The 114,306-nt window shown below is 71.0% G+C and carries 101 protein-coding genes (1 of these 101 cut by a window edge); 47 read left to right on the forward strand and 54 right to left on the reverse strand.

All coding sequences use genetic code 11. The annotated features are described in order from the left end of the window. Positions 1–20: 20 nt before the first annotated feature. The 6 genes from ACYSUO_RS21075 to ACYSUO_RS21100 all read right to left on the reverse strand — a co-directional run bounded on the left by ACYSUO_RS21075 (position 21) and on the right by ACYSUO_RS21100 (position 7,963). The gene (locus ACYSUO_RS21075) at positions 21–443 is read right to left on the reverse strand and encodes a pyrophosphohydrolase domain-containing protein (protein WP_461777742.1); all 423 of its coding nucleotides are present in this window, start codon (positions 441–443) and stop codon (positions 21–23) included. Positions 444–484: 41 nt separating this feature from the next. Next, positions 485–2,701: a right-handed parallel beta-helix repeat-containing protein gene (locus ACYSUO_RS21080; RefSeq protein WP_461777743.1), complete on the reverse strand. Its 2,217-nt coding sequence runs from the start codon at positions 2,699–2,701 to the stop codon at positions 485–487. A gap of 126 nt (positions 2,702–2,827) precedes the next feature. Beyond that, on the reverse strand, positions 2,828–4,255 hold the full coding sequence (locus ACYSUO_RS21085) for a M1 family metallopeptidase (protein ID WP_461777744.1): 1,428 nt from the start codon (positions 4,253–4,255) through the stop codon (positions 2,828–2,830). Next, positions 4,252–5,937: a type 2 periplasmic-binding domain-containing protein gene (locus tag ACYSUO_RS21090; protein WP_461777745.1), complete on the reverse strand. Its 1,686-nt coding sequence runs from the start codon at positions 5,935–5,937 to the stop codon at positions 4,252–4,254. The genes ACYSUO_RS21085 and ACYSUO_RS21090 overlap by 4 nt, the downstream gene beginning before the upstream one ends. 111 nt (positions 5,938–6,048) lie before the next feature. After that, complete coding sequence (locus tag ACYSUO_RS21095) at positions 6,049–6,909, reverse strand: carbohydrate ABC transporter permease (protein ID WP_461777873.1); 861 nt, start codon at positions 6,907–6,909, stop codon at positions 6,049–6,051. A gap of 94 nt (positions 6,910–7,003) precedes the next feature. Beyond that, complete coding sequence (locus tag ACYSUO_RS21100) at positions 7,004–7,963, reverse strand: ABC transporter permease (protein WP_461777746.1); 960 nt, start codon at positions 7,961–7,963, stop codon at positions 7,004–7,006. 256 nt (positions 7,964–8,219) lie between these two features. Between ACYSUO_RS21100 and ACYSUO_RS21105 the strand changes: the two genes are divergently transcribed. From ACYSUO_RS21105 to ACYSUO_RS21125, 5 genes are all read left to right on the forward strand, one after another. After that, the gene (locus ACYSUO_RS21105; RefSeq protein WP_461777747.1) at positions 8,220–9,296 is read left to right on the forward strand and encodes a hydroxyacid dehydrogenase; all 1,077 of its coding nucleotides are present in this window, start codon (positions 8,220–8,222) and stop codon (positions 9,294–9,296) included. A gap of 80 nt (positions 9,297–9,376) precedes the next feature. Continuing rightward, on the forward strand, positions 9,377–10,516 hold the full coding sequence (locus ACYSUO_RS21110; protein WP_461777748.1) for a LacI family DNA-binding transcriptional regulator: 1,140 nt from the start codon (positions 9,377–9,379) through the stop codon (positions 10,514–10,516). 201 nt (positions 10,517–10,717) lie between these two features. Further along, positions 10,718–12,094, forward strand: a complete 1,377-nt coding sequence (locus ACYSUO_RS21115; RefSeq protein ID WP_461777749.1) for a M60 family metallopeptidase — start codon at positions 10,718–10,720, stop codon at positions 12,092–12,094. Positions 12,095–12,115: 21 nt separating this feature from the next. After that, positions 12,116–14,509: a polysaccharide lyase 8 family protein gene (locus ACYSUO_RS21120; RefSeq protein ID WP_461777750.1), complete on the forward strand. Its 2,394-nt coding sequence runs from the start codon at positions 12,116–12,118 to the stop codon at positions 14,507–14,509. 96 nt (positions 14,510–14,605) lie between these two features. Then, positions 14,606–16,558 (forward strand): DUF2264 domain-containing protein, encoded by a 1,953-nt coding sequence (locus ACYSUO_RS21125; protein WP_461777751.1) that lies wholly within the window; start codon positions 14,606–14,608, stop codon positions 16,556–16,558. On the opposite strand, the gene ACYSUO_RS21130 is transcribed toward ACYSUO_RS21125, so the two are convergent. The 4 genes from ACYSUO_RS21130 to ACYSUO_RS21145 form a co-directional block, all read right to left on the reverse strand. Continuing rightward, a complete protein-coding gene (locus tag ACYSUO_RS21130; protein ID WP_461777752.1) occupies positions 16,528–16,905 on the reverse strand; it encodes a hypothetical protein in 378 nt (125 codons plus the stop codon). The two genes, ACYSUO_RS21125 and ACYSUO_RS21130, sit on opposite strands and share 31 nt — an antisense overlap. A gap of 38 nt (positions 16,906–16,943) precedes the next feature. Continuing rightward, the gene (locus tag ACYSUO_RS21135) at positions 16,944–18,422 is read right to left on the reverse strand and encodes a M20/M25/M40 family metallo-hydrolase (RefSeq protein WP_461777754.1); all 1,479 of its coding nucleotides are present in this window, start codon (positions 18,420–18,422) and stop codon (positions 16,944–16,946) included. Then, positions 18,415–19,479 (reverse strand): S-methyl thiohydantoin desulfurase domain-containing protein, encoded by a 1,065-nt coding sequence (locus ACYSUO_RS21140; RefSeq protein WP_461777755.1) that lies wholly within the window; start codon positions 19,477–19,479, stop codon positions 18,415–18,417. The genes ACYSUO_RS21135 and ACYSUO_RS21140 overlap by 8 nt, the downstream gene beginning before the upstream one ends. Before the next feature lie 92 nt (positions 19,480–19,571). Continuing rightward, on the reverse strand, positions 19,572–21,239 hold the full coding sequence (locus tag ACYSUO_RS21145) for an OPT/YSL family transporter (protein ID WP_461777756.1): 1,668 nt from the start codon (positions 21,237–21,239) through the stop codon (positions 19,572–19,574). A gap of 275 nt (positions 21,240–21,514) precedes the next feature. On the opposite strand from ACYSUO_RS21145, the gene ACYSUO_RS21150 reads away from it, so the two are divergent. Further along, the gene (locus ACYSUO_RS21150; protein ID WP_328630637.1) at positions 21,515–22,291 is read left to right on the forward strand and encodes an IclR family transcriptional regulator; all 777 of its coding nucleotides are present in this window, start codon (positions 21,515–21,517) and stop codon (positions 22,289–22,291) included. 19 nt (positions 22,292–22,310) lie between these two features. Here the strand turns inward: ACYSUO_RS21150 and ACYSUO_RS21155 are convergent, their stop codons facing one another. The 3 genes from ACYSUO_RS21155 to ACYSUO_RS21165 all read right to left on the reverse strand — a co-directional run bounded on the left by ACYSUO_RS21155 (position 22,311) and on the right by ACYSUO_RS21165 (position 23,512). Beyond that, positions 22,311–22,991: an AroM family protein gene (locus ACYSUO_RS21155; RefSeq protein WP_461777757.1), complete on the reverse strand. Its 681-nt coding sequence runs from the start codon at positions 22,989–22,991 to the stop codon at positions 22,311–22,313. 74 nt (positions 22,992–23,065) lie between these two features. Then, on the reverse strand, positions 23,066–23,329 hold the full coding sequence (locus tag ACYSUO_RS21160) for an SsgA family sporulation/cell division regulator (RefSeq protein ID WP_461777758.1): 264 nt from the start codon (positions 23,327–23,329) through the stop codon (positions 23,066–23,068). Then, the gene (locus ACYSUO_RS21165) at positions 23,330–23,512 is read right to left on the reverse strand and encodes a hypothetical protein (RefSeq protein ID WP_461777759.1); all 183 of its coding nucleotides are present in this window, start codon (positions 23,510–23,512) and stop codon (positions 23,330–23,332) included. Between the two features lie 369 nt (positions 23,513–23,881). Here ACYSUO_RS21165 and ACYSUO_RS21170 point away from each other — a divergent pair, with 369 nt between their 5' ends. Beyond that, the gene (locus ACYSUO_RS21170) at positions 23,882–26,224 is read left to right on the forward strand and encodes an ATP-binding protein (protein ID WP_461777760.1); all 2,343 of its coding nucleotides are present in this window, start codon (positions 23,882–23,884) and stop codon (positions 26,222–26,224) included. 18 nt (positions 26,225–26,242) lie between these two features. Here ACYSUO_RS21170 and ACYSUO_RS21175 read toward each other — a convergent pair whose 3' ends face one another. Then, the gene (locus tag ACYSUO_RS21175) at positions 26,243–26,851 is read right to left on the reverse strand and encodes a YdcF family protein (RefSeq protein WP_461777762.1); all 609 of its coding nucleotides are present in this window, start codon (positions 26,849–26,851) and stop codon (positions 26,243–26,245) included. A gap of 96 nt (positions 26,852–26,947) precedes the next feature. Between ACYSUO_RS21175 and ACYSUO_RS21180 the strand changes: the two genes are divergently transcribed. Next, positions 26,948–27,637 (forward strand): TetR/AcrR family transcriptional regulator, encoded by a 690-nt coding sequence (locus ACYSUO_RS21180; RefSeq protein ID WP_461777763.1) that lies wholly within the window; start codon positions 26,948–26,950, stop codon positions 27,635–27,637. 74 nt (positions 27,638–27,711) lie between these two features. Here ACYSUO_RS21180 and ACYSUO_RS21185 read toward each other — a convergent pair whose 3' ends face one another. The 3 genes from ACYSUO_RS21185 to ACYSUO_RS21195 are packed head-to-tail and all read right to left on the reverse strand — an operon-like array spanning position 27,712 to position 31,892. Beyond that, positions 27,712–29,319 carry an FAD-dependent oxidoreductase gene (locus tag ACYSUO_RS21185; protein WP_461777764.1) on the reverse strand — a complete coding sequence of 536 codons (1,608 nt, stop codon included), beginning with the start codon at positions 29,317–29,319 and terminating at the stop codon, positions 27,712–27,714. Positions 29,320–29,376: 57 nt separating this feature from the next. Continuing rightward, positions 29,377–30,348: an AurF N-oxygenase family protein gene (locus ACYSUO_RS21190; RefSeq protein WP_461777765.1), complete on the reverse strand. Its 972-nt coding sequence runs from the start codon at positions 30,346–30,348 to the stop codon at positions 29,377–29,379. A 41-nt stretch (positions 30,349–30,389) separates the two neighbouring features. Then, positions 30,390–31,892 carry a flavin-containing monooxygenase gene (locus tag ACYSUO_RS21195; protein ID WP_461777766.1) on the reverse strand — a complete coding sequence of 501 codons (1,503 nt, stop codon included), beginning with the start codon at positions 31,890–31,892 and terminating at the stop codon, positions 30,390–30,392. A 360-nt stretch (positions 31,893–32,252) separates the two neighbouring features. Here ACYSUO_RS21195 and ACYSUO_RS21200 point away from each other — a divergent pair, with 360 nt between their 5' ends. Together ACYSUO_RS21200 and ACYSUO_RS21205 are read left to right on the forward strand one after the other, a co-directional pair. After that, the gene (locus tag ACYSUO_RS21200) at positions 32,253–34,688 is read left to right on the forward strand and encodes a GH92 family glycosyl hydrolase (protein ID WP_461777767.1); all 2,436 of its coding nucleotides are present in this window, start codon (positions 32,253–32,255) and stop codon (positions 34,686–34,688) included. A gap of 195 nt (positions 34,689–34,883) precedes the next feature. Further along, complete coding sequence (locus tag ACYSUO_RS21205) at positions 34,884–35,795, forward strand: phosphotransferase family protein (RefSeq protein WP_461777768.1); 912 nt, start codon at positions 34,884–34,886, stop codon at positions 35,793–35,795. Positions 35,796–35,887: 92 nt separating this feature from the next. Here ACYSUO_RS21205 and ACYSUO_RS21210 read toward each other — a convergent pair whose 3' ends face one another. Continuing rightward, positions 35,888–36,655 (reverse strand): hypothetical protein, encoded by a 768-nt coding sequence (locus tag ACYSUO_RS21210; RefSeq protein ID WP_461777874.1) that lies wholly within the window; start codon positions 36,653–36,655, stop codon positions 35,888–35,890. Between the two features lie 90 nt (positions 36,656–36,745). After that, positions 36,746–37,951: a cytochrome P450 family protein gene (locus tag ACYSUO_RS21215; protein ID WP_461777769.1), complete on the reverse strand. Its 1,206-nt coding sequence runs from the start codon at positions 37,949–37,951 to the stop codon at positions 36,746–36,748. 100 nt (positions 37,952–38,051) lie between these two features. Between ACYSUO_RS21215 and ACYSUO_RS21220 the strand changes: the two genes are divergently transcribed. After that, positions 38,052–38,348 carry a ribosomal protein L7/L12 gene (locus ACYSUO_RS21220; RefSeq protein ID WP_461777770.1) on the forward strand — a complete coding sequence of 99 codons (297 nt, stop codon included), beginning with the start codon at positions 38,052–38,054 and terminating at the stop codon, positions 38,346–38,348. A 51-nt stretch (positions 38,349–38,399) separates the two neighbouring features. On the opposite strand, the gene ACYSUO_RS21225 is transcribed toward ACYSUO_RS21220, so the two are convergent. After that, positions 38,400–39,446, reverse strand: coding sequence for a YncE family protein (locus ACYSUO_RS21225; protein WP_461777771.1), 1,047 nt, complete (start codon positions 39,444–39,446; stop codon positions 38,400–38,402). 197 nt (positions 39,447–39,643) lie between these two features. Between ACYSUO_RS21225 and ACYSUO_RS21230 the strand changes: the two genes are divergently transcribed. The 5 genes from ACYSUO_RS21230 to ACYSUO_RS21250 all read left to right on the forward strand — a co-directional run bounded on the left by ACYSUO_RS21230 (position 39,644) and on the right by ACYSUO_RS21250 (position 45,496). Then, positions 39,644–40,429: an IclR family transcriptional regulator gene (locus ACYSUO_RS21230; RefSeq protein ID WP_461777772.1), complete on the forward strand. Its 786-nt coding sequence runs from the start codon at positions 39,644–39,646 to the stop codon at positions 40,427–40,429. Between the two features lie 83 nt (positions 40,430–40,512). Next, a complete protein-coding gene (locus tag ACYSUO_RS21235) occupies positions 40,513–42,243 on the forward strand; it encodes a hypothetical protein (RefSeq protein ID WP_461777773.1) in 1,731 nt (576 codons plus the stop codon). Further along, positions 42,240–42,908 carry a hypothetical protein gene (locus ACYSUO_RS21240; RefSeq protein WP_461777774.1) on the forward strand — a complete coding sequence of 223 codons (669 nt, stop codon included), beginning with the start codon at positions 42,240–42,242 and terminating at the stop codon, positions 42,906–42,908. The genes ACYSUO_RS21235 and ACYSUO_RS21240 overlap by 4 nt, the downstream gene beginning before the upstream one ends. Beyond that, complete coding sequence (locus ACYSUO_RS21245; protein WP_461777775.1) at positions 42,905–43,921, forward strand: dipeptidase; 1,017 nt, start codon at positions 42,905–42,907, stop codon at positions 43,919–43,921. The genes ACYSUO_RS21240 and ACYSUO_RS21245 overlap by 4 nt, the downstream gene beginning before the upstream one ends. Before the next feature lie 144 nt (positions 43,922–44,065). Continuing rightward, complete coding sequence (locus tag ACYSUO_RS21250) at positions 44,066–45,496, forward strand: MFS transporter (protein ID WP_461777776.1); 1,431 nt, start codon at positions 44,066–44,068, stop codon at positions 45,494–45,496. Positions 45,497–45,507: 11 nt separating this feature from the next. Here ACYSUO_RS21250 and ACYSUO_RS21255 read toward each other — a convergent pair whose 3' ends face one another. The 6 genes from ACYSUO_RS21255 to ACYSUO_RS21280 all read right to left on the reverse strand — a co-directional run bounded on the left by ACYSUO_RS21255 (position 45,508) and on the right by ACYSUO_RS21280 (position 51,832). Further along, complete coding sequence (locus ACYSUO_RS21255) at positions 45,508–46,011, reverse strand: ribose-5-phosphate isomerase (RefSeq protein WP_404001395.1); 504 nt, start codon at positions 46,009–46,011, stop codon at positions 45,508–45,510. Further along, entirely contained in the window at positions 46,008–47,771 is a 1,764-nt protein-coding gene (locus ACYSUO_RS21260) for a dihydroxyacetone kinase family protein (RefSeq protein WP_461777777.1), read from the reverse strand. The genes ACYSUO_RS21255 and ACYSUO_RS21260 overlap by 4 nt, the downstream gene beginning before the upstream one ends. Positions 47,772–47,844: 73 nt before the next feature. Continuing rightward, positions 47,845–49,176 (reverse strand): MFS transporter, encoded by a 1,332-nt coding sequence (locus tag ACYSUO_RS21265; protein WP_461777778.1) that lies wholly within the window; start codon positions 49,174–49,176, stop codon positions 47,845–47,847. Further along, positions 49,173–50,282 (reverse strand): alcohol dehydrogenase catalytic domain-containing protein, encoded by a 1,110-nt coding sequence (locus tag ACYSUO_RS21270; RefSeq protein ID WP_461777779.1) that lies wholly within the window; start codon positions 50,280–50,282, stop codon positions 49,173–49,175. The genes ACYSUO_RS21265 and ACYSUO_RS21270 overlap by 4 nt, the downstream gene beginning before the upstream one ends. A gap of 122 nt (positions 50,283–50,404) precedes the next feature. After that, a complete protein-coding gene (locus ACYSUO_RS21275) occupies positions 50,405–51,238 on the reverse strand; it encodes a DeoR/GlpR family DNA-binding transcription regulator (protein WP_461777780.1) in 834 nt (277 codons plus the stop codon). Between the two features lie 66 nt (positions 51,239–51,304). After that, positions 51,305–51,832, reverse strand: a complete 528-nt coding sequence (locus ACYSUO_RS21280; protein ID WP_461777781.1) for a CGNR zinc finger domain-containing protein — start codon at positions 51,830–51,832, stop codon at positions 51,305–51,307. Positions 51,833–51,887: 55 nt separating this feature from the next. Between ACYSUO_RS21280 and ACYSUO_RS21285 the strand changes: the two genes are divergently transcribed. The 6 genes from ACYSUO_RS21285 (at position 51,888) to ACYSUO_RS21310 (ending at position 63,921) form a co-directional block, all read left to right on the forward strand. Next, the gene (locus tag ACYSUO_RS21285; RefSeq protein WP_461777782.1) at positions 51,888–52,787 is read left to right on the forward strand and encodes an EamA family transporter; all 900 of its coding nucleotides are present in this window, start codon (positions 51,888–51,890) and stop codon (positions 52,785–52,787) included. Positions 52,788–52,938: 151 nt separating this feature from the next. After that, a complete protein-coding gene (locus ACYSUO_RS21290) occupies positions 52,939–54,225 on the forward strand; it encodes an MFS transporter (protein ID WP_461777783.1) in 1,287 nt (428 codons plus the stop codon). 305 nt (positions 54,226–54,530) lie between these two features. Next, on the forward strand, positions 54,531–55,361 hold the full coding sequence (locus ACYSUO_RS21295; RefSeq protein ID WP_461777784.1) for a hypothetical protein: 831 nt from the start codon (positions 54,531–54,533) through the stop codon (positions 55,359–55,361). A 90-nt stretch (positions 55,362–55,451) separates the two neighbouring features. Then, entirely contained in the window at positions 55,452–57,527 is a 2,076-nt protein-coding gene (locus tag ACYSUO_RS21300) for a CHAT domain-containing protein (RefSeq protein ID WP_461777785.1), read from the forward strand. Further along, positions 57,527–62,641: a hypothetical protein gene (locus ACYSUO_RS21305; protein WP_461777787.1), complete on the forward strand. Its 5,115-nt coding sequence runs from the start codon at positions 57,527–57,529 to the stop codon at positions 62,639–62,641. The genes ACYSUO_RS21300 and ACYSUO_RS21305 overlap by 1 nt, the downstream gene beginning before the upstream one ends. Then, a complete protein-coding gene (locus tag ACYSUO_RS21310) occupies positions 62,638–63,921 on the forward strand; it encodes a hypothetical protein (protein WP_461777788.1) in 1,284 nt (427 codons plus the stop codon). Before ACYSUO_RS21305 ends, ACYSUO_RS21310 begins: the two co-directional genes overlap by 4 nt. A gap of 13 nt (positions 63,922–63,934) precedes the next feature. Here ACYSUO_RS21310 and ACYSUO_RS21315 read toward each other — a convergent pair whose 3' ends face one another. Continuing rightward, positions 63,935–65,128 (reverse strand): MFS transporter, encoded by a 1,194-nt coding sequence (locus ACYSUO_RS21315; protein WP_461777789.1) that lies wholly within the window; start codon positions 65,126–65,128, stop codon positions 63,935–63,937. Positions 65,129–65,265: 137 nt separating this feature from the next. Continuing rightward, entirely contained in the window at positions 65,266–65,949 is a 684-nt protein-coding gene (locus ACYSUO_RS21320) for an NADPH-dependent F420 reductase (protein ID WP_461777790.1), read from the reverse strand. A gap of 74 nt (positions 65,950–66,023) precedes the next feature. Between ACYSUO_RS21320 and ACYSUO_RS21325 the strand changes: the two genes are divergently transcribed. Continuing rightward, positions 66,024–66,383 carry a winged helix-turn-helix transcriptional regulator gene (locus tag ACYSUO_RS21325; protein ID WP_461777791.1) on the forward strand — a complete coding sequence of 120 codons (360 nt, stop codon included), beginning with the start codon at positions 66,024–66,026 and terminating at the stop codon, positions 66,381–66,383. 48 nt (positions 66,384–66,431) lie between these two features. Here ACYSUO_RS21325 and ACYSUO_RS21330 read toward each other — a convergent pair whose 3' ends face one another. Further along, a complete protein-coding gene (locus ACYSUO_RS21330) occupies positions 66,432–66,827 on the reverse strand; it encodes a DUF3662 domain-containing protein (protein ID WP_461777792.1) in 396 nt (131 codons plus the stop codon). Positions 66,828–67,068: 241 nt separating this feature from the next. Here ACYSUO_RS21330 and ACYSUO_RS21335 point away from each other — a divergent pair, with 241 nt between their 5' ends. Next, positions 67,069–67,773, forward strand: coding sequence for a GAF domain-containing protein (locus ACYSUO_RS21335; protein WP_461777793.1), 705 nt, complete (start codon positions 67,069–67,071; stop codon positions 67,771–67,773). 215 nt (positions 67,774–67,988) lie between these two features. Beyond that, the gene (locus ACYSUO_RS21340; protein WP_461777794.1) at positions 67,989–68,444 is read left to right on the forward strand and encodes an STAS domain-containing protein; all 456 of its coding nucleotides are present in this window, start codon (positions 67,989–67,991) and stop codon (positions 68,442–68,444) included. Between the two features lie 58 nt (positions 68,445–68,502). Here ACYSUO_RS21340 and ACYSUO_RS21345 read toward each other — a convergent pair whose 3' ends face one another. Continuing rightward, entirely contained in the window at positions 68,503–69,186 is a 684-nt protein-coding gene (locus ACYSUO_RS21345) for a hypothetical protein (protein ID WP_461777795.1), read from the reverse strand. 109 nt (positions 69,187–69,295) lie between these two features. Beyond that, positions 69,296–69,886, reverse strand: coding sequence for a TetR/AcrR family transcriptional regulator (locus ACYSUO_RS21350; protein ID WP_461777796.1), 591 nt, complete (start codon positions 69,884–69,886; stop codon positions 69,296–69,298). 152 nt (positions 69,887–70,038) lie between these two features. Here ACYSUO_RS21350 and ACYSUO_RS21355 point away from each other — a divergent pair, with 152 nt between their 5' ends. The 3 genes from ACYSUO_RS21355 to ACYSUO_RS21365 all read left to right on the forward strand — a co-directional run bounded on the left by ACYSUO_RS21355 (position 70,039) and on the right by ACYSUO_RS21365 (position 72,647). Next, positions 70,039–71,028, forward strand: a complete 990-nt coding sequence (locus ACYSUO_RS21355; protein ID WP_461777797.1) for an SDR family NAD(P)-dependent oxidoreductase — start codon at positions 70,039–70,041, stop codon at positions 71,026–71,028. Positions 71,029–71,119: 91 nt separating this feature from the next. Next, positions 71,120–71,989, forward strand: a complete 870-nt coding sequence (locus tag ACYSUO_RS21360; RefSeq protein ID WP_461777798.1) for an arylamine N-acetyltransferase family protein — start codon at positions 71,120–71,122, stop codon at positions 71,987–71,989. Between the two features lie 37 nt (positions 71,990–72,026). Beyond that, positions 72,027–72,647, forward strand: coding sequence for an SUKH-4 family immunity protein (locus tag ACYSUO_RS21365; RefSeq protein WP_461777799.1), 621 nt, complete (start codon positions 72,027–72,029; stop codon positions 72,645–72,647). 12 nt (positions 72,648–72,659) lie between these two features. On the opposite strand, the gene ACYSUO_RS21370 is transcribed toward ACYSUO_RS21365, so the two are convergent. Together ACYSUO_RS21370 and ACYSUO_RS21375 are read right to left on the reverse strand one after the other, a co-directional pair. Further along, a complete protein-coding gene (locus tag ACYSUO_RS21370; protein ID WP_461777800.1) occupies positions 72,660–73,658 on the reverse strand; it encodes a mechanosensitive ion channel family protein in 999 nt (332 codons plus the stop codon). A 171-nt stretch (positions 73,659–73,829) separates the two neighbouring features. Next, on the reverse strand, positions 73,830–75,248 hold the full coding sequence (locus ACYSUO_RS21375) for a GntP family permease (RefSeq protein ID WP_461777801.1): 1,419 nt from the start codon (positions 75,246–75,248) through the stop codon (positions 73,830–73,832). Positions 75,249–75,542: 294 nt separating this feature from the next. Here ACYSUO_RS21375 and ACYSUO_RS21380 point away from each other — a divergent pair, with 294 nt between their 5' ends. Both ACYSUO_RS21380 and ACYSUO_RS21385 read left to right on the forward strand, forming a co-directional pair. Beyond that, positions 75,543–77,258 (forward strand): sensor histidine kinase, encoded by a 1,716-nt coding sequence (locus ACYSUO_RS21380; protein WP_461777802.1) that lies wholly within the window; start codon positions 75,543–75,545, stop codon positions 77,256–77,258. Then, positions 77,255–77,926 carry a response regulator gene (locus tag ACYSUO_RS21385; protein WP_461777803.1) on the forward strand — a complete coding sequence of 224 codons (672 nt, stop codon included), beginning with the start codon at positions 77,255–77,257 and terminating at the stop codon, positions 77,924–77,926. Before ACYSUO_RS21380 ends, ACYSUO_RS21385 begins: the two co-directional genes overlap by 4 nt. Before the next feature lie 16 nt (positions 77,927–77,942). Here the strand turns inward: ACYSUO_RS21385 and ACYSUO_RS21390 are convergent, their stop codons facing one another. Continuing rightward, positions 77,943–78,803 (reverse strand): helix-turn-helix transcriptional regulator, encoded by an 861-nt coding sequence (locus ACYSUO_RS21390; RefSeq protein WP_461777804.1) that lies wholly within the window; start codon positions 78,801–78,803, stop codon positions 77,943–77,945. Positions 78,804–78,889: 86 nt separating this feature from the next. Here ACYSUO_RS21390 and ACYSUO_RS21395 point away from each other — a divergent pair, with 86 nt between their 5' ends. The 3 genes from ACYSUO_RS21395 to ACYSUO_RS21405 all read left to right on the forward strand — a co-directional run bounded on the left by ACYSUO_RS21395 (position 78,890) and on the right by ACYSUO_RS21405 (position 81,983). Then, positions 78,890–79,696: an SDR family NAD(P)-dependent oxidoreductase gene (locus ACYSUO_RS21395; RefSeq protein WP_461777805.1), complete on the forward strand. Its 807-nt coding sequence runs from the start codon at positions 78,890–78,892 to the stop codon at positions 79,694–79,696. 190 nt (positions 79,697–79,886) lie between these two features. Further along, on the forward strand, positions 79,887–80,720 hold the full coding sequence (locus ACYSUO_RS21400) for a DoxX family protein (protein WP_461777806.1): 834 nt from the start codon (positions 79,887–79,889) through the stop codon (positions 80,718–80,720). A 75-nt stretch (positions 80,721–80,795) separates the two neighbouring features. After that, the gene (locus tag ACYSUO_RS21405) at positions 80,796–81,983 is read left to right on the forward strand and encodes an MBL fold metallo-hydrolase (protein ID WP_461777808.1); all 1,188 of its coding nucleotides are present in this window, start codon (positions 80,796–80,798) and stop codon (positions 81,981–81,983) included. 46 nt (positions 81,984–82,029) lie between these two features. Here ACYSUO_RS21405 and ACYSUO_RS21410 read toward each other — a convergent pair whose 3' ends face one another. Continuing rightward, on the reverse strand, positions 82,030–84,363 hold the full coding sequence (locus ACYSUO_RS21410) for a penicillin acylase family protein (RefSeq protein ID WP_461777809.1): 2,334 nt from the start codon (positions 84,361–84,363) through the stop codon (positions 82,030–82,032). 224 nt (positions 84,364–84,587) lie between these two features. Beyond that, positions 84,588–84,905, reverse strand: a complete 318-nt coding sequence (locus ACYSUO_RS21415) for a hypothetical protein (protein WP_461777810.1) — start codon at positions 84,903–84,905, stop codon at positions 84,588–84,590. A 70-nt stretch (positions 84,906–84,975) separates the two neighbouring features. Between ACYSUO_RS21415 and ACYSUO_RS21420 the strand changes: the two genes are divergently transcribed. Both ACYSUO_RS21420 and ACYSUO_RS21425 read left to right on the forward strand, forming a co-directional pair. After that, positions 84,976–85,833, forward strand: a complete 858-nt coding sequence (locus tag ACYSUO_RS21420; protein ID WP_461777812.1) for a LysR family transcriptional regulator — start codon at positions 84,976–84,978, stop codon at positions 85,831–85,833. A 99-nt stretch (positions 85,834–85,932) separates the two neighbouring features. Then, the gene (locus tag ACYSUO_RS21425) at positions 85,933–86,277 is read left to right on the forward strand and encodes a helix-turn-helix domain-containing protein (protein ID WP_461777813.1); all 345 of its coding nucleotides are present in this window, start codon (positions 85,933–85,935) and stop codon (positions 86,275–86,277) included. Positions 86,278–86,330: 53 nt separating this feature from the next. Here the strand turns inward: ACYSUO_RS21425 and ACYSUO_RS21430 are convergent, their stop codons facing one another. From ACYSUO_RS21430 to ACYSUO_RS21450, 5 genes are all read right to left on the reverse strand, one after another. Then, the gene (locus ACYSUO_RS21430) at positions 86,331–86,666 is read right to left on the reverse strand and encodes an SCO5918 family protein (protein ID WP_461777814.1); all 336 of its coding nucleotides are present in this window, start codon (positions 86,664–86,666) and stop codon (positions 86,331–86,333) included. Between the two features lie 51 nt (positions 86,667–86,717). Continuing rightward, a complete protein-coding gene (locus ACYSUO_RS21435) occupies positions 86,718–87,035 on the reverse strand; it encodes a CBS domain-containing protein (RefSeq protein ID WP_461777815.1) in 318 nt (105 codons plus the stop codon). A gap of 70 nt (positions 87,036–87,105) precedes the next feature. Next, positions 87,106–88,632 carry a DEAD/DEAH box helicase gene (locus tag ACYSUO_RS21440; protein WP_461777816.1) on the reverse strand — a complete coding sequence of 509 codons (1,527 nt, stop codon included), beginning with the start codon at positions 88,630–88,632 and terminating at the stop codon, positions 87,106–87,108. Positions 88,633–88,834: 202 nt separating this feature from the next. Further along, positions 88,835–89,038, reverse strand: a complete 204-nt coding sequence (locus ACYSUO_RS21445; RefSeq protein WP_020119326.1) for a cold-shock protein — start codon at positions 89,036–89,038, stop codon at positions 88,835–88,837. A 324-nt stretch (positions 89,039–89,362) separates the two neighbouring features. After that, a complete protein-coding gene (locus ACYSUO_RS21450) occupies positions 89,363–90,262 on the reverse strand; it encodes an NAD(P)H-binding protein (protein ID WP_461777817.1) in 900 nt (299 codons plus the stop codon). 67 nt (positions 90,263–90,329) lie between these two features. Here ACYSUO_RS21450 and ACYSUO_RS21455 point away from each other — a divergent pair, with 67 nt between their 5' ends. The 7 genes from ACYSUO_RS21455 (at position 90,330) to ACYSUO_RS21485 (ending at position 96,864) form a co-directional block, all read left to right on the forward strand. Then, on the forward strand, positions 90,330–91,139 hold the full coding sequence (locus tag ACYSUO_RS21455; RefSeq protein ID WP_461777818.1) for a LysR family transcriptional regulator: 810 nt from the start codon (positions 90,330–90,332) through the stop codon (positions 91,137–91,139). Between the two features lie 88 nt (positions 91,140–91,227). Beyond that, positions 91,228–91,809 carry an LOG family protein gene (locus tag ACYSUO_RS21460; protein ID WP_461777819.1) on the forward strand — a complete coding sequence of 194 codons (582 nt, stop codon included), beginning with the start codon at positions 91,228–91,230 and terminating at the stop codon, positions 91,807–91,809. Between the two features lie 84 nt (positions 91,810–91,893). Next, entirely contained in the window at positions 91,894–92,850 is a 957-nt protein-coding gene (locus ACYSUO_RS21465) for an ABC transporter substrate-binding protein (RefSeq protein WP_461777820.1), read from the forward strand. Continuing rightward, positions 92,847–93,632 (forward strand): ABC transporter permease, encoded by a 786-nt coding sequence (locus ACYSUO_RS21470; protein ID WP_461777821.1) that lies wholly within the window; start codon positions 92,847–92,849, stop codon positions 93,630–93,632. The genes ACYSUO_RS21465 and ACYSUO_RS21470 overlap by 4 nt, the downstream gene beginning before the upstream one ends. 62 nt (positions 93,633–93,694) lie before the next feature. After that, positions 93,695–94,453, forward strand: a complete 759-nt coding sequence (locus tag ACYSUO_RS21475) for an ABC transporter permease (RefSeq protein ID WP_461777822.1) — start codon at positions 93,695–93,697, stop codon at positions 94,451–94,453. Next, positions 94,450–96,096: a benzoylformate decarboxylase gene (mdlC, locus tag ACYSUO_RS21480; RefSeq protein WP_461777823.1), complete on the forward strand. Its 1,647-nt coding sequence runs from the start codon at positions 94,450–94,452 to the stop codon at positions 96,094–96,096. The genes ACYSUO_RS21475 and mdlC overlap by 4 nt, the downstream gene beginning before the upstream one ends. 9 nt (positions 96,097–96,105) lie before the next feature. After that, positions 96,106–96,864 (forward strand): ABC transporter ATP-binding protein, encoded by a 759-nt coding sequence (locus ACYSUO_RS21485; RefSeq protein WP_461777824.1) that lies wholly within the window; start codon positions 96,106–96,108, stop codon positions 96,862–96,864. On the opposite strand, the gene ACYSUO_RS21490 is transcribed toward ACYSUO_RS21485, so the two are convergent. The 4 genes from ACYSUO_RS21490 to ACYSUO_RS21505 form a co-directional block, all read right to left on the reverse strand. Then, positions 96,857–97,561, reverse strand: a complete 705-nt coding sequence (locus ACYSUO_RS21490) for a DUF4232 domain-containing protein (RefSeq protein ID WP_461777825.1) — start codon at positions 97,559–97,561, stop codon at positions 96,857–96,859. The two genes, ACYSUO_RS21485 and ACYSUO_RS21490, sit on opposite strands and share 8 nt — an antisense overlap. 139 nt (positions 97,562–97,700) lie before the next feature. Then, complete coding sequence (locus tag ACYSUO_RS21495) at positions 97,701–98,261, reverse strand: TetR/AcrR family transcriptional regulator (protein WP_461777826.1); 561 nt, start codon at positions 98,259–98,261, stop codon at positions 97,701–97,703. A 75-nt stretch (positions 98,262–98,336) separates the two neighbouring features. Continuing rightward, positions 98,337–99,728, reverse strand: a complete 1,392-nt coding sequence (locus ACYSUO_RS21500; protein ID WP_461777827.1) for an amidase — start codon at positions 99,726–99,728, stop codon at positions 98,337–98,339. Continuing rightward, the gene (locus ACYSUO_RS21505) at positions 99,715–99,900 is read right to left on the reverse strand and encodes a hypothetical protein (RefSeq protein WP_461777828.1); all 186 of its coding nucleotides are present in this window, start codon (positions 99,898–99,900) and stop codon (positions 99,715–99,717) included. Before ACYSUO_RS21505 ends, ACYSUO_RS21500 begins: the two co-directional genes overlap by 14 nt. A 123-nt stretch (positions 99,901–100,023) precedes the next feature. On the opposite strand from ACYSUO_RS21505, the gene ACYSUO_RS21510 reads away from it, so the two are divergent. Beyond that, positions 100,024–100,974, forward strand: coding sequence for an MBL fold metallo-hydrolase (locus ACYSUO_RS21510; RefSeq protein ID WP_461777829.1), 951 nt, complete (start codon positions 100,024–100,026; stop codon positions 100,972–100,974). Positions 100,975–101,036: 62 nt separating this feature from the next. Here the strand turns inward: ACYSUO_RS21510 and ACYSUO_RS21515 are convergent, their stop codons facing one another. The 7 genes from ACYSUO_RS21515 to ACYSUO_RS21545 form a co-directional block, all read right to left on the reverse strand. Further along, positions 101,037–101,771 carry a hypothetical protein gene (locus tag ACYSUO_RS21515; RefSeq protein WP_461777830.1) on the reverse strand — a complete coding sequence of 245 codons (735 nt, stop codon included), beginning with the start codon at positions 101,769–101,771 and terminating at the stop codon, positions 101,037–101,039. 74 nt (positions 101,772–101,845) lie between these two features. Beyond that, positions 101,846–102,880 (reverse strand): FAD-binding oxidoreductase, encoded by a 1,035-nt coding sequence (locus ACYSUO_RS21520; protein ID WP_461777831.1) that lies wholly within the window; start codon positions 102,878–102,880, stop codon positions 101,846–101,848. Next, a complete protein-coding gene (locus ACYSUO_RS21525; RefSeq protein WP_461777832.1) occupies positions 102,877–104,136 on the reverse strand; it encodes an aromatic ring-hydroxylating oxygenase subunit alpha in 1,260 nt (419 codons plus the stop codon). The genes ACYSUO_RS21520 and ACYSUO_RS21525 overlap by 4 nt, the downstream gene beginning before the upstream one ends. 20 nt (positions 104,137–104,156) lie before the next feature. Further along, a complete protein-coding gene (locus ACYSUO_RS21530) occupies positions 104,157–106,217 on the reverse strand; it encodes an oxidoreductase (RefSeq protein ID WP_461777833.1) in 2,061 nt (686 codons plus the stop codon). 242 nt (positions 106,218–106,459) lie between these two features. Continuing rightward, positions 106,460–107,209, reverse strand: a complete 750-nt coding sequence (locus tag ACYSUO_RS21535) for an IclR family transcriptional regulator (protein ID WP_422414800.1) — start codon at positions 107,207–107,209, stop codon at positions 106,460–106,462. A gap of 291 nt (positions 107,210–107,500) precedes the next feature. Further along, complete coding sequence (locus tag ACYSUO_RS21540; protein WP_461777834.1) at positions 107,501–108,367, reverse strand: alpha/beta fold hydrolase; 867 nt, start codon at positions 108,365–108,367, stop codon at positions 107,501–107,503. Between the two features lie 117 nt (positions 108,368–108,484). Next, positions 108,485–109,291 (reverse strand): IclR family transcriptional regulator, encoded by an 807-nt coding sequence (locus ACYSUO_RS21545; protein ID WP_461777835.1) that lies wholly within the window; start codon positions 109,289–109,291, stop codon positions 108,485–108,487. Between the two features lie 200 nt (positions 109,292–109,491). Between ACYSUO_RS21545 and ACYSUO_RS21550 the strand changes: the two genes are divergently transcribed. The 4 genes from ACYSUO_RS21550 to ACYSUO_RS21565 are packed head-to-tail and all read left to right on the forward strand — an operon-like array spanning position 109,492 to position 113,105. After that, the gene (locus tag ACYSUO_RS21550) at positions 109,492–110,697 is read left to right on the forward strand and encodes a quaternary amine ABC transporter ATP-binding protein (RefSeq protein WP_461777836.1); all 1,206 of its coding nucleotides are present in this window, start codon (positions 109,492–109,494) and stop codon (positions 110,695–110,697) included. After that, a complete protein-coding gene (locus tag ACYSUO_RS21555; protein ID WP_461777837.1) occupies positions 110,681–111,604 on the forward strand; it encodes an ABC transporter permease in 924 nt (307 codons plus the stop codon). Before ACYSUO_RS21550 ends, ACYSUO_RS21555 begins: the two co-directional genes overlap by 17 nt. A 17-nt stretch (positions 111,605–111,621) precedes the next feature. Next, positions 111,622–112,545, forward strand: coding sequence for a glycine betaine ABC transporter substrate-binding protein (locus ACYSUO_RS21560; RefSeq protein ID WP_461777838.1), 924 nt, complete (start codon positions 111,622–111,624; stop codon positions 112,543–112,545). Between the two features lie 44 nt (positions 112,546–112,589). Then, a complete protein-coding gene (locus ACYSUO_RS21565) occupies positions 112,590–113,105 on the forward strand; it encodes an MmcQ/YjbR family DNA-binding protein (protein WP_461777839.1) in 516 nt (171 codons plus the stop codon). 5 nt (positions 113,106–113,110) lie between these two features. On the opposite strand, the gene ACYSUO_RS21570 is transcribed toward ACYSUO_RS21565, so the two are convergent. Continuing rightward, complete coding sequence (locus ACYSUO_RS21570; RefSeq protein ID WP_461777840.1) at positions 113,111–114,202, reverse strand: MerR family transcriptional regulator; 1,092 nt, start codon at positions 114,200–114,202, stop codon at positions 113,111–113,113. After that, on the reverse strand, positions 114,196–114,306 hold the final stretch of the coding sequence (locus tag ACYSUO_RS21575; protein WP_461777875.1) for a HEAT repeat domain-containing protein. The gene runs 591 nt beyond the window's last position; only the last 111 of its 702 coding nucleotides appear in the window; the start codon falls outside the window, past its right edge; its stop codon occupies positions 114,196–114,198. The genes ACYSUO_RS21570 and ACYSUO_RS21575 overlap by 7 nt, the downstream gene beginning before the upstream one ends.

Below are 114,306 nucleotides of genomic sequence, written 5' to 3' on the forward strand. Positions count from 1 at the left end.
CGCTCCTGGACGTGCCCCGGTCAGGCGTCGCTCCTGGACGGCCACGTGACAAGGCCATCGAGGACCGGAGGCCGGTACCCGGGTCCCTTGAGCACCTTGCCGTCGTCCCGGCGCAGGACCCGGCCGTCCGCGTCGAGCTTGCTCATGTTGGAGCGGTGGACCTCGGCGAAGACGGCCGGCAGGTCGATGCCCAGCGCGTCGGCGGCTCCGTACGTGACGTACAGGACGTCGGCCAGCTCCTTGGCCGACGCCCTGTACGCGGTGCCCGGATCGTCGCCGGCCCGCAGGGCGTTCGCGAGGTCGGTCAGGGCCTCGGCTGCTTCGCGGGCCTCTTCGTTGAGCAACGTCCGCCGGTGTTCCGCCAGTTCGGGACGCTCGGCCGCGGTCGAACCGTCGAACGTCTCGCGGAACTCGGCGACGCTGCGCATGGGGTCGTGATCCATACGTTGACCCTAATGGCCGCCCACCCGCGTACGCGTCCTCGTCAGGGGTGCACCAACACGTGACTGAGCCCCACCCTGCCGGTGCCCTTCAGCTTGATGCGGACGTAGCGTGCCTCCTCGTCGGTGTCGAGGAGGGTGGGGCGCAGGGCCTTGCCCGTGATGTGCGCGGTCGTCGCGTCGGAGAAGTCGGCCGAGCTCGCGAGCTGTATGTCGAAGTCGGCTGTTGTCATCGACGCATCGTTCCACACCTCGACCTGGCCGATGTGCCGGACGGCGCCGAGGTCGACCTGCCACCAGGCGCCCGGCTCGGACAGTGTGCGGGTGTCGGTGGAGGTGTCACCGTCGGTCGCGCGCGCCGCGGTGGCGGTGCCGTCCGTGGAGGACTGGGTGGCGGTCCCGGTGCGGGCCAGGTCGCGGCGGAGCTGTTCGACACAGCCGTGGGGGTCCGCGCCGGCCGACGCGGCCACCTTCAGTGCCTCGGCGGGCAGCCGGTCGAGCTTGGTGTGGTTGGCGGTCAAGGTCGAACCGGTGCCGCCGAGGGCGGGGGCGTCGGTGTCGGTCCAGTTGCCGGTGGCGTGGTTGTCGATGCCGTAGTCCGCCCAGTTGGAGACCCACTTGTAGCCGAGCCGGGTCAGGACGTTGCGGGTGACGGTGATGTGGCTGGACTGTTCGTCGAGGTAGATGCCGTTGCCGTCGCGCTCGGTGTTCTCGTACGCGCTGCGGTTGAGGTAGTTCCCGGAGATCACGGTGCCGGGCTGGGCGCCCTGCGTGTAGATGGCGCCGCCGTCGTGCTGGTCGTAGGAGACGCGCATGGCGTTGGTGATCCGGTTGTTCGTGATGCGGTTGTCGCGCAGGACGGACTTCTGGGCCTCGGGCTGGTTCCAGCCCCAGCCGACGGAGATGCCGGAGTAGGGCAGGTCGTTGAGGGTGTTGTGGTCGATGACGGTGCCCGCCTCGTAGCCGGCCCAGATGCCGACGGCGTCCGTGTACTCGACGCCGGTGTGCCGGACGGTGTTGTACGACACCGTGTTGCGGGCGCCGGTGAGTTCGGCGGTCGGCCGGGGTTCCGTGTCACCGATGTAGGCGGCGCCGGAGGACAGGTCGGTGAAGCGGGAGCGGGTGAGGGTGGAGTCCTGGGTGCCTTGCTCGAAGATGACTCCGGCGCCGCCGAGCCGGGTGAAGTCGGCGTCGTCGACGACCACGTCACGGCCGCCGCGGACGGTGAGCGCGGCCGCGGGCTTGGTGTAGTGCCGGCCGGCGTGGTCGACGGGTCCGGTGGCTCCGGTGAGTGTCAGTCCGGCCTGGGTGCCCGCGTAGCCCTCGTCGGTGTCGGGCTGCCGGTAGGCGGCGTAGGCGAAGCCGATGCCGGTGAGGCGGACGTCGTGGGCGCCGTCGACGTTCACGAGCCCTTCCGTGGCGGGGGTGACCGCCTGGAAGCGGCGCGGATTCTCGCCCTCGCGCGGCAGGTACGTGACCGTACGCGCGGACGAGTTCCACACGAACTCACCGGGCTTGTCGAGGAGTTCGCGGGCGTTCTCGAAGAAGGACACCTTCGCGTACCGGCTGGAGTCGACGGTGGTGGTGTCCCAGGCGGGTCCCGTGCGGTCGGTGCCGGAGGAGGAGTTGGTCCAGCAGGGCTGCGCGAACGTCATGAGGTCGCCGCTGACGGAGGCGATCCGGCAGTGGTAGTTGCGCCAGCGCACCCGGATGACGGCCTCGGCGTCAGTGGGCCGCGCCCACTGGTCGATGCCGGTGCGTTCGGCGCCGGTCATGCCTGTCTTGGTGGCGTCGCACACGGAGGCGGCACAGGACTCGCCGCGCGCGCGGACGGCCCGTACGCCGTCGACGAAGAGCTGTCGCGGGGTGACACCTTCCGGCACCGGCGCCGTCCAGGTTCCGTCGGCGTTCGCGGACCAGCCGGTGATCGCGCGTCCCCCGGAGAGAACGGGCCGGGCACCTGGCGCGGCGGCCCAGGTGACACCGGAGTCCTTGGCACCGAGGTCGAGCGGGCGACTCAACGCGTAGGTGCCGCCCACGAGTTCGACGCGAACACTTCTGCCGGTCACTTCCCGCGCGGCGTCGCGGGCACCGTCGAGCGAACAGGGTCGGGTGCTCGTGCACACGGAACCGGCGCCGTGGGGCGCGGCGTGCAAAACCGCCGTGTCGGCGGCGGTCGCGCGGGGCGCCGGCAGGAGCGTGAGCCCCATCGCCGCGGCGGACAGTAACGCCGTCATGGTGACGCGGATGGCCGATCTCATGCGGTGCCTTCCTCTCGTTGAGGTGAAGTGAGTAGTGGGCCTCTCGTGATCCCTCTGGCAATTGCGCTCCGACACCCCGGGGCTCCGCCCCGGACCCCGCCCCTCAATCGCCGGAGGGGCTTGAAATCAGGCCATCGGCGGATTCTTCGCCCCGAACAACCACTCCCGCAGGAACGGATCGACCCCCCGCTCCCCCGTCACATCCACCGCGTGCCGGATGAAGTCCTCGCTGGTGACGGTCCGGCCCCTGAAGCGCCGCGGCCACAACCCCATCACCCGGTCGAACTTCCGCTGCCCCACGTGGAGTCGGAGCGCGTAGAGCACGAGCGCGCCGCCGTCGTAGATGTTCGTGCCGCCGAGCGCCTTGGGCAGCCCCGGCGGCCCGTCGCTCGTGCGGATCGCGTCCAGCTTCTCGTACGTGGCCTGCATCTTGTCGGCCATCCGCGACCACCCCCGCTCCTCGCTGTAGAGGGCCGCGTAGTACACCGCGGGCCCCTCGTTGATCCACGCCTGCTGCCAGTCGTGCGGGGTGACACTGTCGCCGAACCACTGGTGGGTCAGTTCGTGGACCATGGTGTTCTCGTACGTGGGGTGGCCGGCCGCGTCGTCCTTGAACCAGTTGGTGCCCATCAGGGTGAGCGTCGTGTTCTCGAGCGCGTCGGTGTACCCGTCGTAGATGTGGACGCCGTAGACGGAGAACGGGTACGGCCCGAACTTCGCCTCCAGCCAGGCCAGATGGTCCGGTGTGCGGGCGACGATCGACGCGTAGAAGTCCTCGCGGCCCTGCGGGACGATGTGTCGCAGCGGCAGCCCGGTGTGTGAACTGCCGTACAGGTACGTGCCCTTGACGACGGCGATGCCGAGCAGCTCGGTGGGCATCCGCTCGCGCAGCGCGAAGTGCCATACGGTGGAGCCGTCGCCGCGATGGTCCTTGCCGGTCAACTCGCCGTTGGCCGAGGCTACGTAGCCCTTGGGCGCGGTGATGTGGAAGGTCCAGGTGGCCTTGTCGGACGGGGTGTCGTTGCACGGCAGGAACGTGTCCGCGCGCGAGGACTGCACGGCGGAGGCGAATCCGCCGTCCGTTCCGAACCGCCAGCCGGTGAGCCCGGCCCGGGGTGCCTTGCCGTTGCCGTGGTAGCGGACGGTGACCCTGAACGGGGCGCCCTTGTGGATCGGCGCGGCAGGGGTGACGGTCAGCTCCTGGCCGGACTTGCCGAGGGAGAGGGCGGTGCGCGCCTGCCGTCCTTCGACCGTGACGGAGTCGATGGTGTGCCCGTCCGTGTCGAGGTTGAACGCCGACAGGTCGTGCGTGGCCCGGGCGCGCAGGGTCACCGAGGCCGTGAAGTCGTAGGTGACGGGGGTGAAGTCGAAGGTGAGGTCGTAGTGGTCGACCTGGTAGCCGCCGTTGCCGAGCGTCGGGAACAGCGGGTCGCCGACGCCGTCGGAGCCGGGTCGGGGGTCGAAGCCCGCGGCATGCGCCGGGGCGCCGAACAGAGGGACGGCGACCGCCGCGCCGGTCGCGGCGGTGAGGAACGTGCGTCTGCTGGTGCTCACTTGGCCCCCTTCTTGCCACCCTGCTCGGCGGCCTGCTTGAACTCGGCGCGGCACTTGTCGCCGCCCGCGTTGCGCCACTTCTTGACCAGCGCGTCGTACGACGAGAGCGGCTTGCGCCCGGTGACGAGGTCCTTCACGCCGTCGAGGTGGATGGTGTACAGGCTCCCGAGGCCCTTGGAGTCCCAGGTGGGAGAGGTGTAGCCCCGGGTGGGGTCCTCGGCGAGCATCGGAATGAGCTTCGTGTACGCCTCGTGGGCGTAGCGGGCCGCCTCGGGGTGTGTGGCGCTGAAGAAGGCGGGGGCGGCCGAGGCCAGCTTGGTCCAGGGCACGGTGACGTCCTGCGTGCCCTGCTTGGTGAGGACGGGGGTGCCGTGCTTGTCGCGTTTGTAGTCGGTGCCCTCGACGCCGTAGTTCATGAGGGTGTACTCGAGCGAGCCGAAGGGTGCGGCGGCGAAGTCGGCGAGCCGCAGGATCTCCTCGACCCGGCTTCGGCTCGCCTTGGTGATGTGGCAGTTCTCCAGGGAGGGGTTGTCGCTCCAGGCGACCGCGTCCTTGCCGACCGGCACCATCGGGCGGACGTCGAAGGACTTGTCGATGGCGCTCATCGCGTCGACGTATCCGGTGCCGGTGGTGAGGTAGGAGGGCATGCCGTCGTACACGTACGCGGCCTTCCCGTTCTTGAACAGGTCGGTGTACTGCGCCTTCTGGGCACCCGACATCTGTACGGTCCCGGGGTAGAAGCAGCCCGCCTTGTACAGCTTGGCGGCCGTCTCGACGGCGTGCCGGTAGGCCTCGTCCTCCAACTGGTACGTCCACTTGCCGGACTTGGTGTCGTGCGTCCAGAAGTACTGGGCGCCGGCCGACATGGCGAGCAGGTTCGTGCCGCTGCCCGCGAAGAAGTACTGCTTCTTCTTGGTGTCGGTCAGCTCCTTGGCCAGCTCGACGAGCCGCTCCAGGCTGTCGATCCCGTCGAGGCTGTCCACACCCGCCTGCTTGAACAGGTCCGCGCGGTAGAAGCCGGCGCCGCCGCTGCCGGACCTGGCGATCGGGATGCCGTAGAGCTTGCCGCCGAAGATGGCCTCCTGCCAGGCGTACTGGGGGATCGCCGCCAGGTTGGGGTACTTCTTGACCTTGTCGCCGGCGAGGTAAGGGGTGAGGTCCGCGCAGGTCGAGGCGAGGAAGGCCGCCTTGTTGTCGACGCCACCGGTCTCCGGGTACATGAAGATGTCGGGCAGCTGGTCACCGGCGACCATCGTGGAGAACTTCGCCGGGTAGTCGTCGGCCGGCACCGCCGTGAAGTCGACCTTCGTTCCCAGCAGCTTCTCCATCTCCCGCCAGGCCGCGTTCTTGCCGCGCTCCGGGGGCAGCGGGGCGAAGGTCTCGGTGACCGCGGTGATCTTCTTGGCGCCCTTGAGCGGGGTGCCCTTGGTGGCCCGGGCCATCTCGGTGGGGTACTTCAAAAACGCGTCGGGCACGCCCGCGACGGTGCCGGGCAGGTCGGCCTCGATGCCGATGTTGCGGATGGCCGTGGCCGGCAGCAACTTGCCGCTCTTGGCCTCCGCCTTGGCGGCCGTACCGCCGTCGCCGCACGCGGCGAGCAGGGGCGCGGCGGCGACGCCGAGCCCGGCTCCGACACCCCAGCGGAGCATGGTGCGGCGGTTCATGGTCGTGGTGCCGGGCATGCGAAGTCTCCTCAACGTGAAGGGGCACACGGAAGTCGGGGGGTGGCGGCCGGTGTGCGGGCCCTGGGCCTTCTCAGCCCTTGACGGCGCCGGCGTGCGGGCCCTGGACGGTCAGCCCTTGACGGCGCCGGTGAGGACGCCCTTGGTGAAGTAGCGCTGGAGGAACGGGTAGACGAGCAGGATCGGCACGACCGCGATCACGAGCACGGCCATCTGCACGGCCTGCTGCGGGGCTATCGCCTCACCGGCCGCGGCCGTGTCGAGGTTCTGCCCCTGGAGGATGAAGGTGCGCAGCACCATGGGCAGCGGCCACTTGTCGTTGTCGCCGAGGTACAGCAGGGCGTTGAAGTACGCGTTCCAGTAGGCGACCGCGTAGAAGAGGCCGACGACGGCGATGACCGCCTTCGACAGCGGCAGCACCACGCGTATCAGCGTGCGGAAGTCGCCCGCGCCGTCGACCTTCGCGGCGTCGTACAGCTCTTCCGGCAGGTTCATGAAGAACGCCCGCATCACCACGAGGTTGAAGGCGCTGACCATGGTCGGCAGGACCAGGGCGGCGAACGTGTTGTAGAGGCCGAGCTCCTTGACCAGCAGGAAGTTGGGGATGACGCCCGCGTTGAACAGCATCGTGAACAGGGCGGTCATCAGCAGGAAGCGACCGCCGACGATGCCGCGCCGCGACAGGCCGTACGCCATGCCGATGGTGGCGAGGAGGCTGCATGCGGTGCCCGCGAGGGTGACCGCGATGCTCACGAACAGGGCGCGGGTGACCCGGCCCCCGGTGAAGGCCGTGCGGTAGGCGTCGAGGTTGGGGTGGTCGGGCCACAGGACGAGCCCGTTGGCGTGGATGATGTCGGTCTGCGAGGCGAAGCTCGTCCCGATCACACCGAGCAGCGGGTACGCGACGAGGGCCACGACGACGACCAGGGCGAGGCCCTTGAGGACGAGTCCCGCCCTGGTGGGACGCTCCATCCACGGTGGGCGGGCCCCCGACGGGCGGAGTTCGCCTGGTCCGGTGTCCGGTGCGGCGGGCGTGGCCTTGCGGCGCGTCCCCACCGCGGTCGTCTCAGCGGTCAGCACCTCTGTACACCCCTTCATGTCCGAGCCGGTGGGCGAACTTGTTGGCGCCGATGACCAGGGCCGTGCCGATGACCGCCTTCACCAGACCGACCGCGGCCGCGGTGCCCCACTGGTTGTCCTTGATGCCGTGGAAGTAGACGTACGTATCGAGCACTTCGCCGGCGCCGGGGCCGACGGCGTCGCGCTGCAACAGGATCTGTTCGAAGCCGACCGTGAGAATGTTGCCGAGGTTGAGGATCAGCAGCAGTACGAGCACCGGGGCGAGGCCGGGCAGCGTCACGTGCCAGAACCGGCGCCAGCGAGCCGCGCCGTCCATGGCGGCCGCCTCGTACAGGCCGCGGTCGATGTTGAGCAGCGCGGCCAGGATGATGATGGTGCCCCAGCCGGCGTCCTTCCACATCACCTGGAGGGCAAGCAGCCAGGGGAAGGCATTCGGGTCGGTCATCATGTCGTAGTGCGGCAGGCCGACCGCTTCCAGCAGGTCCGGGACCACCCCCGCGCCACCGAGGATCTGCTGGAAGATCGAGACGATGATGACCCAGCCGATGAAGTGCGGCAGGTAGACGACGCTCTGCACGAAGCGCCGCAGCTTGTCGCTGACGATGCTGCTGAGCAGCAGCGCGAGCCCGATCGGCACGGGGAAGAACAGGACCAGTTGGACGAGGGCGATCTCCAGCGTGTTCGCGGTCGCCGACCAGAAGTCGGGGTCGGCGAAGGCGCTCGCGAAGTTGGCGAAGCCGGTCCAGGCGCTGTGCATGTAGCCCAGGTAGGGCTGGTAGTCCTGGAAGGCGACCATGTAGCCGAGCAGCGGCACGTAGTGGAACACCACGAAGTACAGGAAGCCGGGCAGGCAGAGCAGCAGCATCACCTTGTCGCGCTTGACGCGCTGCCACAGGGTTCTGCGGATGGTGCCGGGCACGGCTGAGGGTGGCGCGGAAGCAGTCATGGAGCGGTCCTGTTCGGCCGGGTGACGCAAGAACTGCGTTACTGCGGCGGCAAGTTAGTAAGCGTTTAACCCTGCCGTCAATAGATTCAGGCAAGCACTGCATGGCGACTCCCTTCCAATCTGGGCTCTCTGCACGGGATTTGAGTCGCTGACCTGCCAACTCGCGGACTCAGTCTGACTTTTGGGTTGACGGTCGTACGGCAGGGTCCTTAGCGTGCGGTCACCTGATAGAACACGTTTACTGTCCGGAGGCAGGGTGCGTACCACTGACGAGGTGTCGACCGGGGCCGAGGCCGCGGTCATCGGCACCACACCGCCCCCGCGGCGGCCCCGTACGGTTCTGGCGATGCACTCCTCGGTCGTCGACGACGTCTTCCCGCCCGCCGTACGGGTCCGGCTCGAGGACGCGGCCGACATCCGGCCGCCGCACGTCCTGCGCGAGTTCACCAGCCCGCAGGCGCGCGCCGCGCTCGCCGAGTGCGAGGTGCTGCTCACCGGCTGGGGCTGCCCGCCCATCGACACCACCGTGCTCGACGGCGCGCCCCGGCTGCGCGCTGTCATCCACGCGGCCGGCACCGTCAAGCCCTTCCTGGGGCGGGAGGCCTACGAGCGCGGTATCGCGGTGTCCTCGGCCGCCGCCGCCAATGCCGTGCCGGTCGCCGAGTTCACCCTCGCGGCGATCATCATGGGCGCCAAACGGGCCTTCCCGCTCGCCCATCTCTTCCGCACACGGCGCACCCACCGCACCGACGCCGACCTCGACCGGCACCACTGGATCGGCACCCGCGGACTCACCGTCGGGGTCGTCGGCGCCTCGCACGTCGGCCGCCGGGTGGTGCGGCTGCTGCGCTCGCTCGACGTCGAGGTCCTCCTGTATGACCCGTACATCGAGGACACCGAGGCCGTCCTGCTCGGCGTCACCCGCACCGACCTCGACACCCTGCTCACCGCGAGCGACGTGGTCACCCTGCACGCGCCCGACACCGACGAGACCCGGCAGCTGCTCGACGCCCGCCGCCTGGACCTGCTGCGACCCGGCACCCTGCTGGTCAACACCGCGCGCGGGCCCCTGGTGGACACCGAGGCCCTGGTCGAGCACCTGGTCAGCGGGCGGATCGACGCCGTGCTCGATGTGACCGACCCGGAGCCGCTGCCCGCCGACCACCCGCTGTGGGACCTGCCCAACGTCCTCATCACGCCGCACATGGCGGGCGCCCAGGGCAACGAGGTGGGGCGGCTCGGCGCGCTCGCCGTCGACGAACTCACCCGGTACGCGCACGGAGCACCGCTCGACCACCCCGTCCGCCTCGACGACTTGGAGCACATCGCGTGACCGGGCCCACCCCGCACGGCATAAGCTCTGGGGCGGGCGGAGCAGCGACGGCACGGCAGGAACACCAGGGGGTGGGCCGGATGGCCCGGCAACGATCGACGGCTCCCGGCGGCTCCGGTCACCGGGAGCAGCGCCGCGCGACGGTGGTCGACGTCGCCAGGCACGCCGGTGTCTCCACGGCCACCGTCTCCCGCGTGATGAACCGCAACTACCCGGTCGCCGCCGCCACCCGCGAGCGCGTCGAAGCGGCGGCCCGCGAACTGGGGTACGTGGCCAACGCCCACGCCCGCGCCCTCGCCGGCAGTTCGGGGCGCACGGTCGGCATCATCGTGAACGAACTGATCGACCCGTTCTACGCGTACATCGCGCGCGGCGTCGAACGCGAGGCGACCGCCGGCGACCGGCTGTGTCTGGTGTGCTGCACGCAGGGCGATCCGCAGCGCGAGCTGGCCTTCATCGAGCTGATGCACGAGCGGCGGGCGGACGCGGTGGTACTGGTCGGCGGGAGCGTCGACGACCCCGACTACCGGTCGGAACTCTCGCGCAGGGCACATGAGTTGGCCGCGGACGGCGCCAAGCTCGTGCTGTGCGGGCGTCCCTCGCTCGGCGCGGGCGTGCCCACGGTGGACGTGGAGTACGACAACGAGGGCGGCGCGTTCGCCATCACCGACCACCTGATCACCCGGGGGCACCGGCGGATCCTCTACCTGGGCGGACCGCCCGCCCTGTCGACGGCGCGCGACCGGCTCGCCGGGCACCGGCGCGCGCTCGAACTGCGCGGCATCGACCGCGTCCCCGAGCTGGAGCAGCCGGGCGCCTTCGGCCGCTCCTTCGGCTACCGGCGCATGAGCGAACTGCTGCGGGACGGGCCGGAGTTCACTGCCGTCTTCGCGGCCAATGACATCGTCGCAGCTGGGGCCGCGCAGGCGCTGGAGGAGGCCGGGCTCCGCGTGCCGGAGGACGTGTCGCTGGTCGGCTACGACGACATTCCGGTCGCCCAGGAGCTGCGGCCGCGCCTGACGACGGTCCGTATCCCGCTGGAGGAGATGGGCCGGCAGGCCGTGCGGGTGGCCCTGAACGGCGGGGACGAGGACGACTGGCGCGCGCCCACGACCGGCGCTCTGCGTCTGGGCACGCAGATCGTGGTCCGTGACTCCGTGGCACCCCCGGCAGCGGCGCCGCGTGGCAGCGGGAGTAGCGGGAGCCGTCGGGAGGCCTGAGCCGCGGCCTTCGCCGTACCGCAGAACCACGCCCGCTTGCGCAATCCTGCTCGGTTCAGGGCTGCTTGGCGTAGTAACGAGCAGAAAATCGCTCCAGCACCTTGCCACCCGGCAGCAAACGCTTACATGCTGGCGCCCAGTTCGCACGCACCACGTCCCGCTCATCCTTCCGACGTCCTTCGTCTTCTGGGGAGTCCCTGCATGCGCCCTGCCGACACGTCCCACGACCGAGCCGCCACCGGCCGCCCCGACGCGCGCCCCGGGCCCGGGCGGCGCACGGTGCTCACCGCGCTGGCCGGTGCCGGAGCCGCCGGTGGCCTCGCGCTCACCCTCGGCGCGGGCTCCGCGCAGGCCGCCACCTCCACGACCGTGCGGCTCACCGCCCGCGCGTCGGCCGAGGCCGAGCGGTTGCGCCTCGGGCAGGCCCTGCGCGCCTCCGAGTTCCAGCCGACGGGCCGCCACGTCGCGGCGGGCACCCCGCTGCGCCTGGACGTGCAGCCCCACGACGGCGTACTGCCGACCGTGTGGATCGGCCGGTGGGACTACTACGCCACCCTCACCGCCCCGCGGCGCTACCCGCTCAAGGCCGGCGCCAACACGGTCACCGACCCGCACGGCGGCCCCGTCTACTTCTCCCTGGAGGGCAACGGGGAGAGAGCCACGGTCGCGCTCAAGAGCGGCAGCACGCCCATGCCGGTCTTCACGCTCGGAAGCACCGAAGAGGCCGACTTCCAACGGCAGTTGGACACCATGTCCGATGTGCCGTTCGTGGAGCTGCACGGCCCGCGTTCGACCGTGACGCTGACCCGCGAGGGCGCCCTGCTGTACCGCGACGAGAGCCACGCGGAGCTGCTGCGCCTCCTTGAGCAGATCATCGACGCGGAGTCGGCGATCAGCGGTCTCGACGGCTCCAAGCCCGTGCACCGGCCCAAGGCGGGCGGCTACCACTTCACCGAGGTGTCGGTGGTGCCGTCCGGCGTCGGCGCGTACGCCACCCATGGCTACAACGGCTTCCCGCGCGCCTACCTCGACCGGGCCACGACGGTGCAGGGGCTGCGCACCCGCGGCTGGGGGCTCTACCACGAACTCGGCCATCTGCATCAGCAGTTCGCGTACAAGCCCGCCGCGATGACCGAGGTCACCGTGAACATCTACTCCCTGGCCGTGCAGCGGGCCCTGGGGCAGCCCTCCAATCTGTTGACCGCCGACCCGGCGACGGGGCTCAACCCCTTCCAGTCGGCCCGCGCCAAGTTCGGCACGGACGGGCTCACGTACGAGAAGTCCTTCGGGGCGTACGAGAAGCTCGTTCCGCTGCGGCAGTTGGAGCTGGCGTTCGGCGACTCGTTCTGGCCGCGCCTGCACCGGCTGGTGCGTGAGGAGAACCCGCAGTCGGACTCCTCGGACTCCGCCGGGCGCTACCGGGCCCTCGCCCTCTACGCGAGCCGCGTCGCGGAACGCGATCTCACCGACTTCTTCGTCACCACTTGGGCGTTCCCGATCGACGCGCAGGGGCGTTCGGAGCTCGCCGCGCTCGGGCTGCCGAAGCCGTCCGTCGACCCGGCCTCGCTGACCGACTGAACCGAAGGGCGAACACCGACCATGCAGCTGACCAGACGACGCACCCTCGCCCTCATGGGCACGGGCGCCGTGGCGACGACCCTTCCCCTCGGCATCGGCGCCGGGGCGGCCACCGCGGCCGAGGAGCCCTACGAGCCGCTGCTCGCGCGCGCGGCCCAGCAGCTCACCGGCGGCGAGGTCGACCCGGACGACCCGGATGTCGCCGCCGCGCTGGCCGCCTTGGACAAGCAGGCCGCCGACTGGTGGCAGAAGCTCGACCGCTCCGCGGGGCGCACGGCCCTGTGGTCCGATCTGGCGCCGGCCTCCGACCCGGGCATGTTCGGCCAGAGCTACACGCGCCTGCGCACCATCACCACGGCCTGGGCGACCCCCGGCACCTCCCTCACCGACGACACCACCGTGCGCGACGCGCTTCTCGACGCGCTGCGTTTCCTGCGCACCGCCGGCTACAACGACTCGCGCTCCGAATCGGGCAACTGGTGGTTCTGGGAGATCGGCGCACCGCGTGCCCTGCTCGACACCTGTGTGCTGCTGCGCGCCCACCTCCCGGCCGCCGATCTGTCCGCGTACCTCAAGACGGTCGCCAAGTTCGTCCCCGACGCGGACCGGCGCACCAACTCCCCCACGCTGGCAGAGACGGGCGCCAACCGGGCGGACAAGGCCGTCATCGTCGCCCTGCGCGGTCTGCTCGCCGGCGATCCGGAGGTCGTCGCGCTGGCCCGGGACGGTCTGTCGGACGTGCGCGACGACGGCAAGAACAGCCTGTTCCAGTACGTCACTTCGGGCGACGGCTTCTACGAGGACGGCTCGTTCGTCCAGCACTCCTCGGTCGCCTACACGGGTACCTACGGCGGCGTCCTGCTCGGCAGCGCGGGCCAGCTGATCGCGCTGCTCGCCGACTCGCAGTGGTCCGTCACCGACCCGGCGGTGAAGGTGCTGTACGAGGCGGTCGAGCGCTCCTTCGTGCCCGTGCTCCTCGACGGCGTGATGATGGACGCGCTGCGCGGTCGCGCCATCTCGCGGGAGCGCGCCCGCGACCACACGGACGGGGCGGCCACCGCCTCGTACATCCTCCAACTGGCCGACGGCGCCCCGCAGTCGTACGCGGACCGCTGGCGGTCGGCCGTCAAGGGCTGGATCCTGCGCAACCGGGACACCCCGTACCTGCGGCTCGTCGGCGTCCCCGCCCTGGCCCGCGCCAAGGCTCTGCTGGCGGATACGGCCGTGCGGCCCGCGGAGCGGATCACCGGGCACCACGTGTTCGCCGACATGGACCGGGTGGTGCACCGGCGGCCCGGCTGGTCGTGCGTCTTGTCCCTGTCCTCCAAGCGCATCGCGGCGTACGAGGCGGGCAACGGCGAGAACCTGCACGGCTGGTACACCGGCGACGGCATGACGTACCTGTACGACGGCGACGACCTCGACGCCTTCGGTGACAACTTCTGGCCGACGGTGAACCCCTACCGGCTGCCGGGCACCACCGTCGACACCCGCACACGGGCCGACCTCGGCACCGGCGCGGGCACCGGCACCTTCCGCCCGAAGAATGCCGTGGCGGGCGGCGCCGTGCTCGACTCCCGGTACGGGGCCGCGGCGATGGAGCTGATCGCCGACGGGTCGACGCTGCGCGCCAAGAAGGCGTGGTTCTTCCTCGACAACGCGGTCGTCGCGCTGGGCTCCGGCATCACCGCGAGCGACGGCCGCACCGTCGAGACCGTCGTGGAGAACCGGAACCTGCACGCCGACGGCGCATCCCGGCTCACCGTCGACGACCGCCCTCAGCCCACTGAGCAGGGCTGGTCGGCGCGGCTCACCGACGCACGATGGGCGCACCTGGAGGGCATCGGAGGCTACGTCTTCCCGGCCGGCGGCCCCCTGCGCGCACTGCGCGAGGAACGCACCGGGACCTGGCGCTCCCTCAACACCGGTGCGGACACCGGCGGTTCCACGACCCCGGTCACCCGGCGCTACGCCACCCTCTGGTTCGATCACGGCCCCTCCCCCGAATCCGCTTCCTACGCCTACGTCCTGCTCCCCGGCGCGACGGCCGCCGCGACCGCCGCGTGGTCCCGCTCCAGCCCGGTGCGCGTCCGCACGAACAGCGTGACCGTCCAGGCCGTCGAATCACCCCGCCTCGGGCTGCTCGCCGCGCACTTCTGGGCGGCGGGAACCGTCGACGGGCTGCGCGCCAGCGGCCCGGGCACCGTGCTCGTCCGCCGCCGGGACGACGGCATCACCGTCGCCGTGTCCGACCCCGGCCGCACCGGGACCACCCTGTCCGTCGAACTCCCCTTCGCCGTGCGCCGCGTGGTCCGCGCCGACGACACGGTCTCCGTCACACCGGGCCGTCGCCCGGTGGTCACGGTGCGCGTCGCGGGCTCGCGCGGCCATACGCATACCGCCGACCTCGCGTAGAGGAACCCGCACAGCAGCCCATCCAGCAGCCCTTACAACAACGCGTACACCAGCCCGCCGCCCCGACCGCCCCGACCGAGGAGTAGTCGAGCCACCATGCCCGCCCCGTACCTCTCCCTGCCGCCGACCGACCGCGTCCGCTCCCCGCTGACGGGGTGGACCCGGGCACACTGGGAGGCCCTCGCCGACCGGCAGTTGGCGGCGCTGCCCCCCTACGCGACACCGGGGTTCGCGCAGTACCGGCTTCCCGGGCGGGGCAGCTGGTCCGGAGTGGTGCTGGACGGGCTCGAAGGGTTCGCTCGGACATTTCTGCTGGCCTCATTTCGGATCGCGGGCGCGGGCAAGGACACGACGGGGTCGGCGGCCGGGACCGAAGCCCCGGCCGTTTCCCACCTGATCGAAAGGTATACGCAGGGTCTGACAACGGGCACGGACCGTGACCACGCGGAGGCCTGGCCCGAACTCACGGACTGCTCCCAGCAGATGGTGGAGGCGGCCTCGATCGCGATCGGTCTGCACGAGACCCGCCCCTGGATCTGGGACCGGCTCGACAGCCGGGTCCAGGAACGCGTGGTCGACTGGCTCTCGGGGTTCGTTGGCGCCCGCACGTGGGACAACAACTGGCGCCTGTTCCAGGTGGTGGCGGAGCAGTTCCTGGCCTCGGTCGGCGCCCCGTACAGCCAGAGCGACATCGACGGCGGGCTCGACCGGATCGAGGACTGGTACGTCGGCGACGGCTGGTACAGCGACGGCGACGGCCGCAACTTCGACTACTACGTCGGCTGGGCCCTGCACCTGTATCCGCTGCTGTGGGCGCGGATCGCGGGCCCGGACGGCGACGGCGGCCGCGCGAAGACCTACCGCGAACGGCTCTCCCTGTTCCTGGAGACGTACCCGCAGTTCTTCGGCGCGGACGGCGCGCCGGTGCACCAGGGCCGTTCCCTGACGTACCGCATGGCGGCCACGGCACCCGTCTGGCTGGGCGCGCTCGCCGACTGCACACCACTGGCACCGGGCCTGACTCGTCGTCTGGCCTCGGGCACAGCACGCCACTTCGCCGAGCGCGGCGTACCGGACGAGCGAGGACTCCAGCCCCTGGGTTGGTACGGCACACACCTGCCGACCACCCAGCCGTACTCGGGTCCGGCCTCACCGTACTGGTCGAGCAAGGGCTTCCTGGGACTCCTCCTGCCCGCCGAGCATCCGGTGTGGACCGACCGCGAACTCCCCCTGCCCGTGGAGCGGGACACGCAGTACACCGCCCTTCCCGCACCGGGCTGGCTGCTGCACGGCACCCCGCACGACGGCATCGTCCGCCTGGTGAACCACGGCAGTGACCACAACCCGCTCGAAGGACCGGCCGACGACGATCCGCACTACGCCAAGCTCGCCTACTCCACCGCGACCGCCCCCGAGTCCGCCCCGCACGCCTGGTCCCGCACCGTCGACAACCACATCGCGCTGCTCTCCCCGGACGGCACGCCCTCGCGCCGCCGCCGCATCCACCCCCTCACGTGCGAGGGACGCCGTGCGTCCTCCCGTCACCACGCTCAACTCCCGGACAGTGACGCACAGTTCCCGATCGAATCGACGAGTGTGCTGCACGGACCGTGGGAGTTGCGGGTGCACCGGGTGCAGGCCCCGGCGGGCGTCACCGTCCGCGAGGGCGGGCACGCGGTCGCCGACACCGTGCGACCGCACGCCGACCGGGGGCCGGGCTGGGCGCTGACCCGCACGGAATCGGGGCTGACGAGCGCGGTGGTCGCCCTGCACGGCTGGGACACGGAGGCCGGGATCGCCCGCGAGGTGGCGGCGAACGCCTTCGGCCCCCACTCGGCGACCCCGTATCTGCGCTCCCTCCCCCACCCGGGCGGCACCACCGTCCACGTCACCCTGGTGGCCCTCACGCGCGACGCGGTGCACCCGCGGGCACTGCGGGAGGCGATCGAGTGCACGGTGGACGCGGCGGGCGGGGTCTCGGTCACGTTCCCGGACGGTGAGGTGGTGAGGGTGGCACCTCACTCGATCCAGCGGGCGGCCGCCTCGTAGGTGTCGTCCGGGGCGCTGTTGAACGCGATGGCCGCGGCGGGCGCGTATCGCCGGACCAAGTTGACGATCAGTTCGAGGAGTTCGGCCTGATCGTCCGAGTGCCGCAGGCCGCCGCCGAGAGTGACGCACTCCCACGGATGGGCGCGCAGCGCACTCCCGACGACGGCCTCCACGTCGTCACTTCCGTCGAGGCCGATCAGACAGGTCTCCACGCCCACACCGTGTTCGGCGAACTTGGCCAGCCCCGCCTCGATGCCCGCCACCACCGGCTCTGGATCCCACGGGCCCGGCACGCGACGCGGATCGAGCCCGATGACCAGGACGCGGGGTTCGGCACTGAGGTCCATGTCCCGACGATACGCGTCGGGCCGCGCCCGCCCGGGTCTCAGCCCGCGGCGTCGCCCGGCCGCAGCGCGAAGGCGTTCACCGCCAGCGACAGACAGGCCGTCAACCGCTGCCCGTACGGCACGTGCAACGACTCGTTCGGGCCGTGGGCGTTCGCGCCCGGGCCGAGGACTCCGCAGGCCAGGAACTGGGCCTCGGGGAACTGCCGGCTCAGTTGGCCCATCAGCGGGATCGTGCCGCCCTGGCCGATGCGGGCCGCGTCCGCCCCGTCGAAGCAGGCGCGGCTCGCGGCCGACAGCGCCTCGCGGAGCCAGGGGCGCTCGGGCGGGGCGTGCCAGCCGTCGGCCAGGACCCGGTCGGGCGTGAAGCGGACGGACGCGCCGTGCGGGGGCGCCTCCTCCAGGATGCTTGCCACCTCCGCGAGCGCCTTCGCGCTGTCCACCAACGGGGGCAGTCGGAACGAGAGTTTGACGCGGGTGTGTGGGCGCAGCACATTGCCGGCCGACGCGACCGGTGGCAGTCCGTCCGCGCCGGTGACCGCCAGGCTCGGGCGCCAGGCACGGGCGAGCAGCAGCTCTTCGGGATCGTGCGTGACGGGTCCCGTTCGGTGGCCGGTCTCGTCCTCGTGCCAGTCGAAGCGCTGCCAGACCTGGTCGCCGAGGAGGGCCGCCGCCTCGGCGACCTGGGCGCGGCGCTCGTCGGGCACCTCGCAGTGCAGCTCCTCCACCCGCAGCTCGCCCGTCCCGCTGTCCTCGACGCGGTCCAGCAGGTGGCGCAGGACGCGGAACGTCGACGGCACGACACCGCCCGCGTCCCCGGAGTGTGCGCCGTCGTCGAGCACGCGCACGTCGAGCGTGCCACCGGAGTGGCCGCGCAACGACGTCACCAGCCACAGCCGTTCGTAGTCGCCCGCGCCGGAGTCCAGGCACACGACCAGGCCGACCTCCCCGATGCGCGGGGCCAGTTCGGCGAACCAGTGGTCGAGGTCGGGGCTGCCCGACTCCTCGCCCGCCTCGAAGACGCCGACGCAGCGCGGGCGGGCCGCGCCCTGTGCGGCAAGGGCCCGTACGGCGGTCAGCGCTGCGGGCAGTGCGTAGCCGTCGTCGGCGCCGCCGCGGCCGAACAGCCGGGTGCCGTCGAAGACCGGTTCCCACGCCGACAGGCCCTCGGCCCAGCCCTCGCCCTCGGGCTGCTTGTCGAGGTGGCCGTAGAAGAGGACGGCTTCCTCGGCGGTCGAGCCGTGGCCGGGGATCTCGAAGAAGACGAGCGGCGTACGTCCCGGAGCGCGCAGTACCTCGATCCGCAGGCCCGGCAGGTCGTCCACGGAGCGCAGCCACGCCGCCGCGGCCTCCGCGGCCCGGTCCAGGAATCCGTGGGACTCCCACTGCGGGTCGTACGCCGGGCTGACCGCCGGAACGCGGATGTGTTCACGGACCAGCGGGAGCACCTCCTCGTCCCAGCGCGTCGCGCAGAAGTCCCGTACGAGGGCGGCATCCGCGGCGCGTACCTGCTCAGGCATCGGCGAGCACCTTCGCCGCCGGGGCGAACGGGAAGCCGAGCAGGTCCTCGATCGGCGCGTACAGCTCGGGCGTGTGCATCGTGGAGGAGAGCAGCAGGTTCGCCGCCGGGGCCACCAGGACGGAGACCTCCTTGCCGACCTCGACGTCGGCGGAGGCGAGCGGCTGCCCGGCCGCGTCGAACGTCGTGATCAGGTCGGGGAACGCGGCCTTGCGCTCGCCGCCCGCCTCGAAGGTCATGTACTCGTTGACGAAGTGCAGCTCCGTGCCCGCCGCGTCGTCCAGGACCGCGACGCCGATGTCCAGTCCCTCGCGCTGCTCGCAGCGGTACTCGCGGACCGTGCCGGTCACCGCGATCTCACCGCCGAGGTGCGCTGCCGCGCCCGCCGGCCCCTCCGCCAGGAAGCGGTGGCCGAGCTCGATCGCGAAGCCGATGGCGCCGGGGGCGCCGGCCTTCGTCGCGTAGCCGACCTCGACCGGGTTGCGGGCGACGCCCACCCAGCCGCCCGCCTCGACGGAGGCGCGGCGGACCACGTTCGAGGTGGCGTCGAGGGTGCCGGTGACGGCGCCCTCGACGTACGTGTGCGGCTTGCCGCCCGCGTAGCCCTGGTAGGAGCGGTAGCCCTCGCGCGCGTGCAGGCCCATCGCGCCCATCTGGCTGGAGGGGTGGGCGCGGCCGTTGCAGGCGAGGTCGATGACGGGCAGGCCGGTCATCGCGGAGTGGAACCAGCCGTTGATGGTGGTCTCGGCGCCGTTCTCGTTGGTGTGGATGGCCACGAGCGGGCTCGGCAGGTCGCGGCGCAGCAGTTCGAGGGCGCGCAGCAGGTGGGTGGGCAGCACCTGCGGGTCGGGCGCGGCGGGGGCGCCGACCAGGGCGACGGTCGCGGTCAGGGCGTCGTCGGCGAACTCGTCGGCGCTCCACAGCTCGGGCGTGCCCACCTGCAGGGCCAGTTCGGCGGTGCGCAGGCCCCGCTCGACGAAACCGCCGCCTCCGCCGCCGAGCACGGCGCCTCCGTAGACGGCTGCCTTGAGGTCGTCGTGCGTCAACTGTCGCTTCACAGGGATCTCCTGGGTGGTTCTCGGTGTACGGGTGGTACGAGTGGTGCGGGTAGTACGGGTGGTGCCCGGGGGGGGCGTGGCGGTGCGAGGGGCTACTTCGTCGCCGTCCACACGCCGTTGCCGAACGAATAGAGCGCGTCGCCCGCGATCGCTCCGCCGGCGAAGACCTCGAGGTTCTCCTTGGCCTTGGGGCCCAGGAAGCGCGGCGCGAGGACGCGGACGACGAGGCCCGCGGCGACCATCCAGCCGGCCATGGGCGTCGTGATCAGCAGGCCGGTGGCGAGCATGATGCCGAGCTGGCGCTTCGGGCCGCCGATGAGCTGGATGATCGCGCCGGGGATCGCCCACAGGGCCAGCTGCTTGGCCGTCTCCACGGACGGTCCGGCCTTGATGGCGGCGACGTACGCGGCGTCGATCGGGGCGGTCTGCCCCTTGTTGAAGAACATCTGGTACGAGACGGCCACGACGACGATCGCGATGCCGAAGCCGACCATCGCGGCGATCAACTGCTGGCGGCGGCCCTCCAGTTCGAAGGCCGGGTCGGCGCCCTCGCCGCGCAGCATGAAGCCGGCCTTGAGGTCGTAGCCCATGTCGGCGAAGGCAGGACCGGTGGCCGCGGTGAAGCCGGAGAGGACGACGAGGGCCTCGGGCGGGAAGCCGACGAGGATGCCGAGCAGCAGCGTGATCAGGGCGATCGCGAAGGCGGGGAACCAGCCGGAGTGCATGGAGGCGATGCCGACGAGGAGTTCGTGCAGGAACGCGGCCACGGTGGCGTAGAGGACGAAGGCGATCAGCATGCCCACGCTCATGTGCGTGAAAATGCCGGTGCCGAGCGAGAGCAGAATCGAGATGGCGAGGTAGGCGCCGATGCCCAGGCGGAGCGACTTGCCGAGGCGTCGGGCGCCGTCGTCGGGGGCGCCGTCGTCGGAGGCGGCAGCAGGCCCGGTGGTGGCGGGCGGAGCGGTCGCCTTGCGTGCCTTGAGGACCGTGCGGCCGACCTGGAACAGAGCGACCAGGCCAGCGCCGATCATCATGCCGTGCGGCAGGTACATGGCGTTCAGGTCGAGACCGAAGAGCGGCTCGGCGTAGCTGATGATCAGCAGGCCCGCGCCGAACGCAGCCATCGAGGCGAGCCCGCCGATCAGGGCGACACCGAACGCGGACATCGGCAGCGCGAACGCGGCTCCCGCCAGGCCGGTGACCAGGCCGAGCCCCAGCACCCCTGCGCGCCGGCCGCCCTCGTCGCCCGCCTTGATGGCCTCGGCGGCGGCGAGTCCCGGGGCCCAGGGGTTGCTCGCGGGGAAGGCCGGGGTGTCGTACATCCGGTACAGCAGCCAGGCGTCGACCAGCATCGCGACGGAGACGCCGATCAGCATCGGCACGATCATGTTGTCCAGGCCGAACAGGAACGGGATGCCGATCGGCAGGAACAGGCTGTTGGCGGCGCCGAAGGTGGCCGAGGAGATGCTCGTCTGCGCCAGGTTCTGGGCGTGCACCGAACGGAAGCCGCGGAAGGCGACGAGCGGGACGCGCGCCAGCGTCATCGCGGCCAGCGCGCCGATCAGCGACGTGCTCGGGGTGACGCCGAGGGTGGCGAGCAGCTGCACGCCGACGATCGCGCCGAACACGCTGAGCACCACGGTCAGGACCAGGTTGCCGGGGGCGAGGGCGCGGGGATGGCCGCGCGGGGCGCCGCCCGGGTCGTGCGGGTCCCCGGGGTCGGCCGTGGGCGGCCGCTCGGTGTCGGCGTTGGTGCTCATGGGTGCTCCTGACGGTCGGCGCCGGTCGGCGACCTGGCGGAGTCGCGGAGTCGCTGTTGTGCGAAGTCGCGAAAGTTGTCGAGTTCTATATTCTGGAACCAGTTCCGAATATCTGGACCTGGATCATTCATAGACGTCGGGCGTGCCGTCAAGCCCCTTCGAGGAGTTCTCACGATGTGAGCCGCACATGAGCCCGGCGACGGGGCGGTGCGGGCGGCACCGCACGAGCGCATACGATCGGACCCGGAAACCGATCGGGGGAGGCACAGGAACCGGTGAGCACACTCGCCAACGCACGGGACGTGCTGCGCCTGATGGCGCACCTGCAGCGCGATGTCACCGTGACCGATGTCGCGGCCGAACTCGGGCTGCCCAAGAGCTCGGTGTCACGGACGCTGAGCATGATGGCCGAGTACGGCTTCCTCGACCGCGACCCGCTGACCCGCGCCTACCGCCCCGGCGGCCTGATCATGGAGGCCTCGTACCACTTCCGGGCCTCGCGCGGCACCGTCTCCCTGCTGGAGGAGGAGGCCGCCCGCCTCGTCGCCGACACCGGGTACACGGGATACGTGGACGTGCTCGACGGGGCCGAGTCGCTGGTGCTGCACATGCGCATCGGCACGGCCGGGGCCCTCCAGGCGTACACACCGGCGGGCACCCGGGCCCCCGCGTACGCCAGCTCGATGGGCCGGGCGCTGCTGGCCCGCCTGGACGACGCGCAGGTCATGCGGCTCGTCGACGCCCGCCTCGAACAGGCGACGGGGACGGCCCCGCGGACCCGCAAGGAGCTGGTCGCCACGCTGGCCCGGATCCGCGTGGACGGCTGGGACATCTCGCAGGGCGAGTGGGTGCCGAACGTGGGTGGCATCTCGGCCGCCGTGCTCGACAACGACACGGGCCAGATCTTCGGCATCGGCATCGCGCTGCCGGCCCCGGAACTGCGCGACGAGGCGACCGAACGCTTCGGCAGGGCGGTGCGGGATGCGGCCGCCCGCGTCGGCAAGCGCATCGGCGACCCGTACTGGCTGCGCTTCGTCGCCGACGAGGGCTGACCGAGGGGCCCGCGGTGCCCTACGCGAGGAGCGGGCCGGTCATGGCTCCGGTGATCCCGCTCGACGTGAGGACCGGTACGCGGATGCCGCCCGCGCGCAGCGCCTCGCGGTGCCGGTCCGCGTATCCCATGCAGTCCAGGACGAGGGCCCCGGCACCCCGGTCCACCAACTTCCGTGCCGCGTCGAGCAGTTCGGTGTCATCCTCGGCGTAGGGCGATGCCGTGGCGAACTCCGGCGCCGGCGTGACACCCCGCCACTTCTCACGCGCCGCGGCCACCTGCTCCGCCAGCGGCACGATCACACCGATAGGCACGCCGCTCAACACACCACGGACGTACGTCGTCAGCAGGGCGTCAGGCTCGACGAGCAGCGCACGCCGGGCGCGCAGCGCAGGGAACTCGCCGGTGCACAGCAGCACCACGGTGTCGACGCCCTCCTCCTCGAGCGCGTCGACCCGGCCTTGCAGGGCTTCCTCCACGGCGGATTCATCGAGGGTGACCGTGGCTCCGGTCGCGAGGCGAGTGATCAGGGTGGGGCGACCAGGCGAGGCGGCGAGGCGCTCCGCCGCCCGCGCGGGGTCGGGCCCGTCGAGCACACCGGCGTGCCGCACGCGCGCGGTGGCGGGAAGCGCCGCCTCGATCCCGGCGCTGAGGTCGGGGCGCGGTGACTGGCCGATGGTCAGAAAGCCGACGTTTCGCATGAGTTCTGGAATCCTTCGAGTTCAAGATTATGAGACCGGATTCCAGAAAGATAGACATGCGGCGGGTGAGGCTGTCACCGAGGGGTGAGCAGCCCCTCGATCCCCTTGTCGATCCGGGAGGGACACACTTCGCTGCCGAACGGCACCAACGCATGGCTGCGCGCCAGATAGAGCAGCAGAGCCTGGTGGCCGATGCGGACGCGGAGCGCGCGCCCCGCGTCGCGGGCCCGCAGCAGCACTCCGGGCGGACCGCCCGGGTCGACGACGGGGCACACCGTCACGTCGCCGATACCCGCCCCGCCGGACAGGCCGTCGGACAGCAAGTCCCGGGAGATCACTCAGCGTTCGGACCGGGAGCCGTCCCGCGACACGGCCACCGAGACGACCAGCGGGTCGTCCGCGCTGTAACGGAGCATGACGTCGCACGGCTCACGCACCGCGCCGTCCGCCTCGACGACGAACCCGCGCACAGCCGCTTCGAGGTGCCGTTCGCTTCCCTTGCCGGAACCCACTCCGACCATCCCCTTCCCCGTAGAAGCGCCGGACTCGATCGACAGCCGTAATGGCACGACATGTCATGGAACGGCGCTCGAACAAACCTAGATCCGGGGTCGGAAGTGCCGTTGGCATAGTCACGGATGGACATCATTCCCACGCAAACTGTTCGACTGTTCGCACACCGGCGCCATGGGTATTCGCACACCAGCGCTACGGGCCTTCCGGCACGATCCACGAGCACCTCGACGACGCCCGCCGAGCAGCACCGCCCAGCATCCGCAGAGCGCACCGCCCGGCAATCGAACGCGGATCCTACGCCCCGCCTCACCGATTCGTATGGACCTTCGCCCATCCCGCCGCACGCCCCGGCCCCGCGCGGGACAATTCGCTGCATGACGTTCGGCATTGTGCGGCGCCGTCCCGGCGAACTCCCCCGTGAACTCACCGGTTTCATCGGTCGGGCCCCTGAATTGACGCAGTTGGCGGCGGCGTTGGACACACAGCGGTGTGTGACCGTCGTGGGGCCCGGCGGTGTCGGCAAGACCCGGCTCGCGCTCCGTGCCCTCGCGGGCCGCACCACCGGGGCCGATGTGCCGGTGTGTCTGGTGGAGCTGTCCGCGCTGCGCGACCCCGGGCTGCTTCCGCACACCCTCGCCGCCTGCCTCGACCTGCCCGAGCAGTCGGTGAGGCCCCAACTGGACGTGGTCCTCGACCATTTGCGGGAGTCGCCCGCGCTCATCGTCCTGGACACCTGCGAGCACCTGGTGGACGCCTGCGCCGAACTCGTGGACGTTCTGCTGCGCGAGACCGACGGCGTGCGCGTCCTCGCGACCAGCAGACAACCCCTTGACGTGCCGGGTGAACACACCTTCCCGCTGTCGCCGCTCGGTGTGTCGGACGCCGGCGGCGAGGCGGTCTCCCTCTTCGAGCAGCGGGCCGCGGCCGTCGTCCCCGGATTCGAGGTCACCGACGCCAGCCGGGAAGCCGTGGTGCGGCTCTGTCGTCGCCTGGACGGCATGCCGCTCGCCATCGAACTGGCCACCGTCCGGCTGCGCGCCGTGCCGCTGAATCAGCTCATCGACCGTCTGGAGGATCGTTTCCGTCTCCTGACCGGCGGCCGCCGCACTTCGCTGCCGCGCCATCAGACGCTGCGTACGACCATCGACTGGAGCTACGACCTGTGCGACGCCCGCGAGCAGCGGTTGTGGGCGCGGCTCTCCGTCTTCGGTGACGTCTTCGACCTGGCGGCCGCCGAAGAGGTGTGCGGGTTCGGCGAGTTGGGCTCGGACGAGGTGCTGGAGGTGCTCATCGACCTCGTCGACAAGTCGGTGGTGCAGCGGGTCGACGAGTTCGGGCCCGGCAGCGGCGTCGACGGCGCCACCCGCTACCGGATGCTCGACACCCTGCGCGAGTACGGGGCCGAGAAGCTGGCGGCATCCGGCGAGGAGATCGCGGCACGCGACCGGCATCTGGCCCGGTACGTCAAGGCGGCGGACGAGTTCGACCGGCACTTCATCGACGACGACCAGTTGGCGCGCTGCCAGGCGCTGCGCCGCGAACACCCCGACATCCGGCTGGCGTTGGAGTACGCGCTCGGGCGCGGTGACCGGGAGCAGAAGGGGGCCGGGCTCGCCGGGGCGCTGTGGGGGTACTGGCAGATCACGGGGCTGCTCACGGAGGGCCGGTACTGGCAGCAAAAGGCCGCGGCGGCCTTTCCCGGGGCGACACCGGAGCGGGCCTGGGCGTTGATCATCGGCGGGTACATCAAGACGTTCCAGGGCGACCCGGCAGGAGCCGTGCCGGAGATCAAGGAGGGCATCGAGATCGCCGACCGGCTCGGTGAGTCCCTGATCCGGGCCCGCGGCTGGCTGTATCTGCACTGCGCGCACACGTTCGCCTGCGACTTCGACCGCGCCGAGCGGGCCGCGGTGGCCGCCCACGAACGGCTCGCGGCGCTCGGCGACCTCGTCGGCCTGGTCTGCCTGGACGTTCAGGCGGGGTACCAGTACCACCTGTCCGGGCAGGACGACCTCGCCCTGGAGCGCAGCGGCCAGGGGCTCGCCCGGCTCGGCGTCGGCTCCAAGGAGTGCTGGCTGCGCGGCTTCGTGCACACCATCGTGGGGCTCAGCCACTACTCGAAGGGGGACCCGGGGGCGAGCGAGGCGGCGCTCAAGGAGGCGCTGCCGCTGAAGGCCGCGCTCGGCGACGTGATCGGCTGCGGCTACGCGGTGGAGATCATGGCGTGGGCCGCGGCCCGCGACGGCCGGCATCGGCGGGCCGCCTGGCTGTTCGGCGGTTCGGACGCGCTGTGGCAGTCGACCGGCGGCGAGCTGCTGAGCGGGGCGCCGGTCTCCGTGGGGAACCACCGGATGGCGGCGGAGGCGACGCGTTCGGAGCTGGGCGGGGACGTCTACGAGCAGTTGTGGCAGCTGGGCGCCACCGCACCGCGTGAGGCCCTGTTCGCGGCGGCGCTGACCGGGACGGACGAACTCGTCCTGGAACCGGCCGAGTTGCCGGGCCAGCGCAGAGCGGGTTCCGGGGAGTCACTGACCCGCCGCGAACACGAAGTGGCGCGCCTGGCGGCCGAAGGGTTGTCGAACCGGGAGATCGCCGAGCGCCTCTTCATCTCCCGCCGCACGGTCGACGCCCACATGGAGCGCATCCTTTCCAAACTCGGCATCAGCTCCCGCAACCGCATCGCGGTGAAACTCGCCACCGCCGGGACCGGCGAGTGAGGGGCGCACGGCGGTCGTCTACAGAGAGGCCTTCCGTTCCTCGGCCTTGAGGCCGCGGAGTGTCCAGAGCCCGTACAGCGCCAGCAGCGGCTTGCCGACCAGCCACTCGCCCGACCGGCAGTCGTCCGCCCGCACCAGCCTTTCGGCGAGGTCGGGGCGCTGTCGGCGCAGGTAGGCGCGGGCCTTCAGCGCGTGTGCAGGCTGGGAGGCGATCTTGATGCGGTCGGCGTCCTCGAGCATGGGGATCACATTCGTGATGTTCTCCCACGTCGTAGTCGACCGTTCTTCGAGGAGCACCGTGCCGTCGAACGCGAGCACCGACTTCGCGTAGTCGGCCATCAACCGGGCTTCCGTGGCGCGGCTCCCGGCCGCCGCGCCACCGCTGAAGATCACGGACGTGTCGCGGGCGTTCTCGGCGGACACGGAGCGTAGGCCGGCGCGTACCCGCCAGCGGTTGATGAAGTTCGCCGTCGGCCGCGGGTTGCGGAAGCCCAGCACGATCACGGCCTCGGATCCGGTCCCGCCCACGGCGCTCCCGACCAGGGTTCGGGACCAGCGCCGGTTCAGCCACTCGCCCCAGAGCAGGACGCCTGCCCCCGCTGCCGCCAGGCCCGTCCACCGTCGCATGCGGCGACTGTAATGGGTGGCCGACGGTCGCGAGTGTGGCTCACACCCCTCGGCCGTACTGGTTATGTGTTCGGATCGGGCCGATATCCTGGGGAGATGGCGGAGAGAACCGGCGGTGAGCCGCAGATCGATGGACGCTCCACCCGCTGGGACGGGCACAAGGCACAGCGTCAGGTCGAGTTGGTGGACGCGGCTGTCGCGCTCATCGAGGAGGAGGGCGCGCACTTCCGGATGCAGCGCCTGGCGGAGCGCGTGGGCCTGCCCCGGTCCGTGCTCTACCGGCACTTCAAGGACCGCGCCTCGTTCGACGAGCTGATCCGCCGGCGGGTCGTGGAGTCGTTCGTGAAGCGGATGGAGCCCACGCTCAGCTTCGAAGGCACCGTCGAGGAGTCCGTGCACCGTGTGGTGGGCGCGCATCTGGACTGGGTGGCCCAACATCCGCGCCTGTACGCCTACATGGGCGTCGCCGAGCACGCGATGGGTGACGGCTCGCTGGTGGCGGACACCAAGACGGCCATCGCGCTGATGCTGAGCGAGCGGTTCGGTGACGTACTGGCGGCTCTTGGGCTGAAGGGGGCGCCGATCCGTTCGGTGGCGGTCGGCATCGTGGGGTTCGTGGACACCGCGGTCAACCAGTGGATGCGCGATCCCGAACGCGAGCTGTCCGAGGACGAGTTGCGCGCCATGCTGTGCCGCTCGGTGTGGGCGGTGCTGGAGGCGGCGCTGCGGGGCTTCGGCGTGGAGCTGTCGCCGCAGCAACGGGTGGCGGATCTGGAAGGGGCCTGACGGCGCTGCCGGCCGGTGTCGACCGGCCGGCAGCACTGTTCGTCAGCCGGTCGCTACCGGTCGGCAGCTGTCCGTCAGCCCGTCGCGACCGGGGTGGCCTGCGCGGCCCGCCGCAGCGCCTCGGTGTCCGTGAGCTTGACGCGGGGGCGGCCCTGGGCCTCGCCCGCCGCCCGTTCCGCGCGGTCGATCGCCTGCCAGGCCTCCAGGCCGAGGGCGGCCGGAGCCGCCGTGGTGCCGGGTTCCGGCTGCGGCAGACGGCCCGCGGCGAAGTCGTCGAGGAGGGACTCGACCGTTTCGTGGGCGCAGGTCTTGTTCGTGCCGATGAACCCGGTCGGGCCGCGCTTGATCCAGCCCGCGACGTAGACACCGGGCTCGACCCGGCCGGCCTCGTGCGGGACGGTCGCGCTGTCCTCGTCGAAGGGCAGGCCGGGGACGGGCCGGGCGCGGTAGCCGACGGAGCGCAGAACGAGGCCGGTCTCCAGGGTCTCGGTGGCGCCGGTCGGCCGGGCCCGCACGATGCCGTCCTCGTCCGTGTGCAGGGTGGTCGGGTTGAGTTCCAGGGCCTGTACGCGGTCCTCGCCGACGAGGCGTGCCGGTCCCGCGAGGAAGCGCAGCACGATGCGGCGGCGCCCCTCGACCGGGGTGCGGGCGGCCAGTTCCGCGAGCAGCCGGGTCTTCTCGTTGGTGTCGGGGGCAAGGCCCTCGGGCCAGCCCTCGATGCTCACGTCCACGTCCTTGAGGGCGGAGAGCGCGAGGAGTTCGGGCACGGTGAACGCGGCCTGCGCGGGGCCCCGGCGGCCGAGGAGGACGACCTCGCGGACCTTGCTGGCGCGCAGCGCGTCGAGCGCGCGGTCGGAGATGTCGGTTCGGGCCAGGGCCTCGGGGTCGGCGGTGAGGATGCGGGCGACGTCGAGGGCGACGTTGCCGTTGCCGATGACGACGGCGCGTTCGGTGTCGAGGGGGTGGTCGTCGTGGGCGCGGTCGGGGTGGCCGTTGTACCAGGCGACGAAGTCCGTGGCGGAGACGCTGCCGGGCAGGTCCTCGCCCTCGATGCCGAGGCGCTTGTCGGTCGACGCGCCGACGGCGTAGATCACCGCGTGGTGCTCGCGCAGCAGGTCGGCGTGGGTGAGGTCGGTACCGACCTCGACGCCGAGGCGGTAGCTGAAGCCGGGCTGCGACTCGATGGTCCGGAACAGCTCGGTGACCTGCTTGGTGTCCTGGTGGTCGGGTGCCACGCCGGCCCGCGCGAGCCCGTACGGGGTGGGGAGCCGGTCGTGGACGGTCACGCGCACACCGGGGTGGCGCAGCAGTTCGTCGGCGGCGAAGAGCCCGGCGGGCCCCGCGCCCACGACCGCGACCGACAACTCGCCTCCCGGTAGGGCGCGTTGCTTGGGCACGACGTACATGGGGGCGCGGTCGTCATGCGGATTCTGCTTGTAGTAGGAGGCGTTCAGCTCCAGGAACGGCAACTCCGCCTCGCTGAGGGCAGTGTGCGGCTTGAGCGCGTCGACCGGGCAGGCCGTCGTGCAGGCGCCGCAGTCCACGCAGGTGCGCGGATCGACGTACAGCATCTCGGCGGTGGCGAAGCCGGGTTCGCCCGGAGCGGGGTGGATGCAGTTGACCGGACAGGCCAGCACGCAGGAGGCGTCGGCGCAGCAGGATCGGGTGACGGCGTACGGCACGGCGGGCTGGTCTCCGTTCGGGCGTTCAAGGAAAGACGGTGCGGGACCGAGAGGTGGTCAGTCGGCGAGCGGAGCGGGTTCGCCGCGGAAGCGTGCGGGGCGGCCGTCGATGCGCAGGGCCCTCCACAGCGGGCGGGACACCTTGTTCATCAGGCCGATGTCCTGGGCAAGCATCCGCACGTCGGAGAAGAGCTCCTGGAGCATCTTCTGGCCGGCCTCGGACTTCCAGAAGACTTCCTTGATCACCCAGTCCGGGATGCCGACCAGGTCGGCGGACTTCTTGTCGGGGATCATGATGACGTCGCACAGGATCCGCATGATCAGCGGGAAGAGCACGGACAGGGCGCCGCGGCGGGCCTTGCCGTAGCGCGGGACGCGCAGCCGCAGGAACTCGTGCGCGAAGGAGATGTGCCGGGCCTCCTCCGCGATGTGGATCTGCATGATCCGCTGCGGCAGCGGGTGCACCGGCTCGCCGCTGCGCAGGGCGCCCTTCTGCAGATGGTCGATGGGCTCCTCACCGGCGAGGATGCCGGTGAAGAACGCCTCGGGGTACAGGGAGCCGAACAGCGGCAGGACCCGGCTGAGTTGGCGGAACCAGCGCTTGCCGCCCGGGGTGTCCACGCCCGTGCGGTTGACCAGCTCCTGGAACATCTGGGTGTGGTGCGTCTCTTCGGTGATCTCGTGCGTAAGGTACCTGAACTCCAGGTTCTGGTTGCCCAGTTGGTAGATGTAGTCCAGCGCCCCGCGCATCAGGAGGTTCTCGAACTGCATCCCCACCTTGGCGATCACCGCCCAGCGCCAGATCCCGATCCGGATCTGCGTCTCCAGCGGCTGCTTCTGGTACCAGGGGTGGGCGCCCAGGGCGTCCGCGGAGGTGAGCACCCAGCGGGTGTCGGTCGTGTCCACGGCGAACTCGGGGTCGTCCCACTTGATGTCGACGAAGGCGTTGAAGTTGACGTTGACGGAGCCCTCGGACAAGGTCCGCAGGCGCTCGTCGTAGACCTTCCTGGACAGGTTCGGGGTCATCATCGTCCTCGATTGTCGGTGGTAGGAGCTGGTCGAACGGGCGGTCAGGCTGCGCGGGTCGGTTCCTGGATCCCGGCCGGCCGGCCCGCCTTCTCGAAACGCAGGGGGCTGTCGTCGATGGGGGCGTTCTGGAGCATGGCGCGGTCACGGTAGTAGTTGTTCCACAGCCGCCACGGGTCGCGGGTGCCCTGGCGCGGCATGACCTCGTTGGCGCGGGCGATGTAACCGGAGGTCAGCGCCTCCCCCATGACGGAGAACTCGGAACGGTCGCCGTCGGACGCCACCGGGGTGGCGATGTCGTGTCCGTTGCGGCGCATGTGCGCGAGCAGGCGGGCGGTGTAGTCGGCCGCCAGGTCCGCCTTCAGGGTCCAGGAGGCGTTGGTGTAGCCGATGACGAGCGACATGTTGGGCACGCCCTCGAGCAGCACGGCCTTGTAGAGCACGCGGTTCGTGACGTCCACCGGGATGCCGTCGACGGTCACGTCCATGCCGCCCATGAGGCGGACGCTCAGACCGGTCGCGGTGACGACGATGTCGGCCTTGAGCTCCTCGCCCGACTTCAGCCGGATGCCGTCGGCGGTGAACGTGTCGATGTGGTCGGTGGCGATGGCCGCCTTGCCGCTCTTGAGCACCTTGAACAGGTCACCACCGGGGACGACGCACAGACGCTGGTCCCAGGGCTTGTACTTGGGGCTGAAGTGGCGCATGTCGACGCCCTTGCCCGCCTGGGCCCGTACGAGCCCGAGCAGCACCTTGCGGGCGAGGCGGGGGTACTTGCGGCAGAAGGCGTAACTCCCGCGCTGAAGTGCGATGTTGCGGGTCCGGACCACCTTGTGGGTCAGCCGGGCGGGGGCGCGCAGCTTCTTCATGACGGAGGTGAGCGGGTCCACCTCCGGCAGCGCCATGACGTACGTGGGCGAGCGCTGCAGCATGGTGACGCTCGCGGCCTTGTCGGCCATCGCGGGCAGCAGGGTGATGGCGGTGGCGCCGGAGCCGATGACGACCACGCGCTTGCCGGCGTAGTCCAGGTCCTCCGGCCACTGCTGGGGGTGCACGAGCGTGCCCTGATAGTCGGCCTCGCCCGGGAACTCGGGGCGGTAGGGCTGGTCGTAGTCGTAATAGCCGGTCGCGCCGACGAGGTAGCCGGCACTGTACGACTCGTGCTCGCCGGTGCCCTCGTCCTCGACCTCGACGGTCCAGCGCCCGGTCTCGTGCGAGAAGTCGGCGCTGATGGCGCGGCGGCCGAAGCGGGTGCGTTCCAGGATGCCGCCGTCGGACGCGGCGTCCTCCACGTACTGGCGGATCTTCGCACCGTCCGCGAGGATGCGCGCATCGCTCCAGGGCCGGAATCCGAAGCCGAAGGTGGGCATGTCGGAGTCGGACCGGATGCCGGGGTACCGGAAGAGGTCCCAGGTGCCGCCCACGCGGGCGCGGCGCTCGAGTACGACGAGCGAGGCCTGGGGGTTGTCGCGCAGGACATGGCGCGCGGCGCTGATGCCGGATATTCCGGCACCGATGACCAGGACGTCGACGTGCTGCTGCTCCATCGCGGAGGGTCCTCGCTCTCGCTCGTGAGCCCCTGAGAGAGACAGGGACGGGAGGGTTCAGCGCCACTCGGGGCACTGGCGGCTACTCAGACACGTGGTTCTCATCTGCGCGGTACCCGCAATTTACCTGCGACACTCTGTTTCAGATACCGTTGGTAACGTGACGTGGGTCACATGCGGAGATGCGTGCAGGAGTGACCGAACGCCCGCGAACGACACAGAAGTTGGCGACAGCGTCTCTCCATCCCGCCCCACCAGCCGCTATGGGTTCACCCATTGACCATCCATTGACGAACCCCCTCTCTCAAGACAAAGATCGAAAGGAATCACTTCGACAACGTTGTCTAATGAGAGGCCGCGATGAGAGCGTCGCCGTCACCGAGCTCGCAGAACTCACCGGGACCACTGAGATCGCTGAGGTCGCTCACACCTCTGCGATCGCTGCGGCGCACCGTCACCGCCGCGTTCGTCGTCACCACGGTGGCCGCCGCCACCCTCACCCCCGGCGTCGCGAGCGCCGAGGAGACCGGGCCCGGCTTCGCCGCCGACCCGACCAGCCTGGTCGACACGTCGATCGGCAACAACGGCGACGGAACCACTTTCCCGGGCGCCACCACCCCCTTCGGGATGGTCCAGCTGAGCCCCGACACGCAGCTGAACAAGTACGCCTCGTACGACTACGCGCAGGACACCATCCTCGGCTTCAGCCACACGCACCTCTCCGGTGTCGGCTGTCAGACGATGGGCAATATCCGCTTCATGCCGACCACGGGCGCCGTGACCTCGTCCGATCCGGCGCAGTACGGCGCGAAGTTCAGCCACGACAACGAGACGCGCTCGCCCGGCTACTACGGCGTGAAGTTCGACAACGGCATCAAGGCCGAGCTGTCGGCGACCCAGCGGACCGGCCAGCACCGCTATACGTTCCCCAGCGGTTCGGGCGCCGAGAACGTCCTCATCGAGGCCGGGGAGAGCAACGGCAGCACCTACGCCGGTGACATCAAGGTCGTCGGCGACAACACCGTCGAAGGCTGGGTGCAGGGCGGCAACTTCTGCGGGGAGACCGGCAAGGAGCGCTACCGGGTCTACTTCAGCGCCAAGTTCGACCGGACGTTCTCGAAGTTCGGCACCTGGAGCGACGGCACCCTCACCCCGAACCAGCGTGCGGCCTCGCGGGGCGACAAGCGCGCGGGTGCCTGGCTGTCGTTCGACCCGTCCAAGGGCGACAAGGTCGGCGCGTCGGTGGGCCTGTCCTACACCTCGGTCGACGGTGCGCGTCTCAACCGCGGTGCCGAGCAGCCGAGTTCGTTCGACCGGGCACGCTCCGGCGCGCACGACGCGTGGCGCGACGAGCTGAACCGGATGCGCGTCGCGGGTGGTTCCACCGCCGACCAGCGGACGTACTACAGCGCCCTGTACCGCTCGCTCCTGCACCCGTCGATCGGCTCCGACGTCGACAACCGCTATCGCGGATTCGACGACAAGGTGCACCGCGCGGATTCCCCGTACTACCAAATGTTCTCGCTCTGGGACACGTACCGCTCGCAGAACCAGCTCGTCGCGCTCCTGCACCCGGACAAGGCCGCCGACATGGCCAAATCCCTGCTGCACGTGTACAAGGACGGTGGCTGGCTGCCGCGCTGGGGTCTCGGTAACAGTGAGACGAACGTGATGAGCGGCGACCCCGTCACCCCGTTCATCGTCGACCTCTACAACCGGGGTCTGCTCGACCACCGCACCTCGCGCGAACTCTTCGACGCGCTCTGGAAGAACGTCAACGAGGTGCCGGCCGACCAGTCGACCTTCCGCGGCCGCGACGGCAACCCGACGTACGTCAAGAACGGCTTCGTCGGCTACCAGAACCTGCCCGGCTACAAGTTCGGCGACAGCCGCCAGGCCGGTTCGGCCACACTCGAGTACGCACTCGGCGACTGCGCCCTCTCCACGATGGCCGAAGGACTCGGTCACCGGGACAAGGCCGCGACGCTCGCCTCGCGTTGCGACAACTTCACCAAGTTGTGGGACTCGGGCGTCACTTCGGAGGGCTTCACCGGCTTCCCGGTGACGAAGAACGCGGACGGCAGCGTCGCGGGCGACCCCGACCCGACCCAGTCCGGCGCCTTCCACGAGGGCACGGCCTGGCAGTACCAGTGGCTCGCGCAGCAGAACCCGAAGGCCCTCTACGGCCTGATGGGCGGCAAGGCGGACGCCGAGAAGCGGCTCGACAAGTTCTTCGACATGCCGACCGTGCTCAGCGACCCGGCGAAGGCCGCCAAGGAGTCCTGGGTGACGGGCGCATACGACTACCACAACAACTTCGCGTTCAACCCGAACAACGAGCCCGACTTCCACGCCCCGTGGATGTACGCGTGGACCGACACCCCGTGGAAGACCTCCGCGGTGCTGCGGGCCATGCGGACGCTGTACACCGACGACCCGTACGGCATGCCCGGCAACGACGACCTCGGCGCCACGTCGTCGCTGCTCGTCTTCGCCATGGCCGGCGTCTTCGAGGTCCAGCCCGGCTCGGCGAAGTACGTCCTGTCGGCCCCGATGTTCGACAAGGTCGAGATCCGCCCGGCCCACGGCCGCGGGATCAGCATCGAGGCACCCGGCGCCGACGCGTCGAAGCTGCAGTACGTCTCGTCCGTGACCACGGGCAAGGGCACGCCGCTGCGCCAGAGCTGGCTCTCCCACAAGGACCTGCTCGGCTCCGGCAAGATCTCCTTCAAGCTCTCGGACAAGCCGACGAACTGGGGCGCGAATGTGGCGCCGCCGGCGGTGGCCGGGGAGTGAGGTGGTGGGGCGCGGTTCCTCCTTTTTGGAGGGGCCGCGCCCCACGCTCGCAACGGCGCACGTCCTGGCGGGACGTGCGCCTTTCGGGTTCGCCACCCATGCGAAATCCGCTTGTGCACGCCGTCGCCGGGATGATGCGGTGGCACGGTGATCAACCACGATGAATCAGCCGACGCGTCGGCCACCGTACGACCGTTGACGCTTGCGTGGGTAGGGCGGTTTCTGGAGGTCGGGGAGCGGATCGTCCGTGTCGAGGCGCTGCACGGTGGGGTCACCGCCGAGATGCGGAGGCTGACCGTCGCCGCGCCGGGCGGAGGCACCCGTCAGCTGGTGTTGCGGAGTTTCGTGGACCCGTTCTTCGAGGATCGCGCCGAGGACGCGCTGGGCCGAGAGGCCGGCGCGTTGGCCCTGCTGGAGGGGGCGGACGGTGTACCGGCTCCTGGGTTGGTCGCGGTTGATGCGACCGCGGCGCATTGCGAGTACCCCTCGCTCCTGATGACGCATCTGCCGGGGCGTGCGCTCCTCGGCGGTGAAGGGCTGGAGACGCGGGTGCGGTTGCTCGCGCGGCAGCTCGTGGCAATTCATGCGGTATGCCCGAGTGAACAGCCGCCGAAGTACGAGGCGTTGACCACCGCCGACACCGTCGTGGTTCCCGAGGGCGCCGACGCCGCCGCGTGGGCCGCGGCCATCGACGTCATCCGTGCGCCCGCGCCGCCCTACGAAGGGCGTTTCCTGCACCGGGACTTCCACCTCGCCAACGTGCTGTTCGACGCGTCACCGACCCGGATCACCGGCGTCGTCGACTGGGCCGGGGCCTCCTGGGGCCCGGCGGACCTCGACGTGGCGCACAGCTGCACCAATCTCGCGTTGCTGCACGGGCCGGAGTGGGGGCGGCGGTTCGCGGACGCGTACGAGGAGGCCGGCGGGGTGCTCGCCGCGGACGACGGCGAGCGGCTGTACTGGCGGGTGCGGGACGCGCTGGCGTTCTCGGAAGAGGTGCACGTGGTGGGGCGGCCGTGGCGCGAGGCCGGGCGGACGGAGCTGACGACGCGGGTCGTGGAGGAGCGGTTGGATGCGTATGTCACGGGTCTGATGGCAGGGGCTTGACGCCCGGGTCGTCCCGTACAGACTGGACGCCCGGGTCGTCGCCGGGATGCCGTAGCGGCGCACGATCGGGCGGGCTGGCGGGCTGGCGGGCGTCAGTACCGATGACCCGGCCAGTCCGGATGCGTCCAGCGATCCTCGCCGGTGAGTGCGAGCAGCGCTATCCGGCGTCGCAGCTCCGGCGATGCACCGGAGGCGCGGAGGCGCGTCGCTGCGTGGCCGTGGAGCCAGGCCGTCAGCTCGGCAGCCATCAAGTCCTCGTCGTTCTCGTACCAGTTGACGTACCACGGGAGTTGGTCGCCCAGCAGCTCGTACTCCCAGGCCTCCGCGGCCTCCGCGAGCCGCTGGTCGCTGAGGGGTCCGGTCTGCTGGTCCCAGTCGGCGAGCCAGGGGGTGACCGTACCGGACGCCTCGGCGCACATCGCCATGACCTGGTGTGCCGGGACAGCGGCGTCCGGATCCGTGAGGCTCTGCGCCCACCAGGCGTGCAGAAACTCACGTACGGCACCGGCCTGCTTATCGGGCCACTGCTGCCAGCGACCACGGGCGAAGGAGTGCCCCGCATCCTCAAGGCCGAACAGTGGATCGACGCGCCCGGCCACCAGGGCGGCGGCGAACTGCGGCAGGATGCGGCGCAGCACAGCTCCGTGGTCCGTCCAGTCAATGGCCTCCCAGGCACGGCGCAAGAGGTCCGGGGCGAGTTCCGTGTCGGGCGTCTTGAGGAGGGCCAGCTCCTCCGCGCTCCCCCAATGACACTCGCAGTTGGACTCGTCCGGGCGCGCGGTCATCCCGTGGAAGACGATGGCGAGATCGGCCAGGGCCGCGTCGCGTCTGCGACGGGCAGGGTGGTCGGTTGGCTGCATGACGGTGACCCGTACCTTCAAGGACTCCAGAGCGAGCTTGCCCACCTGAAGATCCTGACCCTACTGGAGTGGGAGGAGCCGCACGACCTCTTATTCGGCGGTGCCGAGCTGCGTCCCCGAGGCGACGACAGGAAGCGACGACAGCCCCCTGACAAGGCGGGTACGTCGCCACATCAACTCGTCCGCCGGTACGGCCAGATGGAGCTCCGGGAAGCGTGCGAGCACGGCTCGCAGCACAAGTTCCATCTCCGCCTTGGCCAGGGGTGCCCCGACACAGCGGTGGATGCCGTGGCCGAAGGCGAGGTGGGCGGCGGCGTCCCGGTCCAGGTCCAGCTTGTCCGGTCCGGGGAACCGGTCCGGGTCCCGGTTGGCTGCCCCGATGGCGACCAACACCGGTACGCCGGAGGGGATTTCGGTGCCGCCGAGCGTGACGGCCTCCGTGGTGAACCGGAAGGTGGCCGTGCTCACCGCGGACTCGAAGCGGAGGAGTTCGTCCACGGCGCCGGGGATGCCGTCCGGGTTTCGCCGCAGGCGATCCAGTTGTACCGGGTGCTGGAGCAGCGCCAGTACTGCGTTGCCGAGGGCGTTGGTGGTGGTTTCGTGTCCGGCCACGAGCAACAAGACGGCCAGGGAGACGAGTTCGTGCTCGCTCAGGCGGTCCTCTCCGTCGCGAGCGGCGATGAGCCGGTCCAGGAGGGAGCCGCCCGTGTCGCGGCGTTTGGCGGCGATCAGGTCCGTCATGTACTGCGCCATCGAGTGGGATGCCGCGTCGATGACGTCGAGCTCCCCCGCCGCGAACAGCTCCGCGGACCAGCGCTGCACGTCGGGCCGGTCGGCCGCCGGGACCCCGAGCAGTTCACAGATCACGACGACCGGGAGTGGCACCGCCAGGCCGGCCACGAAGTCGAACGGTTCACCGACGGGCCACCGGTCCAGCAGCTCCTCGGTGACGCGCGCGATGAACGGACGCAGCTGCGCGACCGCCCCGGTCGTGAACGCCTTCGTCACCAGCCGACGAAGCCGGGTGTGTTGGGGCGGGTCGCTGGCGAGCATGGTGTGCGCGACCGCGGGGTGCAGGCGTCGCCGCGATTCCTTGCCCGCGAAGAACGCGGCCGTGTCCTTCGAGAGCCGGGCGTCGTTGAGGGCTTCCCTGGCTTCCTTGTAGCCGGTGACCACGTAGTTGGTGCGGCCCGCGGAGCCGGTCGGGACGGGTCGTACCGGACACGTGACCCGCATGGCCGCGTAGGCCGGGTAGGGGTTCCGGAGGAAACGGGGATCCTGGGTCGGGTCGGTCATCACCCCAGGATCCAACGACGTACAACTGTCCGCTTGCCATTCGCGCCACCCCCGTAATCCGTGTCACCCGCGCCATCCGCGTTGCCTAGGATCAGCGATTATGGATATCGCAGCAATCCTCATTCTCCTGGTCGGCGTGCTCATCGCGGTCGGCACCATCGAGCGCAAGGTCGACCGTGCCGACCGCAGGGCCGCCCGCGTCGAGCGGAAGCTGGACCTCGTCATCAAGCATCTGGGAATCGAGGCCGACGAACTCGGGCCGGTCCTCGACGGCGTACGCGCCCTCGTACGGGACGGCAAGAAGATCGATGCCATCAAGGCCTACCGCGAGGCGACCGGAGTGGGCCTCAAGGAGGCCAAGGACGAGGTCGACCGCATCGAATCCGGCCAGAGCTGACCCGAAGCCGGGCCGCCCAGACCCGACCCGGAGTCGCGGCACCCGTCGACGTCAGCGGGCCACGTCGATCCGGGTGACATGGTCCTCCCCCTTGGGCCCGGTGCCCGACTTGTCCAGGACGTACGCGGTGCTCGCATCGCCCATGTGCACATGGTTGGGGAGCGCGTTGGTGTCGATCGTCTCCTTGACCGCCCCCGAACGTGTGTCGACGACGGAGACGCTGTCGTCGAGCCGGTTGACGACCAGCACACGCGCCGAACGGCCCACGTTGGCAAGGGACTTGGCGCCCTCCCCGGTGGTTATCGACCTGACGACCGCCCCCTTGCGCAGGTCCACGACGGACACACCACCCGCGCCCTGGTCGGCGGTGTAGGCGGTCCGGCCGTTCGCCGACAGGGCTATGGAGAGGGGGCCGTCGCCCGTGGGGAGGAGGCGCGGTTCGGAGGAGCCGGGGGTGATCTGGATGATGCGGTCGTGCGTGAAGTCGGTGGCGTGGACCGCTCCGGTGCGTTCGTTCACCGCGAGGCCCGTCGGGCCCGCCCCCTCGACGGTGACCCGCCGGGTCTCCTCGTACGTACGAGTGTTGAAGCCGACGACGGATCCGGTGCCGAAGGCCGTGGCCCAGACGGTGTCGCGCTTCTCGTCGACGACGATCTCGCGCGCGTGCGCGACGCCCGGCACGGTCGCGAGGTGGCGGCCCGTCTTCTGGCTGTACACGGCGATGCTGTCGTTGCGCGTGTTCGTGACCCACACCGTGTTGTGTTCGTCGTCCACATCGATGCCGTAGGCCGCTTCGATGGTGCCGTCGCTCTCGTCGAGGGGCGTCGGATAGGTCGCCTCCACCTTGAGCGTGTCGGGGTCGAGACGCACCAACCGCGAGTCCGTGACGGGCGCCGGCGGCTGCCCCACCGAGCTGGTCGCCCAGAGCACGTCGTTCCTCTCGGAGTACGCGGACTGGTAGAGGCCGGGGGCGAGCGGCGCGGACTTGAGCGTCGATCCGGCCGCGGCGACGGCTTCCGTCAGCGTGAACGCGGTGCAGGACACCAGGGCGACGGCGCTCGCCGCGGTGCGGTGGACGCGTCTGTTGAGCGAGGACATGGGGTGCGGTCTCCCTGTCGATCCAATAGGCCGATGAGCCGGCCCACGAGCAAGCCAATGAGCCGACCCGCGAGTAAAGATTAGGCAAGGCTAACCTAATGCAATCGCAAGGGTGGCAGGGAATTAACACGTCAACCCCTTGTGCAACCCCCGCCCGCTCCCTACAGTCCCGCCGTCTCTCAAAGAAAGACGGTGTCATGAATACTGTGACAAGCGCCGCGACGCCGGGGCCGCCACGGCCCGCCACGCCTCCCCTGGCCACGGTCCTCAAGGCCTTGGCCCTGCTCGACTCCCTGGCCGACGCGACGGAACCCGTACGGGTCTCGTCCCTCGCCCGGGCCATGGGCACATCGCGGGCCGAGACACACCGCCAGCTGGTCACCTTGGAAGCGGCGGGCTGGATGGAGCAACTCCCGGACGGCGCCTACCGGTTGACGCTGCGCCCGGCCCACCTGGGACACGCCGCCCTGCGCCAGGCCGGCATCGGCGAGCGCACCGCTCCGCTGCTGGAGCGCGCCGCGCGGCAGGCGGGCGAGGTCGTCAGCATCGCCGTGCTCGACAAGGACACGGCGCGGGTCGTCCAGCGCGCCGATCCGGGCCGCTCCCTGCACGCCACGCTGCTCCTCGGCGATCGACTGAGCCTGACCTCCAGCGCCACCGGACGCCTGCTCGCGGCGCTGTGCCCGCAGGACATCACGGGACCGCTGCGGGACCGGGGCGTCGCCCTGCCGGACACCGACGAGCTCAGCATCATCAACGGCACCCGGTGGGCGACGTCCACCGACGACGAGCAGGACGGCATCGCCGCGCTCGCCGTCCCCCTTTGCCGCCCCGGCAACCAGGTCGTCGCGGCTCTCAGCGTGCACGGACCACGCGAGCGCATCACGACGGCCGACGCACTCGCCGTACTGCGACCCACCGCCCACGAGATCGAGCAGCTGCTCCGGCTCGACACCGGCGGCACCCTCGGCCTGCACGGCTGACACCTGCACCTCTCCCCCTGCTCCCGGCCGGCCCGCTCCCCCGGGCCCGCCGACGTACCACCCACACACCATCAGGACTGCGTATGAACGTGCCCCTTTCCGTCGCCGAACCCGCCGGACACGCCGGACCCGCCGGGCGCACCCCGGACCGGCTCCTGCGGCCCGAGCGCCTCGCCCAGCTCCCGCCAACCCGACTCAGCGCGAGCCGGGCACTGGTCAACCGCATGACGGCGCAGGGCTGGCGGATCGAGCGGCTCGAGTTCGCCATCGACGCGAAGGCCCGCGGCCGCGCCCGTTATCGCGTCCGGACGCCGGGAGGGCCCCTCGACTTCGTCGCCTTCTCCTTTCAGCCGCGCTTGGAGGGACGTACCAGCCGGATCGTCGGCACCGACTGGGACATGACGGGCGCGCTCTTCGACGGCACCGCGGACGACAGCGAACTCGCGCACACCGAACGGGAGATGCCGAAGCTCTACGGGGGTCGGGCCACCGCGCACACCTTGGTGTGGTGCCGCTCCAACCGCAGCCTGCGACTGTTCGAGCACGTCGTCTCCAGCCTCGCCGAGGGACGCCAGCCGGACGCCCAACGCCTATGGGACGTCGGCTACTTGATGCGCAACACCGGCCTGGACGGGAACGGCACCTTCGGCACCCGCTCCTTCGCGGCGCTGCCCGACAACCATCCGCTGGCCGCGCCCCTGCACGCCCAAATGCTCGCCGCTTATCTGATGCGTGAGTTCGCCGCGGATCTCGCCGAGCACCTGGCCCGGCACCGCAACCCCGAGGCCCCCGCGCTCGACCCGGAGCTGCGCCGCCGCCTGGGGCTCGGCAACGCCTCGGCGCTCGGCCTCGTCTTCTTCGCCAACAACCACCCCCGGCTCGTCGACCGCTGGCTCGACCTGCGCGAACAGGCACTCACCCAGGCCCTGGACGCACGGCGCGGCACCCCGCACCTGACCGTCGTACGAGAGCTGATCGAGCGCTCCGCGCGCTTCCACGCCCAAGACCCCACCTTCTACGACCAGTTCGAGCCGCCGACCGAACTCGCCCGCTCCCTGCACCGGGCGCTCGCCCTCCTGGACGCCCTGGAGCGGCCGGGCGACGACGATGCGCTCCCGCGCCTGTGGGCCTGCTGGAACGCGGAGTTGGACGAGCGGGCCGTCGAGACCCTGGCCGGTGTGCTCATCGACAGCGTGCCGGACCTCACGGACCCGCTCGTCGAACGCCAACGGGTGGACGAGACACTGACCGCCACGCCTCAGCAGACGACCGGGGCCCTTCTGGAGCACCTCGACACCGTCTACCGCTGGGCACTCGACCTGGATCTCACCGCGCCCGGCGCGCTGCGCCACATCTGGTACAAGTCCCGTGCCGCCGAGGAGCCCCGGCGCGGGCCGCGCGAGGAGGTCGCCGAAGGCCTCGACTGGCAGCTCAACGTGCCGCGTTCAGTGCAGGCCCTGTACGCGGATCTCAAGGCGGCCGATCCACGCGAGACCACGGGAGCGTTCTGCGTGCGCCACCCCGAGCACCGGGACACGGTGACACGGGTGCAAGGCCTCGCCGAACTGGCCCTGCACAGCCCGCACATGAACATCGCCGACGACGCCTTCGTGCCCGCGTACCTCGTGCGGTTCCTCAACTCGGCGGTCCACGGACTGGACAAGACCGCCGACTCCGCCGGGCGCAATGTCCTCGGCCTGCTCTTCCACGGCGCGCCCACGCGCCACGCCATCCACCGACACGACCGCGACGACTGGACGCTGCCCGCACGACCGGCCGCCGCCGCTCCCACCCGCACCGAGGAGAACGCGTGACCCCCACCCCTGCCCACCACGCCCCTGCCGACCTGCGCGTATCGGTCCGCGAGCTGCGCCTGATGACCGGCCGGGTGCTGCTGACGACCGCGATCCCGTTCGGCTCCGTGGCGGCGACCCGGGACATCGTCGTCGGCGCCGAGACACACGGGCTCGACGGCCTGGCCGGGCTGCTGGACGCGCTGCCCGCCCTGCGCGCCCGACACCTGCGGCCCCAACTGGACGGCACCACAGCCCAGTTCCCCGCCCCGGACGCACAACCCGCACTCGCCACGGCCGCCGACCTCCTCGACCTCGCCGTGGCCGCCGCCCACACCGACGGCACCGCCGCCTTCACCGCACCCGGCGACGACTGGGCCGTCCGCGCCCTGCCTCCGCTGGCCCGCCGCCACGGCGTGGAACTGGACCTCGCCAGGTCCACGGTCACCGCGACGACCGCCCCTGACGGGCCGCGTCCCGGGCCGGACGCCGCCGAGCTGCGCGCCCTGACCTACGGGGTGCCGGTCACGGGCGCGTTGTGGCAGCGCTTCGTCGCCGAGGCGGAGGCGGCGCTGACCCCGGACAGCGCGCTGTCGCGCACCCACGCCGGTGACTCGCTCTTCGGTCCGGACGGCGAGATCCTCGCGGAGGTCGGCGAGGACGAGCCGGTGGAGGTCGCCTCGTGACGACCGCCACCGCACCCGCCCGGGACACACCCCTCGTCATCGACGGCCTGCAATGCGGCCCCTACGACCGCGATGTCTTCCTCCAACTGCGCGCGGGCGGCGTGACCTGCGCGACGGCCACGGTCGCGTTCTGGGAGGACGCGGTCGAGACCATGGACGCGCTGGCCGCCTGGAACGACCTCCTCGCCGCCAACGCCGACCTGGTCGTGCCCGCACGCACCGCCGCCGACATCGAACGGGCGAAGGCCCAGGGCCGCACCGCCATCGTCCTGGGCGCGCAGAACGCCAGCCCGCTCCAGGGCCGGCTCGGATTCGTCCGGCTCTTCCACGACATGGGGCTGCGCGTGATGCAGCTGACGTACAACAACAACACCGAGTTCGGGGGCTCCTGTTACGAGGAGTCCGACCCGGGGCTCACCCGCTTCGGCCGTGAAGTGGTGCGCGAGATGAACGCGGTCGGGATGCTGGTCGACCTCTCGCACTCCGGCGAACGCACCCGGCGGGACGCCATCGAGCACTCCGCGCTCCCGGTGGCCCTCACCCACGCCAACCCCCGCTCCCTGTACGACCATCCGCGCAACGCCGACGACGCCACGCTCAAGGCGCTCGCCGCGCGGGACGGGGTCGTGGGCCTCGCCACGTACCGCTCCATCTGCGGGCACTACGCGCGCACCTTGGACGACTGGTGCGCGATGGTGGCCCGCACGGTCGAACTGGTCGGCGTCCGGCACGTCGCCATCGGCACGGACCTGAGCCCGAAGGCGGGGGCGGCGGAGTTCACGTGGATGCGCAAGGGGCGCTGGACACGCGGCGAACAGCGCGGCGCGGACCTCGGCACATCACCCGCCTCCGGCACCGACACCACGGAGTGGCTCACCGACGCCTCCGGCCTCGCCCAAGTCGCCGACAGGCTCGTCGACTTCGGCTTCGCACCCGACGAGGCGCACGCGGTGGTCGGAGGCAACTGGCTGCGCCTCTACTCCGCCATCTTCGAAGGCGGTCACGGCAGTTGATCCAAGCGGTCGGGCGGCCCGCTGCAACGGACCGCCCGACCTACAACCCCGCCCACCACGGGCGGCCCTTGCTCCACGGCAACAGACGGGCCACCCCTCCAAGCGAAAGGCCGACGGGCCATGACATCTGAGCAGACAGCGAACATGCCACGCAAACCGACACAGGACCCGGACCCTGCCGCGATGGCGCCGCCCCCGCACAATCCGGACGAACGCGCCGCCCGGCTCACCGCCCGCATCGACCGCCTCCCCATGACATGGGTGCAGGGCCGCATCCTCACGCAGGGCGGTCTGAGCACCACCCTGGACGGGCTCGACCTGGGCATCATGTCCTTTCTGCTCCCGCTGATCACGACGGCGTTCGCACTCACCGGCAGCGAGCAGGGCCTGATCGCGAGCGCGACGCTGGCCGGCGCTCTCGTGGGCGACCTGTCGCTCGCGCTCCTTGGCAACCGGGTGGGCCGCAAGCCACTGCTCCTGTGGTCCCTGGTCCTCTACAGCGGCTGCACACTGCTGTCGGCCGCCGCCCCCGACTACGGCTTTCTGCTGGCCCTGCGCTTCCTCGCGGGTGTAGGAGTGGGGGTCAACGTCAACATCGTGATCCCCTATCTCGCCGAGTTCGCGCCGCGCGCGAAGCGAGCCACGTACGTCGGTTCCCTCGCCGGCTTCTTCGGCCTGGGGTACGTACTGGCCGCGCTGGTGGGCACCTTCGTCGTGGCCCGCGTCGACCACGGGTGGCGCTGGGGCCTCGTCCTCGTCGGCCTGCCCGTGATCCTCGCCCTGTGGTGGCGGCGCAATCTGCCGGAGTCGCCGCGCTACTTGCTGCTCAAGGGCCGCGACGACGAAGCCGAAGCGGTCGTCGCGAGACTGGAGGAGTCGGTCCGCGCGCGCACCGGCACACCCCTCCCCGCCCCCGAGCCGCCCGGAACGGCCGCACGCGACGAAGACCTGGGCGCGGCCGCACAGTTCACCGGCCTGTGGCGGGGCCCGTACCTGCGCCAGACGATCGTCGTATGGAGCATGTTCTTCGTCGCGAGCTTCGCCTACTACGGGTTCCTGACGTTCCTGCCCAGCATGCTGCTCGACCGGGGCATGAGCATCACCGACAGCTTCAGCTACGCGCTACTGGTCGAGGTCGCCCAGGTGCTCGGCTACTACCCCGCGGCCTGGCTCGCCGACCGTACGGACCGGAAGTGGTCGATCGTCACCTGCCTCGCCGCGTCCACGCTCTGCGCCTTCCTCGTCTCGCAGGCCGAGACCGACCTCTCGGTCCTCGTCCTCAGCCTGCTCCTCGGCTTCTTCCTCAACGGCCTCTACGCACCGCTGTACACCTACCTCCCGGAGGTCTACCCGACGCAGCTGCGCTCGATGGCGGCCGCCACGTCGGACGCCTTCAGCCGGATCGGCGGCATCGTCGCCCCCATGCTCATCGGCACGATGTACGCCTCCCTCCGCTTCACCGGCGTCTTCAGCCTCATCTGCGCGGTCCTCGCCGCAGGCTGCGTCCTCACACTCACGCTGTCCACGGCCACGAAGGGCCGCTCACTGGAGACGCTGTCCGGGTCGGCGTCATAGGCGCCGTGCCTTCAGCACTCCGTGAACCCCACCCCCTCCGGAACCGCCCCGCCGGGATCCGTCTCGTAGCGGCTCAGGGCCGCCACCTTCTCCGCCGAGGAGCTGGCAGGGTCGAAGCGGTGTTCCAGCCACTCGGAGGTGAGTTTGCGGGCCAGTTCGAGGCCGACCACGCGCTGGCCCATGCACAGCACCTGCGCGTTGTTGCTCTTCACCGAGCGTTCCACGGAGTACACGTCGTGGGCGGTCACCGCGCGGATGCCGGGGACCTTGTTCGCGGAGATCGCCACGCCGAGGCCCGTGCCGCAGATGAGCAGGGCGCGGTCGGCGCGGTCCTCGGCGACGAGGCGGGCCGCGGCCACGCCGATGTGCGGGTAGGCGGTCGTGCCGTCGGCCTCCACGCCGACGTCGAGTACCTCGGAGACGCGTGGGTCGGCCTGGAGGTCGGCCTTGATGCGTTCCTTGTACTCGAAGCCGGCGTCGTCGCAGCCGACGACCAGACGCAGCCGGTCCGTCATGCCGTTGTCACTCCTTGTCGGTTCTGTTCGTGTGGCTGATCGTGTGTCTGGCCACCCTGTGCGTGCGGAGCGCTGGCCAGCGCCGTCACGATCAGGGCCAGCGAAGTCGCTCCCGCGTCGGGGGTGCCCAGGCTGCGCTCCGCGAGCGGCCGAGCCCTGCCGATCTTCGGGCGCAGGTCCTTCGTCGCCTCGGCGGCGTGGGTCGCCGCCTCGGCCGCCGAGCGCCAGGCCTCGGCCGGGTCGACGCCGGCGTCGGTCGCGTGTTGCAGGGTGTCGGCGAACGGGAGCAGGGCGTCGAGCATGGTTTTGTCGCCCCGTGTCGCCCGGCCCAAGTCGCCGATCGCGTCGGCGAATGCCCGTACGCCCCTGGCGACATCGGCGGCCGTGTACGACTCGGCCGCGTCGTCCAGTGAGCGTCCGAACGCCTCCAGTGCCGCGCCCCAGAGCACGCCCGAAGTGCCGCCCGCGTACTCGGCCCAGGACTGGCCCGCCTGTCGCAGCAGCCATCCGGCGCCGGCCTCCCGGCTCGCCTGCTCGGCCCGCTCCGCGGCGAACCGGGCGCCGCGAACCATGCCACGACCGTGGTCACCGTCTCCGGCGACCGCGTCGATGCGGCCGAGCTCCTCCTCGTTGTCCACCATCGTGCGGTGGATGGTGGAGAGGGCCGCGCGTATGTCGTCCGCCAACTCCTTTGCGGCAGAGGACGCTTGGGGGATTTCGGTGACCGCTGCCGCGCCGCCGTTCGCGTCGGCGGCGTGCAGGCCGGTCAGCGGTGCGCGTGCCTTGCGGTACGCCGGGGTGTAGGCGTCGGCGCGCCAGCGCGGCTCGAGGTCCTCGTCCAGCCACATCAGGGTGAGCGAGCAGCCACCCATGTCGAGGCTGGTCACCAGCTCGCCCACCTCGGGGTCGACGATCTCGATCCCCCGGTCCCGCAGGCGTGCGGACACCCGGCCCCAGAGCAGGAAGAGTTCCTCGTACTTGGTGGCGCCGAGGCCGTTGAGGATCGCGCCCACCCGGCGGCCCGCGGAGGCGGGTGTCTCCTGGAGGATGCGTTCCACGAGGAGCGCCGCCAGCTCGTCGGCCTTCAGCATCGGTACGTCCTCGATGCCGGGCTCGCCGTGGATGCCGAGGCCGAGGCCCAGGTGTCCCTCGGGCACCTCGAAGAGCGGCTCCCCCGCGCCCGGCAGCGTACAGCCGGAGAAGGCCACGCCCAGGCTGCGCGTCGCGGCGTTGGCGGCGCGGCCGAGGCGTTCCACCTCGTCGAGGTCGAGTCCCTCGGCGGCCGCCGCGCCCATCACCTTGAAGACCGTGAAGTCGCCCGCGATGCCCCGGCGCTTGCCCTCTTCCTCGGCAGACGCCACGTCGTCGGTGACGATCACGATCCGGGTGTCGATGCCCTCGGCGTTGAGCCGATCCGCGGCGATCCGGAAGTTCAGCACGTCCCCGGCGTAGTTGCCGAAGCTGAGGATCACTCCCCTGCCCTGGTCGGCGGCCTTCGCGACCGAGTAGACCTGGGTGGCCGACGGCGAGGTGAAGACGTTGCCCACCACCGCGCCATGGGCCATGCCCGGTCCGACCGTTCCGCAGAAGGCCGGGTAGTGGCCCGAGCCGCCGCCGATGACGACCGCCACCTGTGGCCTGTCGCCGCGGTGTGCGACGACGCCTCCGGGCACTCCGCGCAACCGGTCCGCGTACAGGTCGAGAAAGCCGGCCAGTTGGTCCTCGGCGAAGTTCGCCGGGTCGTCGAAGAGTCTGGTCACGAGGGAACCTCCAAAACAACTACGGTGCGTCGCACGTCGGTACGCGGTCGGGATCGGCGGGCCACGGACGGTGTCAGCGGGCCATGACGGCCCCGGCCTGCTCCTCCTCCGAACTGGGCTCGCTCTGGCGCACGTTGAGGAACGAGACCATCACGAAGGCCGCGCCGTAGAGCACGACGAACGCCCACACCACCCCGGCGTTGCCGAGGCCGACGGAGAGGACGGCGGCGACCACCGCGGAGCCGAGGAACGAGGCACCACCGGCCGCCGTGGTGTACATGGCCATGGCCGCGCCCTTGAACTCCGCCGGTACGAGCGCCGGCATGATCGCGCCCATCGGTACGAACCCGGCGAGCAGGCAGCCGAACACACAGCCCGCGACGACGGACACCCAGAAGCCCCAGGTGGAACCGGCGGGCACCAGCTGCGGCACGTACCACCAGGCGAGCAGACCGATGGAGGAGCCGAACACACCGAACCACTGCACGGTGCGGCGCCAGCCCCAGCGGTCGCCGATGGCGCCGAACAGGGCGTTGACGAGGATGTTCGTCGCGTAGACGAGGACGGTCATGGTGAGCCAGCGGCTCTGTCCCCAGCCCCGGTCGTCCGCGATCACTCCGGGCAGGATGATGAACATGCCGTACTGGGGCGCGGTGTTGATCAGGCGCACGAGGAAGCCCATCAGCACCTTGGGCTGACGTGCCGTCAGGCGCAGGCCTGCCGACAGGACTTCGAAGGAGGACTTGTCGGCCGGGGCCACCCGCTGCGATCCGTGCGGCTCCTTGACGGCGAACCGGGCGATCAGGAAACCGATCACCACCAGCGCCGTGGAGGCGGCCATGGCGCCGGTCTCGCCGCCGGTCGAGCCGCCGAACGCCGGGATCATGCCGAGTGCGAACAGCGAGCCCAGCGTGGGCAGTCCGCCGGTGAACATGACGTAGAACCAGCCGACCGCCGCGCCGTTGCGCTCCTTCGGCGATACGAGGTTCACCCACACCAGGAAGGCGAAGGCGAACAGCGGGTAGCCGAAGCCGCGCAGGAAGTAGGTCAGGAAGACCATGGGCATGCTGCCGGCGGCGAGGCCCGCCAGGAACAGCACCTCGAACACGACCCACACGACGGTGCCGAGCAGCATGACCCGCCGCGGGCCCCACAGGTCGGTGAGGGCTCCGGAAAGGTAGCTGCCGACCAGTACGGACACGCCGTACATGGAGATGATGGTGCTGGCCGTCGCGGTGGTGCTGCCCAGGACGTGCTCGATGTGCGGGGCGATGAAGTTGGACTCGGTGCCGTTGCCGGTCATGAAGACCAGGACGGCGAGGAAGCCCCAGCGCAGCGAGTGGGGTATGCCCATGCGGTCGAGCCGGGTCTCGGTGGCCTTCACGGACCCGGTGGCCGCCGTCACGCGACCACCGCGTCGGCCTCGGCGTTCGGCAGGATGGACACCTTCACCGAGGCGCCGGAGGTGTCGGCGACCAGGTCGAGCGCCTTCTGGAAGTCGGCCAGGCCGAACTGGTGGGTGCAGATGTCGTCGACCGGCACCTTGCCCTCCTCCAGGAGTCGGATCGCCGCGGGCCAGCAGTGCGGTCCCAAGTGGGCGCCGCGCACGTCGAGTTCCTTGTCGTCGGAGATGATCGACCAGTCGACCGTGACGTCCGAGCCGAAGACCGAGTACTCGACGTACGTGCCCAGCTTGCGCAGCAGGTTGAGGCCCTGCGAGACCGCGGGCGTCGCGCCGGTGCCCTCCAGGTAGACGTCGGCGCCGTAGCCGTCGGTCATCTCCTTGACGCGCGCGACGACATCTTCCTTCGCGGGGTTGAGGACGATGTCGGCGCCTGTGCGGCGGCCCAGTTCGAGCTTGTTGTCGTCCAGGTCGAGCGCGATGATCTTCAGCGGGTTCTTCTGCCGGGCGCCCGCGATGAGGCCCAGGCCGATCGGCCCGCAGCCGGCGACCACCACGACGTCCTCGAAGTGGATGTCGGCGCGCTCCACCGCGTGCAGCGCGCAGGACAGCGGCTCCGCGTACGCGGCGTGGTGCGGCGCGAGGTCGTGCGAGACCTTGTGGGCGCGGGCCTTCGGCGGAACCACCATGTACTGCGCCATGGCGCCGTGGTGGTTGCGGAAGCCGAACATGTCGTGCGGGCCGCACATCCAGTACTGACCGCGCCGACAGTAACGGCACTCCTCGCACGGCACGATCTGCTCGCACGCGATGCGGTCGCCGACGCTCACCTTCTGGGCTGCGAGCGCGGCGTCGTCGCCCGCCACCACCACGCCGACGAACTCGTGACCGGGGATGATGCCGCGCTGCGCCCACGCCGGGCGGTTCTCGTCGCCCCAGAACTTGGGGGCGCCGTGGTAGCACTTGAGGTCGCTCGCGCACACCCCCACCGCCTCGGTCCGCAACAGCAGTTCACCGGGACCCGGTGTGGGGACGTCGACTTCCTCGAGACGATAGTCCTCGGGCCCGTGGACGACCACGGCCTGCATTCGCTTCGGCACACTGATCACTACTACCTCCATTGGCAGTCGGCTCTTGCGCGGATGAGATGCGGTAGGGGGGACACGGATCCGTGTGGGGATGGATCCGGTGGGATCACGGTGGTTCGGGGGTCGTTCGGCTTCCGGGTCGGTCAGGTGGGTCGGGACTCGGGCTTTTCCGGGCTCAGGGCGGCGACCTGCACGGTGACACCGTCCTCGCGCAGCGCCTCCAACTCGGCCCGGGAGATGCGGTCGTCGACGATCACGAGGTCGAAGTCGCTGAGCGGGGCGACCCGGTGCAGCGCCCGTTTCTGGAACTTGGTGTGGTCGACGAGCAGGATCCGGCGCTGGGCCGCCTCCAGGAGCGCCCGCTTGACCAGGATCGCCTCCTGCGACTGGTGGTAGCAGTGGCCGTCCGCGACCGCCGACGTCGAGATGAACACGGTGTCGGCGCGCAGGGGTTTGATGTGGTCGCAGGTCGCCATGCCCTGGAAGGCGTCGTAGTGCGGGTCGTAGCTGCCGCCGAGCGAGATCAGCTCGATGCCGGGGCGGCCGGCCAGGGCGTTGACGATGGCGAGGAAGTTGGTGATGACGGTGAGCGATCCGCTCTCGGGCAGCGCGCGGGCGAGAGCGAGGGACGTGGTGCTGTCGTCCAGCAGGATCGCCTGACCGCGGTCGATGTGCTCCAGGGCGGCGCCGGCCAGCGCCTTCTTGGCCTCGCCCTGCTGGGTCGTCCGGTAGCGGACGTTGCTCTCGAAGAGCACGGACTGCTGGGCCGTGGCCGCCCCGCGCGTCTTGCGGAGCCATCCCTCATCGGCGAGACGGTCCAGGTCACGGTGGATGGTCATCACGCTGACCCCCAGCTCGCGCGCCAGGTCCTCGATACGGGCCGAGCCCAGCTCGAGCACCCGGTCACGGATGCGCTCCTGGCGCGCCTGTGGGTTCAGCAACTCTGCTGAACCCGCGGGGAGTTCGTCGGGGCTCACAGCGTTTCCTTCCTGCCGTCGCCCGACAAGCTAACAGCGGACCACTCAAACACAACACCCCTCGTGTTAGGAATGTGTTCTGTCTTGTGATGCGCGGTGCCGGGCCACGGCGTCGTTGTTGGCGCAGCGCACCGAGCAGTAGGTGCGGCGGCCGTTGCGCGAGGTGTCGACGAAGGCCAGGGCGCAGCTCCGACGTGCGCAGCGGCCGAGGCGGTCGGCGTCGGCGGAGCAGATGACGTAGGCGAGTCCGGCCGCGGTCACGGCGCGGATGTGTGCGGCCGCGTCGGCGCCGATCGCGCTGTAGTGCAGGTGGGGCTGCCCGTCGTGCAGGGAGATCCGGGGGCTGCTCGATGCGTCCGCGAGGAGTCCGTTGACCGCGTGGCACCGCTCTTCGAGGTCCTGCCGCCCGAAGCACACGGCGAGCCTCCGGCTCCATTCCCAGATCGATTCGACCTGCGCGTGCGTGAGCGCGCGGTTCACGACGCCGTGCGCGGCGAGCAGTGTCTCCAGGTCCTCGGGGCGTGGTGTCTCCGTCAGGTTGACCAGGTCGGCGGCCAGCCGGGCGGCCTCGCCGCCGTAATGGTTGAAGTGCATAAGGGCATTACAGCACCGTGGAGCGCGAACAGCGCCGACGATGTGGAGGACTCCGATGGGCCTGGCAGTGGAGGATCCCCGACCGCGGTCGCGGGCAGCCGCGACGGCACCGGCGCTGATGATGCTGGCCCAGATCGCCAGCCTCCAGGTGGGTTCCGCGGTCGCCAAGGGGGCGTACGCCTCCGCGGGGCCCACGGCGCTGGCCGGGATGCGGTTGTTCTTCGCCGCCGTGGTCCTGTGGCTGCTCGTACGGCCGCGACTGCGGGGGATCACGGCCCCCCAGTGGCGGGCGGCCGTCGCGCTCGGCCTGGTCCTCGCGGCCATGAACCTGGCCTACTTCCAGGCCATCAGCCGGCTCCCGATCGGCGTGGCCGCGACACTCGAACTGCTCGGCCCGCTGGCCTTGTCGATCGCCATGTCCCGCCGGATCGAGCATCTCGTGGTGGCGTTGCTGGCCCTGGCCGGCGTACTGCTGCTGGCGGCCCCCGGTGCCTCGCTGCCCGCCGCCGGGCTTCTCCTGGGAGGCGCCGCCGCGGTGTGCCGGGCCGGGTACGTGGTCCTGAGCCGGCGGGTCGGCCGGCTGTTTCCGGACTGGACGGGGCTGACGCTGGCGCTGGCGGTCGGCGCCTGCGTGCTGACCCCGGTCATCGCCGTCACCGACGGTAACCGGGTGGCGGCCCGCCCTTCCGTCCTGTTCACCGGGCTCCTCGTGGCGCTGCTGTCCTCGCTGATCCCGTACTCGCTGGACATGACGGTGCTGCGGCGCATCGACGCCCGGGCCTTTGGTGTGCTGCTCGCGCTGAGCCCCGCCGTGGCGGCCGGCATCGGTTTCGTGCTGCTGCACGAGGAGTTGACGGGGCGCCAGCTGGGGGCGGCAGCGTTGATCGTCCTCGCCGGTGTGTGGTCGGTGCGTCGCGCCGCCCGCTCCGCCCCATCCTCCGGATCGCCGACGTAACGGTCGAGATGCCGTGTCTACGTAAGGGGCAAGATGTATTGAACCCTGACCCACCACACGTTCCTTCGACAGAACTACGCTCGTCCTTGTCCCGCCGACCCGGCGGACCCGACGTACCCGACGTACCCGACGGAAAAGAGGACTGAGTTGCATGGCTGAAGGAACGAGCCCGTCCGTCAAGGGAACGAGGCCGTCCGTCATACGGTCGCCCGGCGTCCCGCCCCTGATGACGGTGGTGCTCTGCTGCTTCTCGGGGTTCGCGCTGCTGCTGCCCGTATCCCCTCAGTGGGCGCTGGATGGAGGGGCCGACGAGTTCGGCGCCGGGCTCGTCACCGCCGTCCTGATGACCATGACGGTCGCCTCCCAGCTCTGCGTCAAGGCCACGCTGCGCAAGCTGGGGTGGGCGCGCACGTTCGCCCTCGGCGCCCTGCTGCTCGGTCTGCCCGCGCCTCTGCAGGCCCTCAGCGACGACCTGTGGCCGATCCTGGCGACCACGGCCCTGCGCGGCGCCGGCTTCGGCATCATGACCGTGTGCGGTGCCACCGCCGTGGCGGCCCTGGCCCCGCGCGGACGTCAGGGCGCGGCCATCGGCGTGTACGGCCTGTCGATCGCGCTGCCGCAGGTGGTGCTGACGCCGGCGGCGCCGGCCCTCGTCGCGGCGTTCGCCCTGCCCGCGATCCTGGCGTGCGGCATCCTTCCCGTGCTGGCCCTGCCCTTCACTCCCGCCCTGGGACGCGCCCTCGACGACGCCCACGCCGACACCCCCGCTGCCGACACTCCCGCTCCCGGCCCCTCCGCTCCCCGTACGGCGACGGCGGCCACGCTGCGGCGCATTCTGATGCCGGTGATCCTGCTGCTGCTCGTGACGGTGGCCGGGGGCGCGATCCTGACCTTCACCCCGCAGTTCGCGGGCACACCGGGCGCGGCCGCCGGGGCGCTGGTCACCTTCACGGCGACCGCGGCGGTGACCCGCTGGGGCTGCGGCGTCGCCGCGGACAGGATCAGCACCCGGCCACTCAACTTCGGCCTGCTGCTTGCGGCGTGCGTCGGCCTCGTTCTCGTCGCCTGGTCCGTCCATTCCGATCCTGCCGTCCTCCCAGCCCTGCTGGCCGGGCTCCTGCTGCTGGGGGCTGCGTACGGAGGGCTGCAGAGTGTCACCCTCGTGCAGGCGCTCAACCGCGCGGGCACGGAGCACCGACACACCACCTCCGTCGCCTGGAACATCGGCTTCGACGCGGGCACCGGCCTCGGCTCGCTCCTGCTGGGCCTCGCCGCCCAAGTGGCCACGTTCTCCGTCGGGTTCCTCGTGATGGCGGCGGCGACGGCGATCGCGGCGGCCCTGACACTCCGGCCCGGTGGCCGGTCGACCACTCCCCTGTCGCCCCGCCGCGCGGCGGGCACTCCGGACACGAAGCGCGACTCCCTCTCGGACTGCTAGCCCGGCGTACGCCACGGGGCCTGATCCAAAAGACAGGCCCTGGGGCCGCCCCGGCCGGGCGGGTTCGCCCTACGCTCCCCCGTCCCGGCCCCGTACCGCCGTCTCCGTACGAGCCGCAGCTCCCGGGACTCCAGGGACACCGTCACACCCCTGATGCGAGCCCCTGTTCGGAGGGGGCCTGGCTCCGCGAGCCGGGCTCTGACCACCCCAAAAGCAGGGGCCGTTCGGTCCGGCGCCCGGGACCGGAACCGCTGCTAGCCTCCAAAAAGGGCGCCGCATTCTCACGGGGGCAAGGGGGAGCGGCTATGGCCAAGGGTTCATACGAGGCGTACCGGAAGGCGCTCAGTGACGTCTACCGCGGCTGGTGGTTGGCATGGCCGTTGACGGAGCGCGTGGAGGTCGGCGAGGTGCGCAAGCTGCACCGCACCGGCTCGGTCGCCGCGGGCAGCCTCGCGGACCGGGGCATCGAGGCGAAGCCGCGCCCCGCGGGCGCTCCGGGTGACATCACGTACGACGCAGGGGGCACCGTCGCCGTACATTTCAAGGCCGCGGGGGTCGCGGCGGACGGATTCTCGACGGTGGCGGCGGCCGAGGCCGGCGCGCTGGTGGAGTTCCGGGACGAGCACAGCGCCCTGATCGTCTACACCGGTCTCGAACAGTCGGGCCTCGCGGACCTCGCGGAGCTGGCCGATTCCCTGGTCAGGCGATTGTGGCGGGGTGACTGGGACCCGGATCTGCTGGTCGTCTCCGATGTCATCGCCGCCCGCGCCGGCACCGTGCTCGTCGCCGACCGGGCGGGCGCCAGCGCCGAGCTGCGGCTCGAAGGGGCGGTCGGGCCTGGGCCGTTGCAGCTGGTCGACCTCGCGGGGCGGGGCGCCTTCAGCGCGTCGAGCCGGCTGGGCCTGAACTGGACCGGAACGCATCTCACCCCCTGCTACCGGGTGGTCCGGGTCCGCAGGACCTGGCTGAACCGCGTCAGGGAGGAGTACGGCACACCGCAGCCGGGCCGTGGCCTCGCCGCGGGACCCGTACCTCCGCTGCTGCTGGACGAGGCCCGGGACGCGGCGGGGGCCGTCATCGAACACGTAGAGCAGGCGCGGGACTTGGAGCATCTGGAGTCGGGGGAACGGCTCTAGGCGCGAGCCACCAAGAACACGCGCGCCACCAGGAACACGCACGCCACCAAGAACAAAAGCACACGGCAGGACTCTCGGGGGGCCGGCACCATGACAGACGTAGTTCTTCGCATCGCCGAGGATCGGGTCCAACTGCACACGAGCAGCGGCGAGTTCGAATGGCCACTGGGCGATGAACTGGTTGAAGTCGCGCGCGATCCGGCGGGCTCCAAGGCCATGGAGTTCACCGCCGCGCTCGAAGTCGGGACGACCCGTGACCAGCGGGCGCAGATCGGTCTGCGGCTGCACCTCGCGGTGTTCGACGCGGCTCCGCCCGGCCTGTGGGCGGGGTTGCAGAACGGGGTGTCCGAGCGGGATCCACTGCGCGTCAGGGTCGACATCGACTGCCGGGCGCTGGCCCAGCTGCCCTGGGAGCTGATGCGCGACAGGCGGCAGGCGCTGTGGCGCGACAGGTCCGTGCTGCTGCGCCGGGGACGCGTCGTCACCACCGCGGACAGCCCGCAGGGGAACACCAAGGGACCGCTGCGGGTCCTGCTCGTGGTGTGCAATCCGCGCGACCGCCGGCTCCTCGCGGACCAGGAGCTGGCGATGATCGGCGCGGCCCTCACGCAGTTGCCCGGCCGACTGCACACCGAGGTGATCGACGGCCCCAGCCTGCGCGAGCTCATCGCCGAGGTCGACCATGTGCGCCCGCACGTACTGCACTTCATCGGGCACGGCATGCGTGCGGTCGCCGGCGACATGGGCGGACTCCACTTCAACGCCGCACAGCCCGCGGGCGACACCCCGGACGTGGAGCCGGACGGGCCGGAGGAGACCTGGACGCTCGGTCCTGAGCAGATGGATCACCTCTACGGTTCCTGGACGCCGCGGCTCGTGGTCCTCAACGCCTGCCGGCGGGCACACGCGCCCGCCGCCGAGTTCGCGGACCTGATCGACACATGTCTGGAGCGGGGTTCCTCGGCGGTGGTGGCCATGCAGGCCGACATCGACTCGCCGGCCGCCGCCGAGTTCTCCCATGCGCTGTACGAGGGCCTCGCGTCCGCCCGGTCGATCGACGCGGTCATCACCTCGGTCCGCAACCATCTGCACATCGACGAGCCGGACGGCCCCTCGTGGGCGCTCCCGGTCCTCCAGTGCGGCGTGAAGGACCCGTCCGACGTCGTGCGGGTCGAGTTCGGGCATGTGGAGCCCGAACTGACGCGGCTGAACCGGAGTTGGCCGTTCGCCGAGCTCGCGATGTTCCTGGGGCGGGCCACCGAGCGCCGTACCGGTTGGTGGGAGCGGCCCGACGACGCCGACACGGAGCCGCCGGACCGGCTGCTCGCCATCACCTCCGCGCAGCACAAGTCCGGCAAGACGTGGCTGGCCAAGTGGTGCCTGCTCACCTGCATGCTGCGCGGCGAGGACATCACGTACATCGATCTCGCCGACTACACGGGCCGGGCCGACGGCGGCGAACCGGTGACACTGGACTGGCTGGCCGTGCTGCGGGCGCTGCGCGAGGCCTGCATGGACAAGCGGCAGCCCGATTCCATGAACTCCACGGACTTCGCCCGGTTCAACCAGGTGCTCAACCTCGCCGCGCAGGGCGGCCGGCAGTGGGCCGAGCGAATGCCGTCCTCCGAGCTGGACCTCGGCCACTCCTTCTCGGTGGATGCCGACCGGCATGCCGAGCGGCGCAGGGCCGAGATCTTCGATGCCTTCCTGACCACCCTGCGCAACCGGGCCCTGGCCCGACGCCGTCCCCATCTGCTGGCCATCGACAGTGCCCAGCGGATCAGCGAGTCCGACTTCCGCAGCGCGCTCCTGCCGCTGCTGCTCGGCCCCGTGCAGGAGATCGGCGGCGATTTCCCGCTGCGCATTCTGGCCGTGGCACCACAGAGCTGGGCGGGATTCAGGCATCTGCAGGAGTTCATGCCGGGCGCGCCCGTGGTCCTGACCGACTTCCAGCTGCACGACTACAAACGCCTGGCACGGGAGTTCTGGGAGCGCAAGCTGCGCGAGAACAGTCTCCTGCGACGGCTGAGCTTCGAGGACTTCGAGGCGCTCCTCGACCGTATGAAGGGCAATCAGCAGTCGTTCCATGTCGGGGTGTACCAGCGGGTCCTGGACACGTGGCTCGACATGGGTGGCATGGGCGGCGGCATGAGGGAGGCGGGCTGATGTCCGAACCCGAGGACCGTCTCGCGGCCGCGTTCAGCGAACTCGCCGACCGGCTCGGCCAGGGCGAGGCCCTGGACGACATCCGGCGCGCCCTGCTGCCCCCGGAGTGGACGGACACGCTCAAGGTCGCGGCCGTCGCGCGGCTCTTCGACGAGGAGACGTACGCGGTCGTCCGGGATTTCGTGGGTGGCACCCCGCCCGGTCTCACCACGCTGCTGGAGCGCGGCGCCGTGGAGGAGGTCCCCGGCCACCGGATGAGCTACCAGGTCCCGGACGCGGACCGTCCCGCCTATCTGATCCCCTGGCTGGAGGAGACCAAAAGCCCTCCGTACCCCAAGCAACTCATCGAAATCGAATGGCTGTTGAGCGAGCACTGGCGTGCGCGAGGCAGGAAGACCGAGCAGCTGCGGCATCTGATGCTCGCCGATCCGGAAGCCGCCGCCGCACTCTTCGACGAGCTGTTCCTCGCAAGTGACACCAAGCGGGATTTCACCCGCTGCCAGGACCTCGTCGACGTACTGGCGGATCCGGACCGGGCGGGGATCGCCCCGCGCCCGCTCCTCAAGCTGGCCGATGACCGCGCAGGCTATCTGCGGGCGCGCACGTACTGGGCCGCCGACTACGCACGCTGCGCCCAGTTCCTCGAACCGGACGGCCTGTGGGAGCGGGCCAGGCGGCTGTTGTCAGCGCAGGGCCCGCGTGTCTGGCAGATGCACGGCACGGGCGGCACCGGCAAGACCATGCAGCTGCGCTGGCTGGTATCCCGGAAGGCGGTCACCGCCGAAGTGGACATCAACTGCGCCCGGATCGACTTCGACGTCGTCGATCCGCTGAACGCGGCGCACTGGCCCTGGCTGCTGCTCCTGGAAGCGGCCGAGCAGCTCGAACAGCGGCTGCCGCAGCGGGTGTTCACCGGACTCGACAAGTACGCCGCCTACCGCTCGCTGCTGCGCCGCCCCACCTCGCGCTCCGCCGCCGAGGCGGCCCGCGGCATCCGTTCGCAGGACGAGAGCCGTATCGGGCGCGAGGTCCTCGACGCCTTCACCTCCCGGTTCAACCAGAGCTTCGGAACGGAGCGGCCCGCGCTCCTCGTGGTGGACACACTGGAAGAGGTCGTGCTCCGCAGCGCCTCCCACACGGACGGCCTGCTGCGTCTCCTGGGCGAGACCGTGCGGGCCTGCCCGGGGCTGCGGCTGATCCTCTCCGGCCGCCCCGATCTGAGCATCCGGCACGGCCAGGCACTCGCCTCGCTGGGCGACTACGAGAACGTACAGGTGCGGCAGTTCACCCCCGACGAGGCGGACCGCTATCTGCGCGAGGTACGCGATGTCCAGCACTCGGAACTGCGGGAGATCATCGTGCGCCGCAGCTCCGGCATGCCGTTCCATCTCGCGCTCTTCGCGGATGTCACCGACCAGAATCCCGAGGTCACCGCGGAGGAGCTGGGCAGCCTGCGCGATCCGCTCGTCCGCTACCTCGTCAAGCGGGTGCTGCGGCGGATCGAGGACCCGGTCGTGCTGTGGCTGGTGCGGTACGGAGTGATCCCGCGACGGTTGCGCCGCGAGCACGTGCACGACATCCTGCGGCCCCATCTGGAGAAGCGGATGACCTCCGGGACCGCGCAGGCGGCGGACGATCCGCTGACCGACGCGCATCAACTGCACGACGAGGGAACGGTCTTCCCGCCCGTCCCGCCGCCGGACCGGGAGCGCCTCGACGACGCCTGGGAGAAGCTGCTGCAGTACGCGGGCGGCTCCTCCTGGATCAGCGAGGTCCCGGGCGACGAGGAGTCCGTGGTCTTCCACAGCGTGGTGCTCGGCCCGATGCGCGACCTCATCTCCGACAAGAACGTCTTCACCGAGCTGCACCGGGACTTCGCCCAGCGCTTCGAGCAGCGGGCCGCCGACGCCGGAGAGACCGATCCGGAGAACTGGGCCTGGTATCTGCGCGAGTCCCTCTACCACCGCTTCCAGATGCGCGATCCGCGGGCGCCCCGGCGCTGGCGCAGTGCGATGGAACGCGCCTGGGCGGGCGGGAACACCGACCAACTGCGCGGTCTCGCCGAGGAGATACTCGGGGACGAGTACGTGGACCGCGACGTGCCGCGCCAGGTGCGCGGCGGCACGATCATCTCCTTCTCCCTGATGGCGGAGGCCCATCTGAACATCGCCTACGCCCAGTTCCGCGAGGCCATGGCGGAGGGCACGCCCTCGGAGGCGCACGACCACGTGTGGGCCGAGATCGAGCTGCACCTGAAGCGCGCCGACGAGCTGTTCGCGCAGGGCGGCATCAGCGCGGAGGACCGGCCGCACGCGGTGCGCGAGGACGTCGTACGGGCCGCGATGCTGGGCCTCGGCGGGAACGCGGGAGACGCGGTGCACCTGCTCGACCAGTACGTGCTGACCCGCGCGGAGCTTCCCTCGCTGGAACGGCTGTGGGCGCTGAGCATCCGCGCCGCGCAACTGCGCCTGCTGCGCTCCGAGGACACGGCGGCGGCGTACCACCAAGTCGTCGTCTTCGCGCGGGAGATAGGCCAGCGGGGCGTCGCGGCGACCGCCGCTTCGGAGGAGGCGGCGCAGCGCCGGCTGATGGGTGACGTGGGCCGGGCCATCGAGCTGTACGCGCAGGCCGCCGAACTCCTCGAGGAGGCCGGGCAGCCCACGTTCCAGGCCATCGCCCAGCGGGCCGGGCTGCTGCTGCGCTGCCGCCGCGCGGAGCTGGCCCTCGGCGTGCTCGAAGCGGCGCGTGTCACCACGCCGGCCGAGCAGGCGGACAAGGCGCGCCTACAGGCCAAGGCGCAACTGCTGCTCGGCCGGGAGGAACCGGCGCTCCACGCGATCCACCGCGCCGACATCGCGGCGGGACAGCTGCAGGGCGCCGAGCGCTACCGGCATCTCGCGCAGAACGCCCAACTGCGCGGCGTGGCCCTCGGCGAGCTCCAGGAACTCTCGGACGCCAACGACTGGTTCACGAGCGCGGCGGGGCTGTGGTCCGAACTCGGCTATCTGACGGGCGAACCCGAGTGCCACTACCTGTTCGCCCGCTTCCTTTTGCGCGACTGCATGGACTTCACGTCCGCCCACCGTCTCCTTGAACCCAAGGAATCCCCGGGCCAGGAGCCGGAGTTCGCGCTCCGACTGCATCTCCTCGCCCGCGAGTGGGCGAGGCGCACCCACGGAGTGACGTCCGTCGAGGGCATGCCCGTGCCGTACGGGGAGCTGCCCGCGCTCGTCCGTCCCCTGCAAGTGCTGTGCCGGATCGCGGATCTGACGGAGGACCAGGAACCTGGGGAACATTTACGGCAACTGGCGACAGCGCTGAGCGAGGTGCGGCCCGCCCAGGCCCGGCTCGCCACGTTGCGCGACCTCGTCGACAACGCGGCCCTCGAAAACCGGGTGCCCTGGCCGCTGTTGCGCCCCTTCTACGAGATGACGGACGACGGCGACAATCCCGACCAGGCACTGGCCAGGCTCCTCATCGCGCAGGTCGGCGGCGACGATCCCGCGCGGCTGAAGCGGGCTGTGGTGAGTCTCGTCGAGGGGGCGGGCGGGAACCGGCTCATCGTCTGGCGCTGCGCGCGCATCGCCGCGCGGCTCGGACACCGAAAGCTGGCCGTGCGACTGCTGCGCCGGGTGCCGTGGGAGCAGCCACGCCCCGTGCCGAGCGACGCGCCGCGCATCCCGCACGCCCGGCTCGCACTCGCCGCGCTGGTGCTGCTCGCCGGGATCGAACCGGACCGCACCGCGGCGGTGCAGACCTTCAACCGGGCCGTCGCGCTGGCCTCGCACACCGGCATCATCCAGCACAGTCTGCCGATGACGCTGACGGAGTGCGCGCGGCGCGTACAGGTGGACGGCGTGCCGGAGCGGATCGAGGACCTCCTGCTCAGCCTGAGCTGGCCCGTGATGCGCGATACGGACCGCCAGGACGACCTGCGCCTCTTCCAGGACTGGCCGGGCGAGCGGACGCTGGCGCTGCGCCGCCGCCCGGACATCGACCCGGTGGACGACGAGGCCTCTCCGCACCCGGCGAAGCTGGCGGCCTGGCACGCCGACGAGTGGCTGCTGCGCGCCGCCCTGAGCAGGCCCACGCTGCGCCGGCTGCGGTTCGCCCGGCTCGAGTCGGACGACCCGACGGCGCACGCCCTGCCCTGGGAGATGACGCTGCAGCACGCGCTGGACGCGGCGGACGACGACGAGCAGCCGGTGATGTACCGCACGCTGCCCTCTGCGGCCCGGCACATCGACGTGCGCTGGCTGCAGTTGCGCATGAACCGGCAACTCGGCGTGCGCCTCGACGTGGACGGGCTCGTGGGACCGGAGACCCGCAAGGCACTGCACCGCATCCAGCCAGGGGGCCCGACGGCGGGTTGGCCGCTCGTCAGCCCGCAGACCAGGCGGGCACTGCAACGGGACGAGACACGCGAGCCGGGCCCCCGCAAGGTCCTGGTGTTCAGCACGAAGCAGGAGGAACGGGTGGTGCCGCTGTCGTACTGGCAGCGCCGCCTCCATCTCCAGCAGCGCCGCTTCCCGGTCAAGCTGGTCGTGGTGGACTCGGTACCCGATCTCGCCGACCGTCTGACGTCTCCTCCGGACGGCACGGACGTCCTGCACATCGCCGCTCCGCTGCGGCAGCGAGACGGCATGCCGTATCTCGAGTTCTCGCCTCCCGGCCATGCCCGTCGGCTGGAGAGCAAGGCGCTCGGCTCGGACGTCTTCCCGAGTCAACTGTCGCGCTGGCTGGCCGGGTTCGAGCCGGGCCGCACGCCGCTGGTCGTGCTCGATCCGCCGTGCCCCGGTTCCGAGGTGGACCTCCACGTCCAACTGGCGTTGCGCAACCTGTTCGCGGCGCAGCTGTTCCGGCTCGGTGACTGCCCGGCGGTCGTGTGCACGGGCCTGTTCCCCGACGGGGGTCTGGAGCATGTGATCGCCTTCTACCAGGCGCTGTCCGAGGAGTCGTCGGTGGCGCACGCTGTACGCGGCATGCGCACGGCGATCGGCGCCGGGGAGGAGGACCGGGGCACCACGTTCGAGACCAACGCGGACGCACTCCGGGCGACGGCGTTGTTCGCGGCGTCCTCCGCGCTGCTGCGCTGTCCGATGGGCCAGTCGTGACACCGCCGGCGGAACTGGATTCGCTGCTCGATGGGTTGGGCTATGAACTGACCGCATGGCGCAGGCTCGCGTTCGACGAGAAGGCCCCGCTGAAGAAGACCCCCCTGGAGAAGCACCGCAGCCAACTCCGTTCCGTGGAAGCGATGTTGAAAGAGGGCATCGCGGCGGCGCGCGCCGAGTTGGCCACCGGTTCCGACGCGGCGGGCCTGCCCGTGCTGATCCTGGACCTGCATCACGTCTGGGACTACTTCCGCTCGAAGTTCGCCCTGCGCAGGCTGGACGAGTACCGCGGCTACCTTGACGCCGCGGACGAACTCGCCTGGGCTTGCTACGAGGGCCCACTGAACGCGGCACTCGTGACCGGGGACGCGCGACCCAAGGAACCACCACTCGTGTCGTTCAGCCGGGATCCGGCGCCGCGCGCGCACCGGCGCGGGGGCCAGTACCGCGACCTGTTGCCGCGTGGCGGGATGCACACGCGCGCGGGCGTCCAGCTGGTGCGCAGCCTGCCGTTTCCGGTGATCGACGTGCCCTGGTACTACGGCTCGCATGTGCCCGCCGTGCTCACCGTCGCGCATGAGGTCGGCCATCACATCGAGGACGACTTCGGCCTGACGGAGACGCTCGCCACGCGCCTCGCGGGGACTTCGCTGCCCGAGGCGTGGATCGGTGAGGTGTTCGCGGACGTATGCGCGAGCCTGGCGTGCGGGGTGGCGTACCCCGCGGTCCTCGCGGACGTCGTCGGCACGCTGATGGAACCCGAACCGGCAGGTGAGGGACCGGAGTTGTCGTCACATCCTCCCCTCGACACCCGCCTCCGGATCTGCTGCGCCGTCCTGGACCTGGCCGGTCACGCGCGCCCGAAGACATGGCCCGCGCCGATCGCCGAGGCCTTGGCGGACGGCCCCGATGCCTCCTCTACGAAGGTGGCGGCGACCCTCCTCGACGACGGCTACCCGCAATTCGCCTGCCGCCGCCTCCCGGACCTGCTGCCCTCGGCGCCGGTCACCCAGATGCATGCCGACCGTCTCCTGGCGGGAATGCCGTCCGGGCTGTCCCTCGTGCCCGGTGTGTTCGCGGCGGCGGCGCTGGCGTTCCTGACCTGCCCGGCCGAGTACAAGGCCCGCCGCGTCGGCACCCGAGCGGTTTCCGAAGCACTTGCACTACGGCCCGAGGGACCACGCGCCAAGAAGCCCACGGCCGCAGCGGCGACCGGAGACCAGCTGCTGCGGGCATTGCGCGCGGCCGATACGGAACAGCCGCCAGGCACGGACCAATAGGGGCGCACGGAACTCAAGCCACCGCCGCCGCACGCCGATCCCTGACGATGGACCGGCTCATGGCCACCACGCCCACGACGGGCCCCACCACGAGCACCAGCAGCGCGACCCGCCACGACGTGTGCTCGACCAGCACGGGGACGCCCCACAGTGTGACCGCGGTGGTCGAGTAGCCGAGCGCGAGCTGCAAGGACAGGGCCCCGCCCACGTAGTCGGGGTCGGCCCGTTCGGTGACCAGCGCCGAGAACTGGGCGGAGTCGGCCACCACCCAGAACCCCCAGAAGACACACACCGCGATGACGAGGCCCGACGGCATCGCGTCGACACCAACAGCGAGCAGCAGCGCGGCCCCACCGGAACAGACCAGGCAGATCCGCGCGGCGGGGGCACGCCCCCACCGGTCGCCGAGCACTCCGCCCACAAGGCACCCGAACGCACCAACTCCAATACATACAAAGGCGATGGTGGAGGCAAGCGCGTCCGTCCTCCCCGACTCCTCGACCACCGGCACACTCGCCAGCAGCGACGCCACCGTGCCCCACATCGCGTACAGCTCCCACATGTGCCCCACGTACCCGAGGTCGGCGAGCACGACATCGCGGTTGCGCAGCGACCGCAGGGCGCCCCCGACGGTGACCCGGCGCCGCGGGAACGGGTAAGGGCCGGGCGACCGCAGGGAGAGGGCGAGCACGCCCCCGCACGCGCCCATCAGCGATGTCACCGCGATGACCAGATGCCAGTCCACGCCTCCCGCGGCGTTCACGGCGTGGGGCAGCGCCGAGCCGACGGTGAGCGCCCCGATCATGACGCCCAGCGCCTTGCCCCGCCCGGCGCGGAACCACGTCGCGGTCTCCTTGAGCGCGGGCGGATACACCGTCGCCAGAAAGAACCCGGTGAGCAGCCGCAGCACGACGGCCGACCACAGCCCGTCGGCGAGCAACACCCCGAGATTGGCCACCGCGGCACCCAGCGCACCACCACACATCAGAAAGCGATTCGCCACCCGGTCGGCCAGCCCGGACATCGCCGACGACACCGCCCCCACGACGAACCCGAGTTGTACGGCGACGGTCAACAACGCCCCGGACCCCGGACTCAGCCCCCACTCCTCCCTCAACTGCGGCAACACGAAGGACGCGGAGAACCACACACTCATCGACAACAACGTGCTCACCGCGACGACGGCCAGCGCGACACCGGGCCCCATCCGGGACCTCTCCGCGCGACCATGCCCAAAGCGACTCACGCCTTCACCAACTCCCTTGCCGACATGCGGTTGGTGACATGGTGCTGGTGGACGGTGCAGTTCGACAGGGGCGGGCCCAATTGCAGTTCCATGGCGAGCTACAGGAGTCCTGCCTCGCGTCGCTCTTCCTCGCGGATCGCTCCGGCCGCGTATTCCATCGGCGGTGCGATGGCTTGCGCATCCGCGCCTTCGCCGACCCACAGGGCGATGAACAGCGCGGCGGTGGCTTCCAACAACCCGGCACGATCGAGCCCGCCACCCACCACAGGGGCACAACCCACGTCCCGAACCAACTCACGTACACGCCCGAGTGCCGTCTCGTCGTCCCCGCAGATCGGCACCGCCAGCGGCCGCCCGTCGAAAACAGGCGGTCGCATGCGCCACACGCCCTCATGACAGAGGTTGAAGGCCTTGATCACGTGTGCTCCCGGAGCCGCCATGGCCAGTTGCTGCGCAGCTGACAGCCTTCCGTCCGTCAACAGCCTGAACCCAGGTCCCACCGGGTTGGAGCAGTCGAGCAGCACCTTGCCCTCCAATGCCACCCGCAGATCCCGCACCACCTCTGTTCCGACCCCGAAGGGCAGGGCGACCAGCACCACGTCCTGGTCGGCCTCGGCCGCCTCACGCAGACCCGCAGCCTTCGCGCCGCCTCCGATGCGTGTCGCGAGCCGCTCCGCCTTGCCCACGTCCCGTCCCGCGATGGTCACCGCGTGACCGGCCCGCACCCAATGGGTGGCGAGCGCCTCGGCCATGCCTGCCGTTCCCAGTACGCCGATTCTCATCATCGGCTCCCTTCTCGCGCCTACTTGGACCGTGCACATCGACGCTAGAAGGTGGCTCGGGCACCATTTGGTACATGACGACCGACGCCTTCCTCGCCGACTGCCGCGCCCGTCTGGCCTTCGACCTCTTCTCCAACACCTGGAACGCCGTGGCCCTTTGGGCGCTCCGCGACGGCGCCGCACGCCCGGTCGAACTGCGGGAGCGGATCGGGGGCATCAGCCCCAAGGTGCTCAACGAGACCCTGCGACGGCTTCAGTTCAATGGGCTGGTCGACCGCCGGACATGCCCGAACGGATCGGGGGTGAAGTATCAGCTCACTCCCCTGGGCCGGACCTTGTTGGGGCCCATCGATGCCGTGGGCGCGTGGGCCTTCGAGTACGGCGACGAGGTCATGGCTGCACAGGAGCGCGAGGAAGAAGGCGAGAAGACCTAGATACGGAAGCGAAGTCCCTCGACCATGCGGTTCGGTGCGGCGGGCCGCTCACTCGCCCCGGCGTCGCGCTGGGATCGGTGCGATGCGGCTGTGGACGCGGAAGCGGCCGAGGGTGCTGCTCGTCGACGGCTCCAGGTGGACGGCGACGGGTCCTGCGAAGGTGTATCCCGATTCCGCGGCGTGGCGGCGCACCTGGACGGCAAGGTGGCGGCCCACATCGCCGCTGTGGGCGGCGAGTTGGAGGTGGACCGGTGGGGGAAGTTCGACGACGAAGGCGTTGGGGACAAGGACGCGCTGCCGTCCCAGGATCAGCGCCCGGTCGTCGCAGTGCCGGCGGAGTATCGACACCACCTCGCCCCGCTTGCGCCGGGGCGGGAGCAGCCGGGCCCACATCGTGTTCGTCCAGCGCTCCATCGTCCGTTCCACGTCTTCGACCAGTCTCATCTGGTTCGGCTGCCCCTTGCCGGGAGCAGGACACTCGTCCGATGGGGTGGCCGATCACCGTCACCCGCACACAAGTACGGGTCCGCCCGGCCGGTATGGGCGCGTGGACAGATCGGATGCGTGAGAGCGGTGTGCGGGTGGTAGACGGTCCCCCACCGCTTCGTCACGGCGAGCAAGGCCCGCCGGATCGGAGGTAGCTCACCGGAGGGGCCGAGGCCCGTCCGGAAGGGATGTGATGTGCATGTTGGAAGAAGGCCCGTCGGTCGTCCATGAAGTGTCGCTCGCGGCGGCCGTGGGGCGGCGCGCCCTGCCGATACGGCTGTGCACGGCGTTCGCCCGGTCACTGGGCGCGCAGCACGCGACGATGTCCCTGTTCCCCTGCCTCGAACGGTGGCAGTTGCTGTACGCGAGCGACGAGAGTGCCCTGCGGGCCGAGGCCACCCAGTTCGCGCACGCCGACGGGCCTTCGGTCAGCGCCGCGTTGGGGGCGCGGACCGTCTTCGTACCCGAGGTGCACGGCGACGACAGTCGGTCGCACGCGCCGGACTGGTCCGACGATCTGCCCGGGGTGCGACACGTCCTGGCGCTGGCGCTGCACCGTGAGTTCCGGCCGGTCGGAGTGATCTGCCTCTACTTCACCCGGCCCACCCAGCTGCCCGAGGCGCACATCACCGAGGCCGAACGGGCCGCGGAGGTCGCGCGCGAGGAACTGCTGCGCTGGCGACCCGCGCACGCCGACCCCGCGGGCCCCCACCCGGTCTGGACCACGGACACCCGCGCGGCCCGCTGGGAGCGGATCCACCGGGCCGCCGGTTTCGTGGCCGCGCGCGAGGACTGCCCCGTCGATGACGCGCTTGCGTGGCTGCAGACGGCCAGCACACGCCGGAGGCAGTCCCTGCTCGACACCTGCGACCTGGTCCTGCAACCCGCCGGGGCGCGTCCGTGAACTCGACCGGAAGGCACTCCCCCGATTGAGAGCGCGGCGTCCACGGCCACTCCCGACCACCTCCCGTTACCCATCTGCAACTTGACGCTGCGTCACACATGTGACGCAGGTCTACGGAAACACTGCGCTGATTGATGTACTGCTGCGCGTACGCGGGAAGGTCTTGGGAAACCGAAGAAAGCAGCGTCGTATCCGTACGACTCGCAGGAGGCACGATGTCCACGCAGGCCGGTCGCCTGTCCGTCACCGAGCTGGCGCGGTGCGAGCACTGTGCCGTGCTGCGCGTGAGCGGGGAACTCGACCAGAACTGCGAGCAGTTCTTCCTCAGGGCGATCGGAACCCGTGTCCTCTCCGGGCACCGGCACCTCGTGCTGGACGTCACGGCGCTCACGTTCTGCGACTCGCGCGGACTCAACTGCCTGCTCGCCGCCCGCTGGTTGCTGCAGCGCCGCGAGGGCCTGCTTCTGCTGGCCGGCCCCGGACGCCGGCTGTCCGATCTGCTCGTCCAGACCGCCAGCAACGAACTGCTGCCGTCCCACTCCACCGTGAGCGGGGCCCTGGAGGCGCTGCCCCGGCACCACCGCCCCGTCTGGCCTCCGCCCGCCCATCACGGCGAGGACCCCGCATCACCACGGGCGGTCTGCGCGGCGGACGGTGACGGGGGTCAATAGCCGTTCACCGGCGGACAGTTGACCGCATGGCCCGCCGGGTGACCTCGACGGGCAGGCGTCAGGCCGCAGCGGGCACGTCGCAGGGGCAGGGGACGTACGCCAGGCCCAGCTCTCCGTCCACGGCGCGGCTGGTGCGGGTGGAGGCGTCGGCGACCTTCTCCCAGGAGCCGTACTTGGCGTGGAGCTGGTCGGCGGTGGGGCCGAGAGGGTTCCCGTACTTCACCATGTTGCGCGCCTCGAGGACCCGGACCTCCTCCGGTGTCATCCCGGCGCGGGTGACCTCCTTGGCTTCGTTGCGCATGTCGACCAGGCGGCGGGCGATCTCCTCGGAGCTGCGCCCCTCGGCACGCATCGTGCACCGTACGTGGTCCATGTCGCCGATGAGTTCGAGGTACCGCATCCGGATGTCGCGCTGTTCCACCCGCTCGTCGGGCGTGGAGCGGCGGATCTCGCACACCACGGGCTCCGGGCTCGTACACGCACCGACGGCGGGCGGCTCCTGGGACAGCGGGGCCACGACGGCCGGGCCGCCGCAGGAGGAGTCGACACAGTGGGCGACCGACGCGGCCGACGCGACCGGCACGGCCGACGCGGCTGACGCGGCCGACGCGGCTGACGCGGCCGATGCCGCCGACGCGGTGGGTACGGCGACGAGGCCGGCAGACAGGGCGGTCGTCAGCGCGGTGGCGGCGACCAGAGCGGCACGCTGCACGAGCCGGGTAGAGGTGAGGCGCAGAATCATGCCGCCAGTCTTCGGTGCGGGTGCCACCCAAAGCGGGCGGCGCGCCTGAGGGTCACACCGGCGGGCGAGCGAAGGCGCTCCCCAAGCCCCCAATTCCCAATGGGCCGATTCAGCGCGGCTGCTGAAGCCCACTCAGGAGCAGGCCGATCAGCCGGCGCGGATCGTAATCGGTGTCGCTCTCGTGGCCGATGCAGAGATTGCCGATGCCCCGCAGGAGCTCGTAGGGCCGCACGCCGGACCGGATCTCGTCGACCTCGACGGCGGCGTCCAGCAGCCGCTCGGCGACGGGCATCAGACGATCGATGAAGTACGAGTGCAGCGCGGCGAAACCGCTGTTGTCCGGCTCCAGCGTGTTGGCCAGGCCGTGCTTGGTGACCAGGAAGTCCACGAACAGGTCGACCCACGCGCACAGCGCCTCGAACGGGGACCCGGCCTCGGCCAGCAGCCGCGGGCCCGCCTCCGCGCACTCCTCGACCTGATGCCGGAAGACGGCGACCACGAGTTCCGCGCGGGTCGGGAAGTGCCGGTAGATCGTGCCCATACCGACGCCCGCCTCGGCCGCGATCTGCCGCACCGGTGCGTCGACTCCGGAGGTCACGAACACCCGGGCGGCCGCGGCGAGCAGCTTCTCCTGATTGCGCGCCGCGTCGGCCCGCTTGCCGCGGCCGGCTCCTCCGACCTGGCCTTCCGTGGTTGCCACGCTTTCCTCCCGAGGGCTGATCGTCACAGGGAACCCTACTGCCCTTGCAAAAACGGAACAGCGCTCCGTAAGCTAAACGGAGCAACGTTCCGGAAAGTGGGCGGCGACCACATCACGGTCGACACACACCTCACCGCGAGAGGACATGCCTCATGACCACCAAGCAACGACCCATCGGCTTCGGATTCACGCCCGCGTCGACGGCGGACGACGTCCTCGCCGACGTCGACCTGACCGGCACGTACGCCGTCGTCACCGGCGGCCACGCCGGCATCGGACGGGAGGTCACCCGCGCGCTCGCCGCCAGGGGCGCCTCCGTCACCGTCGCCGCCCGCGACCCGCAACGTGCGGCGGACGCGCTGGCCTCGGCCGGCATCGAAAACGTGGACACCGGGCGCCTGGACCTGGCCGACCCGGCCTCCGTCACCGCCTTCGCCGACCGGTGGAACGCCACGGGCCGACCCCTGCACATCCTCGTCAACTGCGCGGGAGTGGCCGCCCCCGCGACCCGCGAGGTCGAAGGGCGCGGCTACGAGCTGCAGTTCGCCGTCAACCACCTCGGCCACTTCCAGCTCACCCTCGACCTGCTGCCCGCCCTGCGCGCCGCCCACGGGGCCCGCGTCGTCAACGTGAGCTCCGGTGCCCACCGCATGTCCGGCATCCGCTGGGACGACGTCAACTTCGAGGCGGGCGACTACAGTTCGGGCCTCGCGTACGCGCAGTCGAAGTGCGCCAACGTCCTGTTCGCCGTCGAACTCGACCACCGCCACGCCGCCGACGGCATCCGCGCCTACTCCGCCCACCCCGGCGTCGTCGTCGGCACCGCGCTGAACAGTGCGGCGGGCGAGGAGGCACTGCGCGCCGAGGGCCTGATCGACGAGGAGGGGCGACCTGTCATCGACCCCGCCCTCGGGAAGAAGACCGCGGCGCAGGGCGCGGCGACGATCGTGTTCGGCGCCGCGCACCCGGCGCTCGCGAACATGGGTGGTGTCTATCTCAAGGACAGCGACATCGCGCCGCTGGACGACGAGGAACGGCCGTTGACGGCCGACAGCGTCCCGTCCGACGCCATGTCCCACTCCCTCGACCCCGAATCCGCGCGGCGGCTGTGGGAGCTGAGCGAGCGGATGCTGAAGGCGTGAACCGGCCGGTCGCGGTCGGGGCGCGCCCGGCCGGGCCCGATCGGGTGAGCCGCCCGGAATAGCCGCCGAGCCCGCCGAGGTTGACCCCCACATGTGGAGCAGCGAGCAACTCGACCTGGACGCCTATCTCACCCGACTCGGGTACGAGGGCGACCGTGCGCCCACCCTCGAGACACTGGGGGCCCTGCAGCGCGCACATGTGCTGACCTTGCGGTGGGACACGTACGACTCGTTCCTGTACCGCGAAGTGCGGATCGATGTGCCGTCGGTCCAGGAGAAGCTGGTGCGCAGGGGCCGGGGCGGCTACTGCTACGAACACACCGTGCTGTTCGCCGCCGCGCTGGAGGCGCTCGGGTTCCGGTTCACCGCCGTCTCCGCGCGCGTGCAGCTCGGCGCGGACTCCCACACGCCCCGCCCGCTGACCCACGCGATGCTGATCGTCGACGTGGACGGCGGGCGGCGGCTGGTCGACATCGGCTTCGGCGCCAGTCCGTTGGAGCCCATCGAGCTGGTCGACGGCGCTCGCAGCGAGGGCGGTCCGTGGCCGTACCTGCTGCGCCGCCAGGTCATCACCCACGGCTCGGAGGGCTGGGCGGTGCACCAGCGGGGCGACGGTCCGGAAGGTCCCGAGGGCTGGACGGTGCGGCAGGTCTTCACCGAGACCCCGCAATACCCCGTCGACTACGCGGTCGGGAACCACTTCGTGTCCACGCACGAGCGCTCCCCCTTCGTCACCCGCCCGTACATCCAGCGCCTGCGCACGGACCGGTACGACACACTCGACGCGCTGGCCTGGACGACCCACCGACCCGGGCAGGAGCCTGTGACGGAGACCGTGCCACCGCGCGAGGTGCCCAAGCTGCTCGACGACGTCTTCGGCATCGGCATGGATCCCGAGGAGGCCGCTCTCCTGGTGACCCGGCTGACGGAGCTCGATGCCGCCCGGAACCCGGCCACGTAGTCCCGCCCCACACGAGAGTTCGGAGCCCGTTCCAGCCATGCTCTTCGACGTCACCCGTGGCGTCCTCGCCGACACCTTCGGCGAGGACCGCCTCGTGACGCTGCCCGCCACCGCCTTCCCGCCGTCCGTCGCGGACACCGAGGGCGTACGCCTCCTGCGGACCGTCGGCGTCCCCACCGGGACGCTCCTGCTGTACGAGCCCTCCGCGGAATCCGGCGGGCTGCCCCTCGTCCAGGACGTCGCCGACATCGAGGACTTCGAGGGCTTCGAGGACGCTCCGCCGATGGCGGGCACCTGGCCCGTCATCGGCTGGCTGCTCAACGCGCACCTCGCCCTCGATCCCGTTTCCGGCAAGGTGTACGCCATCGACACCGACGAGGAGACCGTGCAGGGGCTGCACGCCGATGTCTCGTCACTCATCCACGTGACGCTCCAATTCCAGCGCGTGCTGGAGGAGTTCACGTTCGGCGACGAGGACGAGGAGGCCGGGTTCGAGCGCCTGGACCGCGAGGTCGAGCGCATCCGCCAGGAGACAAGCGACGTCGACCCGCTCCCGTTCCTGCACGACGAGACCGTCTGGTCGGCGATCGGGGACGAGATCGCCATGGGCCAGCGCTTCGTGGACGGCTCACCGGGAGCGCGCTCGCTCTACGGGTGACCTCGGTGTCGCTCAGCGCGAGAGCGGAGCGTCCTCCGCGTCGGCGTCCTTGCCGCCCCGCACCCACACCGCGCGCTGCGGGAAGGGCAGTTCGATGCCGGCCGCGTCGAGGGCCTCCTTGGCCCGGCGGCGCAGCTCGCGCGTGACGGCCCACTGCTTCAGCGGCGCGGTCTTCACGACGAGCCGCACCACGATGCCGTCGGCCTCGATGGACTGCACACCCCACACCGACGGGTCCTCCAGCAGAACACCCCTGTAGTCGTGGTCCTCGCGCAGCGACATGCCGGTCTGCTCCAGCACGGCGAAGACCTTTTCCAGGTTGGAGTCGTACGCCACCGAGACGTCGAGCACCGCGCGCGCCCACTCCTGGCTGTCGTTTCGGACGCGCATGATCTCGCCGTTGCGGATGTGCCACAGGCCGCCGTTGAGGTCGCGGACCTGCGTGAGACGGAGACCGACGTGCTCGACCTCGCCGATGGCCTCGCCGAGGTCGACCGAGTCACCGACGCCGTACTGGTCCTCGATCATGATGAGCATTCCGGCCAGATAGTCGGCGACGAGGCTCTGCGCGCCGAAGCCGATCGCCAGACCCACCACGCCGGCGCTGGCGAGCAGCGGGCCGAGCGCGATGCCGATCTGGTCGAGGATCATGGCCAGGCCCATGACGGAGATGACGATGGTCACGATGCTGCTGAGCACCGAGCCGATCGTGCGCGCCCGCTGCTCGCGCCGCTCCTGCGCCCGGGAGGCATCGCGCTGCAGCACGGCGGGGCCACGGGTGGTGCGACGCGGCTCGGTGTCCTGCTCGCCCGACTGCAGGACCCTGTTCACGGTCCGGGTTATGGCGCGCTGGGCGAGCGCGCGCACCAGCATGGCACCGAGAACGATCAGGAGGATGCGGAGCGGAACGCCGACGAACGTGCCGAGGTTGTCCCGCAGCCACTCGGGGGCACCGGTCACCGGGTTCTCACTGCTGAGGGGATACGACGTGAACGCGTCAAGGGATGACACGGGGAAGCTCCGTTCCGTGGCGGGTCAAGTCCGTGGCAGGACAAGGGAGTACACGGGGAAGTACTCGGCGCCCGAACCTATTGACCCCTCTCCGCCGAGGTCAAAGCGGTGGAGAGGGATGTGTGGAGCCTTCACGTGTCCCGACGGGACCTTCGCATCCTCGTCACCGTGTCACGCCAAAAGCGACAGCAGAAGTGTCATCAGCAGACCGCAGACACTCACCAGTGTCTGGATGACGGTGTGGGACTTGGTGGCTTGACCGAGTGTCATCCCGAAGGACTCCTTGACCAGCCAGAACCCCGCGTGGTTCACGTAGTTGAGGCCCACGGAGCCCGCGCCGATGGCGACGACGAGCAGCGAAGTGGTAAGGCTCGACTCCGTGGCGGCCATCGGGGCGAGCACTCCGGTGGCGGCGACGATGCCCACCGTCGCGGAGCCCGTCGAGAACGACAGCAGCAGCGCCAACAGCCAGCCCAGGACGAGTACGTTGAGGTGTGCGCCCGACGCGGCCGACTCGACCGCCTTGCCGATGCCGGAGTCCTCGAGGACCTGGTTGAACGCGCCGCCGCCCGCGATGATCAGCAGGATGCCGGCCACGGACCGCAGGCTCTCGCCCAGGGAGTCGCGGATCGCCTCGCCGCCCACTCCGCTGGGCAGTGCCACCACGAACAGTGCGAAGAGCAGTCCGAAGAACATCGCGACGACCGGCGAACCGGTCAGGGCGAGGGTGTGCCGCAGCCCGGCGGGCAGCGCGGGCACGAGGTCGGCGACCGTGTTCAGGAGCATGAGGACGACGGGGACCAGGACCGCGGCGACCGCCCAGCCGGTGGGCACGTCGCGGCGCGGGCGGCCGGACTCCGTGGTGTCGGCCGAGGTACCGGAGTCGGCACCCGCGGCTCGGTCACCGGTGAACTGGGCGACGAGCGCCCGGTCCGGCCGGACGTCGAGGCGCGGCGCGATCCACCGGCCGTAGACGGGGCCCGCGAGGATGACCGTGGGTATCGCGCACACCAGGCCGACGCCGATGGTCAGACCGAGGTTGGCGTGCAGGCCGTTCACCCCGATCAGCGGTCCCGGGTGCGGCGGCACCATGCCGTGCAGGGTGCACAGGGCGGCGATCGCCGGGGCCGCGAGGGCCACGTAAGGGGAGCCCTTGACGCCGTGGTCGTCGCGCAGCCGCTGCGCCACGCTGAAGATCAGCGGCAGCAGCACGATCAGGCCGACCTCGAAGAACATCGGGATGCCGATGACGAACGCCGCACCGGCCATGTACCACGGCAGTGATCGGCGGCCGGCCCGGTGGACGATGAGGCGGGCGATGCGGTCGGTGGCTCCGGAGTCGGACAGCAGGCGGCCCAGCATCGCTCCGAAGGCGAGGGTCACACCGACGTCGCCGAGGATCGAGCCCGCGCCCGACTCCAGTGACTCGGCGATCTTCTCCGCGGGTTCACCGGCGGCGACGGCCGCGGCGAGCGAGACCAGCGTCAGGGCCAGGAAGGGGTGCAGGCGCAGCCGCGTGTTGATCAGTGCGATCAGCGCGACGATGGACAGGACGAGGATGGCCAGGAGTCCCCAGGTGTGCGTGGTCACCGGCAACCTCCGCGCGTGCTGTCGCGCAGGCCGTCCCTGGCCTTGGCGGTGGGTGGCGTCATGGGGGAACTCCTGGTCAAAGCGGCTCGGGCAGGAAGGATCAGCAATGGATCGGCGAACGCGCACGGGGTCGGCCGGGGGATGATCCGGGTGAACGTATCCCGCTGCGCTCCGCGCCGAACAGGTTGCGCGCGCAAGCCGCGAAACCCGCCTTGTGCGGGTTGTGCTCATTGAGTGCACGCCCGGGACGGGGCCCCTGGAGGATCCACGGGAGGCGGCGGATACCGTCGCGACGTGAGGTTCTCCAGGTCCAAGCGGTGGCGCGGTCGGCGCCTGCGGCTGCGTACCCAGGTACTGCTGCTGCAGAGCGCGGTCGTCGCGCTCGCCCTCACCGCCGCCTTCGGGGCCTTCGCATACGTCAACGATCGCCATGTCGAGCGCGAGTACCAGCTGCGGGCGCTGGGCGTGGCCCGCACCGTCGCCGCGAATCCGGTCGTCCGTGCGCAGGCGGCCCGCTACTCCGTGTCCGGCGACGGGCACCGCAGGGCCCGCGCGGAGAACGAGGTCGACGCCCTCGCCGAAGGACCGGTGCAGGCGCTGGCGCAGGCCGCCCGGGCGCGGACCGGCTCCCTGTTCGTGGTGGTCACGGACGACCGCGGCGTCCGCCTCGCCCACCCGCAGAGGAGCCAGCTCGGACGCATGGTGAGCACCGACCCGTCACGTGCGCTCGCCGGGCACGAGGTGCTCGACCACGACCACGCGCACCTCGGCGAGGAGATCGTGGCGAAGGTCCCCGTCTACGCCCCGCACAGCCGTCGTGTGGTGGGCGAGGCCAACGCGGGGGTCGCCGCGAGCCACGTGCACGACCAGATCGTCCGCGTACTGTTCGTCGGTCTGGCCTGCCTGGCGGTGGCACTGCTCGTCGGTGTGATGGCCTCCGCCGCGCTCGCCCGGCGGTGGCGGCGGCTGACGCTCGGCCTGGAGCCGGAGGAGCTCGTGGGTCTCGTGCAGGAACAGGAGGCGGTGCTTCACGGCATCGGCGACGGTGTGCTCGCGCTCGACGCGCAGGAGCGGGTGACGGTCGTCAACGACGAGGCGCGGCGGCTGCTCGCGGTGGACGGCCCGGTGGGTGCCCCGGTGTCCGATTGGGGCCTCAATCCACGGGTGTTGGCGGTGGCCCGCGCGGCCCGGCCGGACGGCGGGGGCGGTGAGCCGGTGGTGACCACGGCGGGCGAGCGGGTCCTCGTGGTGTCGGCGCGGCGGGTGCGCAGGGCCGACCGGGACCTGGGCACGCTCGTCACCGTCAAGGACCGCACGGACGTCGAGTCGCTGACACGGCAGCTGGACGCGGTGCAGGCGATGAGTACGGCGCTGCGCGCCCAGCGCCACGAGTTCAGCAACCGGCTGCACGTGGTGGCAGGCCTGGTCCACGGCGGCCATCTGACACAGGCGGCCCGCTACCTGGAGGAACTCCTCGGCACGGGCTCGACGTCGGTGTCCCTGCCCGGCCTGGACGCGGTGGACGACGCGTACCTGCGCACCTTCCTGCGCGCGAAGGCGGCCCAGGCACGGGAGAAGGGCGTGGCCCTGGTCATCGGCGAGGGCACCTGGGTGGACTCCCCCGTCACCGAACCGGTCGATGTCACCACCGTCCTCGGCAACCTGCTGGACAACGCCGTGCACGCCGCGGGCGAGGGCGGCCGCACACCACGGCACGTGGAAGTGGAACTCATGACGCACGGCACGACGCTCGTCATCACCGTGGCGGACAGCGGCGACGGTGTCCCGGCGGCCCGCACCGAGGACATCTTCGAAGAGGGTGTCTCGTCCAAGGAGGACACCTCGACGCCCGGCGGCCGCGGCGTCGGCCTTGCGCTGGTGCGGCAGATCGCACACAGCCGCGACGGAGAAGTCGACCTGGTGACACCGGGCGGTCCGGACAACGACGAGAATCCCGGCGGCGCCGTGTTCGTGGCACGGCTGCCGGGCGTACTGGAGGAGGCACGGTGAGCGAGAGGACCACGCTGTCGGTGCTGGTGGTGGACGACGACTTCCATGTGGCGGGCCTGCACGCCTCCCACGTGGCGCAGGCCCCCGGATTCACGGTGGTGGCCACCGCGCAGTCGGCCGAGCAGGCACGCGAGATCGTACGGGAGCGGCAGGTCGACCTGGCCCTGGTGGACGTGTACCTCCCGGACGGCTCCGGCGTGGACCTGGTCCGCGAACTACCCTGCGACAGCTTCATATTGAGCGCGGCAACGGAGGGAGGAACCGTGCGCGCGGCGCTGTCAGCCGGCGCACTCGCCTACCTGGCGAAGCCGTTCCCTCCGCAGCGCCTGATCGACCGCCTGCGCGGCTACGCCCGCTACCGCCGCACGTTGGACTCCCCGCACGTCGACCAGGACACGATCGACGAGGCGGTGGCCGCACTCTTCGCTCCCCCACCACGCCGCGACCGCCCCACCGGCGCGCACGCCGCCACCCGCCAACTGGTGCTCTCCACCGTCCGGGGAGCCCACGGCGCCCTGTCCGCCGCGGAGGTGGGCCAGGCCATCGGCATCTCCCGCGCCACGGCCCAACGCCACCTCGCGGGCCTGTGCACGGACGGCCTGCTGCGCATGCGACTGCGGTACGGGGCCACGGGGCGCCCCGAGCAGGAGTACCGACCGGCGGGTTGAGGACCTTCGGCGGCGATTACGTGTGCCGGGGCAGGACTCCGCCCCCAACGGCACCCACCACACCCAACAGGGCCAGGGTCTCGGCGTCCCGGGATCCCGGTGGCGCGCTGTAGAGGACGAGGCGCTGGTCGCGGTCGGTGAGCGCGAGGGCGTCGCAGTCGACGGTGACCTCTCCGACGACCGGGTGGCGGAAGGTCTTCGTCAGCGTCAGCTGGGACCGCACATCACGAAGCTCCCACAGCCGGGCGAACTCGCGGCTGCTGTCTCGCAGTTCGGCCACCAGGCCGGTGACCGCGGGGTCCCGTGGATAGCGGGCGAGGGCGCCCCGCAGCTCCATGACGACGTGGTGGCGGAACTCGGCGGCGTCGGAGATTCCGTAGAGCGGCGCCTCGGGGTGCACGGGGCCAAGAAACGCCCGGCGCGCCAAGTTGCGCTCCTCGGGGGACAGTTCGGCGTAGTCCTCCATGAGCGCGGCCGCCAGGTCGTTCCACGCGAGCACCTCGAACACGGCGGACGTCACGAACGCGGCCGTCTGCGGCAGCCGTTCAAGGAGCGCGAGGATGCTCGGGCGGACGTCGCGCCGGTGCAGTCCACTGCGGTTCGGCGCGGTCCCGGCGAGGACGTGGAGGTGGTCGGACTCTGCGTCGGTGAGCCGCAGGGCATCCGCGATCCCGGCGAGCACCTCGCCGGAAGGACGCGGCGCGCGGCCCTGCTCGAGCCGGACGTAGTACTCCGTGGAGATGTGCGCGAGGACCGCCACTTCCTCGCGGCGCAGCCCCGGTGTGCGGCGCCGTGCCCCGGAGGGCAGGCCGACGTCCCGCGGCTTGAGCCGCTCGCGTCGGCTACGGAGGAACGACCCCAGCTCCTGCTTGTCCATACCCCCAGTGTGCCCGCGGCGCGGCCCTGCAGCCTGGTACCGGTTGTGCCTGTATCGGGCCGGAGGCCCGCGCCGACACTCGCCTCATGACGAACTCCACGACGCAGCACATGACGCAGCACACGTCCCACCCGCCCATCGGCCTGCTCACCGGAAAGGTCGTGTTCATCACCGGCGCGAGCCGCGGTATCGGGGCCGCCGCGGCCCGGCTCTTCGCCCGCGAAGGCGCCGCCGTGGTGCTCGCCGCGCGCGGCACCGAAGCGCTCCGGCGCGTCGTCAACGAGATCCGCGCCGATGGCGGCACGGCGGACGCCGTCACGCTGGACCTGGCCGACCGGGACAGCATCCGCGCGGCCGTCGACCACGTCGACGAACTGCACGGTCGTCTCAACGGAGCGTTCAACAACGGCGCGGCGATCCAGCAACCCGGGCCGCTGCACACCACGAGCGACGAGGACATCGACGTGCAGTTCGCCGTCAACTTCCGCGCGCACTGGACCGCGATGACCGCCGAGGCCGCGCTGATGCGCCGCGGCGGGGGCGGGTCGATCGTCAATACGTCGAGCATCGGCAGCCGCCGCGCGAACCCCGCCCTGCCCGCGTACGGCGCCATGAAGCGCGCGCTGAACAGCATCACCGAGACCGCCGCGGTCAGTTGGGCCCAGGACGGGATCCGGGTGAACGGCCTCACGCCCGGCGGCACCGCCACGGAGATGATCGACGCGTGGGAGGCCGCGACCCCGGGCGTCGTCGACCATCTGAAGGCGGCGATCCCCCTCGGGCGGATGGCCGAACCCCACGAGGTCGCCGAGGCGGCGGCGTGGCTGCTCAGCGACAGGGCGTCGATGGTGACAGGTGCGGTGGTGCCGGTGGACGGTGGGGCGGGGGCCTGAATCGACCGGGCGGATGCGATGTGCCGCTCCCCCGGCATCCACGCGGTGGATGCGCGGCATCCGAAGTCGCGATGACCCGGAGGATTCCCAACCGGCCCTGCCACCAGCACAGTTGCGCATACGTCACCGGCCGACGCGCCCGTGACGCGCTCCAGGCACCGGCATGTCACCCCTCCGAGAGGACCCCGTCATGGCCCCTTCCAGGACCACGGCGCTGCGGCGCGCCCTTGGCATCGCCCCGCTGCACGGGCTGCGTTCCGTCGGCCCGTGCGTGACACGGGTCGCCTGCGGGGCCGTCATGGCCGTGCACGGCGTGGACAAGCTGGTGCACGGTCCCGACGGCTTCGGTGCCTTCCTCGCGAGCCTGGACGTCCCCGCGCCCTCGGCCGTCGGCTGGGCCGTGGCCCTCGGTGAGTCGCTCGGCGGGCTGTTCCTCGTCGTGGGGCTGCTGTCCCGGCTCACGGCGTTGCTGCTGTCGGTCCATCTGTGCGTCGCGCTGGCCCTGGTCAATACGGACACGGGCTTCATCACGCCGCAGCAGGGCGCCGCGAGTGGCGCGGGCGCGGAGTTTCCGCTGGTGCTCATCGCCGGCTTCCTCGCCGTCGCGCTCTCGGGTCCGGGCCCGGTGGCGCTCGACCGGGTCATCGGCATCGAGGGGCCACCGACGGCCGGGCCGTCCGGCGCCGCGCGCCGCGTCATGTCCACGGGGCCGGGTCCTTCGGCGGTCCGTGTGTCGCTCGTCAGCGGGCTGATCGGGGGTGTCATCGGCGCGGTGATGAGCGCGGTGGCCAACTACCTGGTCGTGGGCATGCCTACGAGCGCTGGGGCCAACGCCGCCAACCATGCCGTGTCCGGGCTGATCAGCGGATTCCTCGCCGGCTTCCTCGGACTGTGGACGCATCTGCGCAAGACCGGCCGGGGGCCCGCTGCCGCGAGCGGGGAGCCGGGCAACCGTCCGGACGCGACCCCGGTGGCGCCACCCATGTCCCCCGCGTCGCCCGTCTCCCCCGGGTCCGACGCCTGACGTCCGCCGCCCGACATCCCGAGCACGCCCGACACCCCGAGCCCGCCCGCTCGGGTCCAAGGAGGTCCACCACACGTGTGCCATCTGCTCGACCACGCCCTCTCCCACAGCGCCCCGGCGCCCCGCACCAAGCGGCGCCGCTTCCTTCAGGCGTTGGGCGCGACGACCGCCACCGGCGGCCTGCTCGCCCTCGGATCAGGGACCGCCGCCGCCCGCTCCCAGGCCACCGGACGCGCCACGAGCCGCCATCGCACCCGTCTGGTTCTGCTCGGCACGGCCGGCGGCCCGGCCTGGGCGGACGGCGCGCGATGCGGCGTCTCCAGCGCGATCGTGTACGAGGACCGGGTCTACATCGTCGACTTGGGACAGGGGGCGCTGCACCGGCTGGTACAGAGCGGGCTCGGCCCTGACGACCACCTCGGCTCGTCGCTCACGCGGGTACGAGGTGTCTTCCTGACCCACCTGCACAGTGACCACGTCGCCGACTGGCCGTCCCTCTACGCGACAGGACCCTCGAACATCGTGGGCCGGACCCTGCCGCCCATCGAGGTGTTCGGCCCCGGCGACCGCTCCACGCTGCCCAGCGTGTTCCCTCCCGACCGGCAGGCACCGCCCGTCGTGAACCCGGACCGCCCGACGCCCGGCATCTCCGCGATGACCGGCTACCTGAACCAGGCGTTCGCCGCCGACTTCAACGGGCGCGCCCGCGAGTCCAACTTCACCATGCCGGACGACCTGTTCACCGTGCACGACATCAACCTGGACGGCGTATGGGACATCGATCCGGCCGGAATACCGCCGCGGCTGGAGGAGCCGCTGTCCGTCTGGGAGGACGGCGACGTGCGTGTCACGGCGACCCTCGTCGACCACCGGCCGATGGCGCCCACCTTCGCGTACCGCTTCGACACCCCCGACGGCTCCGTCGTCTTCTCCGGTGACACCTGCGTCAGCGACAACCTGATCCGTCTGGCGCGGGACGCCGACTATCTGGTGCACGAGGTGATCGACCCCCGGTTCGTCGACGAACTGGTCGCGGCGGTCCCCGAGGCGATCCGTGAGCCCCTGCGCGAGCACCTCCTGACGAGCCACACCACGATCGAGCAGGTCGGACGGGACGTCGCGGAGCCGGCGGGCGCCCGCAACCTGGTGCTCAACCACCTGGTCCCCGCGACGAATCCGGCCCGCCGCTGGAAGTCGGCGCAGAAGGGCTACTCGGGCAGGCTGATCGTCGGCGAGGACCTGCTCCACCTGGGAGTGGGCTGATCCTCGGCGACGATGCCGCCGGCACGGCCCCGGTGCGGCAGGCCGCTCAGGACGCCTCGGCCGGAAGGAGCCGCACGCGGCGTTCGGCGATCTTCTCGACCGCCGCGCGGGTGTAGGCGAGCGGGAAGTACTCGCCGTCGAGCCAGGGTTCGGCGAGGTCGCGGTAGTGCGGATCGTCCGGGTCGCCGGACTGACCGGGGGTGTTCACCGCCACCGACGCGTCCCAGTCACCCACGTCCAGGACCACGCGGAACGAAGGTCCGCTGGTGTGCAGGAAGTCGCTGGTGCGGTAGGTCGCCGCGTTGACCGTGTCGGGGGACCCGCCGCTCGGCATCGGGCCGACGTCGAAGCGGGCGCGGTCGGTCTCGCTGAGCGCCGCCGACGCCGGGTGCTGGAAGAGGCTGTGGTGCAGTGCACCCCACCGCCACTTCCGCTCGTCGTCCCCCAGCAGCTTGCGCACCTCGGCGTAGGCCGAACCCAGTGTGTCGAGCAGCAGCCGGTCGCGGGCCGCCGCGTCCTTCAACCACCGTCCCGGCTTCTCCAACTCGCCGAGCAGCACAAGGGTGTCGGCGTCCTCGATCAGCTCGGCGGCCTTCGGTACCGCGGCCCGTACGAAGCCGGGGCCCAGGTGCCGGGACAGCCACACCTCGAACAGGGCCGCGGCCCCCGAGTCCGCCGATTCGACGGCATCCCAGGTGCGCAGCAGGCGCAGGGCCCGGCGGCGGTCTGGTTCGCTGCTCTCCAGGCGGGCCAGCAGGGCGGTCAACCGGCGGGCGGGTATGGACAGTTGGTCGTGCTGGAGTGCCTGCGAGTCGGCGATGGTGTGCTGGTGCTGCTTCGAAAGCACTTCGACGATCCGCTGGTGGCGGAAGGGGTTGGTCCACTCGTAGCCGAGTCCCATGTCCTGGTACGCGGGCGGCAGGTTGAACTGGTTGGCGGTGGCGATGAACCCGGCGGCCGGGTTGAGGGTCCGCGGCAGGTCGTCCCCCGAGTAGAAGCCGTCCCACTCGCAGCGGCCGTCGCCGGGCACCGGGAGCAGCCCGTCGTACCCGACCCGCTTGGGTGCGAGCCCGCCGGGCACCCAGCCGATGTTGCCCTCGACGTCGGCGTAGACCTGGTTCTCCGTCGGGGCACCCCAGTTGCGCATGGCGTCGGTGAACTCGCGGTAGTTGCGTGCCCGCATGTAGGCGACGCTGCCGAAGTACGGTGACGTGCCCGCTTCCAGCCACGCGGTGCGCACCGCGTAGGCGAGGTTGTGCTCCTCGTCGACGTGGATCACGGGCCCGTGCCGGGTGAAGGCCAGCTCGACGGGATGGTCCTCCTCCCCCGCGACGGCTATCCGCTCGTGCAGCACCTTCATCGGTTCCCAGCCGTCCCGGTACCGGTAGCGGCTGCGGTCCTTCGGGTCCAACTCGTATACGTACAGGTCTTCCTGGTCCATCGGGAAGATGGTCAGGCCGAAGGCGACGGTGCCGTTGTGCCCGATGGAGATGCCGGGGAGGGCCGGTTCCCCCGCGCCGATGACGTCGAGGCCGGGCGCGCTGAGGTGTGCGAGGTAGCGCAGCGAGGGCGCCGAGTAGGAGCGGTGCGGGTCATTGGCGAGGATCGGCCGCCCGGTGGCGGTGCGCTGCCCACCGATCACCCAGTTGTTGGATCCCTCGGTGGTCGCGTCGCGCACGACCGCCCGACGTACCGCCCCTTCGCTGAACTCAACTTCCTGGGTGGCCAGTTCGAAGACCTTGAGCACGTCGTCGGGGAGCACGCACGGGTCGAAGCCGTCCGGCACGCGTGCCTTGTGGTCCGGCTGCAGTCCCTGACGCACCAGGTCGGCGTCCACTCCGGCGGCGCAGGCGACCTGGGCGCGCTTGACCTCGCTGGTCAGGTTGCGGGTCAGTCCGTGGCTGCGGATGCGGACCACGTCCTCGGGGCCCCAGTGCGCGGGCCGGTAGCCGAGCAGGTGGAATTCCTCGGGGAGTTGGTCGGGGTGGGCGTCCAGCCAGTCCACGTAGGCGTTGATCCCGGCGGTGAACTGCGTCGCGATGCGCTGCGCGTCCTCGGCGTAGCGCGCCCACTCGACGTCCATGTCACCGCGGTACAGGAACAGGCGGGTGGCCCGGTCCTGCGCCACGTAGTCGACCCCCAGGACGTCGGCGAGCTCGCCGAGCCCGCGCCTGCGCCACAGGTCGATCTGGAAGAGGCGCTCACGGGCGGCGTTGAAGCCCTGCGCGAGGAACACGTCGTGCTCGTTGTCGGCGTAGATGTGCGGCACGCCGTAGCGGTCCTCGATCAGCTCGACCGGCGCCCGCAGGCCCGGTACCCGGTAGTCGCGCGGTCCGGCCGCCGCCGCGCCCGCCGGTGCTGCTCCCACGACATCGGCCATCACACCAACCCCCGACATTCCCACCGCCGTTGCCGCCAGTACCTGCCGTCTGGAGAACCGCCCCTGCCCCGCGTCCGCCACAACAACCTCCTCGTCGGTCAACAGATTCCTGACACGAACGGCTCGAGGCTAGGAGGAAGCGGAACGCAGGACGAGGGGCGCGTCGTTTCGTTCATATTGACCGCGGGCGGCCGCCACGCCCGCCGGAGTTACTGACGCCGCGTTCAGTCCAGCGGCTCGTGGTTCACCCAGGCGACCTTGTACGGGTACCGGGCCTGCCAGCGATGGATGAGCTCCCCGACGCCGGGGTCGGCGAACGCGGCGCCGAGGGCTTCCATGTCGGCGACGCCGAACTGGACGACTGCCGTGGCGATCATCGCGGGGATGGCCTCCTCGCCGGGAACCGGAATGTGCCGACGGGTGGCGGACGTCCGGACGTGACCGGAGTCGACCATGACCTTCTCGATGTCCTGAAGGAATTGGTCGAGGTCGGCGTCGGGGAGGGGGCCGTCGAAGGATACGAGCATCGTGTGGTGAATCATGCAGCCATCGAAACAGCAGGCGGGGCGCCCCGTCCAAGATCCGCTCGGCCTCGAACGATAACCTGGAGGCATGGCTGATCTGGAGACACGGGAGATCGAGTACGTCGTCGCGGTCGCCGAGGAGCTGCACTTCGGCCGCGCCGCCCAGCGCCTCTCGATCGCGCAGCCGGCCCTGTCGAAGGCGGTCCAGCGCGTGGAGCGACGGCTCGGCGTCACGCTCTTCGTCCGCTCCAGCCGCCAGGTCGCACTGACACCGGCCGGCGAGGCCCTGCTGCGGGACGGCCGGTACGCGCTGGACGCGGTGGCAGCCGCTGCGGAGCGGGCCCGTCGGGCCGCGGACGCGGGGACGCGGCTGCGGCTCGTCCTCAAGCCGGGCGGCGACGCCGATCTGCTGTCGGCGATCCTCGCCGCGTACGCCGAGGGTTCCGATGCCCGCCGGGTCGAGATCGTGTTCAGCGGCCCCGCCGACCGCGCGGATCAACTGCGGGACGGGCGGGCCGACGTGGGGCTGTTGTACGTACCGTTCGACGATCTGGAGGGTCTGGACCACGAGACGCTCCGCATCGAGGAGCGCGTCGCCGTCCTCCCCGCGGACCACCGACTGGCCACGCGCGAGGCGGTGCGGCTGGCCGATCTGAAGGACGAGCCGATGCCGCGCTGGAAAGGGGTGCCCGGGATCGGGGGCGACGGCGGGACCGGCCCCGAGGTGCACGACGTCGCGGAGTTGATCCCCTTGGTCGCGGTGGGCCGCGCCGTGGCCGTCCTGCCCCGCTCCTTCGTCCGCCCGGTCCCGCCGGGGGTGGCTTGCGTACCCGTCGCGGACGCCCCTGAGAGCCGCCTGGTGCTCGCGTGGCCGACTCAGGCGGCGCATCCGCTCCTACGGGCGTTCGTGACGGCGGCGGTCGGGGCGGCCAAAGTACGCGCGTAACCGCAGATGGTGTAGGAAGTTCCTTCGAGGCCCTGAGGGGCCCTGGGGCCGTACCGCAGGTACCAGGGCCCCTCAAAGATGTTCCACAGAGAGGTGCAAGTGACAGCAGACGATTCGCTCGGGCGTCTCGATGACGACGACTACCCGGCCTACACCATGGGCCGGGCCGCCGAATTGCTCGGGACCACCCAGGGGTTCCTCCGTGCCATCGGCGAAGCCCGCCTCATCACCCCGCTCCGCTCAGAAGGCGGTCATCGCCGCTTCTCCCGCTACCAGCTGCGCATCGCCGCGCGCGCCCGGGAACTCGTCGACCAGGGGACGCCCATCGAGGCCGCCTGCCGCATCATCGTGCTGGAAGACCAACTCGAGGAAGCGCAGCGCATCAACGCCGAATACCGCCGCGCCGAAGCGGGGGGCTCCGCGACCGCGGCCGAGGACAACTGAGGGCGCAACGCCAGTGGGGCCCGAGCGGCGTGCCGTGCGGGCCCCCATGCGTTTCAGAATCCGGTACCCATGTCGCCGGTTCGGACCGGCGTGTTGGTGCCGAGCATCGCGGAGGCCCGCTCGAGCGGGTCGAGGCTGGGCGCGGGTGCCGGCTCGGGGGCCGTGTGGCAGGTGAAGCCGAGCTTGGTCATGGCCCGGAGGACTTCGGCGGCGGTGAAGTCACGCCGGTCCTGACGGGTGATGACCTGCCCGACCTGCTTGACGGGGTACTGGCGGCGGCCGATGGTCACGGTTTCGCCGGTGCTCGGCTCGGGTTTGATGCCCTTCATCGATTCCAGTACTCCGTTCTTGGTGAGATCGAACGGGAAGCGGGCGATGACGCAGCGCATGGGTCCTCACAAAGGAGTAGGGAAGAACGATCCGGCCTGAGGGGCAACGGTTCAGCGGGAAAGGGCGAAGGCTACCGAGGTGGTGATCGGCGCGTGGACGCCGAGGATGCGGACACCGAGGATGTCGCGCAGGCAGACGCGGTCCGTGTAGGCGGAACCGTCGCGGACGGCGGTGAGTTCGGCCCGGGTGACCACGCCTGTGCCCTGGTCGTCCCGGTCGCAGACGACCAGCCGGCCCGTGTGCGCGGCGTCCATCACGGACAGCGCCACCTCGACGCTCATGTCGTCGCACACCCGCGGTCCGGCCGGGTCCGGCCCGTCGGCCGTCTTCCGGCGCACGGGGCCGGCGATCGCCGGACGGGACTGCATCTGAACCAGTGTCAAAAGGTGCCTCCTGCAGAGATGGAACGACTTCCTGATCACGAAGGTGCTGAACTCCCTAGGCCGCCGGGTCGACGGCCGTCTTGCGTACGCTGCCGCGCCGGTTCGCGGAAGCGCCGCGGCGACCCCGGGAGGAGGTGCCGCGCTTGGGGCGGTCGGCCGCCGGTGCGGCGATGACGACCGGAATACCGGACGGGGTCTGGGCGCCGGTGATCCGCTGGAGGGCCTCGTCGCCCGAGCGTACCGGGGTTGTCTGCGGCCGGATACCCGCATCCGACATGAGGCGGACCATGGCCCGGCGCTGGTCCGGGGTGACGAGGGTGACGACGCTGCCGGACTCACCGGCGCGAGCGGTGCGGCCGCCGCGGTGCAGGTAGTCCTTGTGGTCGGTCGGCGGGTCGACGTTGACGACCAGGTCCAGGTTGTCGACGTGGATGCCGCGCGCCGCGACGTTGGTCGCGACCAGCACGCTGACGTGCCCCGTCTTGAACTGCGTCAGCGTACGAGTGCGCTGCGGCTGGGACTTGCCGCCGTGCAGCGCGGCGGCCCGCACCCCGCTCTTGAGCAGGTCCTTGGTGAGCCGGTCGACGGCGTGCTTGGTGTCCAGGAACATGATCACCCGGCCGTCGCGGGCGGCGATCTCCGTGGTGGCGGCGTGCTTGTCGGCGCCGTGCACGTGCAGGACGTGGTGCTCCATCGTCGTGACCGCACCGGCCGACGGGTCGACCGAGTGCACGACCGGGTCGCTCAGGTAACGGCGCACCAGCAGGTCGACGTTGCGGTCCAGGGTGGCGGAGAACAGCATGCGCTGCCCCTCCGGGCGCACTTGGTCGAGCAGCGCGGTGACCTGCGGCATGAATCCCATGTCGGCCATCTGGTCGGCCTCGTCGAGCACCGTGATGGCGACCTCGTCCAGTCCGCAGGCGTCGCGGTCGATGAGGTCCTTGAGCCGGCCCGGGGTTGCGACGACGACCTCGACGCCGCCCCGCAGCGCGCTGGACTGCTTGCCGATCGACATCCCGCCGACGACCGTGGCCATCCGCAGCCTGAGGGAGCGGGCGTACGGCGTGAGCGCGTCCGTCACCTGCTGTGCGAGCTCGCGCGTCGGTACGAGGATCAGTCCCAGCGGCCGGCGGGGTTCGGCACGCTGTCCGGCGGTCCGGGCGAGCAGCGCGAGGCCGAAGGCGAGGGTCTTGCCGGAGCCGGTGCGCCCGCGGCCCAGGACGTCGCGGCCGACCAGGGAGTTCGGCAGCGTCGCGCCCTGGATCGGGAACGGCACGCTCACGCCCTGCCTGCCGAGTTCGGCCAGCAGTTGCTCGGGCAGGCCGAGATCGGCGAAGTCGTCGACGGCGGGCAGCGCGGGGGTGATGGTCTTGGGGAGCGCGAACTCGCCCTGCACCGCGGCGGGTCGGCGGCCGTGACCGCCGGAGCGGCCCTGTCCACCGGGCCGGCCCTGGCCACCGGACCGGGCCTGCCCGCCGGAAGGACGCGGCGCCGCCGAGCCGAAGCGGTTGCCGTCATTTCCGGCGAATCCGTTACCACGACGGTTACGGGTGGAGCGATTATTTGTACGTGTGCGGTTCATGCGGAACCTTCCTCGATGCGGTGCATATCAAGGAATCCCCGCAGCGAAGAGCCGCATGGAGAATTACAAGTATGGACCGATGGTAAAAACAAGCGGCCCGACGGAAATCCACGCGAACACAGTGGATCCGGGGCGCGGACGCATGCAGCTGGGGCCCGCACCCCGAAGGATGCGGGCCCCAGCTGCACAATGCGCGTCAGAGTCAGGCCGGAACGATGTTCTCGGCCGTCGGGCCCTTCTGGCCCTGCGCGATGTCGAAGGAAACCTTCTGGCCCTCGAGCAGCTCACGGAAGCCCTGGGCGGCGATGTTCGAGTAGTGGGCGAAGACGTCGGCGCCGCCGCCGTCCTGCTCGATGAAGCCGAAGCCCTTTTCCGAGTTGAACCACTTCACGGTTCCAGTGGCCATGTCATATCTCCTTGGGGCAGTACATCGGCACCCGCACCGTGCGGATGCCGTGTCGCCGTGATGATTACCCCGCCCGGAAAATGACCCGGAAATACAAGAGCGCTCCGACCCGCAAGAGCAGGTCCGGGGCACTTGAAGTTTTGGGAACCACAACTGCAACTTGAACCGAGACTAGCACGCAGAAACAGCCTGCACCCACCACGGAATTCGGGTTTTCCCGCCCCGACAGAAACTCTCACTACATGGTCCGCAAAACCCTCATCGCGCGGACATAGATATTGGGTCACCAGTAGCGCAGGGTCCTGACATCCGCCGGTGGCGCGCTCACGCCCGGACCGCCGGCTTGAGGACCTCCTCGCACCAGGTCCGGAAGGTCGTCGGGCTCGCTGTCCGGTCGGTGCGCGGCACGCCGGTGTCGAGGCCGGCGTCCTTGGCCGTCATCATGGCGACGAAGCCCTCCACGACCGCGTCCCCAGCGCCGTGGCCGGTGAGCGCAGCACGGAAGTCGTCGAGCGGCTGTCGCTCGTAGCGGACCGGGCGGGCGAGCACCTCGGACATGATGCGGGCCATGTCGTTCGGCGACAGGTCCTCCGGGCCCAGCACCGGGACCTCGTCCGTCCCCGACCAGGAGCGGTCGAGCAGCAGGCCGGCGGCGGCCGCGGCGATGTCCCGGGTGGCGGCCAGCGGGGCAGCGCGATCGCCGTCGACGATGTCGGTGAACACGCCGGTGTCACGGATCGGGGTCACCTGCCGCAGCAGGTTGTCCATGAAGGACGGGTTCGCGAGCGCCCGGTAGGCCACGCCCGTGCCGGCGATGAGATCGTCCATGGCCAGCGACGCCGTCACGTGCCCGGCGCGCCCGGCGACGGGAGTGCCGCGGCCGAGCGCCGAGACGCCGACGACATGCCCGACGCCGTGCGCCGCGAACGCCTTGGCCGCGGCGCGGGTGAACCCGGAGTACACGGCGTCCAGGCTGGGCGCCCCCGGGGCCGAGGACGGGACCACCCAGAAGACGGCGTCCGCGCCGTCGAAGGCCCGGTCGACGACGTCGGCGTCGCCGTGCGAGCCGGGGAAGACGTGGACCCGGGCCCGTACCTCCTCGGGGAGTTTCGCGGGGTCGCGCACGATGACGCGCAGCTCCTCGCCGCGCTCGGGGGCCTCGTTCAGCAGCGTGTCGAGGACCTGGCTGCCGATATTTCCGGTGGGAGTCGTGAGCACGATCATGCCTCGAGTCTCGGACCCGTTCCCGGGAGCGTCCAATACCCTTCCCGACAATCAATACCCTGGAGGTATGGATCTCGATCTGCGCAAGCTCCGCCACTTCGTAGCGGTGGCCGAGCACCGCCACTTCGGCCGGGCGGCGCAACAGCTCTACATCGCCCAGCCGGTGCTCAGCCGCCAAATCAGGGCCTTCGAGCAGGAGTTGGAGTGCACCCTGCTCGCACGGACGAGCCGCAGCGTGGAGCTGACCGCTGCCGGGCAGCAGCTGTACGCGGAGGCGCAAGGGATCCTCGCGTCCGTCGCGGCAGGGGTGCAGCGCGTACGCGACGCGGAGCGTGGCGTCCAGCGCCTCGTCGTCGCGTTCTCTCCCGGCCTGCATGTGGCGGACGCCATCCGGGAGTTCGCCTCGCGCCACCCGGACGTGGAGACGGACCTCGTACCGGCACGCTGGTGGGAGCAGGAGGCGCCGCTGCGGGACGGGCGGGCCCAAGTCGGTTACCTGCGGCGCCCGTTCGAGGATGCGGGCCTGCACGTCATCCCCATCGGTCGGGAGCCCAGGGTCGCCTGCCTGCCGACGACACACCCCTTGGCGGACCGCGCCGAGCTCACCTCCGCGGATCTGGACGGCGAGCGGGTGCTCGACGCCCCGACGCGGCGGACGTCGTCCCTTGAAGAGAAGTTCGAACTCATCGCCTCCGGCCACGGCATCGCCCTCGTCCCCTTGAGCGTCGCCCGCTCGTACTCACGCCCCGACCTCACCCACATCCCCCTCACGGACGCCCCGCCGATCGACACGTGCCTGGTGGCCCCCGAGGGGCGGCGGGACAAACTGCTGCGCGGCTTCCTGGAGATCGCCACCGCCGTGCTGCGGCAGGCCTGAGCGGTACGCAGGACAGGGAAAGCCTTGGTCAGCCGTGACACGCCCGTGGTAGACCGGAGCGTCCACCGCGACCGATCCGGAGATACCCATGCGCCGCCTCGCCGTCTTTCTCGCCTCGTCCAGCGGGGTCGACCCGGCCCACACCGAACTGGCCGTCCACGTAGGGGAAGAGCTCGCCCGGCGTGGCATCGGCCTCGTCTACGGCGGTGGCCGCCGAGGCCTGATGGGTGCGATCGCGGACAGCACGCTGAAGGCCGGCGGCGAGGTCATCGGTGTCATGCCGCGCAGCATGGTCGAGCGGGAGTGGGCGCACGAGGGCGTGACCCAACTGCTCATGTGCGACTCGATGCACGAGCGCAAGGCCATCATGGCCGACCATGCGGACGCCTTCGTCGCCCTGCCCGGCGGACTCGGCACGCTGGAGGAGATCTTCGAGGTGTGGTCCTGGCGCCAGCTCGGCTTCCACGCCAAGCCTGTCGGCTTCCTCGACGCCGGAGGCTTCTGGACCCCACTGCTCGACGCCCTGCACGGCATCGCCGCCTCCGGCCTCCTCCCGGCCCCCACCCTGGACGATCTCGCCGTCGCCCCCGAACTGCCCGGCCTACTGGACCTGCTGGAGGAACGCCTCCGCAACAGCCCGGAACCCGCGCACGGCGAAGGCCTGCACTAGCCCGGCCGCCCCGCCGCGGCCCCAGAGGCCCTGTGGCGATCACCGCCAATCACCTGATAGGCAATGATTGTGACGTTACGTCAGGTGAAGACGCGAACGGGTGGGGCGGCGGTCGCCGTCACCACACTTGCCTTACTGATGACGGCCTGCGGGGACGACGGTTCGGACGGTTCCGGCGGCGGCCAGGACTCCCAAGTCACCGTCGCCGCCCTGCCGTTGACGGACTCCGCCGCGCTCTACATCGCCCGCGACCGCGGGCTGTTCAAGAAGGAGGGGCTGGATGTCCGCATCCAGCCCGTTCAGCAGAGCATCCAGGCGCTGCCCGCCCTGTCCAAGGGCCAGGTCGACGTCATCGCGAGCGCGAACTACGTGACCTTCCTGCAGGCCCAGGAGAAGGGCACGCTCGACGTGCGCATCCTCGCGGAGGGCGTGCGGACGGCGCCGCACATGATGGACGTCCTGGTACCGAAGGACTCCCCCATCAAGAACGCGGACGACCTCAAGGGCAAGAAGGTCGCCGTCAACATCCTCAACAACATCCAGACGCTGACGCTCGACGCGATCCTGGAGAAGCAGGGCGCCGGCGAGCCCGCGTACCGGCAGATCGCGTTCCCGCAGATGGGCGCCGCCCTGGAGAAGGGCCAGGTCGACGCGGTGCATGTCGTCGAGCCCTTCGACAGCGCGATCCAGAGCGACCTCAAGGCCAAAGTCCTCATCGACGGCGCCGCGAGCCCCGTCGAGTCGCTGCCCATCAGCGGCTACGTCACCACCGCCCAGTACGCGAAGCGGAACCCGGACACCGCCGCCAAGTTCAAGCGCGCCATCGAGGCCGCCTCGAAGATCGCCGACGAGGACCCCTCCGCCGTCCGCAAGGTGGTGCCCACGTACAGCAAGGTCAAGGCCGCGCAGGCCAAGTCGATGGCGCTGCCCGCGTATCCGTCGAGGACCGATACCGATCAGCTCCGCCGGCTCATCGAACTCATGCGGAAACAGGGGCTGTTGAAGAAGGCCGTCGACCCGTCGACGCTCGTCGTCAAGTGAACGGGCGCGGCCGCCGGGACGCCGGGCTCGGCATCCTCGGCGTGCTGCTGGCCTTCGGCGTCTGCGAGGCGGTGTCTCGCGCCGGGATCGTGCGGCGCGAGTATCTGCCGCCCGCGTCCGACATTCTCGCCCGCTCCGTCGAGCTGGCGGGCGACCCGGTGTTCCTCGACGGGGTCGGCGCCACGCTGCGCGCCTGGGTGCTCGGGCTCGCGCTCGCGTGTGCGATCGCCGTGCCGGCCGGGCTGCTGCTCGGGAGTGTGCCCCTCGTCGACGCCGCGGTCCGCGCGATCGTGGAGTTCCTGCGGCCGCTGCCGTCCGTCGCGCTGATCCCGCTGGTGTCACTGCTGCTCGGCTCCGGCACACAGACGGAGGTCGCGCTCGTCACGTACGCCTCGGTGTGGCCGATCCTGTTCAACACGATGTACGGCCTCGGAGAGAGCGAGCCGCTGGCCAAGGACACACTGCGCGCCTTCGGCTTCGGCCGGGCCGAGGTGCTGCTGCGCGTCGAACTGGTCGGCGCGGCGCCGTTCATCGCCGCAGGGATCCGCATCTCGGCGGCTGTCGCGCTCGTCGTGGCCGTCGCCACGGAGCTGCTGTCCGGGTTCGGCGAGGGCCTCGGCATCTTCATCGCGCAGGCCCAACAGGCCACGGACGGCAACCGGGACGTGCTCGCGGGTGTGGTGTGGGCGGGCGTGCTCGGCCTGCTGATCAATGGCGTGCTGGTGTGGGGCGAGCGGCGGTTGTTCCCGTGGACGCCCGAACGGCGGGCGGTGCGGGCATGACGCAGACGGTGCGGGCGCCAACTCGCCGGTCAGGTAGATCAGTTGTCCGGTCCGGCACCCTGTTGCGCTGGCCCGTCCTGGTGCTCGCCGTCGCGCTCTGGGAGGTGGCGGTCCGCGCGCACGGCAGTGTCTTCTTCCCGCCGCCGTCCCGCATCGCGCGCCACGCGTACGAGCTGTGGTTCTCGGGGCCGGTCCGCCATGCGTTCCTCACCGACGCCGCGTTCGACACGATCGGCCCGAGCCTCGGCCGGATGGCGGCCGGTTTCCTGCTCGCGGCCGTGGCCGGGATCGTGCTCGGGGTGGCGATCGGCCGCTCCCGGCGGGTGTACGCGCTGTGCGATCCGGTGCTGCAGTTCGCGCGGGCCGTGCCGCCGCCCGCCCTGGTCCCGGTCTTCGTCGTGGTCCTCGACTTCGGTACGCCGATGCAGATCACGTCGATCGTGTTCAGCGCCGTCTGGCCGGTTCTCGTGAACACCGCGGAGGGTGCCCGCAACACCGATCCGCTGCGCCTCGAGGTCGCCGCCACGCTGCGGCTCACGACGGCCGAGCGACTCTGGTACGTGATCGTGCCGTCCGCGCTGCCCCGGATCTTCGCCGGACTGCGGCTCAGCCTGTCGCTCGCCTTGATCCTCATGGTCTTCTCCGAGCTGCTGCCGGGGACCGAGAACGGCATCGGCTTCATCCTCACCGACGCCCAGTCGCGCTCGGACCTGCTCACCGTGTGGGCGGCCCTGGCCCTGCTCGGCGTCCTCGGCTATCTGCTCAACACCGGCCTGCTGGCCATCGAGAAGCGCGTGCTCGGCACGGGGAGGACGACATGACCACGACGGACGAGGCCACCCACGGGGCGCCAACCACGGTGCGGGACGCGGTCGTCGGGCTGCTGCGCGCCACCGGCATGACCACGGTTTTCGGCAATCCGGGCTCCACGGAGCTGCGCATGTTCCGCGACTGGCCCGACGACTTCCGCTACGTCCTCGGCCTCCAGGAGTCCACGGCTGTGGGCATGGCGGCGGGGCACAGCCTGGGCACGGGGCACGCGGCGTTCGTCAGTCTGCACTCGGCGGGCGGCGTCGGGAACGCGCTCGGCGCCGTCTTCAACGCCTATCGCGACCGGGTGCCGCTGGTGATCGTCGCCGGGCAGCAGGCGCGCTCCCTGATCCAGCTGCGCCCCTTCCTCGGAGCCGACGAACCGACCCAATTCCCGCGCCCTTACGTGAAGTTCGCCCGCCAGCCCGAGCGTGCCGAGGACGTCCCGGCCGTCCTCGCGGAGGCGCACCGCGTCGCGATGACCCATCCGCGCGGTCCGGTGTTCGTGTCCGTACCGGAGGACGACTGGGACCAGGCGGCGGCCCAGCCGGTCGAACCGCGGGCGGTGCACACCGACTTCACGGCGAGCCCCGACGCGCTCGCCGCGCTCGCCGCCCGGCTCGACACCTGCGCCCGCCCCGCGCTGGTCATCGGCCCGGGCGTCGACGACGAGGCGGCACTGCCCGAAGCCCTCGCGCTGGCGGAGCGGATCAGGGCGGGCGTCTGGATCAGCCCGCTGTCCGGCCGCTCCGGCTTCCCCGAGTCGCATCCGCTCTTCCAGGGCTTCCTGCCGCCGGTGGCGGGCCAGTTGGCCGCGCGCCTCGCACCGTACGACGTGGTGGTGGCGCTCGGGACGCCGGTGTTCACGTACCACGTGGTGGACGACAGCCCACCCCTCGCGCCCGGCACCGAACTCTTCCACCTGGACTGCGACCCGGCCCAGGCGGCATGGCTGCCCACGGGCACGAGCCTGGTCACGACCCTGCGCCCGGCGCTGATCCAACTCGCCGGGCTCGTGGGCGAGTCGGGCCGCGAGCCCCCTCCGCCGCGCGTCCGCCCGCACCCCGTGAGCGCCGCGGACAGCAGTCACCTCACGCCCGAGCTGGTCCTCGACGAGCTGTACCGGCGTCTGCCCCGCGACCGCGTCCTCGTCGAGGAGGCCCCCAGCCACCGCGACGCGCTCCACGCCCGCGTCCCGGTCGACCGCTCCGGGGGCTTTCTCACCACCGGCAGCGGAGCCCTCGGCTGGGGGCTGCCACTGGCCGTCGGCCGGGCGCTCGCGGACCACCGGCGCGTGGTGTGCGTGCTGGGCGACGGTTCGGCGATGTACTCGGTGCAGGCACTGTGGACGGCGGCCAGGCACCGGGCACCGGTCTCGTTCATCGTCCTCGACAACGGTGGCTACGGGGCGGTGCGCGCGCTCGGCCGCCGGATCGGCATCGATCCCGCGCCCGGGACGGACATCGGCGGCATCGAATTCGCGGCGCTCGCCGCCTCGTTCGGCTGCGCGGCCCACTACGCGGACCGTCCGGACGACCTCGGCAAGGCCCTCGACCGCGCGGTGACACACCTCGGCGACGAGGACGGCCCCCACCTGCTGCACCTCAAGGTGGCCGGCACCGAGGGCACGCTCTACGAACCGTGGGCCGGGTGAGGGCCCGGCATGCTCCGCCTCACCGCCATCAGCCAGTCCTACGGTTCCCACCGCGTGCTGCACGATGTGTCCCTGACCGTGCCGGACGGTCAACTCCTGTGCGTCGTGGGCCCGTCGGGCTGCGGCAAGTCGACCCTGCTGCGCACGATCACGGGGCTGCTCCCCGTACAGGAGGGCACGATCACCGTCGACGGCACACCGGTCGCCGGCGTGCCCGACCGGCTCGCGGTCGTGTTCCAGGACTACGGCCGCTCCCTGCTGCCCTGGCTCACGGTCCGCGACAACGTGGCGCTGCCGCTGCGCCGCCAGGGCCTGCGCCGCGCCGAACGGCGGGCCGCGGCCGATCGCATCCTGGCACGCGTGGGCCTCGAATCCTCGGCCCGCCGCCATCCCTGGCAGCTCTCCGGCGGCATGCAGCAACGGGTCGCGATCGCCCGCGCGCTGGTGGTCCGCCCCTCGCTGCTCCTCATGGACGAGCCCTTCGGCTCCCTCGACGCGCAGACCCGCGAGGACCTGGAGGACCTGCTGCTCGACGTCCACCGCACGGACGGCACCACCATCGTGTTCGTCACGCACGACATCGACGAGAGTGTCTACGTCGGCGACCGCGTGGTCGCCCTCTCGCCCGCCCCGGACTCCGGCATCGCCCTCGATCTACGGGTCCAACTCCCCGTGGAGCGCGACCAGATCGCGACACGGGGGCTGCCGGAGTTCGTGAAGCTGCGGGCGGAGGTGGGGCGGACGGTGCGGGCGCCGAGGCTCAGCTGAAGGGGACGGCGTCGGCGGGGTCGGCGTGCCAGTTGGTGGCTTCGGGCCGGTCCACGACGGCGGTGTCGGGGAGCTTCAGCGAGACGGGGTCGATCCCGGTGTCGCCGACGGAGATGATGATCTGCCCGAACTCCACGCCGCCGTCACTGTTGCCGCTCTTGGGGTTGACACCCGCATAAGCCTTGGTGGCTCCGGAGAGCTTGATGGTGTCACTGACGGCCTGCTCGGCGGGCCCCGCGTGACTGTCGGGCGAGGAGCCGAAGGCGACATCGGCGGTCTTGCCCTCCAGGTAGCAGGTGATGCCCGGCTTGGCCTTGGCGGTGAGCAGGTAGTAGCCACCGGCCTGGGACTCCACGCCGACCGTGAAGTCCAGGTCGTTGGTGCCGCAGGACTGGCCGACGCGCTCCTTCTTGGCGGTGCTGGTACCGGTGGCGCTGGTACCGGACTTGCTGTCGGTGCCGGCCTCGGCCTGCGTGCCGCCCTCGGCCTTCGATCCGGCCTCGGTGTTCGAGTCGGTCTTCGTATCGGCCTTGGAGTCCGCCTTCGGGTCGGCCTTCGACCCCGTGGAGGTGCCCTGCTTGCCGCTGTCCTTCTCCGCGGCCCCCGAGGAGCACGCGGTGGCGGCCACCGACAGGGACACCGCGGCGACGGCGGTCAGGACAATGCGGCTGGAACGGCGTGCGAGACGTACGGACATGGAACTGCTCCCCCGTGATGGTCTTCATGGACTGGTCAAGTCGTTGTCCCATGACCCTAAGTGGGCGGTCATCATCGCCCGATCATCGACCTGTCCGGGTTGTGTAACACCCGCCGTGCCCGGGTGCCGGCGCCGTGTGTCAGCCGATCGCGCCGAGCACGTCGGCCACGAGGCGGCGGGCGTACGCGGCGTCGATCCCGTCCGGGCGGAAGAGGATCCGGTACATGAGGGGCGCGACGACGCGATCGATGACCGTCTCGACGTCGGGAGTCCTCTCCCCGCGCTCCTTCGCGCGGGCGAGGACGACGTCGATCTGTTCGGCGGCGTAGGCGGAGCACTGGCCCGCGTTGCTGCCGTCCGGGTCGCCGAGCAGGGCGTCGCGGATGTAGGCGCGTCCTGCGGGCGAGGCCATCTCGTCGAGGAACTGCTCGGCCCATACGGTCAGGTCCGAGGAGAGGGCGCCGTGGTCCTTCGGCTCCGTCTCGGGCCGCAGCCGCTCGACCGCCACGTCGGACAGCAGCGCCTGAAGATCGCCCCAGCGCCGGTAGATCGTCGACGGTGTCACGCCCGCACGCTGGGCGACCATCGGCACCGTCACCGCGTCCCGGCCCACCTCGGCGGCGAGTTCACGGACGGCCTCGTGCACCGCCGCCTGGACCCGTGCGCTGCGCCCACCGGGACGTACCATCTGCCTGCTCATGGGACCCATGTTAAAGCGAAAACATTGCGTCTAGGAGTCTGCGGCTTACTCATCCCGAGATCTGCGGCTTCCTCATCACGCCGCCTGCGCGAGCGCACGAGCAGGCCGGGTCTGCTCGTAGGCGTGTCCGACCCGCAGGAGGGTGCGCTCGCCGAGGGGGCGGCCGAGCAGCTGCATGCCGATGGGTAGCCCGGCCGCGTCGTGGCCGACCGGTACGGACAGGGCCGGGATTCCCGTGATGTTGGCCGGGGACGACAGGCGTACGTAGGCGTCGGACACCGCCTCCACCGTGCCGTCGGCCCAGGCGATCGTCTCCTGGGAGGCCTCGACGGCGGTCGCCGGGACGGCGGGGGCGGCGACCACGTCGACCTGCCGCAGCACGCGGGCCCACTCCTCCCGCATCAGCGCCCGGGAGCGCTGGGCGCGCAGGTAGTCCCCGGCGGGCATCAGCTCACCGGCCTCCAGCAAGGTGCGGACGTCCGCCTGGTACAGCTCGGGGACCGTACGCAGGGTGCGCTCGTGGTACGCGGTCGCCTCGGGGACCATCAGCCCCCACTGCGTGGCCTGCACATACCGGGCCATCGGGATGTCGACCTCGACGAGCCGGGCACCGAGTTCCTCCAACTGGCCTATGGCACGCCGGACTTCGGCCTCCACCTCGGGCTGGACGTGGTCGAAGTAGTAGGTGCGCGGCACTCCGACGCGCAGCCCCGCGAGGCTCGCGTCCGGACCCGGCCGGTAGTCCGTGGGCGGGGCACCGAGCGAGGCCGGGTCGTCCGGGTCGTGCCCGACGAGCGCGGCCAGGACAAGGGCCGCGTCCTCGACGGTACGGGCGATCGGGCCGACGTGGTCCAGCGACCAGGACAGGGAGGTGACGCCGCGGCGGGGGACGAGACCGTAGGTCGGCTTCAGGCCGACGACACCGTTGAGCGCGGCGGGCACGCGGATCGAACCGCCCGTGTCGGTGCCCAGCGCGTAGGTCGCCATGCCGGAGGCGACGGCGACGGCGGATCCGCCGCTGGAACCGCCGGCGACCCGACCGCGATCCCAGGCATTGCTGGTCTGCGGGGTGGTCAGGCCGTAGGCGAATTCGTGCGTGTGGGTCTTGCCCAGCAGTACGGCGCCGACCTCCGCCAGGCGGGCGGCGACCGCGCTGTCGGCCTGCGCGCGATGACCGGCACGCACCCGGGAGCTGGCGGTCGTCGCCACACCTGCGACATCGATCAGATCCTTGAGCCCCATGGGGACCCCGTGCAGCGGGCCCCGGTACCGGCCGGCCGACAGGTCGCGCTCGGCGTCGCGTGCCGCGTCGCGGGCCCGTTCGGCAGTGACGGTGACGTAGGCCCTGAGGTCCGGCTCCACCTGCGCGATGCGACTCAGGACCGAGTCCGCCAGCTCGACGGGCGACAACCGCCGCTCCCCGATCGCCTCGGCGGCCTGGCTCAGGGACATCTCAAACGGCTGCAACGGGCTTCTCCTGTTCCGAGTGTTCCGAGTACTCCGAGGTTTCCTGTCGCTCCGCGCGGTAGGCGAGGGCGGGCGGGGTGTCCCCGAAGTCCAGCTCCCGCAGGACCGCGACGACGGAGCGGATGTGGTCGGCGGTGGCCGCGACGGCGGCCTGCCGGTCGACATCGGACATGGACGGTTCCTCCTTGCACTCCAAACGCAAATCGTTTGCGTTAGTGGACCGTAGCCCCTTAAGGTCAGCTAACGCAAACACATTGCTTTTAGCGCTGAACGCCACCTCGAAGGAAGAACCCTCATGCCCACCACTCCCGTGACCGCCACCCCTTCCTGGACCGTCGGTGACATCACCGTCCACCGCATCGACGAGACACCCCTGCCACCCGCCACGGGACCGTGGCTGCTGCCCGACGCCACCCCGGACCTCGTCGCCCAACAGGACTGGCTGCGCCCCCACTTCGCCGACGCCGAGGGCACCCTCCGCATCGACAGCCACACCTTCGCCTTCACCGTCGGCGGACTGCGCGTCCTCGTCGACACCGGTATCGGCAACGGCAAGGAGCGCGCCAACCCCGCCTGGCACGACCTGGACACCGATTACCTGCACACCCTCACCGCCGCCGGATTCCCCCCGGACTCGGTCGACCTGGTGATCCTCACCCACCTGCACGCCGACCATGTCGGCTGGAACACCCGCCTGGTGGACGGCGATTGGGTCCCCACCTTCCCCCGCGCCCGCTACCTGACCTCCCGCGCGGAGCGGGAGTTCTGGGCCGCGTACGAGATGGAGGAGGCGCGCGAGCAGATGTTCCGGGACTCCGTGCTCCCGGTGGAGGAGGCGGGCCTGCTCGACCTCGTCGACGTCCCCGCCGAGGGGCTCACCGTCGCCCCCGGCCTGCGCCTGCTCCCCACGCCGGGCCACACCCCCGGCCACGTGGCCGTCGAACTCACCGGCCGCGGCGGTACGGCGGTCATCACCGGCGACTGCGTCCACCACCCCGTACAGCTCGCCCACCCCGCCATCGGCGCCTGCGTCGACATCGACCCGCACCGGTCCGAGACCTCGCGCCGCGCGCTGCTCGACTCGCTCGCGGGCACGGACACGCTCGTCCTGGGCACCCACTTCGCCCCGCCCACGGCGGGCCGCGTCGTCACCCACGAGGGCGCCTACCGCCTCTCCCCCGTCCCGGCCGACGCACACCGACAGCCCTCGCCCACTTCCTCCGCCGACGCCGGGACGCTCGAATGAGAAATTGATCTCGAACGAGGAACCAACCATGCTGAGATCGAGGCGGCGGCCGCGCCGCCCCGTCACCACCAGGCGCGGCGCACCCGCAGGCTCCCGGTGTCGACGCAGCCGGCGCCGTTGACGACCTCCTCGGTGTCCAGGCTCCAGCCGACGACGCCGTTGCCCTTGCGTCCGAGTTCGATGAGGTGCTGGGACGTGTTCCGGGTGCCTTCCTGCACCTGGCACTCCAGGACCGACGTCCACGCCTTCCCGTCGACCGCCGACGCGAAGGCGAGCAGCGGCAGGGCGACGACGGTCAGCAGCAGCGACGCCACCTGTTCGACCCGGTACCCGCGCACGACCCCCTGCCGCAGCGCGTACGCCACGACCCCGGTGCCGAGCCCCCACCAGGGACCGTAGAAGCAGGCGGCGATGATGCCCACGGCGACCGGATTGACGACGGTGAGCGCCACCCGCCGTGCCGTCTGCGCCGCCCCGCTCCCCTTCGGCACACTGCCGCGCGAGGCGAAGAGGGCGAACACGACGCGGGACACCACGACGCCGAACACCGAGCCGAGGGCGGGTTCGGTGAGCAGCATGCCGATGAGCACGTCCGGCCAGTTGCCCAGCTCCATCCCGACGAACACGTCACGGGCGGGCTCGCCACCGCCGACCGTGTAGGCGACCTTCACGGCGGGGATCGCGAGGGCGAGCGCCATCAGGAGCGTGTGTCCGGGCCCGCCCTTCCGGTCTAGGGACTGCTCCTGCGGTGGGGGCGCGTGTTCGTCGCGTGCGGCGGTGCCAGACATGCGGGCCATGAAACAGGGACTGGCCCGCCGATGGACGGAGCCACGCGCCCCGGCCACCCGCATGAGCCACCGCGTGGCCGGGGCTACACGTCGATCACCAGATCCTCCTGTGGCGTCGAACAGCACAGCAGGATCTTGTCGTTGGCGATCTCGCGGGGGCGGATGCCGCCCGCGTGCCGCATGTCGACCGAGCCGGACAGGAGGGTCGTCTTGCAGGTTCCGCACATGCCCTGCGCGCAGGACGCGGGGAGCGTGATGCCCTCGCGGGCGGCGGCCGCCAGGACGGGGGTCTCGGCGTCGCACTCGATGGTGCGTCCGGTGCGGGCCAGTTGGACCTTGAAGCCGGTGCCGACGCCGGGTTCGGGTTCGGCTGCCACCGGCGGCTCGAACGTGAAGCTCTCCTCGTGGTGGTGGGCCATGTCGAAGCTCTCGGAGGCGAGCATGTCGCGTACCGCCCGCATGTAGCCGGCCGGTCCGCAGGTGAACACCTCGCGTTCCGAGAGGTCGGGGGCGAAGGACCGCAGCATCTGCGCGTTCAGCTGCTCGCCGTGGTCGTCGAGGACGTGGCGTATCCGGAAGTTGGGGGACGCGGCCGCGATGAAGTCCAGTTCCCGGCGGAAGATGATGTCGTCGAAGGTGCGGGCGCTGTGGACGAAGACGACGTCCACGGGGTGGGCCAGGTCGTACAGCGCCCGGGTCATCGACATCAGCGGGGTCACTCCGCTGCCCGCCGACAGGAACAGGTACTTCGGGGCGGGGTGCTGGTTGATCGTGAACTGTCCGAGGGGGCCGCGCGCCCACACCGTGCCGCCGGGGGTCAGGTGGTCGTGCAGCCAGTTGGACACGTGCCCGCCGGGGACCCGTTTCACCGTGATGGTGGCGAGGTCGGGGCGGGTGGGCGCCGAGGAGAGGGTGTAGCAGCGCTCGACGGGCTCTCCGTCGATGTCCAGGCAGAGGGTGAGGAACTGGCCGGGGTCGTGGCGGAAGAGCCGCGGTTCGGTGGGGGCGAGGACGAAGGTCCGCACGTCCGCCGTCACGTCGTGGACCTGCTGGCACACCAGCAGGCCGTCGGCCCAGGCGGGCGGAAGTCCCGCCGCGGTCAGCGTCGCTGTCGTCATGGCCCCTCCAGGTGTGCCGTGAGCCGGTTGATGTACCAGGTGACGAAGTCCTCGACCTGGGATTCGGTCGGGCTGTAGGGGCCCGGGACGTACGCGGGGCTGCTGACGCCCAGTTGGGCCCGCGAGACGAAGACCGCGTCCTGTTCGTTGGTGGCCACCCAGACGCCGGTCAGGGTGTCGAGGTCGTAGTCGATGCCCTCCTCGGCGTCCGCGTGCACGAGCCATGTGGTGCGTACGAGGGTGCGGTCCGCGGCGAGCGGGACGACGGAGAACAGCACCGCGTGGTCCGCCGAGAAGTGGAACCAGGCGTTGGGTTGCAGATGGAGGCCGAGGTGACCGAGGCGCGCGGTCGGGAAGTCGGCCAGCAGGCGGCGTACGGCGGCCTTGCCGTCGGGGGTGAAGGACTCCCCCGCGAGGTCGAGCGGTTCGCGCTGGACGCGGAAGCCGGTGGGCCGGTCGACCAGCTCCTCGATGGTGGCGTAGGGCAGGCCCAGTGACTCGTACGTGGCACGGGCCTCGGCGTCGGCCTTCTGGAAGCGCTCGAACGTGGCCCGCATGCCGGGCGGCACCTCGTCCTCGGTGAAGTTGTAGAGCGGGAAGTAGCAGCGCTGGAGTTCGGGGTGGCCCGCGCAGTGGTAGCACTCGCGGTTGTTCTCCATGGTGAGCTTCCAGTTGCCGTGCTCGACGAGGTCGATCTGCCGGGCCACCTTGGCGCGCGCCAGGTTGTGCGGCGCGAGGTAGGGCTCGACGCGGGCCGCGAACTCGTCGAAATCCGCGGGTGGTTCGGGAGCCAGGGACAGGAAGACGAGGCCGGCGACCGTACGTACGTGGACGGAGCGCAGGCCGAAGCACGAGCGGTCGAAGTCGGGCGGCTGCGACTCGGCGTGCAGCAGCGCCCCGTCGACACCGTACGTCCAGTGGTGGTAGCCGCAGACGATGTTGCCGACGGAGCCGCGCTCGTCGTTGAGGATGCGGGCGCCCCGGTGGCGGCACACGTTGTGGAAGGCCCTCACCTCCTCGTCGTCGTCACGGACGACGATGACGGAGTACGGGCCGAGGGTGAGCGTGATGTAGTCGCCGGGCTCCGGGAGTTCGGCCTCGGCGGCCGCGAAGATCCAGCTGCGGGCGAAGACGGCGTCGACGTCGAGGCGGAAGAACGCGTCGCTGACGTAGAAGGGGGCTTCGAGGCTGTGGCCGGGGGCGCGGCGGGCGACGAGGGCGGCGGGTGTGGTGGTGTCGGAGGCGTGAACAGTCATGGTGTCTCTCCGAGGGCTCGTCAGACCGGCAGGCAGAGGCGCAGCGCGTCGTACACGGCGGCGTGGATGTTGCGGCTGGTGACCGCGTCGCCGATGCGGAACAGCTGGTAGCGGCCAGCCGGGTTGCGGACGACGGTCTGTGTCTCGCGGGCGAGGAGGGCTCGGTGGTCGACCTCGCCGAGGTTGCGGGAGGCGGGCAGCAGGTCGGTGTAGAGCTCGTCGTTGGGCAGGGTGCCGTGCTCGACGACGACGTGGTCGACGACGCGTTCGGTCTCGGTGCCGGTGTACTCGCTGAACAGGGTCGCCACCAGCCGGCCGCCCTCGCCCCGGCGCACGGAGCGCAGCCGCCGCGCGAGCGTGACCGTGACGTCGTGCTCGGTGAACGCCCGCAGGTAGGCAGGGGAGTTCATGCTGCCGACGTCCGGCGCCAGCGTGCGCTCCGGTGTCACGTACTCCAGTCGGGCGCCGTGCGTGGCGAGCAGTTCCGCGGCGTCCATGGCCGGGTAGCCCCCGTGGTCGTCGTAGATCAGGACGTCCTTGCCGGCACGCGGGCGCAGGGAGCCGGACATCACGTCCCAGGTGTCCGCGACGAGCCCCTCCCCCGCGGTGAGGAAGGAGCGGTTGGGGAGGCCGCCGGTGGCCACGATGACCAGGTCGGGGCGTTCGGCGAGCACGTCCGACGCTTCGGCGTACGCGCCCAGGCGCAGGTCGACGCCGAGGTGTTTGCACTCGGCGACGCGCCAGTCGACGATGCCGAGGAGATCCTGGCGGCGGGTGTTCTGCGCGGCGAGCCGGATCTGTCCGCCCGCCTGGTCGCCCGCTTCGAACAGCACGACGTCGTGGCCTCGTTCGGCCAGGACACGGGCGGCCTCCAGGCCCGCGGGGCCGCCGCCGACGACAACCGCCTTGCGGCGCGGCCCCGTTGTGGCCGGGACGGTGTGGGGGATCTGGAGTTCACGGCCGGTGGCGGGGTTGTGGATGCACTTGGTGTCCCCGGAGTCGTAGATCGCGTCCAGGCAGTAACTCGCCCCGACGCAGGGGCGGATGCGGTCCTCCTCACCGGAGGTGATCTTGGCGACGAGGTGCGGGTCGGCGATCTGCGCGCGCGTCATGCCGACGAGGTCGAGGAGGCCTTCACGCAGGGCGTGCCGGGCGGTGGCGGGGTCGGCGATGCGGGCGGCGTGCATGACCGGGATGTCGAGGCGGCGGCGTATCTCGCCGGTGAAGTCGAGAAAGGGGCCGAGCGGGGTGCCCATCGACGGGATCGTCCGCGACAGGGAGGCGTCGGATTCGATGGTGCCGCGGATGGCGCTGATGAAGTCGATGCCGTCGGCGGTGAACTGCTCGGCGGCGGCGAGCCCTTCGGCGAACGTGAGGCCGCCGGGGACGGCTTCGTCCAGGGCCATGCGGATGCCGACGACGAAGTCGGGGCCGACCGCCTCGCGCACCGCCCGGATCACACGGCGGGGGAAGGCCATCCGGTGTTCCAGGTCGCCGCCGTATTCATCGTCGCGGCGGTTGGTCGCCGGGGAGAGGAACCCGTCGAAGAAGTGGCCGTACGACTGCAACTCGATGCCGTCCAGGCCGCCTTGTTCGCAGCGCACCGCCGCGGCCGCGTAGTCGGCGACGATCCGGTCCAGGTCCCAGGGCTCGGCGGCCTTGGGGAATGCACGGTGTGCGGGTTCGCGCAGCGGGGAGGCGGCGACCACCGGCAGCCAGTCCCCCGCGTAGTTGCTGGTGCGGCGCCCGAGGTGGGTGACCTGGCACATGACGGCCGCGCCCTCCGCGTGCACGTCGTCGGCGAGGAGGCGCAGCCAGGGCACGATCTCGTCGCGGTAGAGCAGCAGGTTGCCGAACGAGGGCGGGCTGTCGGGCGAGACGACCGCGGAGCCGCCGATCATCGTGAGGCCGACGCCGCCGCGGGCCTTCTCCAAGTGGTAGGCGCGGTAGCGGTCCTTGGGCAGTCCGTCCTCACCGAAGGCGGGCTCGTGGGACGTGCTGACCACCCGGTTGCGCAGGGTGAGGTGCTTCAGCTGGAACGGCTGGAGCAGGGGATCCAGGTTCGTGTTCGGTGCGCGCACGACAGCTCCAAGGGAGGCAGGGAAGCTCTGTGGCCCGGATGTGACGGGGATGGCCCCGGATGTGATGTGGGGGACGACCTCGGATGCGAGGGACGACCCCGGATGTGACGGCGGGGGACAACGGGGATGGCGGCGTGGCGACGACGTCGCCACGTTCCCGTTTCGCGATACGAAACAACAACGCGATGCGAGACAAATGTGCGGCGCACGTGACCGCGTCGTCAACCCCTACCGCTGCGTAATCAGCCGCGCCGGATGTAGCCCTTGCGCCACGAGATCTTCTCGCCGGCCGCCACCAGCTGTTCGGCGAGCCCGGAGATCGTGTGGTCGTTGATCCGGAACGTCGGCCCCGAGACGGTCACGGTGGCGATGACCTCGCCGTTCAGCGACCTGATGGGGGCGGACAGCGAGGCGAGCCCGATCTCCAGCTCCTCGCTGATGACGCCGTAGCCCAGTTCGCGCACCCCTTGCAGCTGCTCCTTCAGGAGCGCCGGGTCCGTGATGGTGTGCGGCGTGAACTCCTCCAGCGGCTGCTCGAGGATCTCGGCGGCCTCCGGCTGCGGCATGTGCGCCAGGAAGACCTTGCCCGCCGACGTGGCGTGCAGGGGCGTGCGCTTGCCGACCCAGTCGATGCTGGTGATGGCCGCGTTGCCGAGCACCTGGTCGATGCTGATGACGGCCTCGCCGTCGTAGACCGCCACGTTCACCGTCTCGCCGACTGCGGCGGCGAGCTCCTGGCAGACCGGCCGGCTCAGCAGCGACAGGTCATTGCCCTTGGTCGCGCCGCCCGCGAGCTCGACCACGGTGTAGCCGATGCGGTAGCTGCCGCGCTCGCTGTCCTGCTCGACGAGGCCGCGCGCCTCAAGGGTGGCGAGCAGTCGGTACACGGTCGACTTGTGGATGTCCAGGGCGTCGGCGATCTCGGTGACGCCGGACGGCCCCTGCACGGCCAGCACTTGGAGGATCGAGACCGCTCGGTCCACCGACTGCACCGACGTGTCTCGCGCGCGACCTTTGCTGCTCATACGTGGAGCCTATCCAGGAAGTGCCTGCGCACACCGGTGACGATCGCGGGCGGGCGCGGGCGGCGCCGTCGGAAGGGCTCAGCCCTAGGTCCTGTCGTCAAACTCCCGTCGTCGCCCGAAGGGCGGCCCGGCGGCGTCTGGTGCGTGCGATCGCAAGGCGCCGGGAAGTCCTAGTAGCGGAGCTACTCGGACTTTTCGGCAACGCCGCGAGCGTGCGTGCCAGACGCCGCCGGGCAGACGGGAGTTTGACGACAGGACCTAACCACCGGGGAGTACGCGGCAGAGGAAGTCACGGACCAGCGGGACGACCTCGTCGAGGTGGGTCTCCAGCAGCCAGTGTCCGCCGTCGAGCAGGTGCAACTCGGCCTCGGGGAGGTCGCGGTGGTAGGCGCGGGCGGCGCCTTCGGGCATGTATCCGTCGTGCGGACCCCACACGATGAGCGTCTCGGGCCGCCGGTCCCGCAGATAGGCCTGCTGGAGCTCGAACCACGCCAGCGTGCTCGGCTGGTCCTCGAGGAGCCGGATCAGGTTCGCCACCCGGTCGGGGGCCCGCATGAGCGCCCAGTGCAGCGTCCACAGGTCGGGCGGCACCCGGTCCGCGACGTGGTCCGGAAGCTCGCCGGCGAACTCGTCGCGGAAGCCCTCCAGGGTGACGTGGGCGGCGATCCCTCGGCGCGACGCGGGGCCCGGATCGGCCCAGAACCGCCGCAGGGCGTCGTACTTGGGCCCGAACTCGTCCTCGTAGATGTCCCCGTTCTGAATGATCAGTCCGGCCACCCGGTCCGGTTCGCGCATCGCGAGCCGGAGGCCGAACTGGGATCCGTAGTCGTGCAGCCAGATCACGTACCGCCGCAGGTCCAGGGTTTCGGCGAAGTCGTACAGGAAGTCGGCGTAGGCGTCGAAGGTGTAGCCGAACTCCTCCGGCGTCGGGGTGCCGCTGTAGCCGAAACCGGGAAGGTCCGGGGCGACGAGCCGCCATCGGTCGCCCAGCTCGGCCATCAGGTGCCGGTACACGAAGGACGACCCGGGGTAGCCGTGTGGCAGCAGTACCACCGGCCCGTCGTGGGGGCCGCTCTCCCGGTAGAAGGTCTCGATCCCGCCGACCCGGGTGGTGAGGTGCCGCATACATCTCCCTCCTTTCACCAGGTGTCTCATACGTGTACGCGCACACTCAAGGCTCCCCGGCACGATCGGCACATCCGGCACAACTGGATCGCCCGGCCGGCCCTGTGCCGATCGCGCTCAGCCCCGCTTGACCTGACCCCGCCGCCACGAGATCCGCGCGGCGGCCGCGAGCAGCATCCCGGCGAGGACGGGCGCGGTGTCCTCGCGGATGCGGAAGGCGGGCCCGGCGAGGGTCACGGCGGCGACGACCGTGTCGTCCAGGGCGCGCACGGGCGCGGCGAGGGAGACGAGACCGATCTCGTACTCCTCGAACGAGACGGCGTAGCCCCGCTCGCGTACGGCGGCGAGCTCCTTCGCGAGGTGCTCCCGGCGGGTGATGGTGCGGGGCGTGTACCGCTCCAGACGCCTGCCCCGGGGCAGCTCCGCGGGGAGGCGACCGTGCCGGTCGGGGGCGGGGTGGGCGAGGAAGACCTTGCCCGCGGCGCTGGCGTGCAGCGGGCAGCGTCTGCCGACCCAGTCGACGCTGGCGATCGACGCCTCGCCCGCCACCTGGCCGACGGTGACCACGTCGCGGCCCTCGCGGACAGAGACGTTCACGGTGTCGCCCGCGGCCTGCGCCAGCTCCTGGCAGACGGGGCGGCTGAGCAGGAACAGATCGGTGTTCTTCGCGGCAGCGGCGGCGATTTCGGTGAGCGGGTGGCCGATGCGATAGCGGCCCCGGCCCGCGCCCTGTTCGACCAGACCGCGCGCCTCCAGAGTGGCGAGCAGCCGGAACACCGTCGTCTTGTGCACGCCGAGCTGCCCGGCGATCTCGGTGACGCCGCACGGCCCGCGCACGGCCAGGATCTGCAGGACCGACACCGCACGGTCGACGGACTGGACCGCACGGTCACGCGCTCGCCCACGGCTGCCGGTCGTCGCCACAGCACCCTCCAGCTCTCCGCCTCGGCGACCCAACTAGCCGACCGTAGACGTTAATTCGCGGTTGCCCGGATGCAAGAGCCTTGACGCGCCGTCACGATCAACGGCATCGTCACACCGTACTGCACATTTGTTGCGCAATGCGAAACACCAGCCCGGACTTGTTCCAACCGCCCCGCGCGGACCCCTGGAGGTGGGGCACGGTGATCCAAGCAGCACGGCTCAACAAGGTTTTTGAATCCGCCGACAACACGGTGCATGCCGTGCGCGATGTGTCCTTCACCGTCGAACCCGGCGAACTCTTCGTCGTCATGGGCCTGTCCGGGTCCGGGAAGTCGACCCTGCTCAGGATGCTCAACCGTCTCATCGAGCCGACGTCGGGCGAACTCCGCGTCGACAGCCGGGACTTGCTGGCGATGAACGACGCGGACCTGCGCGAGCTGCGCAACCGCAAGGTCAACATGATCTTCCAGCACTTCGCGCTCTTCCCCCACCGCACGGTCCGCGAGAACGCCGCGTACGGCATCCAACTGCGCGGCGGCACCGCCGCCGAGCGAAAGGAGCGCTCCGACTGGGCGCTCAGCACAGTCGGCCTCTCCGACTGGGCCGAGGCCTACCCCAGCGCGCTCTCCGGCGGCATGCGGCAGCGCGTCGGCCTGGCCCGCGCCCTGGCCACGGATGCCGAAGTCATGCTCATGGACGAGCCGTTCAGCGCGCTCGACCCGCTGATCCGCCGGGACATGCAGGACCTGCTGCTCGGCCTCCAGCGCGATCTGCGCCGCACCATCGTCTTCGTCACCCACGACCTCAACGAGGCGATGCGGCTCGGCGACCGGATCATGGTCATGCGGGACGGCGGCGTCGTACAGCTCGGCACCGCGACCGACATCCTCGACTCCCCCGCCGACGCCTACGTACGCGACTTCGTCTCCGACGTCGACCGCTCCCGCGTGTTGACGGCCCGCGCCGTCATGCGCGACCCGTTGACGACGGCCGGCCTCGACGACGCCCCGCGCGACGTCCTTCGCGCCATGGCCGACATCGAGGCAGGCGCCGTCTACGTGCTCGACACCGACGGACTGGTCTCCGGTGTGGCGCACGCCGAGGACATCGCACGGGCCGCCGACGCGGGGCACGCCTCCCTGCGCGACAGCCCGGAGTGCCTGACCGACGCGTACGGACGGGCGGGCCCGGACACGCTGCTCGTGGATCTGTTCCCGGCGGCCGGGCGGTACGCGGTGCCGCTGGCCGTGACCGACGACGACGGGCGGCTGCTCGGCGTCGTACCACGCGCGGCACTGCTCACCGCTCTCTCTGCACCAGAAGCGCCCAACTCCCGCGAAGAGGGCGATACTTCGGAAACATCGGGCAGTACTCAGGAGGAGGTGGCCGATGCTGTTCAGCGTTGATCTCGGCACCCCGGTCAACAAGGCCGTCGACTGGCTGACCGAGAACCTCAGCGGTCTCTTCGACGCCGTCACCACCGTGATGACGGAACTGGTCAACGCGGTCCTCTTCGTGCTGACGGCGCCTCATATGGTGGTCATCATCGCGGTGTTCACCGTTCTCGCGTTCCTCGCCCGCGGCTGGTTCTTCGCCGTCTACACCCTGGGCGCGTTCCTCCTCATCCAGGGCATGGGCCTGTGGACCCCGGCGATGCAGACGCTCGCCGTCGTCGTGGTGGCATCGGTGTTCGCCGTGGTCATCGGGGTACCCATCGGTATCTGGGCCGCCCGAAGTCCGTTGGTCAGCGCCCTGGTTCGGCCCGTTCTCGACTTCCTGCAGACGCTGCCGGTGTTCGTCTACCTCATCCCGGCCGTCTTCTTCTTCGGCATCGGACTCGTCCCCGGCGTCGTCGCCACCATCCTCTTCGCCATCTCGCCCGCCGTGCGCCTCACCGAACTGGGCATCCGGCAGGTCGATCGGGAGGTCGTGGAGGCCGCGCACGCCTTCGGCGCCCGGAACGGGCAGATCCTGCGCGGTGTCCAACTCCCCCTGGCCCTGCCCTCGATCATGGCCGGCATCAACCAGGTCATCATGCTGGCGCTCTCCATGGTCGTCATCGCCGGCATGGTCGGCGCCGACGGTCTGGGGACCATCGTGGTGCGGGGCATCAGCCAGCTCGACGTCGGGATCGGCTTCCAGGGCGGCCTCGCCGTCGTGTTCCTCGCCATCTTCCTCGACCGCACCACCAGTGCCCTCGCCACACCCCGTATACGCCGCTGGCCGGGGCGCGGCCGCACCGGCACGACCCCGGTGGCCGACACGGAGAAGTCGTCCTCTCCCGCCTCGTCCACCACTCCGGTTTCCGCGTGAAGACAGGAGCTCCGCCCATGATCCGCAATCGCCGCCGCCGCACCACCTACCTAGTCGGCTGTACCGCCGCCGCCCTCACCCTGCTCGCCACCGCATGCAGCGGAAACACCTCGAAGGTCGAGGGGGACTCCGACGACGACAGCGGCAGCGGCTCGAAGACGGTCAAGCTGGCCTACGTCGCCGGATGGGACGAGGGAGTCTCCGCGACCTTCCTGTGGAAGCAGATCCTGGAGGACAAGGGGTACAAGGTCGACGTCCGTGACCTGGACATCGCCAGCACGTACACCGGCATCGCCAACAAGCAGGCCGACATCTACCTCGACGCCTGGCTGCCGGTCACCCACGAGACGTATTGGAAGAAGCTCGGCCCCAAGATGGAGAAGCTCGGCACCTGGTACGAGCCGGCCGACCTCAACCTGACCGTCCCCAAGTACATGAAGGACGTCAATACGATCGAGGACCTCAAGGGGAAGTCCAAGGAGTTCGGCGGCAAGATCGTGGGCATCGAGGCGGGCTCCGGCCTGATGCGCCTGACCCGCGACCCCGTGCTGCCGGACTACGGCCTCAAGAGCGAGTACGAGCTCTCCGAGTCCAGCACGTCGGCGATGCTCTCCGCCCTGAAGAAGGCGGTCAAGGACGAGAAGCCGATCGTGGTCACGCTCTGGCGGCCGCACTGGGCGTACACCTCGATGCCGCTGAAGGTCCTCAAGGACACCAAGAAGGCCTACGGCAAGCCCGACAAGGTCCAGATGGTCGCCTCCAAGGGCTACTCCAAGGCCAACCCCGAGGTCGCGGGCTGGCTCAAGAACTTCCACCTCACGAGCAGCCAGCTCGGCAGCCTGGAACTCCTCCTCCAGAAGAAGGGGACGGGCAACGAGCAGGCCGCGGCGAAGGAGTGGATCGCGGACAACAAGCAGCTGGTGGACAGCTGGCTGAAGTGACGTGACACCGGGACCGGGGTGACACCTGCTGCCATGCTGGGCGTATGACGACGATCGCCCAGCTGCGCAAGGCCGCGCTCGCCCTCCCGGAGACCGAGGAGGGAACCCACTTCGGCATGGCCGCCTTCTCCGTACGGGGCAAGGGTTTCGCGTCGCTGACCAAGAACGGGTACGTACAGCTCCGGCTGTCCGAGGACGACACCCGGGCGGCACTCGCCGCGCACGCCGGGGCGGAGGCCGTGCTGCGCTCGGGTGCGCCGATCGGGGTGCGGCTCGCCCTGGCGGACGTGAACGGCAAGGACCTCAACGCGTTGGTGCGGGCGGCCTGGTCGAACCGGGCGCCGAAGCGGCTCGCGGCGGCCGCCGAAGCGACGGGCGACCTTCCGGCCGCCATCGGCAGGCCCGCCACCCGGGCCCTGCTGGGCGCGGGCATCGACACGCTGGAGCGGGTGGCCCGCCATTCGGAGGCCGAATTGCTCGCGCTGCACGGCGTCGGCCCGAAGGCCGTCCGGGTGCTCAAGGAGGAGCTGGCCGACAAGGGCCTGGGCCTGCCGTCCTGAACCCGCTAGCCGTCACGCAGCCGGAGCAGATACGTCGCGGTCAGCGCCACGGCGCGGTCTTCGTCCGCCGACAGCTCGACGAGCGCGCGCGTCGCCGTCGCCCCCGGGATACCGGCGAGCGCCTGCGTGAGCCGGCCGCGGGCGGGGGCTTCGGTGGCGGGGTGGCCGAGGCGCTCGACGAGGGCGGCGGCGATGCGCTCGGCCGGGGCGGAGGCGTCCGCCGACACCGTGTCGCCCGCCCCCGCGGTCGCACCCCGTGCGGTGACACCCGCCGATCCGGTGGCGTCAGCCGACGCGGGGGCGACCGCCAGTACGCTCAGCGCGTCCGCTGCGTCCGTGTCGTTCCTGCCCGCAACGATCATCTCGATCAGCTCCGGGACCGCGTCGGTCGCTCCCCGGTTGCCGAGGGCCACGGCGGCGCGCGCCCTGACCACGGGGTCGGGGTCCGCGAGGGCGTGCCGGAGTTCCGCGGTGGCCTCGTCGCCGGGCAGCTCGGCGAGGCACTGGGCCGCCCGCTCCCGTACGGCGGCGTCCGGCGAGCCGAGCGCCTCCACCAGCAGCGGCAAGCTGTGGGCGCCGCCCGAGCGCACCAGCGCCCAGCGCAGCGCCCCGGCGACATTCGTGTCCGTCTCGCTCAACACCGCCTCGACCAGGGCCGCCACGGGCAGCGCGTCCTGGCCGCCCGACGAAAGCGCTGCCCGCTGCCGCGCGTCGGCGCTCTTCGAGCTCAACGCCTGTAGCAGCGCGACGACTTGGAGCACCTCCTCCCAGTCGCCGGGCTCCGCCGCGTCGATCCGGTTGAGACGCGTGAGCAACTCGGTCTCGGCCGCGATGCGTTCGCGCGTCTGCCGGATGAGATCGCCGACGAGCGACGCGGGCGCGAAGCCGGGTTCGTCGAGCGCCCGGCCGATCTCGCGCAGCGAGAGCCCCAGCGACCGCAGGCTCTCGATGTGGAAGATCCGCCGGATGTCGTCGCCCGAGTACTCCCGGTACCCGGAGCCCGTCCGTTCCGAGGGTTTCACCAGGCCCAGCGACTCGTAGTGCCTGAGCATGCGGGCACTGACCCCGGACCTTCGCGCCACCTCACCGATCAACACACTTCATCGTCCACCACGGGAGCCCCGTCGAGCGCCACGACGCGCTTCGCCTCCTCGATCGCGAAGCCGAACCCGGTGTCCGGGTCGCGCAGCACCTGTTGCGT

The sequence above is a fragment of the Streptomyces sp. UC4497 genome (assembly GCF_054871485.1).

Coding starts and splice junctions, on each gene's coding strand:
- ACYSUO_RS21075 (WP_461777742.1), bottom strand. CDS start 443: ATGGATCACGACCCCATGCGCAGCGTCGCCGAGTTCCGCGAGACGTTC.
- ACYSUO_RS21080 (WP_461777743.1), bottom strand. CDS start 2,701: ATGAGATCGGCCATCCGCGTCACCATGACGGCGTTACTGTCCGCCGCG.
- ACYSUO_RS21090 (WP_461777745.1), bottom strand. CDS start 5,937: ATGCCCGGCACCACGACCATGAACCGCCGCACCATGCTCCGCTGGGGT.
- ACYSUO_RS21095 (WP_461777873.1), bottom strand. CDS start 6,909: ATGGAGCGTCCCACCAGGGCGGGACTCGTCCTCAAGGGCCTCGCCCTG.
- ACYSUO_RS21100 (WP_461777746.1), bottom strand. CDS start 7,963: ATGACTGCTTCCGCGCCACCCTCAGCCGTGCCCGGCACCATCCGCAGA.
- ACYSUO_RS21110 (WP_461777748.1), top strand. CDS start 9,377: ATGGCCCGGCAACGATCGACGGCTCCCGGCGGCTCCGGTCACCGGGAG.
- ACYSUO_RS21115 (WP_461777749.1), top strand. CDS start 10,718: ATGCGCCCTGCCGACACGTCCCACGACCGAGCCGCCACCGGCCGCCCC.
- ACYSUO_RS21120 (WP_461777750.1), top strand. CDS start 12,116: ATGCAGCTGACCAGACGACGCACCCTCGCCCTCATGGGCACGGGCGCC.
- ACYSUO_RS21125 (WP_461777751.1), top strand. CDS start 14,606: ATGCCCGCCCCGTACCTCTCCCTGCCGCCGACCGACCGCGTCCGCTCC.
- ACYSUO_RS21130 (WP_461777752.1), bottom strand. CDS start 16,905: ATGGACCTCAGTGCCGAACCCCGCGTCCTGGTCATCGGGCTCGATCCG.
- ACYSUO_RS21135 (WP_461777754.1), bottom strand. CDS start 18,422: ATGCCTGAGCAGGTACGCGCCGCGGATGCCGCCCTCGTACGGGACTTC.
- ACYSUO_RS21145 (WP_461777756.1), bottom strand. CDS start 21,239: ATGAGCACCAACGCCGACACCGAGCGGCCGCCCACGGCCGACCCCGGG.
- ACYSUO_RS21155 (WP_461777757.1), bottom strand. CDS start 22,991: ATGCGAAACGTCGGCTTTCTGACCATCGGCCAGTCACCGCGCCCCGAC.
- ACYSUO_RS21165 (WP_461777759.1), bottom strand. CDS start 23,512: ATGGTCGGAGTGGGTTCCGGCAAGGGAAGCGAACGGCACCTCGAAGCG.
- ACYSUO_RS21170 (WP_461777760.1), top strand. CDS start 23,882: ATGACGTTCGGCATTGTGCGGCGCCGTCCCGGCGAACTCCCCCGTGAA.
- ACYSUO_RS21175 (WP_461777762.1), bottom strand. CDS start 26,851: ATGCGACGGTGGACGGGCCTGGCGGCAGCGGGGGCAGGCGTCCTGCTC.
- ACYSUO_RS21180 (WP_461777763.1), top strand. CDS start 26,948: ATGGCGGAGAGAACCGGCGGTGAGCCGCAGATCGATGGACGCTCCACC.
- ACYSUO_RS21190 (WP_461777765.1), bottom strand. CDS start 30,348: ATGATGACCCCGAACCTGTCCAGGAAGGTCTACGACGAGCGCCTGCGG.
- ACYSUO_RS21195 (WP_461777766.1), bottom strand. CDS start 31,892: ATGGAGCAGCAGCACGTCGACGTCCTGGTCATCGGTGCCGGAATATCC.
- ACYSUO_RS21200 (WP_461777767.1), top strand. CDS start 32,253: ATGAGAGCGTCGCCGTCACCGAGCTCGCAGAACTCACCGGGACCACTG.
- ACYSUO_RS21210 (WP_461777874.1), bottom strand. CDS start 36,655: ATGCAGCCAACCGACCACCCTGCCCGTCGCAGACGCGACGCGGCCCTG.
- ACYSUO_RS21215 (WP_461777769.1), bottom strand. CDS start 37,951: ATGACCGACCCGACCCAGGATCCCCGTTTCCTCCGGAACCCCTACCCG.
- ACYSUO_RS21220 (WP_461777770.1), top strand. CDS start 38,052: ATGGATATCGCAGCAATCCTCATTCTCCTGGTCGGCGTGCTCATCGCG.
- ACYSUO_RS21225 (WP_461777771.1), bottom strand. CDS start 39,446: ATGTCCTCGCTCAACAGACGCGTCCACCGCACCGCGGCGAGCGCCGTC.
- ACYSUO_RS21230 (WP_461777772.1), top strand. CDS start 39,644: ATGAATACTGTGACAAGCGCCGCGACGCCGGGGCCGCCACGGCCCGCC.
- ACYSUO_RS21235 (WP_461777773.1), top strand. CDS start 40,513: ATGAACGTGCCCCTTTCCGTCGCCGAACCCGCCGGACACGCCGGACCC.
- ACYSUO_RS21250 (WP_461777776.1), top strand. CDS start 44,066: ATGCCACGCAAACCGACACAGGACCCGGACCCTGCCGCGATGGCGCCG.
- ACYSUO_RS21255 (WP_404001395.1), bottom strand. CDS start 46,011: ATGACGGACCGGCTGCGTCTGGTCGTCGGCTGCGACGACGCCGGCTTC.
- ACYSUO_RS21280 (WP_461777781.1), bottom strand. CDS start 51,832: ATGCACTTCAACCATTACGGCGGCGAGGCCGCCCGGCTGGCCGCCGAC.
- ACYSUO_RS21285 (WP_461777782.1), top strand. CDS start 51,888: ATGGGCCTGGCAGTGGAGGATCCCCGACCGCGGTCGCGGGCAGCCGCG.
- ACYSUO_RS21290 (WP_461777783.1), top strand. CDS start 52,939: ATGGCTGAAGGAACGAGCCCGTCCGTCAAGGGAACGAGGCCGTCCGTC.
- ACYSUO_RS21295 (WP_461777784.1), top strand. CDS start 54,531: ATGGCCAAGGGTTCATACGAGGCGTACCGGAAGGCGCTCAGTGACGTC.
- ACYSUO_RS21300 (WP_461777785.1), top strand. CDS start 55,452: ATGACAGACGTAGTTCTTCGCATCGCCGAGGATCGGGTCCAACTGCAC.
- ACYSUO_RS21305 (WP_461777787.1), top strand. CDS start 57,527: ATGTCCGAACCCGAGGACCGTCTCGCGGCCGCGTTCAGCGAACTCGCC.
- ACYSUO_RS21315 (WP_461777789.1), bottom strand. CDS start 65,128: ATGGGGCCCGGTGTCGCGCTGGCCGTCGTCGCGGTGAGCACGTTGTTG.
- ACYSUO_RS21320 (WP_461777790.1), bottom strand. CDS start 65,949: ATGAGAATCGGCGTACTGGGAACGGCAGGCATGGCCGAGGCGCTCGCC.
- ACYSUO_RS21325 (WP_461777791.1), top strand. CDS start 66,024: ATGACGACCGACGCCTTCCTCGCCGACTGCCGCGCCCGTCTGGCCTTC.
- ACYSUO_RS21330 (WP_461777792.1), bottom strand. CDS start 66,827: ATGAGACTGGTCGAAGACGTGGAACGGACGATGGAGCGCTGGACGAAC.
- ACYSUO_RS21335 (WP_461777793.1), top strand. CDS start 67,069: ATGTTGGAAGAAGGCCCGTCGGTCGTCCATGAAGTGTCGCTCGCGGCG.
- ACYSUO_RS21340 (WP_461777794.1), top strand. CDS start 67,989: ATGTCCACGCAGGCCGGTCGCCTGTCCGTCACCGAGCTGGCGCGGTGC.
- ACYSUO_RS21345 (WP_461777795.1), bottom strand. CDS start 69,186: ATGATTCTGCGCCTCACCTCTACCCGGCTCGTGCAGCGTGCCGCTCTG.
- ACYSUO_RS21355 (WP_461777797.1), top strand. CDS start 70,039: ATGACCACCAAGCAACGACCCATCGGCTTCGGATTCACGCCCGCGTCG.
- ACYSUO_RS21360 (WP_461777798.1), top strand. CDS start 71,120: ATGTGGAGCAGCGAGCAACTCGACCTGGACGCCTATCTCACCCGACTC.
- ACYSUO_RS21365 (WP_461777799.1), top strand. CDS start 72,027: ATGCTCTTCGACGTCACCCGTGGCGTCCTCGCCGACACCTTCGGCGAG.
- ACYSUO_RS21390 (WP_461777804.1), bottom strand. CDS start 78,803: ATGGACAAGCAGGAGCTGGGGTCGTTCCTCCGTAGCCGACGCGAGCGG.
- ACYSUO_RS21395 (WP_461777805.1), top strand. CDS start 78,890: ATGACGAACTCCACGACGCAGCACATGACGCAGCACACGTCCCACCCG.
- ACYSUO_RS21400 (WP_461777806.1), top strand. CDS start 79,887: ATGGCCCCTTCCAGGACCACGGCGCTGCGGCGCGCCCTTGGCATCGCC.
- ACYSUO_RS21410 (WP_461777809.1), bottom strand. CDS start 84,363: ATGGCCGATGTCGTGGGAGCAGCACCGGCGGGCGCGGCGGCGGCCGGA.
- ACYSUO_RS21415 (WP_461777810.1), bottom strand. CDS start 84,905: ATGATTCACCACACGATGCTCGTATCCTTCGACGGCCCCCTCCCCGAC.
- ACYSUO_RS21420 (WP_461777812.1), top strand. CDS start 84,976: ATGGCTGATCTGGAGACACGGGAGATCGAGTACGTCGTCGCGGTCGCC.
- ACYSUO_RS21430 (WP_461777814.1), bottom strand. CDS start 86,666: ATGCGCTGCGTCATCGCCCGCTTCCCGTTCGATCTCACCAAGAACGGA.
- ACYSUO_RS21435 (WP_461777815.1), bottom strand. CDS start 87,035: ATGCAGTCCCGTCCGGCGATCGCCGGCCCCGTGCGCCGGAAGACGGCC.
- ACYSUO_RS21440 (WP_461777816.1), bottom strand. CDS start 88,632: ATGAACCGCACACGTACAAATAATCGCTCCACCCGTAACCGTCGTGGT.
- ACYSUO_RS21445 (WP_020119326.1), bottom strand. CDS start 89,038: ATGGCCACTGGAACCGTGAAGTGGTTCAACTCGGAAAAGGGCTTCGGC.
- ACYSUO_RS21450 (WP_461777817.1), bottom strand. CDS start 90,262: ATGATCGTGCTCACGACTCCCACCGGAAATATCGGCAGCCAGGTCCTC.
- ACYSUO_RS21455 (WP_461777818.1), top strand. CDS start 90,330: ATGGATCTCGATCTGCGCAAGCTCCGCCACTTCGTAGCGGTGGCCGAG.
- ACYSUO_RS21460 (WP_461777819.1), top strand. CDS start 91,228: ATGCGCCGCCTCGCCGTCTTTCTCGCCTCGTCCAGCGGGGTCGACCCG.
- mdlC (WP_461777823.1), top strand. CDS start 94,450: ATGACCACGACGGACGAGGCCACCCACGGGGCGCCAACCACGGTGCGG.
- ACYSUO_RS21485 (WP_461777824.1), top strand. CDS start 96,106: ATGCTCCGCCTCACCGCCATCAGCCAGTCCTACGGTTCCCACCGCGTG.
- ACYSUO_RS21490 (WP_461777825.1), bottom strand. CDS start 97,561: ATGTCCGTACGTCTCGCACGCCGTTCCAGCCGCATTGTCCTGACCGCC.
- ACYSUO_RS21495 (WP_461777826.1), bottom strand. CDS start 98,261: ATGAGCAGGCAGATGGTACGTCCCGGTGGGCGCAGCGCACGGGTCCAG.
- ACYSUO_RS21505 (WP_461777828.1), bottom strand. CDS start 99,900: ATGTCCGATGTCGACCGGCAGGCCGCCGTCGCGGCCACCGCCGACCAC.
- ACYSUO_RS21510 (WP_461777829.1), top strand. CDS start 100,024: ATGCCCACCACTCCCGTGACCGCCACCCCTTCCTGGACCGTCGGTGAC.
- ACYSUO_RS21515 (WP_461777830.1), bottom strand. CDS start 101,771: ATGGCCCGCATGTCTGGCACCGCCGCACGCGACGAACACGCGCCCCCA.
- ACYSUO_RS21520 (WP_461777831.1), bottom strand. CDS start 102,880: ATGACGACAGCGACGCTGACCGCGGCGGGACTTCCGCCCGCCTGGGCC.
- ACYSUO_RS21525 (WP_461777832.1), bottom strand. CDS start 104,136: ATGACTGTTCACGCCTCCGACACCACCACACCCGCCGCCCTCGTCGCC.
- ACYSUO_RS21540 (WP_461777834.1), bottom strand. CDS start 108,367: ATGCGGCACCTCACCACCCGGGTCGGCGGGATCGAGACCTTCTACCGG.
- ACYSUO_RS21555 (WP_461777837.1), top strand. CDS start 110,681: ATGCTGTTCAGCGTTGATCTCGGCACCCCGGTCAACAAGGCCGTCGAC.
- ACYSUO_RS21560 (WP_461777838.1), top strand. CDS start 111,622: ATGATCCGCAATCGCCGCCGCCGCACCACCTACCTAGTCGGCTGTACC.
- ACYSUO_RS21565 (WP_461777839.1), top strand. CDS start 112,590: ATGACGACGATCGCCCAGCTGCGCAAGGCCGCGCTCGCCCTCCCGGAG.